Origin of the sequence: Ruegeria atlantica, from assembly GCF_013032005.1 — a bacterium.
GTDB lineage: Bacteria > Pseudomonadota > Alphaproteobacteria > Rhodobacterales > Rhodobacteraceae > Ruegeria > Ruegeria atlantica_A.
Window position 1 is genome coordinate 57,672 of the sequence record NZ_WQBE01000007.1, and the last position, 115,343, is coordinate 173,014.

At 57.3% G+C, this 115,343-nt stretch carries 105 protein-coding genes, 1 tRNA gene and 1 pseudogene (2 of these 107 cut by a window edge); 54 read left to right on the forward strand and 53 right to left on the reverse strand.

Going from position 1 to position 115,343, the window contains the following annotated elements:
• Positions 1-596 carry the 5' end (the start) of a GcvT family protein gene (locus GOX21_RS14005; RefSeq protein WP_170377980.1) on the reverse strand. Its footprint begins 1,840 nt before the window's first position, so 596 of the gene's 2,436 nt are visible here — the first part of the coding sequence; its start codon is at positions 594-596; its stop codon lies off the left edge, out of view.
• Positions 597-778: 182 nt separating this feature from the next.
• Here GOX21_RS14005 and GOX21_RS14010 point away from each other — a divergent pair, with 182 nt between their 5' ends.
• Together GOX21_RS14010 and GOX21_RS14015 are read left to right on the forward strand one after the other, a co-directional pair.
• Positions 779-2,299: a trimethylamine methyltransferase family protein gene (locus GOX21_RS14010; RefSeq protein ID WP_170377982.1), complete on the forward strand. Its 1,521-nt coding sequence runs from the start codon at positions 779-781 to the stop codon at positions 2,297-2,299.
• A 72-nt stretch (positions 2,300-2,371) separates the two neighbouring features.
• On the forward strand, positions 2,372-3,343 hold the full coding sequence (locus GOX21_RS14015) for an agmatinase (protein ID WP_170377984.1): 972 nt from the start codon (positions 2,372-2,374) through the stop codon (positions 3,341-3,343).
• Here GOX21_RS14015 and GOX21_RS14020 read toward each other — a convergent pair.
• The 4 genes from GOX21_RS14020 to GOX21_RS14035 form a co-directional block, all read right to left on the reverse strand.
• A complete protein-coding gene (locus GOX21_RS14020; RefSeq protein ID WP_170377986.1) occupies positions 3,340-4,320 on the reverse strand; it encodes an arginase family protein in 981 nt (326 codons plus the stop codon). The two genes, GOX21_RS14015 and GOX21_RS14020, sit on opposite strands and share 4 nt — an antisense overlap.
• Before the next feature lie 54 nt (positions 4,321-4,374).
• Positions 4,375-5,964, reverse strand: a complete 1,590-nt coding sequence (locus GOX21_RS14025; RefSeq protein WP_170377988.1) for an ABC transporter permease — start codon at positions 5,962-5,964, stop codon at positions 4,375-4,377.
• Positions 5,957-6,994, reverse strand: coding sequence for a quaternary amine ABC transporter ATP-binding protein (locus tag GOX21_RS14030; RefSeq protein WP_170350898.1), 1,038 nt, complete (start codon positions 6,992-6,994; stop codon positions 5,957-5,959). The genes GOX21_RS14025 and GOX21_RS14030 overlap by 8 nt, the downstream gene beginning before the upstream one ends.
• A 77-nt stretch (positions 6,995-7,071) precedes the next feature.
• On the reverse strand, positions 7,072-8,022 hold the full coding sequence (locus GOX21_RS14035; RefSeq protein ID WP_170350897.1) for an ABC transporter substrate-binding protein: 951 nt from the start codon (positions 8,020-8,022) through the stop codon (positions 7,072-7,074).
• 549 nt (positions 8,023-8,571) lie between these two features.
• Here GOX21_RS14035 and GOX21_RS14040 point away from each other — a divergent pair.
• Positions 8,572-9,441, forward strand: coding sequence for a bifunctional allantoicase/(S)-ureidoglycine aminohydrolase (locus GOX21_RS14040; RefSeq protein ID WP_170377989.1), 870 nt, complete (start codon positions 8,572-8,574; stop codon positions 9,439-9,441).
• 176 nt (positions 9,442-9,617) lie between these two features.
• Here GOX21_RS14040 and GOX21_RS14045 read toward each other — a convergent pair whose 3' ends face one another.
• Genes GOX21_RS14045 through puuE form a run of 3 tightly spaced genes read right to left on the reverse strand, consistent with a single transcriptional unit; the run spans position 9,618 to position 12,991 of the window.
• Positions 9,618-11,042 (reverse strand): uracil-xanthine permease family protein, encoded by a 1,425-nt coding sequence (locus GOX21_RS14045; protein ID WP_170377992.1) that lies wholly within the window; start codon positions 11,040-11,042, stop codon positions 9,618-9,620.
• 54 nt (positions 11,043-11,096) lie between these two features.
• Positions 11,097-11,582, reverse strand: coding sequence for an ureidoglycolate lyase (locus GOX21_RS14050; protein ID WP_170377994.1), 486 nt, complete (start codon positions 11,580-11,582; stop codon positions 11,097-11,099).
• Entirely contained in the window at positions 11,579-12,991 is a 1,413-nt protein-coding gene (gene puuE, locus GOX21_RS14055) for an allantoinase PuuE (RefSeq protein ID WP_170377995.1), read from the reverse strand. The genes GOX21_RS14050 and puuE overlap by 4 nt, the downstream gene beginning before the upstream one ends.
• A gap of 147 nt (positions 12,992-13,138) precedes the next feature.
• Here puuE and uraH point away from each other — a divergent pair, with 147 nt between their 5' ends.
• Positions 13,139-13,492: a hydroxyisourate hydrolase gene (uraH, locus tag GOX21_RS14060; RefSeq protein WP_170377998.1), complete on the forward strand. Its 354-nt coding sequence runs from the start codon at positions 13,139-13,141 to the stop codon at positions 13,490-13,492.
• Positions 13,493-13,500: 8 nt separating this feature from the next.
• Here uraH and GOX21_RS14065 read toward each other — a convergent pair whose 3' ends face one another.
• Positions 13,501-14,418 (reverse strand): LysR family transcriptional regulator, encoded by a 918-nt coding sequence (locus GOX21_RS14065; protein WP_170350890.1) that lies wholly within the window; start codon positions 14,416-14,418, stop codon positions 13,501-13,503.
• A 101-nt stretch (positions 14,419-14,519) separates the two neighbouring features.
• On the opposite strand from GOX21_RS14065, the gene GOX21_RS14070 reads away from it, so the two are divergent.
• Positions 14,520-15,752: a urate hydroxylase PuuD gene (locus tag GOX21_RS14070; RefSeq protein WP_170378000.1), complete on the forward strand. Its 1,233-nt coding sequence runs from the start codon at positions 14,520-14,522 to the stop codon at positions 15,750-15,752.
• A 58-nt stretch (positions 15,753-15,810) separates the two neighbouring features.
• Here GOX21_RS14070 and GOX21_RS14075 read toward each other — a convergent pair whose 3' ends face one another.
• Complete coding sequence (locus GOX21_RS14075) at positions 15,811-16,719, reverse strand: LysR family transcriptional regulator (protein ID WP_170378002.1); 909 nt, start codon at positions 16,717-16,719, stop codon at positions 15,811-15,813.
• A 156-nt stretch (positions 16,720-16,875) separates the two neighbouring features.
• On the opposite strand from GOX21_RS14075, the gene xdhA reads away from it, so the two are divergent.
• From xdhA to GOX21_RS14125, 10 genes are all read left to right on the forward strand, one after another.
• Complete coding sequence (xdhA, locus tag GOX21_RS14080; protein ID WP_170378004.1) at positions 16,876-18,339, forward strand: xanthine dehydrogenase small subunit; 1,464 nt, start codon at positions 16,876-16,878, stop codon at positions 18,337-18,339.
• 14 nt (positions 18,340-18,353) lie between these two features.
• Positions 18,354-20,672: a xanthine dehydrogenase molybdopterin binding subunit gene (gene xdhB / locus GOX21_RS14085; protein ID WP_170378005.1), complete on the forward strand. Its 2,319-nt coding sequence runs from the start codon at positions 18,354-18,356 to the stop codon at positions 20,670-20,672.
• A gap of 3 nt (positions 20,673-20,675) precedes the next feature.
• On the forward strand, positions 20,676-21,554 hold the full coding sequence (xdhC, locus tag GOX21_RS14090; protein WP_170378007.1) for a xanthine dehydrogenase accessory protein XdhC: 879 nt from the start codon (positions 20,676-20,678) through the stop codon (positions 21,552-21,554).
• 43 nt (positions 21,555-21,597) lie between these two features.
• On the forward strand, positions 21,598-23,199 hold the full coding sequence (locus GOX21_RS14095) for a xanthine/uracil/vitamin C permease (protein ID WP_170378010.1): 1,602 nt from the start codon (positions 21,598-21,600) through the stop codon (positions 23,197-23,199).
• 64 nt (positions 23,200-23,263) lie between these two features.
• The gene (guaD, locus tag GOX21_RS14100; protein ID WP_170378012.1) at positions 23,264-24,601 is read left to right on the forward strand and encodes a guanine deaminase; all 1,338 of its coding nucleotides are present in this window, start codon (positions 23,264-23,266) and stop codon (positions 24,599-24,601) included.
• A gap of 229 nt (positions 24,602-24,830) precedes the next feature.
• A complete protein-coding gene (locus tag GOX21_RS14105) occupies positions 24,831-25,421 on the forward strand; it encodes a TetR/AcrR family transcriptional regulator (RefSeq protein WP_170378014.1) in 591 nt (196 codons plus the stop codon).
• The gene (locus GOX21_RS14110) at positions 25,418-25,681 is read left to right on the forward strand and encodes a hypothetical protein (protein ID WP_170378016.1); all 264 of its coding nucleotides are present in this window, start codon (positions 25,418-25,420) and stop codon (positions 25,679-25,681) included. Before GOX21_RS14105 ends, GOX21_RS14110 begins: the two co-directional genes overlap by 4 nt.
• 9 nt (positions 25,682-25,690) lie before the next feature.
• Entirely contained in the window at positions 25,691-26,842 is a 1,152-nt protein-coding gene (locus GOX21_RS14115; protein ID WP_170378018.1) for an aromatic ring-hydroxylating oxygenase subunit alpha, read from the forward strand.
• 18 nt (positions 26,843-26,860) lie between these two features.
• Complete coding sequence (locus tag GOX21_RS14120; RefSeq protein WP_170350879.1) at positions 26,861-27,334, forward strand: hypothetical protein; 474 nt, start codon at positions 26,861-26,863, stop codon at positions 27,332-27,334.
• A gap of 12 nt (positions 27,335-27,346) precedes the next feature.
• Positions 27,347-28,405, forward strand: coding sequence for a ferredoxin--NADP reductase (locus GOX21_RS14125; RefSeq protein ID WP_170350878.1), 1,059 nt, complete (start codon positions 27,347-27,349; stop codon positions 28,403-28,405).
• Between the two features lie 31 nt (positions 28,406-28,436).
• Here the strand turns inward: GOX21_RS14125 and GOX21_RS14130 are convergent, their stop codons facing one another.
• Positions 28,437-28,970 (reverse strand): ZrgA family zinc uptake protein, encoded by a 534-nt coding sequence (locus GOX21_RS14130; protein WP_170378020.1) that lies wholly within the window; start codon positions 28,968-28,970, stop codon positions 28,437-28,439.
• Positions 28,971-29,205: 235 nt separating this feature from the next.
• Between GOX21_RS14130 and GOX21_RS14135 the strand changes: the two genes are divergently transcribed.
• The 10 genes from GOX21_RS14135 to speB all read left to right on the forward strand — a co-directional run bounded on the left by GOX21_RS14135 (position 29,206) and on the right by speB (position 40,268).
• Entirely contained in the window at positions 29,206-30,477 is a 1,272-nt protein-coding gene (locus GOX21_RS14135; protein ID WP_170378022.1) for an imelysin family protein, read from the forward strand.
• 133 nt (positions 30,478-30,610) lie between these two features.
• Positions 30,611-30,904, forward strand: a complete 294-nt coding sequence (locus GOX21_RS14140; RefSeq protein ID WP_170350875.1) for a (2Fe-2S)-binding protein — start codon at positions 30,611-30,613, stop codon at positions 30,902-30,904.
• Positions 30,852-31,337, forward strand: coding sequence for a bacterioferritin (bfr, locus tag GOX21_RS14145; RefSeq protein WP_170350874.1), 486 nt, complete (start codon positions 30,852-30,854; stop codon positions 31,335-31,337). Before GOX21_RS14140 ends, bfr begins: the two co-directional genes overlap by 53 nt.
• Positions 31,297-32,838, forward strand: coding sequence for a di-heme oxidoreductase family protein (locus GOX21_RS14150; protein WP_170378024.1), 1,542 nt, complete (start codon positions 31,297-31,299; stop codon positions 32,836-32,838). The genes bfr and GOX21_RS14150 overlap by 41 nt, the downstream gene beginning before the upstream one ends.
• A gap of 3 nt (positions 32,839-32,841) precedes the next feature.
• A complete protein-coding gene (locus tag GOX21_RS14155) occupies positions 32,842-33,852 on the forward strand; it encodes an imelysin family protein (protein ID WP_170362078.1) in 1,011 nt (336 codons plus the stop codon).
• Positions 33,853-33,856: 4 nt separating this feature from the next.
• Positions 33,857-34,939, forward strand: coding sequence for a DUF1513 domain-containing protein (locus GOX21_RS14160; RefSeq protein ID WP_170378026.1), 1,083 nt, complete (start codon positions 33,857-33,859; stop codon positions 34,937-34,939).
• A 100-nt stretch (positions 34,940-35,039) separates the two neighbouring features.
• Positions 35,040-36,929: a biosynthetic arginine decarboxylase gene (gene speA, locus GOX21_RS14165; RefSeq protein ID WP_170362076.1), complete on the forward strand. Its 1,890-nt coding sequence runs from the start codon at positions 35,040-35,042 to the stop codon at positions 36,927-36,929.
• A gap of 22 nt (positions 36,930-36,951) precedes the next feature.
• A complete protein-coding gene (locus tag GOX21_RS14170; protein WP_170378027.1) occupies positions 36,952-38,175 on the forward strand; it encodes a saccharopine dehydrogenase family protein in 1,224 nt (407 codons plus the stop codon).
• 84 nt (positions 38,176-38,259) lie between these two features.
• A complete protein-coding gene (gene nspC / locus GOX21_RS14175) occupies positions 38,260-39,429 on the forward strand; it encodes a carboxynorspermidine decarboxylase (RefSeq protein ID WP_170378029.1) in 1,170 nt (389 codons plus the stop codon).
• Positions 39,426-40,268: an agmatinase gene (gene speB / locus GOX21_RS14180; RefSeq protein WP_170378031.1), complete on the forward strand. Its 843-nt coding sequence runs from the start codon at positions 39,426-39,428 to the stop codon at positions 40,266-40,268. Before nspC ends, speB begins: the two co-directional genes overlap by 4 nt.
• Here the strand turns inward: speB and GOX21_RS14185 are convergent.
• Complete coding sequence (locus tag GOX21_RS14185) at positions 40,265-40,855, reverse strand: HD domain-containing protein (protein ID WP_170378033.1); 591 nt, start codon at positions 40,853-40,855, stop codon at positions 40,265-40,267. The genes speB and GOX21_RS14185 overlap by 4 nt on opposite strands.
• Before the next feature lie 101 nt (positions 40,856-40,956).
• Here GOX21_RS14185 and GOX21_RS14190 point away from each other — a divergent pair, with 101 nt between their 5' ends.
• Positions 40,957-41,781 (forward strand): LysR family transcriptional regulator, encoded by an 825-nt coding sequence (locus GOX21_RS14190; protein ID WP_170378035.1) that lies wholly within the window; start codon positions 40,957-40,959, stop codon positions 41,779-41,781.
• Here GOX21_RS14190 and lptF read toward each other — a convergent pair.
• The gene (gene lptF, locus GOX21_RS14195) at positions 41,778-42,917 is read right to left on the reverse strand and encodes an LPS export ABC transporter permease LptF (RefSeq protein WP_170378037.1); all 1,140 of its coding nucleotides are present in this window, start codon (positions 42,915-42,917) and stop codon (positions 41,778-41,780) included. The genes GOX21_RS14190 and lptF overlap by 4 nt on opposite strands.
• A 299-nt stretch (positions 42,918-43,216) precedes the next feature.
• On the opposite strand from lptF, the gene GOX21_RS14200 reads away from it, so the two are divergent.
• Positions 43,217-43,651, forward strand: a complete 435-nt coding sequence (locus tag GOX21_RS14200) for a hypothetical protein (RefSeq protein ID WP_170378039.1) — start codon at positions 43,217-43,219, stop codon at positions 43,649-43,651.
• Between the two features lie 88 nt (positions 43,652-43,739).
• On the opposite strand, the gene GOX21_RS14205 is transcribed toward GOX21_RS14200, so the two are convergent.
• Positions 43,740-43,815 (reverse strand) — tRNA-Trp (locus GOX21_RS14205).
• Positions 43,816-43,958: 143 nt separating this feature from the next.
• On the opposite strand from GOX21_RS14205, the gene GOX21_RS14210 reads away from it, so the two are divergent.
• A complete protein-coding gene (locus GOX21_RS14210) occupies positions 43,959-44,666 on the forward strand; it encodes a lysophospholipid acyltransferase family protein (RefSeq protein ID WP_170362068.1) in 708 nt (235 codons plus the stop codon).
• On the opposite strand, the gene GOX21_RS14215 is transcribed toward GOX21_RS14210, so the two are convergent.
• From GOX21_RS14215 to GOX21_RS14235, 5 genes are all read right to left on the reverse strand, one after another.
• A complete protein-coding gene (locus GOX21_RS14215; protein WP_170350861.1) occupies positions 44,663-44,908 on the reverse strand; it encodes a MoaD/ThiS family protein in 246 nt (81 codons plus the stop codon). The two genes, GOX21_RS14210 and GOX21_RS14215, sit on opposite strands and share 4 nt — an antisense overlap.
• Positions 44,901-47,156 (reverse strand): xanthine dehydrogenase family protein molybdopterin-binding subunit, encoded by a 2,256-nt coding sequence (locus GOX21_RS14220; protein ID WP_170350860.1) that lies wholly within the window; start codon positions 47,154-47,156, stop codon positions 44,901-44,903. Before GOX21_RS14220 ends, GOX21_RS14215 begins: the two co-directional genes overlap by 8 nt.
• Positions 47,156-47,635: a (2Fe-2S)-binding protein gene (locus GOX21_RS14225; RefSeq protein WP_170350859.1), complete on the reverse strand. Its 480-nt coding sequence runs from the start codon at positions 47,633-47,635 to the stop codon at positions 47,156-47,158. The genes GOX21_RS14220 and GOX21_RS14225 overlap by 1 nt, the downstream gene beginning before the upstream one ends.
• A complete protein-coding gene (locus tag GOX21_RS14230) occupies positions 47,632-48,498 on the reverse strand; it encodes an FAD binding domain-containing protein (protein ID WP_170378041.1) in 867 nt (288 codons plus the stop codon). Before GOX21_RS14230 ends, GOX21_RS14225 begins: the two co-directional genes overlap by 4 nt.
• 127 nt (positions 48,499-48,625) lie before the next feature.
• A complete protein-coding gene (locus GOX21_RS14235; protein WP_170378043.1) occupies positions 48,626-51,838 on the reverse strand; it encodes a 2Fe-2S iron-sulfur cluster-binding protein in 3,213 nt (1,070 codons plus the stop codon).
• A 75-nt stretch (positions 51,839-51,913) separates the two neighbouring features.
• Here GOX21_RS14235 and GOX21_RS14240 point away from each other — a divergent pair, with 75 nt between their 5' ends.
• Entirely contained in the window at positions 51,914-52,816 is a 903-nt protein-coding gene (locus GOX21_RS14240) for a LysR family transcriptional regulator (protein WP_170378045.1), read from the forward strand.
• Between the two features lie 19 nt (positions 52,817-52,835).
• Here GOX21_RS14240 and GOX21_RS14245 read toward each other — a convergent pair whose 3' ends face one another.
• From GOX21_RS14245 to GOX21_RS14255, 3 genes are read right to left on the reverse strand one after another with little or no spacing between them, the layout of a single operon-like run.
• A complete protein-coding gene (locus tag GOX21_RS14245) occupies positions 52,836-54,107 on the reverse strand; it encodes an NAD(P)/FAD-dependent oxidoreductase (protein ID WP_170378048.1) in 1,272 nt (423 codons plus the stop codon).
• A gap of 39 nt (positions 54,108-54,146) precedes the next feature.
• A complete protein-coding gene (locus GOX21_RS14250) occupies positions 54,147-55,181 on the reverse strand; it encodes an ACP S-malonyltransferase (protein WP_170378050.1) in 1,035 nt (344 codons plus the stop codon).
• The gene (locus tag GOX21_RS14255; protein ID WP_170378052.1) at positions 55,178-57,370 is read right to left on the reverse strand and encodes a dehydrogenase E1 component subunit alpha/beta; all 2,193 of its coding nucleotides are present in this window, start codon (positions 57,368-57,370) and stop codon (positions 55,178-55,180) included. Before GOX21_RS14255 ends, GOX21_RS14250 begins: the two co-directional genes overlap by 4 nt.
• A gap of 238 nt (positions 57,371-57,608) precedes the next feature.
• On the opposite strand from GOX21_RS14255, the gene GOX21_RS14260 reads away from it, so the two are divergent.
• Entirely contained in the window at positions 57,609-58,508 is a 900-nt protein-coding gene (locus tag GOX21_RS14260) for a LysR substrate-binding domain-containing protein (protein WP_170350852.1), read from the forward strand.
• Positions 58,509-58,665: 157 nt separating this feature from the next.
• Here GOX21_RS14260 and GOX21_RS14265 read toward each other — a convergent pair whose 3' ends face one another.
• Positions 58,666-59,823, reverse strand: coding sequence for an acyl-CoA dehydrogenase family protein (locus tag GOX21_RS14265; RefSeq protein ID WP_170378054.1), 1,158 nt, complete (start codon positions 59,821-59,823; stop codon positions 58,666-58,668).
• Positions 59,824-59,931: 108 nt separating this feature from the next.
• Complete coding sequence (locus tag GOX21_RS14270) at positions 59,932-60,495, reverse strand: TetR/AcrR family transcriptional regulator (RefSeq protein WP_170350850.1); 564 nt, start codon at positions 60,493-60,495, stop codon at positions 59,932-59,934.
• 258 nt (positions 60,496-60,753) lie between these two features.
• Between GOX21_RS14270 and GOX21_RS14275 the strand changes: the two genes are divergently transcribed.
• From GOX21_RS14275 to GOX21_RS14300, 6 genes are all read left to right on the forward strand, one after another.
• On the forward strand, positions 60,754-61,218 hold the full coding sequence (locus tag GOX21_RS14275) for a DUF1348 family protein (protein WP_170350849.1): 465 nt from the start codon (positions 60,754-60,756) through the stop codon (positions 61,216-61,218).
• A 12-nt stretch (positions 61,219-61,230) separates the two neighbouring features.
• Positions 61,231-61,851, forward strand: a complete 621-nt coding sequence (locus tag GOX21_RS14280) for a pyridoxamine 5'-phosphate oxidase family protein (protein WP_170378056.1) — start codon at positions 61,231-61,233, stop codon at positions 61,849-61,851.
• A gap of 314 nt (positions 61,852-62,165) precedes the next feature.
• Positions 62,166-64,643, forward strand: a complete 2,478-nt coding sequence (locus tag GOX21_RS14285; RefSeq protein ID WP_170378058.1) for a heavy metal translocating P-type ATPase — start codon at positions 62,166-62,168, stop codon at positions 64,641-64,643.
• On the forward strand, positions 64,640-65,029 hold the full coding sequence (cueR, locus tag GOX21_RS14290; protein WP_170362056.1) for a Cu(I)-responsive transcriptional regulator: 390 nt from the start codon (positions 64,640-64,642) through the stop codon (positions 65,027-65,029). Before GOX21_RS14285 ends, cueR begins: the two co-directional genes overlap by 4 nt.
• A 95-nt stretch (positions 65,030-65,124) precedes the next feature.
• Entirely contained in the window at positions 65,125-65,997 is an 873-nt protein-coding gene (locus GOX21_RS14295) for an NAD(P)-dependent oxidoreductase (RefSeq protein ID WP_170350845.1), read from the forward strand.
• 109 nt (positions 65,998-66,106) lie between these two features.
• Entirely contained in the window at positions 66,107-69,172 is a 3,066-nt protein-coding gene (locus tag GOX21_RS14300) for an aminotransferase class III-fold pyridoxal phosphate-dependent enzyme (RefSeq protein ID WP_170378060.1), read from the forward strand.
• 50 nt (positions 69,173-69,222) lie between these two features.
• On the opposite strand, the gene GOX21_RS14305 is transcribed toward GOX21_RS14300, so the two are convergent.
• Together GOX21_RS14305 and hemP are read right to left on the reverse strand one after the other, a co-directional pair.
• On the reverse strand, positions 69,223-69,699 hold the full coding sequence (locus GOX21_RS14305) for a hypothetical protein (protein WP_170378062.1): 477 nt from the start codon (positions 69,697-69,699) through the stop codon (positions 69,223-69,225).
• Complete coding sequence (gene hemP / locus GOX21_RS14310) at positions 69,696-69,863, reverse strand: hemin uptake protein HemP (protein WP_170350842.1); 168 nt, start codon at positions 69,861-69,863, stop codon at positions 69,696-69,698. Before hemP ends, GOX21_RS14305 begins: the two co-directional genes overlap by 4 nt.
• Before the next feature lie 225 nt (positions 69,864-70,088).
• Between hemP and gph the strand changes: the two genes are divergently transcribed.
• On the forward strand, positions 70,089-70,763 hold the full coding sequence (gph, locus tag GOX21_RS14315) for a phosphoglycolate phosphatase (RefSeq protein ID WP_170378064.1): 675 nt from the start codon (positions 70,089-70,091) through the stop codon (positions 70,761-70,763).
• Here gph and GOX21_RS14320 read toward each other — a convergent pair.
• Positions 70,740-71,201 (reverse strand): hypothetical protein, encoded by a 462-nt coding sequence (locus tag GOX21_RS14320; RefSeq protein ID WP_170378066.1) that lies wholly within the window; start codon positions 71,199-71,201, stop codon positions 70,740-70,742. The two genes, gph and GOX21_RS14320, sit on opposite strands and share 24 nt — an antisense overlap.
• 111 nt (positions 71,202-71,312) lie before the next feature.
• Here GOX21_RS14320 and GOX21_RS14325 point away from each other — a divergent pair, with 111 nt between their 5' ends.
• Together GOX21_RS14325 and GOX21_RS14330 are read left to right on the forward strand one after the other, a co-directional pair.
• The gene (locus GOX21_RS14325; protein WP_170378068.1) at positions 71,313-73,205 is read left to right on the forward strand and encodes a DEAD/DEAH box helicase; all 1,893 of its coding nucleotides are present in this window, start codon (positions 71,313-71,315) and stop codon (positions 73,203-73,205) included.
• 141 nt (positions 73,206-73,346) lie between these two features.
• Positions 73,347-74,126, forward strand: a complete 780-nt coding sequence (locus tag GOX21_RS14330) for a HalD/BesD family halogenase (RefSeq protein WP_170378070.1) — start codon at positions 73,347-73,349, stop codon at positions 74,124-74,126.
• Between the two features lie 111 nt (positions 74,127-74,237).
• On the opposite strand, the gene GOX21_RS14335 is transcribed toward GOX21_RS14330, so the two are convergent.
• Positions 74,238-74,837, reverse strand: a complete 600-nt coding sequence (locus GOX21_RS14335) for a TetR/AcrR family transcriptional regulator (protein ID WP_170378072.1) — start codon at positions 74,835-74,837, stop codon at positions 74,238-74,240.
• 171 nt (positions 74,838-75,008) lie between these two features.
• On the opposite strand from GOX21_RS14335, the gene GOX21_RS14340 reads away from it, so the two are divergent.
• Positions 75,009-76,403, forward strand: a complete 1,395-nt coding sequence (locus tag GOX21_RS14340) for an aminotransferase (RefSeq protein WP_170378074.1) — start codon at positions 75,009-75,011, stop codon at positions 76,401-76,403.
• Positions 76,404-76,466: 63 nt separating this feature from the next.
• Here GOX21_RS14340 and GOX21_RS14345 read toward each other — a convergent pair whose 3' ends face one another.
• The 7 genes from GOX21_RS14345 to GOX21_RS14375 all read right to left on the reverse strand — a co-directional run bounded on the left by GOX21_RS14345 (position 76,467) and on the right by GOX21_RS14375 (position 85,271).
• Positions 76,467-78,035, reverse strand: a complete 1,569-nt coding sequence (locus GOX21_RS14345; RefSeq protein WP_170378076.1) for a trimethylamine methyltransferase family protein — start codon at positions 78,033-78,035, stop codon at positions 76,467-76,469.
• Positions 78,036-78,060: 25 nt separating this feature from the next.
• Complete coding sequence (locus GOX21_RS14350; RefSeq protein WP_170378078.1) at positions 78,061-79,260, reverse strand: aromatic ring-hydroxylating oxygenase subunit alpha; 1,200 nt, start codon at positions 79,258-79,260, stop codon at positions 78,061-78,063.
• A gap of 8 nt (positions 79,261-79,268) precedes the next feature.
• On the reverse strand, positions 79,269-81,335 hold the full coding sequence (locus GOX21_RS14355; protein ID WP_170378081.1) for an FAD-dependent oxidoreductase: 2,067 nt from the start codon (positions 81,333-81,335) through the stop codon (positions 79,269-79,271).
• 93 nt (positions 81,336-81,428) lie between these two features.
• Positions 81,429-82,484: an ABC transporter substrate-binding protein gene (locus GOX21_RS14360; protein WP_170378083.1), complete on the reverse strand. Its 1,056-nt coding sequence runs from the start codon at positions 82,482-82,484 to the stop codon at positions 81,429-81,431.
• Complete coding sequence (locus tag GOX21_RS14365) at positions 82,481-83,596, reverse strand: ABC transporter ATP-binding protein (protein WP_170362043.1); 1,116 nt, start codon at positions 83,594-83,596, stop codon at positions 82,481-82,483. Before GOX21_RS14365 ends, GOX21_RS14360 begins: the two co-directional genes overlap by 4 nt.
• A gap of 20 nt (positions 83,597-83,616) precedes the next feature.
• A complete protein-coding gene (locus GOX21_RS14370) occupies positions 83,617-84,411 on the reverse strand; it encodes an ABC transporter permease (protein ID WP_170350831.1) in 795 nt (264 codons plus the stop codon).
• The gene (locus GOX21_RS14375; protein WP_170362042.1) at positions 84,408-85,271 is read right to left on the reverse strand and encodes an ABC transporter permease; all 864 of its coding nucleotides are present in this window, start codon (positions 85,269-85,271) and stop codon (positions 84,408-84,410) included. Before GOX21_RS14375 ends, GOX21_RS14370 begins: the two co-directional genes overlap by 4 nt.
• Before the next feature lie 190 nt (positions 85,272-85,461).
• Here GOX21_RS14375 and GOX21_RS21530 point away from each other — a divergent pair.
• Positions 85,462-85,635 (forward strand): annotated as a pseudogene (locus GOX21_RS21530) (TetR family transcriptional regulator); the annotation flags it as partial.
• Positions 85,636-85,689: 54 nt separating this feature from the next.
• On the forward strand, positions 85,690-86,103 hold the full coding sequence (locus tag GOX21_RS21535) for a TetR family transcriptional regulator C-terminal domain-containing protein (protein WP_254428563.1): 414 nt from the start codon (positions 85,690-85,692) through the stop codon (positions 86,101-86,103).
• A 166-nt stretch (positions 86,104-86,269) separates the two neighbouring features.
• Here the strand turns inward: GOX21_RS21535 and GOX21_RS14385 are convergent, their stop codons facing one another.
• Together GOX21_RS14385 and GOX21_RS14390 are read right to left on the reverse strand one after the other, a co-directional pair.
• Positions 86,270-86,659 (reverse strand): ectoine synthase, encoded by a 390-nt coding sequence (locus tag GOX21_RS14385; protein ID WP_170350828.1) that lies wholly within the window; start codon positions 86,657-86,659, stop codon positions 86,270-86,272.
• Between the two features lie 15 nt (positions 86,660-86,674).
• A complete protein-coding gene (locus tag GOX21_RS14390; RefSeq protein WP_170362040.1) occupies positions 86,675-87,424 on the reverse strand; it encodes an SDR family oxidoreductase in 750 nt (249 codons plus the stop codon).
• A 118-nt stretch (positions 87,425-87,542) separates the two neighbouring features.
• On the opposite strand from GOX21_RS14390, the gene GOX21_RS14395 reads away from it, so the two are divergent.
• A complete protein-coding gene (locus GOX21_RS14395) occupies positions 87,543-88,421 on the forward strand; it encodes a LysR substrate-binding domain-containing protein (RefSeq protein ID WP_170378085.1) in 879 nt (292 codons plus the stop codon).
• Between the two features lie 24 nt (positions 88,422-88,445).
• Here the strand turns inward: GOX21_RS14395 and urtE are convergent, their stop codons facing one another.
• Genes urtE through urtA form a run of 5 tightly spaced genes read right to left on the reverse strand, consistent with a single transcriptional unit; the run spans position 88,446 to position 94,408 of the window.
• On the reverse strand, positions 88,446-89,141 hold the full coding sequence (gene urtE, locus GOX21_RS14400) for an urea ABC transporter ATP-binding subunit UrtE (RefSeq protein ID WP_170378087.1): 696 nt from the start codon (positions 89,139-89,141) through the stop codon (positions 88,446-88,448).
• Positions 89,142-89,144: 3 nt separating this feature from the next.
• Positions 89,145-89,885 (reverse strand): urea ABC transporter ATP-binding protein UrtD, encoded by a 741-nt coding sequence (gene urtD, locus GOX21_RS14405; RefSeq protein WP_170378089.1) that lies wholly within the window; start codon positions 89,883-89,885, stop codon positions 89,145-89,147.
• Complete coding sequence (urtC, locus tag GOX21_RS14410; protein ID WP_170378091.1) at positions 89,882-91,111, reverse strand: urea ABC transporter permease subunit UrtC; 1,230 nt, start codon at positions 91,109-91,111, stop codon at positions 89,882-89,884. The genes urtD and urtC overlap by 4 nt, the downstream gene beginning before the upstream one ends.
• 3 nt (positions 91,112-91,114) lie before the next feature.
• Positions 91,115-93,067 carry an urea ABC transporter permease subunit UrtB gene (urtB, locus tag GOX21_RS14415; RefSeq protein WP_170378093.1) on the reverse strand — a complete coding sequence of 651 codons (1,953 nt, stop codon included), beginning with the start codon at positions 93,065-93,067 and terminating at the stop codon, positions 91,115-91,117.
• 60 nt (positions 93,068-93,127) lie between these two features.
• Positions 93,128-94,408 carry an urea ABC transporter substrate-binding protein gene (urtA, locus tag GOX21_RS14420; protein ID WP_170378095.1) on the reverse strand — a complete coding sequence of 427 codons (1,281 nt, stop codon included), beginning with the start codon at positions 94,406-94,408 and terminating at the stop codon, positions 93,128-93,130.
• Between the two features lie 444 nt (positions 94,409-94,852).
• Here urtA and GOX21_RS14425 point away from each other — a divergent pair, with 444 nt between their 5' ends.
• The 9 genes from GOX21_RS14425 to ureG all read left to right on the forward strand — a co-directional run bounded on the left by GOX21_RS14425 (position 94,853) and on the right by ureG (position 100,267).
• Positions 94,853-95,620: an urease accessory protein UreD gene (locus GOX21_RS14425; protein ID WP_174818908.1), complete on the forward strand. Its 768-nt coding sequence runs from the start codon at positions 94,853-94,855 to the stop codon at positions 95,618-95,620.
• Position 95,621: 1 nt separating this feature from the next.
• Positions 95,622-95,924, forward strand: coding sequence for an urease subunit gamma (locus GOX21_RS14430; RefSeq protein WP_170350819.1), 303 nt, complete (start codon positions 95,622-95,624; stop codon positions 95,922-95,924).
• Positions 95,925-95,942: 18 nt separating this feature from the next.
• Complete coding sequence (locus GOX21_RS14435) at positions 95,943-96,104, forward strand: hypothetical protein (protein ID WP_170350818.1); 162 nt, start codon at positions 95,943-95,945, stop codon at positions 96,102-96,104.
• Positions 96,101-96,433 (forward strand): urease subunit beta, encoded by a 333-nt coding sequence (locus tag GOX21_RS14440; protein ID WP_170378099.1) that lies wholly within the window; start codon positions 96,101-96,103, stop codon positions 96,431-96,433. Before GOX21_RS14435 ends, GOX21_RS14440 begins: the two co-directional genes overlap by 4 nt.
• The gene (gene ureC / locus GOX21_RS14445) at positions 96,408-98,168 is read left to right on the forward strand and encodes an urease subunit alpha (RefSeq protein WP_170378101.1); all 1,761 of its coding nucleotides are present in this window, start codon (positions 96,408-96,410) and stop codon (positions 98,166-98,168) included. Before GOX21_RS14440 ends, ureC begins: the two co-directional genes overlap by 26 nt.
• Positions 98,169-98,298: 130 nt before the next feature.
• Positions 98,299-98,520, forward strand: coding sequence for a DUF1127 domain-containing protein (locus tag GOX21_RS14450; RefSeq protein WP_170350815.1), 222 nt, complete (start codon positions 98,299-98,301; stop codon positions 98,518-98,520).
• Positions 98,521-98,551: 31 nt separating this feature from the next.
• Complete coding sequence (locus GOX21_RS14455; protein WP_170350814.1) at positions 98,552-99,004, forward strand: urease accessory protein UreE; 453 nt, start codon at positions 98,552-98,554, stop codon at positions 99,002-99,004.
• A complete protein-coding gene (locus GOX21_RS14460; RefSeq protein WP_254428558.1) occupies positions 98,976-99,641 on the forward strand; it encodes an urease accessory protein UreF in 666 nt (221 codons plus the stop codon). Before GOX21_RS14455 ends, GOX21_RS14460 begins: the two co-directional genes overlap by 29 nt.
• Positions 99,638-100,267 carry an urease accessory protein UreG gene (gene ureG / locus GOX21_RS14465; protein WP_170350812.1) on the forward strand — a complete coding sequence of 210 codons (630 nt, stop codon included), beginning with the start codon at positions 99,638-99,640 and terminating at the stop codon, positions 100,265-100,267. The genes GOX21_RS14460 and ureG overlap by 4 nt, the downstream gene beginning before the upstream one ends.
• A 158-nt stretch (positions 100,268-100,425) precedes the next feature.
• Here ureG and GOX21_RS14470 read toward each other — a convergent pair whose 3' ends face one another.
• From GOX21_RS14470 to GOX21_RS14490, 5 genes are all read right to left on the reverse strand, one after another.
• Entirely contained in the window at positions 100,426-101,412 is a 987-nt protein-coding gene (locus GOX21_RS14470; RefSeq protein WP_170378103.1) for a zinc-dependent alcohol dehydrogenase family protein, read from the reverse strand.
• 80 nt (positions 101,413-101,492) lie between these two features.
• The gene (locus tag GOX21_RS14475) at positions 101,493-102,338 is read right to left on the reverse strand and encodes an enoyl-CoA hydratase/isomerase family protein (protein WP_170378105.1); all 846 of its coding nucleotides are present in this window, start codon (positions 102,336-102,338) and stop codon (positions 101,493-101,495) included.
• A gap of 93 nt (positions 102,339-102,431) precedes the next feature.
• On the reverse strand, positions 102,432-103,220 hold the full coding sequence (locus GOX21_RS14480; protein WP_170378107.1) for an SDR family NAD(P)-dependent oxidoreductase: 789 nt from the start codon (positions 103,218-103,220) through the stop codon (positions 102,432-102,434).
• 12 nt (positions 103,221-103,232) lie between these two features.
• Positions 103,233-104,198, reverse strand: a complete 966-nt coding sequence (locus GOX21_RS14485; protein ID WP_170378109.1) for an LLM class oxidoreductase — start codon at positions 104,196-104,198, stop codon at positions 103,233-103,235.
• 14 nt (positions 104,199-104,212) lie between these two features.
• On the reverse strand, positions 104,213-104,989 hold the full coding sequence (locus GOX21_RS14490; protein WP_170378111.1) for a CmcJ/NvfI family oxidoreductase: 777 nt from the start codon (positions 104,987-104,989) through the stop codon (positions 104,213-104,215).
• Positions 104,990-105,096: 107 nt separating this feature from the next.
• Between GOX21_RS14490 and GOX21_RS14495 the strand changes: the two genes are divergently transcribed.
• Complete coding sequence (locus GOX21_RS14495; RefSeq protein ID WP_170378113.1) at positions 105,097-106,008, forward strand: LysR family transcriptional regulator; 912 nt, start codon at positions 105,097-105,099, stop codon at positions 106,006-106,008.
• A 279-nt stretch (positions 106,009-106,287) separates the two neighbouring features.
• On the forward strand, positions 106,288-109,608 hold the full coding sequence (locus tag GOX21_RS14500; protein WP_170378115.1) for an ATP-binding protein: 3,321 nt from the start codon (positions 106,288-106,290) through the stop codon (positions 109,606-109,608).
• A gap of 213 nt (positions 109,609-109,821) precedes the next feature.
• Here GOX21_RS14500 and GOX21_RS14505 read toward each other — a convergent pair whose 3' ends face one another.
• From GOX21_RS14505 to GOX21_RS14530, 6 genes are all read right to left on the reverse strand, one after another.
• Positions 109,822-112,356 (reverse strand): cation:proton antiporter, encoded by a 2,535-nt coding sequence (locus tag GOX21_RS14505; protein WP_170378116.1) that lies wholly within the window; start codon positions 112,354-112,356, stop codon positions 109,822-109,824.
• Positions 112,357-112,718: 362 nt separating this feature from the next.
• Positions 112,719-113,183, reverse strand: a complete 465-nt coding sequence (locus GOX21_RS14510) for a GNAT family N-acetyltransferase (RefSeq protein WP_170378118.1) — start codon at positions 113,181-113,183, stop codon at positions 112,719-112,721.
• Positions 113,184-113,312: 129 nt separating this feature from the next.
• Positions 113,313-113,555: a glycine zipper 2TM domain-containing protein gene (locus tag GOX21_RS14515; RefSeq protein ID WP_170350802.1), complete on the reverse strand. Its 243-nt coding sequence runs from the start codon at positions 113,553-113,555 to the stop codon at positions 113,313-113,315.
• 240 nt (positions 113,556-113,795) lie between these two features.
• A complete protein-coding gene (locus tag GOX21_RS14520) occupies positions 113,796-114,758 on the reverse strand; it encodes a 2-hydroxyacid dehydrogenase (RefSeq protein ID WP_170378120.1) in 963 nt (320 codons plus the stop codon).
• 4 nt (positions 114,759-114,762) lie between these two features.
• A complete protein-coding gene (locus tag GOX21_RS14525) occupies positions 114,763-114,957 on the reverse strand; it encodes a hypothetical protein (protein ID WP_170350800.1) in 195 nt (64 codons plus the stop codon).
• 12 nt (positions 114,958-114,969) lie between these two features.
• On the reverse strand, positions 114,970-115,343 hold the final stretch of the coding sequence (locus GOX21_RS14530) for an amidase (protein ID WP_170378122.1). It continues 973 nt past the right edge of the window; 374 of the gene's 1,347 nt are visible here — the last part of the coding sequence; its start codon lies off the right edge, out of view; it ends in the stop codon at positions 114,970-114,972.

Sequence of the window (115,343 nt, forward strand, 5' to 3'; positions counted from 1 at the left end):
ACATCGCAGTCGATGTCGCCATGTTCGGTATGCACGGTCCAAGTGTCGTCGCTGTGTTGTGTCAAGGCCGTAACGGGGGTGTTGCGATAGACCTCGGCCCCGGCTTTGCGCGCCCTGCGCGCCAGCGCCTGACACAGCTGGGCCGGGTCGATGTCTCCATCCATGGGATCCCACAGCCCGCCAATCAGGTTCTCGGTCGAGATCAAAGGGTGGCGGCGGGCGCATTCCTCGGCGTCGATCACCTCGAATTCCACATCCATCCCGCGTGCCATCGATGCGAAATGGCGATAGCCATGCATCTGCGCCTGCGTGTTGGCCAGACGGATACCACCATCGCCATGATGATAGTTGATCGGATAATCCGGGTCCTCGGCCAGTTCCTTATACAACCGGATCGAATGAGATTTCAGACCAACCATTGTCTGGTTCATGCCGAAATTCGTAACCTGTGCCGCCGAATGCCATGTCGTGCCCGAGGTCAGTTCGTTCCGCTCGACCAAAACCACGTCCGTCCACCCTTCTTGCGTCAGGTGGTACAGCGTTGAACATCCGGCGATCCCGCCACCGATGACAACGACCTTGGTGCGCGACTTCATGGCTTTGCTCCCTCTTGTCTCCGACAAGTCTTGCGGAAAAAAGGGCTAAGCCGACAACAGAGGCATCGACTGTATTGAAAAATCGAAACTGCGATTGAGGATTTTGAAATTCGCAAATCCCCTTTGCCGTAGACTGGATTTGCCGATTAGGGTTTCCGAAAGACGCACAGGAAAGGAAAGGGATGTCCTCGGAAGGTGCCAAACGAAGCGGTCGGCGGGCCCGGCATGCGCAGCGCGCGGCCAAGCCTATAATCGATCCCTGCCCGCCCGGTCAAAAGGGCGGCGCGTTCAAGCCATTGACGCAGCCCGAGATCAAGCAAATCTACGACACCGCCCTACGCCTGCTGGAAACACTGGGCATGGGCGAGGTGCCGGACCGGCTGGCCGCTGATCTGCGGGCGGCTGGCGCGCAGCCGGGTGAACAGGGTCGGTTGGTGTTTCCACGTGGAATGGTAGAGCGCGTAATCCAGGGCGCCGCCAAAACATTCACCTTCCACGGTCGGGACGAAACCCGATCCATTCAGGTTGGCGGCGACCGCGTGTTCTTTGGCACCGGAGGGGCCGCCGTACAGACGCTGGACATGGACACCGGTCTGTACCGGCCTTCGACATTGGCTGATTTGCATGACTTCGCGCGGTTGCAGGACACGTTGGCCAATGTCAGCTGGTTCACTCGCTGTTGTGTGGCAACCGACCTGCCGGACGTGCGCGATCTGGACATCAACACAGTCTATGCACTGGTGCGCAATACGACCAAACCAGTGGCAACCTCATTCACGCTGGCCGAGAATGTCGCCCCGATTGTCGAGATGCTGGATATCGTGGCCGGGGGCCCGGGTGAATTCTCCAAGCGCCCCTTTTTGAAGGCCCATATCAGCCCAGTAATTTCCCCCTTACGGTACGGCGAAGATGCCGTGGACGTAGTCTATGAATGTATCGCACACAATATCCCCATGTCCTGCATCACCGCAGCGCAAGCCGGTGCAACAGCCCCTGCAACGCTCGCCGGATTTCTTGCACAATCACTGGCCGAAACGCTGGCCAGCCTGGTCATGGTCAACGCGATCCAGCCCGGCTTTCCGATGGTGTTTTCCAACTGGCCTTTCATCGTTGATCTGCGCACTGGCTCGTTTGCCGGGGGCAGCGGTGAAACCGCCATCCTGAACGCCGCTTCGGCGCAGATCACCAACTGGCTGGGTCTGCCCTCGGGTGTCGCGGCGTCGATGGCCGACGCAAAGGCCATCGATGCGCAATACGGCGCGGAAAAGGGGATCACATCGCTGGCCGCCGCACTGGCCGGGGGCAACCTGATCTATGAAAGCTCTGGCATGACTGCCTCGCTATTGGGTGTCAGTTTCGAGGCTTTTGTGTTGGATAACGAAATGCACTCGCACACCTACCGGGCGTTGCGTGGGATCGAAGTGACTGAGGAAAACCTGGGCTTCGACGCGATCTGCCATTCGGTTCTGGGAGACGGTCATTTTCTGGGCAGTTCGCATACGTACGCGGCGATGGAGCGGGATTACTTCTACCCGGATCTGGCCGATAGGAACGAGCCGCGCACGTGGCAGGAAGAAGGCGCACCAGACGCTTGGTCGGCGGCACGCGAAAAGGCCAAAGAGGTGTTGGCCACGCATCATCCGAAGTATCTGACCGACGCGCAGGATGCGGAAATCCGCAAACGCTTTCGCATTCTGATCTGAACGCGTCAGCCCATTTCCAACCGACAATTCTGCCGCTAGGCTCGCCCACAAGTTAAAGAGAATGGGGATCTCATGACCAATTCGTTTTTTCAGCCGGTCTCGGCGATGGAGCTTGCCCGATTTGCCGGCATTCCCACCTTCATGCGGCTGCCGAGCGTGACACTGGACCACGGCCGCATTGCCGAAGTTGAACTGGGTCTAGTTGGTATTCCTTGGGATGGCGGCACCACCAACCGCCCCGGCGCGCGGCACGGGCCACGGCAGTTGCGGGATTACTCGACAATGATCCGCGCGATGAACCCGGTGACCGGGGTCGCGCCGTTTTCGCTGGTCAATTGCGCCGATCTGGGCGACGTCGCACCAAACCCGGTGGACATCGGGGATACGCTGGAGCGGGTGACTGCGTTCTACTCGGATTTGCAGGAACGCGGCATTACCCCGCTGACCGCTGGAGGGGACCATCTGACCACCCTGCCCGTCCTGCGCGCGCTGGCCAAATCCGGCCCGCTTGGCCTGATCCAGTTCGACAGCCATACCGACCTGTTCGACACCTATTTCGGTGGTCACAAGTTCACCCACGGCACACCCTTCCGCCGCGCGGTCGAAGAAGGGCTGGTTGATCCGAAACGCTTTGTTCAGGTCGGCATTCGCGGTACCGCCTATAACACGGAAGACATCGAATGGGGCGAGGCGCAAGGCATCCGCATCATCCGCATCGAGGAGCTGTTTGATCGCGGTATCGACGATGTCATGACCGAAGTGCGCAGCATTGTCGGAACGGCGCCGACCTATTGCACCTATGACATCGACTTTGTCGACCCGACATATGCGCCCGGCACCGGCACGCCCGAAATCGGCGGACCGAACAGTTTTCAGGCGCAGCAGGTCATTCGCAAGATGGCTGGCGTCAATCTGGTTGGGGCCGATCTGGTCGAGGTCGCGCCGCCCTTCGATCCCGAAGGCGGCACAGCCTGGCTTGGTATTTCGCTGATGTTCGAACTGCTCTGCGTGCTGGCGCAGGCGGTGGATGCGCGGCGGTCTTAGGCCGCGCTGACGTTCTCAGCGATCATCGAGACCATCTCGAACATCACCGCTGCTGCTGTCAGGGCGGTGATGTTGTTGGGGCTGTCCTTGGTGGGCATCATGCAGACGACGTCGCCGCCCACAATGTTCAACCCGCGCGCGGCGTGCAGAATGCCGACGGCTTCGTCTATGTCGAAGCCCTTCTCACCGGGCTCCAGATTGGACACCGCAGGCGCAACTGTCGGGTCGAGGCAATCTAGATCGAAGGTGATATAGACCGGGCGATTACCCAGAACCTCTTTGGTCTGTGCCACCACATCCGCAAGCCCGCGCTGGCGGAATTCGCGCATGGTGACGATGTTATAGCCATAGTCGTATGAGGGTTGCAGCCAGTCCAGACTACGCGGATGGCCACGAAGACCGATCTGCATGGATCGTGTCGGGTCGACCTCCCCTTGATCGGCCAGATAAGCCCCCCAATGCGCCGCCGATTTCTTGGCACCCAGAAAGTGATCGACCTTGGTGAACACATCCGTGTGGGCGTCCAGATGCAGAAAGCTAATCGGCTCACCGCCCGCTAGCTTGCCCCGGCCCAGCGCTTGCACGATCCCGCCCGTAATGGAGTGATCGCCACCGACCGAAACAGGCCGCGCACCAGCCGCATCGATATCTTTGTAAAACTGCGTGATGCGCTCGATGCAGTCCTCGTTGTCATTGGCCCTGGGGAACGGCACGTCGCCCACATCGGCAATCCGCGCAGTGTTCCAGGGATCGATCCCAAACAGCGAATGAACACGGCGCTGCACGGCCGAGACATGGCGCAAGGCGCGCGGACCGAGATGCTGATCCCGCTCGGTCGTGCCATTGCCGGTGGAATGGGGCACGCCAGCCAGCGCGATATCCTGCCCTTCAGGCCCGACATTCGGGCAGCGGAACAGGGTGGGCACCCCCCACCAGTAAAGGTTTTCCATCATGGATTGTTCATAACGGTCTGTCATTGTTGTCCCCGGTAAAAGAAAAACGCCCCCGGCGGAAACCGGGGGCGAGTATGTTCAGAGTTTCTCGTCTTCTCGCCGGAAGGCCCCTTGCACGATCCGGTCCATGACCATGGCCAGGAACAGGATTGCAAAGCCGCCCAGCAGGCCCGGACCCTTGGCGGCGTATTGCAGCGCCTCAAGGATTTCCTTGCCCAAACCACCACCGCCGATCAGCGAGATGATCACCACCATCGACAGACACATCAGGATGGTCTGGTTCACCCCGGTCATGATGGACGGCAAGGCCAGCGGGATTTCCACATCTTTCAGCAACTGCCATTTGGACGCGCCAAAGGCGACGGCCGCTTCCTTGATGCTTTCCGGAACCCCGCGCATACCCAGCGCAGTCAGACGGATCACCGGTGGCATGCCAAAGATGATCGTGGCCAGAATGCCCGGCGGGTTACCCGTGCCAAAGAAGGCAATGATCGGGATCAGATAGACGAAGGCCGGAAGCGTCTGCATCAAGTCCAGCACAGGTTCCGCTGCGCGATAGGCGCGTTTGGACTTGCCAAACCAGATGCCCAGCGGGATCCCGAACACAACACACAGCAGCACCGCAGCCCCAACCAGGGCCACTGTCTCCATCGCCACATCCCAGTAGCCCAGCAAGGCGATATAGGCCAGCGAAGACGCGGTGAAGATCGCCACGCGCGGACCCGCCGCACGCCATGCGGTCACGCAGATGACCAGCATCACAACCGGCCACGGCGACCCGATCAACGCCACCGTCAACGCATCCAGAACCGAACGGACACCGGCGACAATCCCGTCAAAGACGTCTCCCCCAGCAGCGGCAGCAGCGTCAATCCTCGCCTCCATCCAACTGGCCAGGTTAGAAAACAGCGTTCCCTCGCCCGGGCCCAAAATGATCTCGGACACCTGTTCCTCGGGGAAGGCATCCAACAGGGGCAACGAAGCGTTCACCGTGAACTTATAGACGATCAATGGCGCAATCGCGGCCACCAGAATGGCACCCATCACTGTGTTGCGCGTGGAACGGCCGCTTTCCGTACTGGCCGGATCCGTCCGCCATTTCGAATACTGCTTTTCATAGACCCGATCCGCGTAAAACCCCTGCACCAGTTTGAACACCAGCAGCATCAGCAGGCCAGTGACCATAATACCCACAGCCTCGGACTGTGCAGCAGCAGCCTTTTCAAAGCTAGCATCGGCGGCCTTTTGGATGTTTTCAGCCAGTTTGGTGAATCGGTCTATGTCGGCCTTTTCCGTGGCTTCCCCAGCCCGTTCCAGCAACTCGTTCGCGCGGGCCTGCTGGCGCTCGGCACGCTCGGCCAGGTCGGCCCCGGGGTTACCCCAGGCACCTCTACCGATCTGAACCCACGCGATGATTTCCAGGATCAGGAAGGTCCAGAACATGCCCCAGATTGCGCGCGACGCCGACCAGAAAGGCCCAAGCACCGCTGCCCACAGGTTGAACGTGTTCGGAACCGGGCTGGTTGCGTCATGGATTTTGTGGAACGCGTTGACATAGTAATCACCGCTCGGCCCGACGAAATCGTGAATGGACTGGTCCAGCGCCTCGCGGTCGACCTCGATATCTGAGGCCGCCGTTACTTTGACCTCTGTGGTTGCATCAGTCATTTTTGCCCCCCTGAATTCCGCGCAGCAGGCGCGGTTTGGTCACAACGCCCACATCGGCACCCGCGTCAGTGATGATCACTGGCATATCCGTATTGACGGCCAGGTCGATCAACTGATCCAGATCCGCCCCTTCGTCTGCACGTGGCGCGCCCTCGGTCGGGCCGGAATAGCTTTCCATGGGTTCCATGATCGAATGCGCCTTGACCAGTTTGAGCTTGGAGATGCCCTGTACAAACTCGCGCACATAGTCGTCCGCCGGGTTCATGACGATGTCTTCCGGCGTGCCGATCTGAACGATCACGCCGTCTTTCATGATCGCAATCCGGTGACCGATGCGAATGGCCTCATCCAGATCGTGAGTGATAAACAATGTCGTCTTCTGCAACTGCGCCACCAACGCCTTGAACTGATCCTGCAATTGCAAGCGGATCAGCGGGTCAAGGGCCGAAAACGGTTCGTCCATCAGCAGAATTTCCGGGTCCGAAGCCAACGCGCGGGCAATCCCCACCCGCTGCTGCATACCGCCCGACAGTTCTTTGGGCAGGCGATCCTCATATCCAGTCAGGTCCACCAGACCCAGCGCGTGATCGGAAACCGCCCAGCGTTTCGATTTGGAAACCTTTCGAATTTCCAGCGGATAGGCCACGTTATCGCGCACCGAACGGTGCGGCATCAGCGCCATATGTTGGAACACCATCCCGATCTGCTGTGCCCGAATGCGCCGCAGTTCATTTTCGGAAATCTTGGACACGTCGTGCCCCAGAATTTCGATCTTGCCTGCGGTCGGCTCGATCAGGCGGTTCACGTGCCGCACCAGCGTCGACTTGCCCGAGCCCGATAGGCCCATGATGCAGAAAATCTCTCCCCGAGGCACTTCGAAGGTGGCACCCTGCACACCCACGACACAATTGAATCTTTCCAGAACTTCGGGCTTTCCTATACCCTCGTTCCGCACTGCGGTCATGGCTTCTTCGGCCCGTGCGCCAAAGATCTTCCAGACATCCGTCAGTTTTACGACTGTTTCTGTCATTTTTGTCCCTTCGATGCAGAACAGGCCGCCGGTCAACTCCGGCGGCCTGTCCGAGTTTCAGCCCTGATTGGCGTCACTCACTGTGACATCCAGTCCAAAACGGCATCTTCGTTGGCTGCCACCCACTCTTCCGCATAGGCAGCAGGCTCTTTGCCTTCGATCACCAGCGCATAGGTCATGGCGGAAACCGAATCGGTATCCAGCTTCATGTTGGCCAGCAATTGGGCAACCTCAGGATATTCATCCTCAAGGGCCTTTGCATAGTGCAGGTGCAAATAGGCCAGATCCCAGGCTACACCGGCCTCGGACTTTTCAAGCCAATCCGGATCGTCGGTGGGCTGAAGCACATTCCACTTGGACGCGTCATAGGCCGGCTCTTCCAGAATCTGCATATCGTGCAGGGCAAACACGTAGTGCGGCGTGTAGCAGAACCCGACCCATGGGTCGCCTGCCTTGATCGCATTGTCGAGGTTCGCATAGGCGACGGTCTCGTCAATCTCGGTCAGCTCCATAACCTGATCGTAGCCGTAGGACTTGGCCCGGATTTTTTCGACATTGGTCGAGGCCCAACCCGGCGCACCGATCCATACTTCACCCTGGCCGTCACCATTGCTGTCGAACAGCGCGGCAATGTCGGGGTTGGTCAGATCGTCGATCGAACGGATGTCGTTGGCATCCGCTGTCGCCTTGTCGACACACATGCCCTGGAACGCTTCAACACCATTGGGGTTGAACGCAACGGTGCCTTTGTCGGTCACATAGGTGTCGTGCAGATTCTGCTGGTTCGGCATCCAAACTTCGGGGTGAACATGCATCGCACCGGAATCCATCGCCTCGAAAACGATTGGGTTGGTACCGTTCTGCAGTTCGACCTCAAGCCCGAGGTTCTGTTCAATCGCTACCTTCAGGATATGCGCTGTCGCATTCACCGATGGCCAGTTCGGCACACCGATCACGATGTCCGCGGCCATAGCAGGCCCGGCGATCGCCATTGATGCGCCTCCCAGTAGCGTTGCAAATTTTTTCATCTGATATCTCCATGTTGGTCGTCTTTAGTGCTTATTGTTGTCCCCGGTCTGACCGAGACGCACCTTTCGAACAAATGCCGGAAAACCGAATTACCTGTCTTCTTAGGTAAACGACTTGCTACTCCGGGATTGCCCGAAAATTCAAACATGCCAGCACGCCGCCCATCAAGAGCTTCGCGCGACAATTTCCTTAATACGACATTATCGTAGGTTAGTTTCGCTTTTTTGCAAATTGAATGGCTGTGACGCCTGAATTTTTCGCATGAAGGCTTCTGGCATAGCTTTGTCGATTTTGTTTCGGAAGAAAACCACCGTGATGATAACCATGAAACGGTTGCGGGTTGGACCTGCCCCCAACCGGAAGATCAATTGTCATGGCCGCCAGAATAGCCAACCCTTCAGGGTCGCTCAGCAATACTGCTTGGTCCTGGCAGTGCATCAACGGGCACTTTCAAATCTTTTCGAATAGAGCTGTCGCCTCTTTGCGGGTGGTCGATGGATGTCACTGGCGCATATTTTAGAGCAAACGGTTATTCTTCAGGAGCATACATGAACACCAAGTATTTCGCGCCGCACGGGGGCCATCCCGCGCAGGACCAACTGTTGACTGACCGCGCTGTTTTTACGGACGCTTATGCCGTCATTCCCAAAGGCACAATGCGGGACATCGTGACCAGCTTCTTGCCGTTTTGGGACGACACGCGCTTGTGGGTAATCTCGCGCCCGCTGAGCGGCTTTGCCGAAACATTCTCGCAATACATAATGGAGGTGCAGCCGGGCGGGGGTTCTGACCGGCCTGAGGTCGACCCCGAGGCCGAAGGCGTTTTGTTCGTTGTCGAAGGAACAGCGACGTTGAACGTCGAAGGCGAAACCTACGAATTGACCGCTGGTGGCTATGCCTATTTGCCTTGTGCAAGTGAATGGACGCTGCACAACCACGCTGAAGAAACGCTGCGGTTCCACTGGATCAGAAAAGCCTATGAGGCGGTCGAAGGGCTGGATAAGCCCGATGTTCTGATCCTCAACGAAAACGATATTGAGCCGACAACCATGCCCGGCACAGACGGCAAATGGGCCACAACACGGTTTGTCGACCCAAGTGACCTGCGTCACGACATGCATGTCACGATTGTCACGTTTGAGCCGGGTGCAGTCATCCCATTCCTCGAGACGCATGTAATGGAGCACGGGCTCTATGTCCTCGAAGGAAAAGCTGTTTACCGGTTGAACAATGACTGGGTCGAGGTTGAGGCCGGCGATTACATGTGGTTGCGCGCGTTTTGCCCCCAAGCCTGTTACGCAGGTGGTCCGGGCAAGTTCCGGTATCTTCTTTACAAGGATGTAAATCGACACATGGCACTGAGACCGGGATCGGTTGCCTACCCTCAGCAAAAGCGCCTCAGTACGGCGGCTAAATAGCAACTATATAGCCAGAAACATACGATGGGCCGCCTCGATTTCGGGGCGGCTTGATCGTTCGGTCTCTGGATCCTCAAATCTGATTCTGGCAGAGGGGTTTCCGAACAAACAAAGGCGGCGTACCTCGGCACGCCGCTTTTTTTACTGTGTCACGTGGAATGCCAATTCAGGCATCATTAGACGTGATCGTCATGTCCAATCGACCCCTGACCGTGACCCGCCATACCACCTGAAACCTCTTCGGTTGCCTCGTCCGAAAGTTCCTCGGGCAGAACCAGGTTCAAAACAATCGCGATGACGGCGGCGGGAAGGATACCCGAGGTGGCCAGAACCTTTAATGTGCCGGGCAGATACTGCAAAGCACCGGGCTCAAGCTGCAATCCAAGGCCAAGGCTCAGCGCAATCGCAAAGATCACCATGTTGCGACGGTTCCAGTTCACGTCCGACAACATCGAGACACCCGCCGCGACCACCATGCCGAACATAACGATTACGCCACCGCCAAGCACTTCGATCGGGATGGATGAGATAATCGCACCAATTTTCGGGATCAGGCCACAAATGATCAAGAAAAGCGCACCGATGGTGACAACCATGCGGCTCATGACACCGGTCATGGCGATCAGACCGACGTTCTGGCTGAACGACGTATTTGGCAACGCGCCAAAAAGGCCCGAGATTGCGGTGCCGACACCATCGGCATAGGTCGCGCCCTGAATTTCCTTGTCGGTCGCTTCTCGTCCAGCGCCGCCCTTGGTGATACCGGACACGTCGCCCACCGTTTCGACCGCTGATACAAAGGACATCGCGCAGAAGCCAATGATCGCCGCGACCGAAAATTCAATGCCGAAATGCAGCGGGTTCGGCAGTGCGAAGGAAGCCGCGTTGCCAACATTGCCCAGATTCACCTGACCAAGTGCAAATGCCACCGCGTACCCGACCAACAGGCCGATCAGCACCGCCGACACAGACAACATACCCCGCGCAAAGAACTTCAGACCAAGCGTGACCACGATCACGGTGCTTGCCATGAACCAGTTCAGGCCCGAGCCGTATTCTTCGGTACCGATGGCGGGCACACCGCCAGCGGCGTATTGAACGCCGACCTTCACAAGCGCCAAACCAATCATGGTCACCACAAGACCTGTCACCAGTGGCGGCAGCGCAAATCGAAGACGTCCGATGAACAGCCCCAAGAACGCATGGAACAGACCACCAACAACAACGCCGCCCATCAGGACAGCAATGGCATCAACGCCCTTTCCAACCACCAGCGGGATCATGATCGGGATGAAGGCGAACGATGTTCCCTGCACGATGGGCAAACGGGCTCCGACAGGACCCACACCAATGGACTGGAACAACGTGGCGACGCCCGCAAAGAACATCGACATCTGGATCATGTAGATCATCTGCGGAAAATCAGGACTGTTCGAGCCGAACCCAAATCCGGCCGCGCCGCAAACGATAATGGCTGGCGTAACGTTCGAGACGAACATCGCCAGCACGTGCTGAATGCCCAGTGGGACCGCTTTGATAAGTGGTGGTGAGTAATTCGGATCGCGGAGCTGATCCGGCGTTCCGATGGTTGCATCTGACATTTTGTCTTTCCTCCCTTGAGAGACGTTAACCGGCTCCTCTTCCGGCTAGGTTTCTCATTCTGTGATTGTGAAGTGCTCCTCGAACCAATGCTCCTCAAGGTTGGGCCCGGTTCCAATTCGGTCGACCACTGCAAAAAGCCCGGGCGCGTGAAGAGGGGTCAAAACCCCATGCCACGTGTTGCGGTGATAATTCACGCCCTGCCCCGGTGCTGTTTTGAATGCGATAGGCTGTCCGGGGACTCCATCTTCGTCGGGCGCCACGACCACAACAAAGGGTTTGTCCGACAAGGGCAGGAAGGCCTGACTTCCATCCGGGTGACGTTCGACCATGTCCAGTTTGATCGGCAGGCTGAACGCCTCGGATTGAAACACGCTGATCCCTGCGCGCCCGTCGTTGAAATCCAGTGCGGCGCGGTCATGATACCGCGCGCACTTGCCCTGATTGATGTATTTGTCCACGTCGCCAGCCACTTCGATGACATCGCCGAATGGCGCAAAGGCCTCGGACGTCAGGGGCAGAAGATTCAGGACAGTCGTCATCCCGCGAACTTCTCGATCAGGCGCAGTTCCGCGATCCGTTCGACCTGGCGGCAGGCTTCGGCAAATTCGGTGTCGCGGTCGCTATCGATACGGCGGTGGAAGGCGTCTAGAATGCTGGCTTTCGTGTTGTCCTTGACCGCAATGATGAAGGGAAAGCCGAACTTGGTTGTGTATGCCTCGTTCAGCGCTGTGAAATTCGCGCGTTCTTCGTCCGTCAGCATATCCAGACCGGCCCCGGCCTGTTCAGCCGTGCTTTCCTTGGTCAGACGACCTGCCGCGGCAAGCTTGCCCGCCAGATCCGGGTGGGCAGTCAGAACACTCAGACGTTTTTCGGCAGAGGCCGTACGGAACACCCGCGCCAGCGCGTTGTGAACTCCGGCAGCATTGTCATGGGTCGGCCCAAGCTCCAGATCATACGCGCCTTCGGCAATCCACGGGCTGTGTTCGAATATGCCGCCGAATTCGGCAACAAAGGTGGGCTGGTCCATTTCGGACGGGGTGAGGCGTTGCATCGGGGGGTGTTCCTTTGCCCAGTGATCGGCAATCTGTTCGCGCGTCGCGAACCAGACACCGTCATGTTTCATGAAATGCTCCAACGCGCGTTTCAGCGCCATGGCGCGGCCCGGCCGGCCAATCAACCGACAATGCAGACCAATTGAGAGCATTTTGGGCGCACCGGCTTCGCCTTCGGCATACAGCATGTCGAAGCTGTCTTTCAGATAACTTTCGAACTGGTCGCCAGTGGTGAACCCCGCCTGAATCGCAAAGCGCATGTCGTTGCAGTCCAGCGTATAGGGCATGATCAACTGATCTTTGCCACCGGCCTTTGTCCAATAGGGCAAATCGTCGGCATAGCTGTCTGCGATATAGGCAAAGTCGCCTTCCTCGGCAGCCAGATCGACTGTATTCATCGAACAGCGGCCCGTGTACCAACCGCGCGGCCGTTGGCCCGTGACCTCGGTATGCAGACGGATCGCTTCGCGGATTTGCGCGCGTTCTTCGTCTGGGCTCATGTCTTTGTGTTCGATCCACTTCAAGCCATGGCTGGCGATTTCCCACCCTGCGTGCTGCATTGCCGCAACTTGTGCGGGTGCGCGGGCCAACGCAGTGGCCACGCCATAAACAGTGATGGGGAGGTCTTGGAGAAGCTGGTGAACGCGCCAGAATCCGGCACGGCTGCCGTATTCATAGATCGTCTCCATGTTCCAGTGTCTTTGGCCGGGCCAAGGGGCGGCACCGGTGACCTCGGACAAAAATGCCTCGGACGCGGCATCACCATGTAAGATGTTGTTTTCACCGCCCTCTTCGTAGTTCAGCACAATCTGAACCGCGATTTTGGCATCATTGGGCCAATTGGCTGTGGGCACTTGCCCACCATAGCCGGTCATATCTCGTGGATAACGCGTCACATCAATTTCCTTCTTCTTGAAATGATGAATACCCCAGATAATCGACGATGTTTTTCAAAAAATACAACAAAGAGTTTCGGCCAGTCAGCCTTTGCCTCTTGGGGAGTATTCGGATTAGTAATTTCCAAGTTTCATAGAGAGGCGCAAATGTCAGGTTACCTAACTACACATGTTCTGGACACGGCGCGGGGGTGCCCTGCCGAGGGTCTGAAAATCGAACTTTTTCGAATTGAGGGGACTGGCCGTACATTGCTGAAAACCCTGGTCACCAATGACGACGGCCGCACGGATGAACAAATCCTGCCCGAAACCGAGTTTTCATTGGGCGAGTACGAATTGATTTTCTACGCCGGGGAATACTTGGACGCATCTGGCACTCCGCCCGAGGATCCACGTTTTCTGAACGTAATCCCAATCCGCTTCGGGATGTCCGAACAGTCGCATTACCATGTGCCGCTGCTTCTTTCGCCCTTCGGGTACTCAACCTATCGCGGCAGCTGAGCCACCTTTTAGGGCGTGTTTGTCTCAGCAATCGTTGAACCAATACGCTCGATTATGAACTCCATGAACAGGCGTGTCTTGGGGTCCTGCATACGACGGTGGGTAAACAAACACGCCATTTGAATCGGTTCCGGTGGTGTTTTAACCGCGACCGGAACCAAGGTACCGGCGTTGAGGTACTTTGAAATCTCAAATACCGGCTTCAACGCGATGCCGTGCCCGGCCAGGGCCCAATCCGTCAACACGTCGCCATCGTCTGACTCGTACCGCCCTGAAACACGGAATCGCTTTGGTCCGGTTTCAGTTCTCAAAAGCCACTGGAATTCAGTTGCACCGGGAAACCGCAGGCTGAGGCATTCATGCCCGTTGGCGACAATATCGTCGCCACTTTCTGGCATCCCATGTTTCTTGATGTATTTCGGGGAAGCACACAGAACCCGTTCCACGTCAGCAATCTTTCGAATGCGCAAATTGCTGTCTTCGGGCTGGCCAAGGAAGAAAGCCAAATCCAGGCCTTCGGTCGTGATATCCACATTTCGATCAGTCAGCCTTAGCCGAACATTCACCTCAGGGTATTCAGCCAGAAATTTTGGCACCTGCGGTGCTATCAGACGCCGACCAACCCCCAAGGGGGCGGCGATATACAGCGATCCCTTGAGGTTCTCGGTGATATTGACGATTTGCGCTTCGGCGTTCTGGACGGCTTCAAGAATTTCCGTCGCCCCCCGATAAAACGATTTTCCCTGTTCTGTCGGCGTCAGGCTGCGCGTTGTACGTTGAAACAGACGTACACCAAGATGTTCTTCAAGCTGGGAAATCCTAGCCGAGGTTACAGCCGGTGAAACCCGCAAATCGCGGCCCGCGGCAGACATGCTGCCCAATTCATAGACACGGACAAAAGTGCGGATGTTATCGAAGTAGGACATTTTTTTGCATTTTTTGATACTGCTTGGTCTTTCGTAGCAATACCAGAGGAAAACTCTATCGCATAGAGTGCCGAAGAACTTAGAATCTTAGGAGCAATGCCATGTACGACTTGGCCGTAATGTGGGAGTGGATCGCCTTTTCTGTCCGCTGGCTGCATGTGATCACCGCGATGGCGTGGATTGGCGCGTCATTCTATTTTATCGCGCTGGACCTCATGCTTAAGCCAAACCCTGCCCTACCGGACGGGGCTTATGGCGAGGAATGGGAAGTACATGGCGGCGGGTTCTATCACACCGTCAAATACCTTGTGGCGCCTGCCCGGATGCCGGAACATCTGACCTGGCACAAATGGCAGAGCTATACGACCTGGCTATCTGGAGCGGCCCTTCTGATGATCATCTACTGGGTCGGCGGTGAGCTGTTCCTGCTTGATCCAACCAAGGTGGATTTGGCGCTGTGGCAAGGCATCCTGATCTCTGGCGGTTCGCTGACTATCGGATGGTTGCTGTACGATCAGATGTGCAAGTCCAAGCTCAGCGACCACCCGACCGTGTTGATGCTGTTGCTGTTCGTGATCCTGGTGATCATGTCTTGGGGTTATAACCAGATCTTCACTGGCCGCGCTGCGCTTTTGCACCTTGGTGCGTTCACGGCAACGATCATGACGGCCAACGTGTTTTTTCAGATCATGCCGAACCAGCGGATCGTGGTCGAAGACCTCAAGGCCGGTCGGACGCCCGACGCGAAATACGGCAAGATCGCCAAGGTGCGTTCGACGCACAACAACTATCTGACCTTGCCGGTCGTTTTCCTGATGCTGTCGAACCACTACCCGCTGGCTTTCGGAACCGAGTATTCGTGGATCATTGCCAGCCTGATCTTCCTGACAGGCGTGACCATCCGGCATTACTTCAACACGATGCACTCAACCGGTAAGGGCCCGCACTGGACCTGGGCTGTCACGGTCATTCTCATGGTCATTATCGCTTGGCTGTCTTCGGTCAGGCCAACAGAAACATGGGAAGACGCCGAAGCCCGCGAGCTGACGCCATATGAACAGAAATATGCGTCAGCCGCCGGTTTTGAGGCCGCGTATGACACGGTGCTGGGCAATTGCTCAATGTGTCATGCGCGCGAGCCGGTCTACGGCACAATGAAATGGGCCCCCAAGAAGGTTTACCTTGAAACCCCCGGTGACGTCGCCCGGCAGGCCGACCAGATTTATCTGCAGGCCGGGATCAGCCACGCGATGCCGCCTCCATCGGCGGTTCAGATGGATGAAGAAGCACGCCAGACCATTGTTGCGTGGATCAACGAAGTCAGAGATCAATAGCACCAACAGAGAAATTGGTGACAGGCAAACTGGGTTTTCATACCCAGTTTTTTGTTTTTCAGCCCGGCGCGAAAAAGCGTTTGCTGTGCTGCGCGATGTGTTCGACGAAAAGGCGCACCTTGGGGTCCTGAAGCTTTTTATGCGGATAAAGGCACCCGAAAATCGTCGGCACTGGGGGTGTCTTCGGTAGGACCTCGACCAGTCGACCGTCCTCAAGATAGTCCCGCACGTCAAAGCGTGGTTTGTTAACGATCCCTTTGCCCGCCAGCGCCCAGTCCGTCAGCACGTCCCCATCATCCGCATCGTATTTACCGTGAACTTCCAGCTTTCGCGGTCCCATGTCGGTGTTGAGGGTCCAGAAGTACTCGGGCGATCTGGGATACCGCAGCAAAAGGCAGTTATGGGGCCTATGCAGAAGGTCATCCGGCATATTGGGCACGCCAAAATTCGACAAGTATTCCGGCGACGCACACAGGACGCGATCGCAATCCGCAAACTTCCGCAGTTTCATGGTGGAATCGCCGGGCTCACCGATAAAGAACGCGATGTCCAAACCGTCGGCCATCATGTCCACCTTACGGTCCGAAAGACGCATGCGAATCTCTGTTTCGGGGTAGAGTTCCGAGAATTCCGGCACCAGAGGCGCGACGATTCTACGCCCGACACCCAGCGGCGCGGTGATGCGAATGGCACCTCGCGGGGCATCGGAAAAGCTGGCAACGCGCGCTTCGGCGTGATCGATCGCCAGCAGAACGGCTTTGGCCTCGTCGTAGAAAACCGATCCAACTTCGGTTGGGGTCATCGACCGGGTTGTTCTGTTGAACAGCCGTACACCCAAATGGTTCTCAAGCTCTTTCAATCGCTTGCTGGCCACCGCCGGGGTTAACCGCAGGTCGCGCCCGCCGGATGTAATGCTGCCCAGCTCCATCACTCTGACAAAAACACGCAGGCTTTCAACGTACGACATTCGATCCTCTCTTTGCGGAAAGACTGCGCCATGGCATTTTCTTTTTCAACGATATGTTGAAAGTATTTGCCGTTTCCGGCAATTTTAAGACTCAATCGTTGCGCCTATGGTCCCCTCGATCACCCACCTGAAAGGCAGGGGCATAGGGAGAATACCATGACGCATCGCACCGACATCCAATTTGTCCTGAATGGCAAGGATGTGTCCGTTCCAAACGTATCAGCAGACCAGACGCTTCTGGATTTCCTGCGGTTGGAGCGTCGGCTGACAGGCACAAAAGAAGGCTGCGCCGAGGGCGACTGTGGCGCGTGCACCGTTCTTGTTGGACGGCTTGGCGGTGAAGGTCTGGCCTATGTTCCCGTGAATGCCTGCATCCGGTTTCTTGCCTCGGTCGATGGCTGCCATGTCGTGACGGTTGAACACCTGTCCGGCCCGGACGGTCGCCTGCACCCGGTACAACAGGCGATGATTGATCACCACGGCAGCCAGTGCGGGTTCTGCACGCCGGGCTTCGTCATGGCGCTATATGCACTGTGGATGCAAACGCCTGAGCCGACCAAAGCGCAGGTTGAAACCGCGCTGCAGGGCAACCTGTGTCGCTGCACCGGGTATGAGCCAATCATCCGTGCCGCCGTTGCCGTCAGCCGCTATGGCACCCCGGCATCGGACCACCTGAATACCGAACGTGAAACCATGACCGCACGTCTGGCCGCACTCAAGGACGATCGGCGCGTTGTATCCGGACCGGAAGACAACCTGAGCATTATCCCCTCCAGCGTTGATGACCTTGCCGATTGCCTGCAGACCTATCCCAAGGCCACGATCGTGGCCGGTGCCACGGATGTGGGTCTTTGGGTCACCAAATTCCTGCGCAACATCGGGCCTGCTATCTTCACCGGTCATCTCGAAGACCTGAAAACAGTCGAAAGACAGGGTTCCCTCCTCCTGATCGGTGCTGGCGCAAGCTACACCGATTGCCAGGAACTTCTGTCTGAACACCTGCCACACCTGTCCTCCTACTGGGATCGCATCGCAGGGTGGCAGGTGCGGAATATGGGAACCGTCGGCGGGAATATCGCCAATGGCTCGCCCATCGGGGATACGCCGCCGGTTCTTATCGCGCTTGGTGCAGAGATCACACTGCGGCGCGGTTCCGAAAGCCGGACGCTGCCTCTGGCTGATTTCTTCATCGACTATGGCAAACAAGATCGCCAACACGATGAGTTTGTCGCAAGCATCCACGTGCCCCTACCCGGTCCCAACGATCTGAACGCTGCCTACAAGATTTCCAAGCGTCGTGACGAGGACATCTCCTCTGTCGCTGCCGGTATCCACATGACGGTCACGGACGGCACGATCAGCAATGCGCGCATCGCATTCGGCGGCATGGCCGCCACGCCCAAGCGAGCCGCGGCTGCCGAGGCCGCCCTGAACGGTCATCCCTGGTCGCGCGAAAGCTTTGAAGCTGCCGCCGAGGCGCTGGCTGAAGATTTCAGCCCTCTCACCGATTGGCGCGCATCGTCTGATTACAGAATGCTATCCGCCCAAAACCTGCTGCGCCGCTTCTACCTTGAAAACGACGCCCAAACCGACACTCCCGTTCAACTGGCTTGCGCCTGATAAGGAGACAAAAAATGAAAGATAACGTTTCCATCACCGGGGCAGCCCACACCAATGTCAAACATGACAGCGCTATCAAGCATGTCACCGGACGGGCCGATTACACCGACGATATTGCCCAGCCCGAAGGCACGCTGCACGCGTATCTCGGCGTCTCGGACGTAGCGCACGCCAAGCTATTGGGCATCGACTTCACCGACGTTCTGGCCACGCCCGGCGTTGTCGGAGTGTTGACCGCGGATGATGTGCCGGGGGCCAATGATATCAGCCCGACACATCTGAACGATGAACCGGTTTTCCCGACCGATGCCATTCAGTTTCATGGGCAGCCTTTGTTTGCCGTTGTTGCCGAAACCCGCGACATCGCGCGCCGGGCCGCAGAACTGGCAAAAATAAACTACGAAACTCTGCCCCATGCGCTGGACCCGATTGCCGCGCAGGAGGCCGGTTACCCGCATGTCACGGCACCGCTCAAGCTGGAGCGCGGAGATGTCGCCCCGGCGCAGGCTGCCGCCCCCAACCGGATCAAAGGCTGCATGAACGTTGGCGGACAGGATCACATGTACCTCGAGGGTCACATCGCCTTTGCCATTCCGGGCGAAGACGACGATGTGGTCGTGCATTGCTCAACCCAACACCCGTCCGAGGCGCAACATATGGTGGCGCATGTCCTGGGCGTGCCGTCCAACGCCGTTGTGGTCAACGTGCGCCGCATGGGTGGTGGATTTGGCGGCAAGGAAAGCCAGATGAACCTGTTCTGCGCGGTTGCTGCCATGGCTGCCAAAAAGTGGAACCGCGCCGTGAAAATCCGCCCCGACCGGGATCAGGACATGACGGCGACCGGCAAACGCCATGACTTTGTGATCGATTATGACGTCGCCTTTGACGATGATGGCCGCATTCAGGCTGTCGAAGGCAGCTTTGCTGCGCGCTGCGGGTTTTCAGCAGACCTTTCGGGGCCCGTGACCGACCGGGCGCTATTCCACGCGGACAACGCCTATTTCTATCCGAACGTGCGCCTGAACAGCCATCCGATGAAAACCAACACGGTTTCGAATACCGCATTCCGTGGGTTTGGCGGCCCCCAAGGCGTGATCGCGGCAGAGCGGATGATCGAAGAGATTGCCTATGCCACCGGGCAGGACCCGCTGGATGTACGCAAGGCCAACTTCTACGGCACCACGGACCGCAACATCACCCCCTACCACCAAGAGGTCGAAGACAGCATTCTCGACCGGTTAATCGGAGAGCTGGAAGAGACATCGGAATATCGCAAACGCCGTCAGGAGATCATCGAATTCAACAAGACGTCGCCGATCCTGAAAAAAGGCATCGCGCTGACACCAGTCAAATTCGGCATTTCCTTTACAGCGACTTGGTACAATCAGGCTGGCGCACTGGTGCATGTCTACAATGACGGTTCGATCCACCTAAACCACGGTGGCACCGAAATGGGGCAAGGCCTGAACACCAAGGTCGCGCAGGTCGTGGCCGAAGCCTTTCAGGTCGATTTCAGCCGGATCAAGATCACCAAAACGACCACCGAGAAGGTTCCCAACACCTCAGCCACGGCTGCCTCGAGCGGGACTGATCTGAACGGCATGGCTGCGTTGAACGCGGTCGAGCAGATCAAAGCGCGTCTGGTGAAATTCGCCGCTGAGAACTGGGATGTTACACCCGAGAACGTGGCCTTCCACGCCAATCAGGTGCATATCGGCGACGAAGTTCTGCCTTTCGACACGTTCATCAAACAGGCCTATCTAGCACGTGTGCAACTTTCGGCGGCCGGGTTCTACAAGACGCCGAAAATCCACTGGGATCGGGCCAAAGGACAAGGCCGCCCGTTCTACTATTACTCCTATGGCGCGTCCTGTTCGGAAGTGACAATTGACACCCTGACTGGTGAGTACCGGGTAGAGCGTACTGATCTTTTGCACGACGTTGGACGCTCGTTGAACCCTGTGCTGGACAAGGGCCAGGTCGAAGGCGCGTTTATTCAGGGCATGGGGTGGCTGACCACCGAAGAGCTTTGGTGGGACGACGCGGGCCGTCTGCGCACCCATGCGCCGTCGACCTACAAAATTCCGCTCGCCTCCGACCGTCCGCGCATCTTCAATGTGAACCTCGCCGACTGGTCGGAAAACCGCGAGCTGACCATCAAACGCTCCAAAGCTGTCGGAGAACCGCCGTTCATGCTGGGCATTTCGGTGTTCGAGGCGCTGTCGATGGCCGTGGCCTCTGTCGCTGATTACCGCGAATGCCCGCGCCTTGACGCGCCAGCCACCCCCGAACGTGTGCTGATGGCAGTTGCGCGGCTGCAAGCGGGGCCCTGAGCCATGACTGCCCCCGGTTCCCTTAGCGAATTCCTGTCCACGCAGCACAGCGTGATCCGCGTAGCACTGACGCGTGTGCGCGGGTCGTCGCCGCGCAATGAAGGGACAGAGATGTTCGTGGCACCCGAGGCGCTGTGGGGAACCATCGGTGGTGGCCAATTGGAGTTCATGGCCATCAACGCCGCCCGCGACATGCTGCGCGACGGGGTGTTGCATCAGGATCTGGATGTGCCGCTTGGCCCGGAAATCGGCCAGTGCTGCGGTGGGCGGGTCGAGATGAAACTGACCCGCATGCGTGCGTCCGACAAATGGGCCGCCGCAGAACGCGCGACCCAGCGCGACGAGGCTTTGCCACACGTCTATGTCATGGGCGCAGGTCACGTGGGGCGCGCTTTGGCCAATCAGTTTCAGCATCTGCCGGTGCGCTGCATCCTCGTCGACACTCGACCCGAAGAGGTCGAGCTTTGCACAGCCAATGTCGAAACCCGCGTCAGCGCGATCCCCGAGACGGATATCTGGGGTGCGCCTGCGGGCAGCGCCTTTATCGTTCTGACTCACGATCATGGATTGGATTTCCTGCTGACATCCGCCGCACTGGAACGTCAGGACGCCGCTTATGTGGGGATGATCGGGTCCGCCACCAAGCGGGTAAAGCTCAGGAACTGGGCGCACAAACACTGTGACGGACAGTCTATCGAACACTTGAAATGCCCTATCGGGGCAAGCGGTAGCCGCGACAAGCGGCCCAGCGTCATCGCCACCTTCGTGGTGGCCGAGGTGATGGCTGAATTGACCTCTGAAACTGCCGCGACCGCCCCGACCGGGGCAAACCAGGCGCCCCTGCGGGGCCACCATCACGACCGGAAAGGGAGATCGGCCTGACATCTGTCGGGCCATTCCGGTCACATCAGAGGAGGAGACCGTCATGGACGGGAGGACCTACGAATACAAGCTGTTTACCCGCAGCGACTTCAGCGCTTTCTGGGCGCTGTTTACTGACAACCTCGTGAATCTGCTGATCCTTTCCGGGGTCTGCCAGTTCGTGTTTCAGATGCCCGCCGAAATCGTGTTTGGCCGCATTGTTCCCGGTGCCGCCGTCGCGATTTTGGCCGGTGTTGCCGTTTATACGTACCTCGCCAAATGGGCCGCAAACAAACGGGGTGAAGACGTCACCGCCTTGCCCTACGGCATCTCAACGCCGGTTATGTTCGTCTACTTGTTCGGTGTGATCGGACCCATCTACTGGGCAACCAATGATCCCATGCTGGCATGGCAAGTGGGCATCGGCGCCGGGTTCATGGGCGGCATCGTTGCGGCCTTGGGTGCCATTGTCGGGCCTTATCTGAAGCGGATCACGCCGCGCGCCGGGATGCTGGGCACGCTGTGCGGTATTGCGCTGGTCTTTATCGGTTCCGTTCCGTTGGCCGAGGTGTTCGAAAACCCCATCATCGGCTTCACGTCGCTGCTGTTTATCCTGTGGGGTCTGATCGGGCGTTTTCGCCTGCCGGGCAATGTTCCGGCCGGTCTGGTCGCAATTGCTGCCGGTACGGTGATTGCTATCATCCTTGGTGAATCCAAAATCGACGTCAGCGGCATCGGCTTTTACCCACCGATCCCCTATTTCGGTGACCTCATCGCCGGTGTGCAATACCTGTTCGCCAACCCCGAGCTGTTCCTGGTGCTGATCCCGGTACAAATCTACAACTTCATCGAAACCATGAACAACGTGGAATCGGCCGAGGCTGCAGGCGACCACTACCCGGTTGGACTGTGCCAAGTAACGGACGGCGCAGGCACAATGTTGGGTGCGCTTTTTGGTTCGCCCTTCCCGACAACCGTTTACATCGGGCACCCTGCCTACAAGCGACTTGATGCACATGCCGGTTACATCGTTGGTGTGGCTGTTGTGATCGCTGCCGCCGCTTTCCTGGGCTTCTTGTCCTTCCTTGCGGGCCTGATCCCGATTGCCGCCGCGGCTCCGGTCCTGGTCTTTGTTTCGGTCAGCCTGATCACCAACACGGCTTGGGCTGTAAAGCCGATGCACATGGCTGCCGTGTCCTTTGCGATCCTGCCTCACATCTCGGCCTTCCTGATGGTCAAGTGGGGGTCTCTGATGAACGCTCTGCGCAGCACCGGTGTCGAGGGGCTGCCCTCGCTGGGTGACGAAGGCCTGACCGCAGCACTACTGATGGAAGGTGCCCATTACGAAGGACACCTTGCCCTGAGCCAAGGTGCGATCATCACGGGTCTGGTCTGGGGTGCCATTGTGGCCGACGTAATCGACGGTCGGTTCCGGATGGCGGGCGCGTTTGCTGTCGCTGGTGGGCTGATGTCTTCTGTCGGGATCATCCATTCCTACACGTTGCAGGTGCCTCAGTTCGACGGGATCACCATTGGTTACTTGATCATCGGCGCGTTCCTTTACGTCTATCCGATGTTCGCACCCAAAGAGGATCTTGAGCATCGTGTGATCGTACCGGATGAGCCTGATCTGATCGACGACGACTCACCTGCACAACAGGCCTAATCCATAGCGGGGCGGTCGCAGGGCTGCCCCCTACTCTTTCCCTATCCTACAAACGAGACCTTTCATGACACAGAGATTGCTTCGCGGTCGTCTGCTGACCTTTCATCGCGAACCCCTAAGCGGCGAAGATTCCGGCGCGTATACCTATCTTGAGGACGGCGCCCTGCTGATCCAGGACGGAATCATTCAGGATACCGGACCCTTCGCCGAGATCAGCGCGAAAGCCGGGGATGTGCCTGTGACAGACCATCGCCCACACCTTATGATGGCCGGGTTTATCGACACGCATATTCACTTCCCCCAAGTGCAGGTGATCGCCTCATGGGGCGCACAGCTTTTGGACTGGCTCAACAATTACACCTTCCCGGAAGAAACCCGTTTTGCCTCGGATGCACACAGCGCGAACATGGCCCGGGCATTCTACGATCAGCTCGTCACGCATGGCACCACGACCGCGGTGGCCTATTGCTCGGTCCACAAAACCTCGGCGGATGCGTTTTTTACTGAAGCGACCAGACGAAACATGCGCATGCTTGGCGGTAAGGTCCTGATGGACCGCAATGCGCCAGAAGGTCTGCAGGACACGCCGCAAACCGGGTACGATGACACCAAGGCGCTGATTGCGGACTGGCATGGCAAGGGCCGCAACGGCTATGTCATCACACCTCGGTTCGCGATCACATCGACGCCGGAACAGATGGCCATGGCGCAGTCCTTGGCGCAGGAGCATCCGGATTGTCACATCCAGACGCATCTGTCGGAAAACAAAGATGAGATTGCCTTTACCAAGCAGCTTTATCCGCAGGCGCGCGATTATCTGGATGTCTACCAATCCTTTGGTCTGCTGGGGCAAAAGACTCTGTTGGGGCACTCGATCCATCTTGAGGCACGCGAGATCGACGCGCTTGCAGAAACCGGTGCACATCCCGTGTTTTGCCCGACCTCGAACCTGTTCCTGGGCAGCGGCCTCTTTGATCATGGCGGGCTGAGCGCGCGCGGTATCTCGAACGGGATCGCAACGGATGTCGGTGCTGGCACCAGCTACTCGATGCTGCAAACCTTGAACGAAGGGTACAAGATTCTGCAATTGCAAGGGCTGGCTCTGCATCCCCTGCAGGCCTTCCACTGGGCTACGCGCGGTAATGCCTGCGTTCTGGGTCTGGAAGACAAAATCGGAAACCTCGACCCCGGAACCGAGGCGGATGTCGTTGTTCTGAACGCCCGCAGCACCCCCGCCATGGCCCTGCGTATGGATCGCGTTGGCAGTCTTGCAGAAGAATTGTTCGTCCTGCAGATGATGGGAGACGATCGCGCTGTTGAAGAGGTCTATGTATCAGGTACGCCCAGCAAATCTGTGACCGGCCAAACCTCCGAAACCAACTTTGCGTTCGATCCCGCGTAAATAATAACTGACCTGTGTTTGGCCGCTCCGTAACCGGTTAACGGCCAAGCATTTCAACGAACTGCCGGTGCAGCCCGGTGCGGCCCGGCGCAACTAACGATCCTTTCCGCTTTCCATCATTACTAACCGAGATCGGGTTTTCACCGCTCTCAGTTCGAAAATAAATTGTCATGGTTGACAAAGTATATTTCTCGCTTATTTGTCATTCGTGACAATAAACGAGATCCTGATGCCCAGACCTTCGCTAAAAGACCAAAGATCGCACGAAATACTCGACGCCTATCTAACCTGCGTGGCGCGGTTCGGGCTGGAAGGCGCGACCCAGGCGCGGATCGCCGATGAAGCCGGCGTCAAGCGACCGCTCTTACGCCATTACCTTGGAAACAAGGACGAAATGATAACCGCACTGGCCGAATACGTGATTGCCGGATTTACCGCGTCATTGGACGGTTTGCGTCAGGCTTTGCCAGACACGGCGACACCTTCGGATCTGGTGGACACCTTGTTTTCCGAAGATAGCGGAACCGATCCACGGCTGATGCTGGCCTATCAGGCACTGGTCACCACAGTGCCCGATCGCCCCGATCTGCGCCAAGGTCTGATGGACAGCCTCACGGATTTCTTCGACGTGGTCGAAGCAATCCTGCGGCGCGCGGCCCCAATGGCACCAGACGCAACCTTACGCGCAGCAACACAGGGCATTTCGGCAATCTTTGTCAGTATGGACGCCCTGTCCCCGCTGGACCCGCCCGAAGCATGGCGCGCCGAATTGAAACTGGCCGCCTCTCTGCTGGCATCGACACTGGAGGCTAAAGTATGACCCCGACGCGAACGGTGAACTACATTGCCCTGCCCATCCTGCTGGTAGCCACTGTGTTTGGTCTCTACTGGGTTTGGGGGCTGCTCTTTGTCTGGTGGATCGTCCCAACCATCATGAACAGACAAGCCTTTCTGGTGTTCGAAATCAACCGCGACGATGACCCGGTTCTGTACTGGGCCATCGTCGGCCTCTGGGCTGTGCTGGGTCTGATGATGATCGCCGCCAGCCTGTTTCCCCAATATGCCCATCTTCTTGCCTGAGGTACTCTGATGACCAAAATGTATCACCATCTACCGGTTGAAGCTTACACCTCGCAGGACTGGTTCGACCGCGAACAGCGCCAGATCTTCTCGCGCACTTGGCGTTTTGCCGGGCTGGTCGAAGATATCGAAGGACCGGGCCATTACCTGTCGGTTCAGGCCGGGCTGAACAATCTGTTCATCGTCATGGGGCGCGATCACCGGCTGCGCGCCTTTCACAACATCTGCCGGCATCGGGGTACCCAGTTGATCCGCGCGGTCGGCAAGACACAAAAAGCGCTGACCTGCCCTTATCACGACTGGACCTATGATCTTGAGGGCAACTTGATCTCGGTCCCGGATGAGGCCTCTGAATTTCCCGGCGGCGTCGACAAATCCTGCCTTGGCCTCAAACCGGCCAGCGTGGATGTCTGGCGCGGGATGCTGTTCGTGCATCCGGACCCTGACGCCCCCACCCTTGCCGAATGGTTCGGAGAGGTCGATCCCCTGTTGGGCCCGCACAAGCCCGAGGAACTGGTCGAGTATACCGACGGGCGCAACAGCTATGAAATCAAGGCCAACTGGAAGATCGTTGTCGAGAATTACATCGACGTCTACCACTTGAGCCATCTGCATTCGAATACGCTGCATATGTATGACCATGCCAAGGCGGAATACGGATGGAAGGGGCCGCATTACCACTTTTGGGAACCCCCGTCCGAGGCCTACGCGAAGGACCACGAAGCCAAACTTCCGATGCCGCGTGTGATCGCTGAACCTCATACCGGTGCGTGGGTTCCTATGCTGTTTCCCGGCATTGGTATCGGGGCCAGCGAAGAAAGCTGGAATCTGTTCATCATCACACCGTTGGCCCCCGATCTGACACGGATCGAGAACCGCACAAAGGTTGCCAACGCTTCGAACTGGGAGTTCCAGAAGCAACAGTGGAAAAGCGCGGGCTTTTGGAGGGATTTTGGCGGCCCAAAATATCAAGGCGACGATGCAGCAGGCGCAGATGATCCGATGGCATCGGGCGATTTCACGACCGAAGATATCTATGCCTGCGAACAGCAACAGAAATCGCTGAAAAGTCCGTATCTGGAAATCGGCCCCGCTGGGATTGGCGAAAGCCCGATCACGCAGCACCAGAAAGTGGTGCTGGATTTCATGCAAGACAGCTGAATGCCCTGGAGATTGATCATGAAACCAATCCAAGCCACCCTGATCGGAGTTGCGCTTGCATCGGCTCTGGTGCTGACGGCGCAAGCTGACGCACCGGAAGACATTGCCGCGCGTATCCTACAAGCGCAGGATGAACAAAGCCTGCTTGCCACCTGGAGCGATTGGCACCCCGATGCCACGCATCAGATCATCCTCAAATACGGGATGGGGCAGCCGGACGACGTGTTCTCGTACCGTGTCGGGGATGACACCGACGCGGAAGACCCCGAGATCGCGAAGGCGTTGGAAGGTTACTCAGAAACAGCCCGATCAGCGCCCGTGATTTCATCGCACACCGAGGATGGCGTGTCGCACGTCACCGCCGTGACCGATGTCGATTATGATTGGCAGGGATACAGCGGCAGAATGCGTCAGACAGACAACTTTGTCTTTGCGCCTTATCTTGGCGGGACGGTGATCCAGTCCTTGACCACGACCTATGATTACCGATGACGGGACCTTGTTATGCAACGTGACTTTCATACCCTGACCGTGTCCGACACTCGCCGAGAGATCGGCGGCGCGGCCACCAGTGTAACTTTCGACGTCCCGCCCGATCTGACCGATCTGTTTCAATGGACGGCCGGGCAACATCTGACGCTCAGGTTTCAGATTGCCGGTGCGGAGCAAAGGCGCAGCTATACCATCTCCAACCCGCCGGGATCTGCGCTACGCATCACGGTCAAGCGCGTAAAGGATGGGATCGTTTCCAACCACATAGGCGACACCCTGTCGCCCGGTGACACGGTCGAAGTTATGCCCCCATTCGGGCATTTCACATTACAGACCGGGGCCCTGAAACGCCGCACCCACTATTTCTTTGGAGCCGGCAGCGGTATCACGCCGCTTTACGCGATGATCAATTCCGTTCTGACCGATGAACCCCATTCTTCGGCCCATCTGGTCTTTGGCAATGCCAATGCGAACAGCATCATTTTCCAGGATGAGCTTGAGCAGTTGCTGGAACAACATCCGAACCAGTTCACCCTACGCCATGTCCTGTCGCACCCCTCCATGCTCAGCTGGTTTTCACCGTGGCGCACAGGGCGGTTGGACGCAGATGTCATTCAGGCGGCAATCACTGAAACGCCTCCGGTGGCGCAAGACACTCACTATTGGATCTGCGGCCCCGGCAGTATGAATACGGATATCCGGGCGGCGCTGCGGAATCTGGATGTGCCAGACGATCGCATCCACATGGAAAGCTTCGGCGGAGACGCCCAAGACGACCTGAGCGAACCCGGCATGGCCGCAACCGCCCGGATCAGGCTTGACGGCAAGGTCTCGGAGGTGCCTGTTGCTGCTGGGCAAACCCTCCTTGACGCGGCGATTGCAGCCGGTCTGAACCCACCGTTCAGCTGCCAATCCGGTGTGTGTGGTGCCTGCGTTGCCCAGCTTGAGGACGGCGCCGTTCATATGCGCAATCGGATGGCTCTGGAGGATCGTGACGTCGAGAAGGGGTTGATCCTGTGCTGTCAAAGCGTCGCGACACAAAAGGAGCTGTCCCTGCGGTTCGAAGATTAGGTCAAGTCAGGGCGTTTTGACGTAACCCACCTTACTTGAACGTCAGATCAGGTGCGTCGCGCGTGACGTTTTGCGTGCGGCTTTTACCAGCTTGATCAACCCGCACGGCCAGCTTTTCGGCCGTCGGGAAACGTTCGAAATATGCAAAGTGGATAGCCTCAATTACGTCGATATTCTTGCATCTTATCAGGTATTCAGCTTGAAATTCGTTTGTGTCATCACCATCCGTCCGTGTGGTGTCTGTGTCTTGCCCCAAACCTATGGCCGAAAGTGTGACATTGGCCATCGCGGCAAAACACTCGGCCTCTTCGGGCACAACAAACAACTCCAGAGGCTTGGACAGGTCGGAAATGGCGACGGCAATAGAGTCCCGCCCTTCATCGTTTTGTGCAGGCTTCTCGGTGCCAAGAATGCCGGCGGCGGGGACTGCCAGTGACAAGGTGAACTCGGCCCCGGAAACCACAATGTCCAGATCACCCGCGGCATGATCCTGCGCGACAGCGGTATGAGCCTGCGACACAAAAACCGCAGAGATCAGGATCAGGGCGAAAGCTGCGCTTTTCATAAACAGGCACCACTAAACAAAGAATCACCCGGATTATTCTAATATGTTTCAAATCCCGTGCAATCTTGGCCCCACGCATCGCGCCCCACCAGTATTGGGGAGTATCGGGGTGACCAATATTATCCGACTATAAAACTCAGGTTGACATAGGTGACTAATTAACTCAGTTAATACATCATACGCGCCACATAACCGGCGTATGAAAACCTTTTTCTGACTGGAAAGTGTCACCCCCATGACCCGATTTTTCACCGCCACCAGCATCCTTACAATTGGTGCTGCCTCCGCAGCTTTTGCAGCTAACGCACCCTCGAAAGCCGAAGTTCTGAATACCTACGCAAACATCGCCGAAGCCAAATATGACGATAGCCTGATCGCTGCCAAAGCGCTGCAAGAGGCCGTAGACGCCCTGATCGCCGACCCATCCGATGCCACCCTGAACGCGGCCCGCGCCGCCTGGGTCGCCGCGCGCGTGCCCTATCAACAGACCGAGGTCTACCGCTTTGGAAACGCCATCGTTGATGACTGGGAAGGCAAAGTGAACGCCTGGCCGCTGGACGAAGGCCTGATCGATTATGTCGATGCCTCCTATGGCGGACCCACTGATGAAAACGAGTTTGCCGCGCTGAACGTGATTGCCAATCCAAGCTTTGAGTTGTCGGGCGACGCCATCGACGCCAGCGAAATCACCCCCGAACTGCTGGGCGAAACCCTGCACGAGGCTGACGGGATCGAGGCAAACGTCGCCACCGGCTACCACGCCATCGAATTTCTGCTGTGGGGTCAGGACCTGAACGGTCACGGCGCGGGCGCGGGCAATCGCCCGCATACCGATTATGTTCAAGGTGACGCATGCACCGGCGGCAATTGTGATCGCCGCGCCCAATATCTGAGCGCCGCGACCGCCCTGCTGGTCAACGATCTGGAATGGATGGCCGCACAATGGGCCGAAGGTGGTGAGGCGCGTGCTGCACTGAACGCGAATGAAACCGCTGGCGTCAGCGCGATCCTAACCGGCATGGGCTCGCTGTCCTATGGCGAGCAAGCAGGTGAACGTATGCGCCTTGGCTTGATGCTGAACGACCCCGAGGAAGAACATGATTGCTTCTCGGACAACACCCACAACAGCCACTACTACGACGGCTTGGGCATTCAGAACGTGTATCTGGGCAGCTATACCCGCATCGACGGCACCCCGGTTTCGGGCGCTTCGCTGTCGGACTTGGTGATCTCGTCCGATCCGTCGCTGGACGCCGAGATGAAGGTCAAGCTGGCCAATACCATGCAGGCCCTGGGCCGTCTGAAGTCGACCGCCGAGGCCGGTTTCGCCTATGACCAGATGCTGGAACGCGGCAATGAGGGCGGCGAGCAACTGATCATGGGCGGCGTCAACGGTCTGGTCGATCAGACCAAAACGATCGAGCGTATCGTGACCGCTCTGGAACTGGATCAGATCGAGTTCGAAGGCTCCGACAGCCTAGATAACCCTGACGCGGTTTTCCACTAAGCAAACCCCGGATCTGGGGCGTGCGCAAATTCACGCCCCCGGCTTTCCTGTCACGCAAAATTGTGACTTGCAGCTGGACCCGAAACAAATAACTTACTAATTAAGTAAGAAATCTATCGAGCACAGATTCGCTATGATCGTATGTCACTGCACAAATATAACTGACCATGATATCCGCGCCGCGATCGATTGGATGCGGACAGCAGATGCACACACGATCATCACCCCCGGCAAGGTCTACCACGCCCTTGGAAAATCGGCGGATTGTGGCGGCTGCATGCCGCTTTTTCTGGACACAATGCGATCGAACGATAATCTGGAAGTCCCCATGCAGCTCCGTGCCCTACGCACCAGAGCAACTCAGGAGAAAGCAGATGAAGGGCAACCCCAAGGTAATAGAATACCTCAACAAATCTCTGCGGCATGAGCTGACAGCCGTCAGCCAGTACTGGCTCCATTACCGCCTGCAGGAAGATTGGGGCCTTGGCCACATGGCCAAGAAAAGCCGTGAAGAATCCATCGAAGAGATGGGGCATGCCGACAAGCTAATCGAACGGATCATCTTTCTGGAAGGCCATCCCAACCTGCAGAAACTGGACCCGCTGAGAATTGGTCAGAACCCCAAGGAAACACTGGAATGCGACCTGGCAGCCGAGCAGGACGCGCGCGCGTTGTACGTAGAAGCGCGGGATTACTGTAGAGAAGCACAAGACTATGCCTCTATGTCGCTGTTCGAAGAATTGATCCGCGATGAAGAAAGTCATATCGACTTTTTGGAAACGCAGCTCGACCTGTACGAAAGGATTGGCGACGCCAATTATGCGCAACTCAACGCATCGAAAATGGACGAGGGCGAGTAGCCTTTTCATCCTGTCGGTGGTCGCCCTTGCGGCCACCCAAACCCCAGCCGCCGAGCTGCGGGACTATCACCTGAATTTCGAACCCAGAACCGAGGATGAGCGTGCGCGCATCGCCCGTGTCACCGCTGCGCCCACCGATTTCAGCACGCCCCAAAGGTTCGAGGACTTGCCCGCCGGTGCCGCCACCGTTCGCGCCCGTGCCGATGCTGACGCATTTTCGCAGCCCTCGGGCAACCTGAGCTTTGAGCAAGAGCTGGACTTTAAGGTTGGAAACGGACTGTTCAAGAAAATCTGGGTGTCTTCTCCGGCCTCAACTCTGGCCTCGGATGGGCTGGGGCCGCTGTACAACGCCCGGTCGTGCCAGCGCTGCCATATCAAGGACGGGCGCGGGCACACGCCCAACGGTCCGGATGACAATGCAATTTCGATGTTCCTGCGGGTCTCGATCCCCGGTGGCGGTGGGTATGACGAGATCGAGGATTACATCGCCACCCAGCCCGAACCAAATTACGGGGGCCAGATGCAGGATTTGGCCCTGCCCGGTTATCCGGCTGAATATCGCCTGGATATCACTTACGAAGACGTCAAGGTCACTTTGTCAGATGGCGAAACCGTCACTTTACGCAAACCGACCTACGCGGCGGCTGACCTTGGATACGGGCCGCTGCATCCAGAGGCGATGCTCAGTCCACGTGTGGCGCCGCAAATGATCGGCCTTGGATTGCTCGAAGCGATACCGGTCGCGGATCTGCTGGCCAACGCTGATCCCGACGATGCCGATGGGGATGGGATTTCCGGGCGTCCCAATATCGTCTGGGCGATGGAATATGGCGCCCCGATGATGGGTCGGTTCGGGCACAAGGCCGGGATGCCCACGATCATGGAACAATCGGCGGCGGCCTTTGCCGGTGATATCGGCATATCAAGCCCACTTTACCCCGCCAGCCACGGCGATTGCACCGATGCTCAGATTGGTTGTGCGACCGCCCCGCACGGGGACGGTGACGTGCGCGAGTTCGAGATCGACCAGATCGGAATGGACCTTGTTGCCTTTTACAGCCGCAACCTGGGCGTTCCCGCCCGGCGGGACATGGACGACCCTCAGGTGCTGCACGGTAAGCAGGTGTTTTACGACACTGGCTGCGCGTCCTGCCACACGCCTGCCTTTGTCACCCATCGCATGTCAGACCGGCCCGAACAGAGTTTTCAGCTGATCTGGCCTTACTCCGACTTGTTGCTGCACGATATGGGCGAAGAGCTGGCTGATAACCGCCCCGAGGGTCGCGCCACAGGGCGCGAATGGCGCACGCCACCGCTTTGGGGCGTTGGGCTGACTGAACAGGTTTCGGGCCACACCCAGTTCCTGCATGATGGTCGCGCGCAATCCTTGCTGGAAGCCATCCTCTGGCATGGGGGTGAGGCACAGGCAGCCCGCGATACGGTCGTGGCCATGCCCAAACCCGACCGCGATGCCCTGATCCATTTTCTGGAAAGCCTCTGACACATGCGTATCCTTGTTGCTGCTGTCGCATTGACGCTGCCCCTAACTGCGCTGGCGCAGGACCGTGAGCCGATCTTGTCGGATGCGGTCGAAGGGCACATCCTTCCAGGCTTTGCCTCACTGGCTGAAACGACCGGGGTGTTGGCCCAAACAGCACAAACCGATTGCACCCAAACCTCGCCCGAATTGCGGGGCGCCTATCACGCGGCCTTTGACGACTGGATCTCGGTCAGCCATCTGCGCTTTGGCCCGTCCGAGGTGAACGACCGCGCCTTTGCGCTGGCCTTCTGGCCCGACACCAAAGGGTTCACCCCCAAAGCCCTGTCCAGCCTGATCGCGACCGAGGATGCGGCTGTGGAAAGCCCCGAAGGTTTTGCCGAGACATCCGTCGCCGGACGTGGCTTTTTTGCGTTAGAGCAGATGCTTTATGAGCCCAATTTTGCCGATCAGGGCAGCGCCACATATCGCTGCGCGTTGATACAGGCCATCACCACCGATATCGTCAGCAATGCCCGCGCGATAAACGCAGATTGGGGCGGCTATTCAACTGCCCTAACCCAACCGGGCGACGACAGCCCCTATCGGTCCGACGATGAGGCCATGCAAGAGCTTTACAAGGCGTTGGTGACCGGACTTGAATTCACTGGCGACACCCGCCTTGGTCGTCCGATGGGCACCTTCGACCGCCCGCGCCCCAACCGGGCCGAGGCACGCCGTTCGGAACGCGCGCTTCGTCATGTGGAACTGTCGCTGACCGCCCTGCGCGATCTGGCCGCGCGCCTGTCAGCGGACCACCCCAAGATTGCCGCCGATCTGGACAGCGCCTTTGACAAGGCCATCATCCGCGCGCAATCGCTGGACGACCCGGTGCTGGCCGGGGTCGCCACTCCGCAGGGCCGCCTTAGGGTCGAGGCGTTGCAGCAAGCCATCAACGATATCCGTGCGATTGCCTCGGCCGAGCTGGGTCCGACGCTAGGCATCAGCGCCGGGTTCAATTCTCTGGACGGGGACTGACCTGTTGCCCAGCCGTCGTCATTTTCTGGCCGGTCTGGCCGCGACCAGCCTTTCGCCGATACAAAGCTGGGCCGCAGTTGGTTCGCCCGACTATCTCGCCGCTGCCCTGTTCCCGGATGGCAGCTATCGACTAGCCGGGCTGGATACGGGTGGAAACATCCTGTTTTCCATACCTCTACCTGCGCGCGGCCACGCGGCGGCAGCCCATCCGCACCGCGCACAGGCCGTGGCTTTTGCCCGTCGTCCCGGCACCTTTGCGGTGGTCATCGATTGCGCCACAGGCACCGAAGTCACCCGACTTAACGCCCCACACGGTCGCCATTTCTATGGCCATGGCGTCTTTTCCCCCGACGGCACTCGTCTGTTCACAACTGAAAACGACTATGATTCCGGAGACGGCGTGATCGGCGTCTGGAACACAGACAGCTACACCCGCATAGGCGAGTTCCCCTCGAGCGGGATTGGTCCGCATGACATGCGATTGATGCCCGATGGTCAGACGCTGGTCATCGCCAATGGTGGCATCGAAACCCACCCCGAGACAGGGCGCACCAAGCTGAACCTGCCAACCATGCAGCCGCAGCTGACCTATCTGGATTTGTCCGGCACGGTTTTGGAACAGATGGAACTGCCACGCGCGCTGCATAAGAATTCGATCCGCCATTTGGCTGTACGGCACGACGGTTTGGTGGCATTTGCGATGCAGTGGCAGGGGGACAAGGTGCATCACCCCCCTCTGCTGGGCCTACATCGTCGGGGCGAAGCACCGCGTTTGCTTTCAGCGCCTGATGCCGCGCAAAGCACGTTGCAAGGCTACGCGGGCAGTGTCGCCTTTGCCGGGGATGAAACTACGGTTGCCATCACCTGCCCACGCGGCAACGCCTTGCACCGGTTCGACGTCGCGAATGGCCAACTGAACGGGGATTTCCCGTTGGAAGACGTCTGTGGCCTTGGCTCCGGCCCCAAAGGGTTCGTTTTCACCACCGGCACCGGGATAGTTGGAGAGCTGACATCCACCCCCCGCATTTCAGCCCGTCCGGACTGTCATTGGGACAATCACCTGATCCCAATTCGCAAGCCTGCATAAACTCGGCAAATCCCCCCACATAGATTACACTTGGAAGAATCAAAATGCTGCCGTATTGGCGGGCGCTAAACCGGCACTTTAACCGCAAGGACTGACCTGATTGAAACAGACGCCCGACGCACCGCATTCCATCTACGGGGTAGAGAAATGGGGCAAAGGCCTCATTGAGGTGACGGAGCAAGGCGAGATCGGTCTGCGCAATCCCCTGGTGCCCGAGGCGGCGGCAATCAGCCTGCCAGGTATCCTGCATGATCTGGACGAACGCGGTATCAAGGCACCGATGTTGCTGCGCATCAGTTCGTATCTGGAAAACGAGATCGCGCATATCAACGAAAGCTTTCGCGATGCGATTGCACGTGTCGGCTACAAAGGCAGCTATCGCGGCGTATTCCCGATCAAGGTGAACCAGCAGGCCCAGGTGGTCGACCGGATCGTCGAGTTCGGTAAAAAGTATAACTATGGGCTCGAGGCTGGCTCCAAGCCCGAACTGGTTGTCGCACTGGCGCACCGTCTGGCCCGCGAGGCGCTGATTGTCTGCAATGGCGTCAAGGATGCCGAGTTCATCCAACTGGCCATCCTCAGTCGTAAGATTGGCTTCAACACGGTCATCGTTCTGGAAAGCCCGAAAGAGGCGGACACGGTGATCGAGGTCTATAACGAACTGGGCATCGAACCCCTGATTGGTGTGCGGGTCAAACTGACCAATCAGATCAGCGGCAAGTGGGAAGAAAGCTCGGGCGACCGGTCTGCCTTTGGCATGAACACTGACCAACTGGTCGCCACGGTGGACAAGCTGAAAGCGGCAGGTTTGCTGCATTGTTTGAAGCTGCAACATTCACACCTGGGCTCTCAGGTGCAGGACGTCAACGACGTGCGCCGCGCCGTTGGCGAGGCCTGCCGGTACTACACTGAACTGACGCGCGAGGGCGTGCCGTTGACCCATCTGGACCTCGGTGGCGGCATGGGCGTGGATTATACCGGTGAGAAAAAGGCTGCCGAGAACTCGATCAACTACACGGTCGAAGAATACTGCGCCAACGTGGTTGAAACCGTGGCCTACGCGATGGACGAGGCCGAGGTCGAACATCCAACGCTGGTGACCGAGAGCGGGCGCGCCGTGGTGGCGACGTCGTCGATGCTGGTGTTCAATGTTCTGGAAAGCACCTTGTATGACGCACCGAACGGCCCCGAGGTCGAAGCGGACGATCACCATCTGGTCTCAGACCTTGCCGCGATCAACGGGTACCTCAGTACCGAGCGTTTGCAAGAATGCTGGAACGACGCAAATTTTTACCGCAACGAGCTGCGCGCGTTGTTCCGCCGCGGCTATGTCGACCTGCGCCAGATGGCCCGCGCCGAACGCATCTATTTATCGCTGATGGCCCGCCTCAAGGCGCTGGCAGCAAGCGATGATTTGGAAACGGATGTGGACGACCAACTGGAAAAAGTGGCCGATATCTACCACTGCAACTTCTCGCTATTCCAGTCGCTGCCCGATGTCTGGGCCATTGACCAGCTGCACCCGATCGTCCCGCTGCAGGGGCTGAACCAGACACCCGACCGCCGCGCGGTCCTATCCGACATCACCTGCGACAGTGATGGCAAGATCGACCGGTTTATTCTGGCCGACGGTGTCTCACCCAGCTTGCCGGTACATTCCCTGCCCGAGGACCAGGAATACCTGATGGGCGTGTTCTTTGTCGGTGCTTATCAGGAAACACTGGGCGATCTGCACAACCTGTTCGGGGACACCAATGTCGTGACCATCGACCTGCGCGCTGACGGTGGCTTTGACCTGCTGCACGAACAAGAGGGCGACACCATCAGCCAGGTCCTGTCCTATGTCGAGTTCGACCCCAATGATTGCGTCGCCGCCTTCCGCAAAATGGTGGACGAGGCGATCTCGACCGGTACTCTGATGGCCAAGGACCGCAAAACCCTGATGAGCGCCTATCGCGACTCGATCAACGGCTACACCTATTACGAATAACCCCAGAGAGGAGATTACCCCCATGGGAACTTTGAGTGGCAAAACACTGGTTGTCGGCGCGGGCGGCGTATCCCACGCTGCCGTGCATAAGATGGCGATGAATTCGGATATCTTCACCGAAATCACTCTGGCCAGCCGGACCAAATCGAAATGCGACGCCATCGCCAAAGCGGTGAAAGAGCGTGTGGGCGTTGATATCGCCACGGCGGAACTGGATGCCTACAAGGTTGAAGACACGGTAAAACTGATCAAGGAAACAGGGGCCGAGATTCTGGTGAACCTCGCCCTGCCCTATCAGGATCTGGTGCTGATGGACGCCTGCCTTGAGGCCGGGATCCACTACCTCGACACAGCGAACTATGAGCCCGAGGATGAGGCCAAGTTCGAATACCACTGGCAATGGGCCTATCAGGAGCGGTTCAAAGAGGCTGGGCTAACCGCCATTCTTGGATCGGGCTTCGATCCGGGCGTGACCAGCGTCTTTGCCAAATGGCTTAAGAAACACAAGCTGGATACCATCCGCCAGATCGACGTTCTGGATGCCAATGGCGGCTCGAACGATCAGGAGTTCGCCACCAACTTCAACCCCGAGATCAACCTGCGTGAAGTGCTGGCCGAAGTCCGCCATTGGGAAAACGGCGAATGGCACCATAGCCCGGCGCTGACCAACAAGGTTGAATACGACTTTCCTGCCATCGGGCGGAAAAACATGTACCAGATGTACCATGAGGAACTGGAATCGCTCTCGACCCATTTCCCCGAGATCGAGCGCGCCCGATTCTGGATGACGTTTGGCGACGCCTATATCAAACACGCGACCGTACTGCAGAACGTCGGCATGACACGCATCGATCCGGTCATGCATGACGGCAAGGAAATCATCCCGATCCAATTCCTGAAAACTCTGCTGCCCGATCCCGGCGATCTGGGTGCCGAAACCAAAGGCAAGGCCTGCATCGGCGACATCGCTACCGGTCAGGCCAAGGACGGCTCGGGTGAGAAGACCTATTACATCTACAACATCTGCGATCACGAAGAATGCTATGCTGAGGTCGGCAGCCAGGCCGTCAGCTACACCACCGGCGTCCCCGCCATGATCGGCGCGGCGCAGGTGATCAAAGGCAACTGGTCCGAGCCCGGCGTGTGGAACATGGAACAGCTTGACCCCGACAACTTCATGGACATGCTGAATGAGCATGGCCTGCCTTGGCAAGTCCACGAACTTGACGGCCCGGTCGAGTTCTAAGTCCACTCATTTCATCTTTTGCCAAATACTCCGGGGGTCCGGGGGCAGAGCCCCCGGCCTCTCCACCACAAGGAAACGCCGGACATGTCCGACATGATGACCACACAGGCTGGCGACGCCGGAGCCTTCCGAAATTTCGACCTGAGCCGTGTGCCAACCCCCTGCTTTGTGGTCGATGAAAAAGCGGTCGAGCGAAACCTGACCATCCTCTCCGATATCGGCACCCTGTCCGGCGCGCATGTCCTTTCGGCGCTCAAAGCGTTTTCCATGTATTCGTTGGCCCCACTGGTGAGCCAGCACCTCGGTGGCACCTGCGCCAGCGGCATTTACGAGGCCCGGTTAGGCCGTGAGGAATACGGCGGCGAGGTCGCAACCTTCTGCGCCGGGTACAAAGACGCCGACATGGATGAAATTCTGTCGCTGTCCGACCACATCATCTTCAACTCTCCGGCACAAAAGGGCCGGTTCCTTGCCAAAGCCCAAACCGCGAATGTTCAGGTGGGCCTGCGCATCAACCCGGAGCATTCCGAGGGCGAGGTGCCCAAATACGACCCCTGCGCGCCCTGCTCGCGTCTGGGCACGCCGGTCAGCCAACTGACCGCCGAGACCCTGACCGGAGTTGATGGTCTGCACATGCACACGCTGTGCGAACAGGGGTTCGAACCGCTGCAGCGTACGTGGAAGGCCGTCGAACCAAAACTCAAACCTTTCCTCGCACAGCTGAAATGGCTGAACTTCGGTGGCGGTCACCACATCACCCGTGACGATTATGACCGCGAGGGTCTGGTGGCGTTCATCAAGAACATCCGAGAGACATACGGCCTCGACGTTTACCTCGAACCCGGCGAGGCTGTCGCGCTGGATGCAGGTATTCTGGTCGGCGAAATCCTCGACCTGCCCACCAACGGAATGAACCTTGCCATCACCGATATCTCGGCCACCTGTCACATGCCTGACGTGATCGAAGCCCCTTATCGCCCCGCGTTGATGGACGAGGCCGAGGCAGGCCACACCTACCGTCTGGGCGGCCCGTCCTGTTTGGCCGGTGACGTGATCGGAGACTACACATGGGACAAACCGCTGGAGATCGGCCAGCGTTTTGCCTTCCTTGATCAGGCGCATTACTCAATGGTGAAAACCAACACGTTCAACGGCGTACCCCTGCCCACCATCGCCCTGTGGAACAGCGAAACGGACGAGTTGAAGATCATCAAGCAGTTCGGCTATGACGACTTTAAGGACCGACTCTCATGAACATTTTCCTCGACAGTGAACTGACCGCAACTGAGCGCACCGAAGATGCCAGGTTCCGCGTGATCCCGGTACCGCTGGAGCGCACGGTATCTTACGGTTCGGGAACGGCCAAAGGCCCCGAGGCCATCATTGAGGCCAGCAATGAGCTGGAACGTACCACCGGCCACGCCGAGCCCTGCGTCGAGGGGATTTTCACCGAAGAGCCCGTAGATTGCGATGCGTCCCTGTCCGAGATCATGGAGCGCCTTGCCCAGCGCACCGAGGCCGCCATCCGCGCGGGCAAGGTGCCGGTCACTTTGGGGGGCGAACATTCGCTGAGTTACGGCGCTGTGATGGGTGTGGCTCGCGCCTTGGGTCAACCCATAGGCATTGTCCAGATCGATGCCCATGCTGACCTGCGCAATGCCTATCAGGGGGAAAAACACTCCCACGCATCGGTCATGCATCTGCTCGCTGAAGAAGGTATCCGATTGGCCCAGTTTGGCGTGCGCGCCCTTTCTACCGAAGAAGTGCAAAGCCGCCTGAAAAATCACGTTTTCCACGTTGATGCCGAGGAGTTGGTCACCGGTAATATCCACGCCGTCGACCTGCCCGAGGATTTCCCCGAGCTGGTCTATGTCAGTTTTGACGTGGACGGGCTGGATCCCGCCATCATGCCCGCCACCGGGACACCGGTGCCCGGCGGGCTGGGCTACTATCAAGCGCTGCGGTTGGTCGAACATACCCTGAAAGGCCGCAAATGCGTGGGCTTCGACGTGGTCGAACTGGCCCCCAATGGCAATGCCGCCTGGGACTTTACCGCAGCGCAGATCGTCTATCGCCTGATGGCTGCCTGTTAACCCTCGGCGGTCTCGTTCAACTCCATGTGCCCCTCACCCTTGTTCAGGACACGACGCAACATGGGTTCGAAGAACTCCAGCGGTTTGGTCGGGTAATCCGGGTCGAACGCCTTTTGGTCGTATTCATGGCAGAAATAGCGGCAGTCCTCCCAATAAGGGCTGTCGCGATACTTGTCGCGGGCGTTGCGGTCGCCGCCTAGATGATGGTTGTAGTAGTACCCCTGAAACACACAGTGATGTTTGAGGATCCAATAAGTTTTCTCACTGACATAGGGCTTCATCATCGCCGCTGACAGCTCACCATGGTTATAGGGTGACAGAATATCGCCGGTGTCGTGGATCAGTGCTGCGACCACGATTTCCTCGTCCGCGCCGTCTTCAAAAGCGCGCGTCGCGGCCTGCAGGCTGTGCTGATAGCGGTTCACCGGATAGGGCGTCCAGTCTTCGTCCAGCGACCGGATCGTGTCCAGAATGCGGTCGGGCAAAGCGGCATTGTATGCCTCTTCATACTCCATGACGGCGTCCCAGTCGGCCTTGGTGGCCTCTTCGAAACTGGTCCAGGTGGGTTTGTGGCTTTTGTCCAGCATGGCGCGGTCCTTTGGCTGATCTGTTGGAATCAGAGTAACGCATCCCTCCTACTCAAAAAAATGAATTGATTTTATCAATCTGATGAAAAAATAGTATCGCCATGCAATTCAAAGCAATCGAGACCTTTCTATGCGTGGCCGAGACCAGGGGCTTCCATGCCGCCGCGCGCAAACTGAACGTGACACAAACCGCCGTCAGCGCCCGTATCCGGCTGATCGAAGAAGAAACCGGCAAGGCGTTGTTCACCCGCGGTGCAGGCGGCACCAGCCTGACTGAATTCGGGCAACAGTTCCGACCATATGCCGAACAGATGCTGTCGCTTTGGTCATTTGCATCGCGCGAGCTGCCAGCCCAAACGCAGAACCGGATCGCGCTGCGTCTTGGTGCGCAACTGAGCATCTGGGACCCGCTGCTAGTCGATCTGGCCGTTCAGTTCGAACAGCGCCTCGGGCAACTTTTGCTGACGTTGAACTATGACCACGATCTGAACATGGTCGACGCGGTCGCCACCCATGTTCTGGACGCCGCATTGACCCACGAAACACCCAACGATCCGCGCGTGCAATCGCACGAGTTAAACCCCGAACGCCTGTTGCTTGTCAAAACTCCGGAAACGGACGATCCAGTTTTCGTCAATCTGGAACTGGGAGAGGTCTATCAGGACCACGTCCGTTCGGCTGTGCGGCAGGCCACGGGGCAGACGGTGTTTCTGGGCAATTGCCTGATGGCCCTGCGTTATGTCCTGCGGCGGGGCGGAACCGGGTATTTCCCGGAATACGTCATCCGAGATCATCTGTCTGCGGGTCAACTGACCCCTGTGGCCGGGGCCATTGACCTGCTGCTGCCGCTGCATCTGGTGACCCGCCGTGACAGCACAACCAGCGACGATGTCCTGACCTGCCTGACCGAGCTGCGCGCAGCCTAGGCCTGAGAGATCGCGCTCGAGGCATCTCTGTGGCGCCTGCGCAGCAACGGCCGCCCGGCAACCAGCAAGAACAGACAGGCGACCGCGATGCCGATGACCGCCGGCAGATACAACAGTATCCACAATTTCGGTTCTTCGATTACAACGGGTGAAACAAAGCCCCGCACGCCTTCCAGCACGACCAGAATCGAAAACGCTCCCAGAATCTGCGGCCACAGACCAAATCGCGAAAAGCTACCCAACATCAACGTGGCATACCCGGCCATTGCCACGGCGATACAAATGGCAATCCACGAAAACCGCTGATGCAATTCGTCAACCAATTCCCCGACGGGAAAGCCTTCGGCCGTACTGATGGCAGCGCGGTCTCGCAAAAGTTCAATGGTGGGGATGGCTTCGAGACTGCGCTCGGCCATGACATTCGAATTCGTCAGTGCGGAAATGTCATATGAGGCGTCCTCGAACAGCGTCGAGGACAAGGTTCTGCCCTCCTGATCCAAACGCAACGCGATCCCGTCCAACATCACCAAGTGGATCCCAGATTCATTGTTGACCAGATACGCTGTCTTCGAGGAATAACTGACCGGGTTCAGCGCATCTCGCCGATCTGATACGAAAACCTCGGACAGCGTGCCGTCCAGATCAATCTTGCCGATATAGACTGTGACGCCATGCGCCGGGTGCAGGAATTCGCCCTCGTTCAGCAATTGCGCGGTGACGTCCCCTGCAACCTCGGCCTGGCGCTGCTCAAGCTGTTCGACCGATGCGGGGCGCAAAAAGACGCTGATGACTGCCATCATCAGCCCGGCCACCAACCCAAACAGGAATACCGCACGGGCCAGCCGCCATGGGCTTGAACCGGTGGCCAGCATCACCGTCATCTCGCTTTCGCGGCTCAGCCGGTTGGTGGCATAAACAGCGGCGGCAAACACCGCCATCGGCATCACCGTGCGGATCAGCGTTGGCAATGTCAGCGCCGAGAATTCCAAAAACACCATGGCCGATTGGCCACCGCTGATGACTCGGTCAAACAGGCTAACCGATCGGGTGATCCAGAACACACCGACCAGAACCAAGGTGAAAAAGCCGAACAGAATCAGCAATTGCCGCAGGAAATATCCATCAAAGCGCGACATGGGTCCTCTTACGTGTGTTCGTGGTGGTCGGACATTATGTCATTCCGTCGCTGTAGGAAACCGGGATTGGCCAATTGTCACCACCACGAAAAGCGCGGCAATGGCCTGGCTTGCTGAACCCAAGACTGTGGCGTGGCCGTTTCAAGCGGACTATGCCTCTGGAAACTCTAATATTCGGATCAAGGTGTGTCCTCCTTACCCGCCCATCCCGCTGTATCTCGGCGCTGTGTATCTACCTCTTCGAATTCCTGATAAACAAAAAAAACAAAACAAAAAAACATCCTTGAGCAGACGAGCAGATGAGAGGTCTAACCGCAGCGTTGGCAGTGCTCTTGACTATGAGCACGCCATTGGCATCGAAAGAAATACAGGTTGGCAATGATCCAGGCGGGCGGGTTCTGGACCGCAAGGTTCAGATCGAAATCGCCAACAGGACCAACGCGCGCATACACATTGTCGGGGACTACTGTAATTCCAGCTGCACCATGCTGTTGGGGGCAGACGATGTGTGTGTATCCTCCGAAACGCTTTTCGGGTTTCACGGCCCGTACCGCGTAAACCGGACAAAGATGACCGAAAAGGAATTCGACCAGAAAAGCACTTCGCTTGCCACGTACTACCCGCGCCCGATAAGAAACTGGTTCATGTCCAAGGCAAGGTTTGTGGGCCCGGATGAGTTTCTGTATGTGTCCGGTGAATATCTTATAAGCATCGGCGTGCAAGAGTGCGCGTAAGACTTCTCTAGGCTGTCACTTCTCACAACAACCCATATGCAAGTCGCACGACTCTTGCGCATTCATTGAAACAGCGATTTGAGTGGAATGGCAGGGGCAGCAGGGTTCGAACCCGCGACCTACGGTTTTGGAGACCGTCGCTCTACCAACTGAGCTATACCCCTAAGGTGCGCCTCAGATATGCCAGCCGCGCGACGGACTCAAGAGGCTTTTTCAGATTCCGCGCGACAATTGCATTCGACAAACAAGTTGCGTGCGGCGTTGAGTTCTATAAGACACGGTTTGGTCAGTACGAGGGACCCCATCCGTGAGTATCCGCAAAAAGATCGCCGACAGCGAAGCCGTTCTGAACTGGGCTGCGCGCCGCATCGCAAGCTATATCCGGATGGTCAATCGCAACACCACATGGCAACGCATCGGGTACGACGAACTGGACCAGTTGGTCGAACAGGGTGAGCCGGTGATCGTGGTGCTGTGGCACCAAAGGCTGGCGCAATCCCCCTATTTCTTTCCTTTGGAAAAAGGGCCGATCTGTTCGATCACCTCATCCGCAAGAGCGGGTAGTATGGTGGGCCGAGTGCAGAAACTGTTCGGCATGGATACCATCGCCATGACCAGCAAAAACGCAAATAATATTGCGATATCGCGCCAAGTGATCGGCAAGATTAAGCAGGGCATTTCCATAGGCATCGCCGCGGACGGTCCGCGCGGTCCCGAACGGGTACTGTCCACTGTGCCTCTGGTCTGGGCGCGCACCTCGGGCAAGCGGGTGTTCGGCATCACCTTTTCGGCAGAACATGGCCGCGAGGCGGGGACATGGGATCGCCTTTTGATGCCGCGCCCCTGGCGGAATAAGGGTGTCTTTCTGTGCCGGGAATGGACTGAAACCGTGCCGCGCAAAGCGTCCGAAGAACAGATCGAAACCCTGCGCCAAAGCCTTGAGCAGCACATGAACGACATCACCGCCGAAGCCGACCGCATGGTCGGGCGCGAACCGTGGTCGCCTAAGGGTTAACCGCCCCTCAGCCGTTGCATCAGATAGATTTCGCTGCCTTCGGGGATCGGTTCGGTTAACCCGCTGGCGATGACCCGCCCGTCGATGGCGATGGACACCCCCGCATCAATCGGGGCCTGCAATTGCGGATGGATCTTCACCAGTTCTCGCAGCAACTCGCCTGTGGTCTTGGCCTCAACCTCCACCACCTGCTGGCCCCCGGTCAGTGACCGGAGGCTGGACCAGAGGTGAACCTCAACCATTGTCCTTAAGCGCCGCCAGAATGCGGGGCGGTGACATCGGTAGTTGCTTCATCCGAACGCCCGCCGCATGCGACACCGCATTTGCGATGGCGGCCAAAGGTGGCACGATGCCCGTCTCACCCACACCACGCACGCCAAACGGATGGCCGGGGTTGGGCACTTCGACAATCACCGTGTCGATCATCGGCAAGTCGCTGGCGACAGGGATACGGTAATCCAGGAAGATCGAGTTCTGCAGGCGGCCATCCTCGCCATAGATATATTCCTCGTTCAGTGCCCAGCCGATGCCTTGCGCGGCACCGCCCTGATACTGGCCTTCCACATAGGTAGGATGGATCGCCTTACCGGCGTCCTGAATGACCGTATAGCGGGTAATCGCAGTCTTGCCTGTTTCCGGATCGACCTCAGCATCAACGATATGGGTGCCAAAGGATACGCCTGCGCCTTCTGGCGTGGCCTCGAAATGGCCCGAGATAGGCCCGCCGGTTTGACCCATGTGGGCGGTGATATCGGCCAGTGGGCGCGGGTCGAAATCACCCGCGTTTGGACCCGAAGGTACAGCGCAGCCGTTTTCCCATTTCACCGCATCCGCCGGAATTCCCCAGCTGGCGGCAGCGCGTTCGCACAGCTTTTCAACCGCGTGTTTTGCTGCCTTGATGGTTGCCAAGCCGCTTGCATAGGTCACGCGCGAACCATGCGAAACGTCGTTATACCCCAGCGTCGCAGTATCGGCGACGGTCACACGGATATTCTCATACGGAATGCCCAGAACCTCGGCCGCCATCAGCGCCATTGACGCGCGTGAGCCGCCGATATCGGGCGTGCCCACCATCAACTGTGCCGAGCCATCCTCGGACAGCGCCAGCGAAACCGACGTTTCACCCCCGTGGTTGAACCAGAACCCGCAGGAAATCCCACGACCCTGCCCCGGCTTCAGCGGGGCTGAGTAATGCGGGTGGGCCTTCGCGGCCTCAAGCGTTTCCACCAAACCGATCCGCTCATACGTCGGGCCATAGCTGGCTTTGGTGCCTTCATGGGCGGCGTTTTTTAGACGAACTTCGATCGGATCGAGGCCCAGCTTCTTACACAGCTCGTCAATAACGGATTCAACCGCAAAAGCCCCCATCGGTGCACCCGGCGCGCGGTAAGCGGCCTGTTTCGGGCGGTTGGCCATCACGTCATACCCAATCTGGCTGACATTGGTCAGGTTATAGGGTGCAAAGGCACACATGGCGGTCATGTCACCCGGGGCGCCCGGAAACGCCCCGCCCTGCAGGCGGAACACGCCTTGGGCTGCCGAGATGGTGCCATCCTTCTTCATCCCGATCTTGATATCCATCGACGCCGAGGATGTCGGGCCAGTGGCCCGGAACACCTCGGACCGGGTCATCACCAGCTTAACCGGGCGGTTCGCCTTGCGGCTCAGTGCCAGCGCGACAGGTTCGATGAAGACTGTGGTTTTACCGCCAAAACCACCACCAATCTCGGACGCAGTCACGCGCAGTTGCGAGGTTTCGATACCCAATAGCGCGGCACAGGTCTTTTGTGCGATCCAGTGGCCTTGAGTGGTACACCACAGCTCACCCTTACCGTCGTTGCCCAACATGCCCAAACAGGCATGCGGCTCGATGTACCCCTGATGGGTTGCCTCGGTGACAAAGCTGTCTTCGATAATCAAGTCAGCTTCGGCAAAGCCAGCTTCTACATCGCCGTGCCCGCTTTCGTGGTACCGCACGACGTTTGGGTGCATCCCCTCGGGTACGGAATAATCCGCAGCACCTTCGCGTAAGACCGGCGCATCCGGCTCCATCGCTTTGTCTACGTCGGTGACGTGCGGCAGCACCTCGTATTCAACCTCGATCAGCTTGAGCGCATCGCGCGCCGCCAAGGCCGAGGTCGCCGCCACAGCCGCGACTGCGTGCCCGTCATAGAGCGCCTTTTCACCCGCCATGACATTTTCCAGAACATTCCAGAATTCACCCTCAAGGCCGGGTTTGAACGGCACTTCGGCAAAATCCGCGCGGGTAACGACGGCTTTGACATCCTTGTGCGCTTCGGCCTGCGAGGTGTCGATCTTCACAATCCGTGCGTGGGCGTGGGGCGAACGCAGGATCGCGCCGTGCAGCATGCCTGGCGCAGAAACATCCGCCCCGAACTTGGCGCGACCAGTGACCTTGTCCAAACCATCGGGCCGATCCGGGCGCGTGCCGACGAAGGTGAATTGCGTTTTACGATCGTCGAGTGCCATTATGAAGCCTCCCGCAGTTCTTCGGCCGTTTCCATCACGGCGCGAATTATCTTGTCATACCCAGTGCAGCGGCACAGGTTGCCTGCCAGCCAGTACCGGGCCTCTTCCTCGGTCGGGTTGGGGTTCTTCTCCAGCAGCGATTTGGCCGCGACCAAAATGCCCGGCGTGCAGATACCGCATTGCAGGGCGGCATGCTCGATGAACTTTTTCTGCAGCGGATGCAGAACGTCACCCTCCGCGATGCCTTCGACGGTTTCGATCTGCTTGCCATCGGCCTCGACCCCTAACATCAGGCAGGAACAGACCAAACGGCCATCAACCGTGACCGAGCATGCGCCGCAATCGCCGGTGCCGCAGCCCTCTTTCGCACCAGTCAGGTTCAGCTTGTCGCGCAGACAATCCAGCAGGGTTTCGCGCGGATCGCAAAGGTAATCGACCGCGTCACCATTCACGGTGGTGGATACGTGGAACTTGCTCATGCTTCCTCTCCCTTGGCGCGGGCATAGGCGATTTTCGCGGCGCGCTTGGCCAGAACGCCGGCGACCTCGGTACGGAATTCGATAGTGCCGCGTTTGTCGTCAATCGGGTTGCAGGCGGCGGATGCCGCAGCGGCCAGTGCGTCCAATGAAACGTCGTCCAGCGCGCTGCCGATGATGGCCTTGGCACAGTCCTCAACCAGCAGCACGGTCGGCGCGACAGCGCCCAATGATACGCGCGCCTCGGTGACGGTATCCCCGTCCAGACGCAGGCTGACGCCAACGCCAACCACGGCAATGTCCATCTCAGTTCGCGGGATAAAGCGCAGGTATGCGTCGCCGCCATTGTCGCCTCGTGCGGGGATGTGGACGGCCGAGATCAACTCGCCCTTGGCCAGCGACGTTCTACCGGGTCCGGTTGGGATGTCTTCGACCGCTACCTCACGGTCGCCATCCGGGCCGGTCACCGTGACCGTGACACCCGCCGCAACCATGGCAGGCACCGAATCCGCTGCCGGAGAGCCGTTGCACAGGTTGCCGGTCAGCGTCGCGCGCCCCTGAACCTGGGTCGAGCCGATCAGATCCATCGCCTCGACCACACCGGGCCAGTCGCGACCCAGTTCCAGATGTTCGCTCATATCGGCTCCAGTGGCAGCGACGCCCAGCGTCCAACTGCCGTCGGCGTTGCTGTTGATATCGCGCACGCCGTCGATCTTCTTTATGTCGATCAGCGTATCGGGCGTCACAAGTTCTGATCGCAGTTGCACCAGAACATCGGTGCCGCCTGCCAGAAACCGTGTGATGCCCGTCGCATTTGCGGCCAGTGCCGAAGCTTCGGCAAAGCTGGCGGGGCTGTGATAATCCATGAAATACCTCGCACCTGTTGATCAGGATTCACTGGGTTCAGAGGGGACGTTAGTGCAGCAGCATGGCCGCGTCCATGGCAGGAGCGACCAAATTTCATGTTACCCGATGTCGTTTCCAGACCTGAGGTCAGAGGTCGATCTCGATCACACCGTCTGGCTGCGCCGCGCGACTTTGGCACAGGATCATCGCATCCGCGCGTTGCTGGTTCGACAGAACGAAATCGCGATGTTCAACGTCTCCCGAAATCACACCGCATTTGCAGACCCCACATATGCCGTCTGAGCATTTGACGTCCACGTGAATCCCCGCCTCGGTCAACACCTGTGCGGCGTCCTTTTCCACAGGTACGATCAATTCCCGACCCGATATTGCCAGCCGTAAGGTGAACGGATGGTTTTCATATTCAGGCTGTTCAGGGACCGAGAAATACTCTAGATGCCGCGCGTCCTCGGGGAAGCCCTGCGCCTCGGCCGCACGTATCACACTGTCCATGTAGCGGTCCGGCCCACAGGTATAAACGTGCCAACCCGGTTGGTAGCCCGACAGAACCGCATCCAGATCGGCGCGGGTGCCTTCGTCCGAGAAATGAAAATGTACATGTTCCGCCCAGGGCATCGCCGCCAGATCGTCCAGATATCCGGCGCTGGCACGGGTGCTGGAGGAATAATGAAGCACAAACGGCTTGCCCAGCGCGTGCAAACGGTGGGCAAAGGCGATCATAGGGGTAATGCCAATCCCGCCGCCCATCAGAAAGGTCTTGGTGGCCGTCTCATCCAATTCGAAATGGTTGATCGGTTTTGAGATGAACACCTTGCGCCCTTCGTTAAAGATACGGTGCAAAAGGGCTGAGCCGCCGCGCCCGTCATCCTCGCGCAGCACTCCGATTTGATAGGAGGACCGGTCAGACGGATCGCCAGACATAGAAAACTGCCGCAGGAATTCCGGCGCGACCAGCACGTCCAAATGCGCCCCTGCGGTCCAGTCGGGCAAGGGCGCGCCGTCGATGGCCGCAAATTCGTACTTGGTCACATCCGCCGTCATCTTGTCGACTTTGGTCAGCTCAACCCGCATCACTGGCGCGTCGCCCGCAATAGTGTAGCGGTGGATTACCGACACATCACCGGCCGCTTTGCGGGCCTTGTATTCCTCAGCCGTGACCATCGCCTGATAGGCAGCAATCCCGGCCTCGCGGTCCATCGCAAAGGGATAGGGCCACGGGTGCGGCGCCAGATAGGCGGGGTATACCGCCAAAGTCTGGTCTTCGTATTTCAGGTCCAGGTCTGTTTGCAAACCACGCCGGTTCAGCGGGTGCGCGGTGGGACGATAGGCGCCGTCAGTCTGCAACTCGATATCCCACCACCATTTCTTGGTGTCGTTCAAACTGCCATTGCCGACCGCATCATCCAGTTTTGCCAACACAGGTGCTGCTTGTGGCAGGTTGATCGCGGCCCAGCGAAAGGGGCGCTCCTGGAAAATACCCTCAAGGTTCCATGGACAGGTTTTCATGCACCGTCCGCACATGGCCCCACCGGACGTGCCGATCCGGTACGTGGCACATTTCTGGCTGTCGGATTTCCAGATTTCATAGCCGTTGAACATCAGCTTCGGCCCGGCCGTGATCGCCCCCGAAGGACATTCACGCGCGCATTTGTTGCATGCCTCGCAAAAGCTCTGCAGACCGAAATCGATGGGCTTGTCGTGGCTAATCGGCATATCCGTTGTCACCACACCGGACTTCAGGCGCGGACCCAGATAGGGGTTCAGGATCACCTCTCCGATCCGACTGACCTCACCCAGACCAGACAGAAGCAACAGCGGCGGTTGCAGCACTTCGCCGTCCATGACGGTATGCGCCTTGGCCTGGTATCCGAGGTTACGGATTTGCTGCGCAATCACGCCGCCAAGAAGGGAAAACCGCAAGTAAGCCCGCATGGACTGGCTGACCGCGATCCAGTCGTCACCACTGGACCCTTCCATGGTTTCACGCCCCTGGTCGATGATCATACTGATCGCCTGATCATGCGGGGGGTTGATTTCCTCTCCAGCAGCGTCGTGGGAATACCAGCTCCATTCAGGGCACCGGCTGAGGCCAACGGCATCGGCACTTAGAAAATAGCTTGCGGCCTTAATATTCGCGGCATTGCGCGCGGCATCGGTAGGCTGCGACACCTCAGCACTTTCACCATCCTGCAAAAGCACGAAGGCCCCAAGCGCCCGGCGCTGCGCAAAGCTGGGGGCAGATTTGCGGACATAATGCCCACCCTTTGCCGCGTCCTGCAGCGGTTTGCCCATATCGCCAAACAACGCACGGGCGAACATGTCAGCACGCTTGGGGACGCGGGCGACATTTTCTTCGTCGATATAAGTGGTAGGGCTCTCAACGCGTTTAAGCTTTTCGAACGGATGTGCGCCGTCCACATAGCGCCGTTTGGCGTAAACGTCGCGGTTCAAGGCGTTCTTGGCAAACCCGGTGCCCAACCACCAGGCCGGACCCTGTGTGTGAAACCACGGCTGTTGCGCCATGGGCAACAGAGGCTGGTCATGCGTGATCTCTAACTCGGTCGTTACGGCGGCCAGACCGAACCGTTTGCCCAACCACGGGGCCACTATGTCGCCACCCTCAACCGTGGCTAGACCCGCCGCCACTGCCAGCCGGCCCAGATCAACCTCGGACGACATCGCGGTATGCGCCCGCGCATCATAACCCAGCAGGCGGATGTAATTGGCGATCACCACCGCGTTCTCGGTCGCCAGCAGACAGGCACGATGATCCTGCGCGTCGATGATCCACTCGGCCCCTGGCTCGGCCGGGTCTGGATCACGATTGTGTTCGTACAGAAAAACGATGGTGTGGCGATGCGTGTCCATCGGTTTGGGCGCGGCCTCCATGCTTTCCTTCAGGTCCGCCATGATCAGGTCGATCCCCGAAGCCAACGTCTTGGTCTGTCGCGTCTTCAGCGCATGGGCCAACCGGTCGATATCGGGGTTGCGACGTGGCTCAGACAACAACGCCTCAGACGGCAACGGGCCGCAGCCCATCATCGAGGCATCATTGAAATAGCCAAATGCCTTAAGGTGGTTGGCGCGCTCGGACGGGTCCGCCGGAATCTCTGATCTCACCGGATTCACGAACCCGTCGCGGATGGCGTCCATCATTGCCTGAAACTCACCCATCGCGTTGACGATGCTTTCGGGTTGGTCCGGTTGGCGAAATCTCAGCTTTGGCATCGGGGGCACTACAGACAGATCCGGCATCTCGATCTGCCGCTCCAACCGCTCCAGCGGATACCGGCCCATATGGACAGGTCTGTTCTTATCCGAGAAAAAGCGGATTCCCATTGCGCGCCTCCTGTTGCTGACTGTCACCTAATGCGCCGTAGACAGCAAATCCATTCATGAATAGTCATAGATGATATGAGCAAAACTGATTTCACCGATCTGGACGGCAAAGTCTTGCGCACCTTTCTGACGATCCTCGAGGAAAGCTCGGTCTCAAAGGCTGCCGACCGGTTGGGTGTGACGCAATCGGCAATCAGCCACACGCTGGCCAAACTGCGGCAGGTTCTGGGGGATCCGTTGTTCGTGCGCTCGGGTCAGGGCCTGACCCCGACCGAGCGCGCCTTATCACTGAAAGAGCCGGTACAACAGGTGCTGGACGGCATGCGGGCGCTGACTGACGAGCGTCCGTTTGATCCGCTGGCCGATGAGATCAGCATCCAGGTCGCCACCAACGACATGCCGCGCGACCTGATCTTTCCGCCATTGCTGCGCGCGCTTCGGGCTGAAGGCGTGCGTCTGCGGCTGAGGTTCATCCCGTCCGGCGTCCCCGACCCCGACCTGCTGCGCAACGACCGGTGTCAGTTGATGCTGACCCCGCTGCCGCCCGATGGGCCGGATATTTTTCAAAAACGCGTACTGATCAGCCCGCTAATGATTTTCTACGATGCCGATCAGCGCAATCCGCCAGACAGTTGGCAGGCCTATTGCCAGTCTGAGCATATTGAAGTGCGATTTACCGACGGACGCAGTTCCCGCGCTGTGATGCGTGGTGTGGACCAAAGCCAGATTCGGCCACCAACCGTCACCTTGCCGCATTTCCACGCAATTCCGTCCTTTGTGAAGGGCAGCGACCTGATATCGACGGACACTGTGCTGATGAAATACGGGCCGTTGGCGGCACTGGACTGCGCGCCACTGCCGTTCGAGTGCGAGCCGGTCTCGATCTACATGGTCTGGCATCAACGCTCGGCCAATGACCCGGCCCATCGCTGGTTGCGCGCACGGATCGAGGCCATTGCCACGACGCTGCAGAATTGATCACCGGGGCGGTCGCGGATCAGAACCGTGCCTTGATCAAATGCATCAACGTCGCGCCGGTCTCGAAATAAGCACGTCGCAGGGCGGTCCAGCTTTCGCGGTATTCAGGAACCGCAGGCACAGGCAGCAGCCTCGGGTCGTCCTGCAGCAGGCTTTCTGCCATTAAGCGGCCAAAAACCGTACCCGGACCGATGCCCCGTCCAGAATATCCGTGTGCTGAAAGGGCATTGGGACCGATCTGCGTGATCTTGGGGATGTGGTCCGAGGTCATGGCGATGCGCCCATGCCAGCCTTGGGTCAACGACTGACCGGAAAGTTGTGGAAACAGCTCGGCCAGCTTGCGCCTGCTCCAAGCCGCGTGAACCGCCCGGCCCGCCTGCCCCAGATCGCCCATGCCCCCGATTATCAGCCGCCCTTCGGCATCCATACGGAAAGAGGTCATGACCAACCCGGTGTCCCAGCACCCCTCCGCCCCCGGCAGAATACTGGCCCGCAGATTGTCCGACAGCGGAGCCGTAAAGAACTGGAAGTAATAGACCGGAACATAGTCTGGGGCGGTATCTTGAAGACCCTGATGATAGGCATTGGTGGCCTGAATTACCGATTTCGCCCGCACCGAGCCATGCGGGGTTTTCAGCACCCATTGACCGTTGTCGTACTGCATCGACTGCACCGGGCATTGGGTGACAATCCGCGCCCCGGCCTCGGCAGCGGCACGGGCCAGACCACGCACATAGCCCAATGGGTGAATCGTCCCCGCACGCGGATCAAACAGCGCGCCATGGAATGCCGCGCTGCCAGTCCGTTGGGTAGCCTGATCGGCGGGCAGCAATTTAACCGGGGCTCCAGTGGCGCTCAACTGGGCGTGACGCCTCTGCAAATCCTGCAGGCCCGAGGCGGAATGCGCGCAGTGTAACGTCCCATTGCGAACAGAATCACAGTCGATGCCATGCCGTTCGATCAGGTCAAACACATCCGCAGGTGCCGCGGCCAAAAGATCGATCAACCGATCCCCGGCCCGCTTGCCCAGATGCGCGCGGATATCCTCGGGCGGCAACCACAGCCCCGCATTCGCCAGACCGACGTTTCGGCCTGAACCGCCGTGGCCAATGCCTTGCGCCTCCAACAGGCAGACCGACGCCCCGGCCTGCGCTGCCGTCAATGCTGCGGAACAGCCAGTATAGCCGCCGCCGATTACGGCCAGATCAACCGTTAGATCACCGCTTAGGGGGCGGTCTTCCACATGCTCGCGGCAGGTTTTCAACCACAGGGATTGGTTGTGGTCACTCACGCTGGGCTCCAGAATTTTGCGCGGATCATCGGGGCTGATTCAGCCGGTTGCAAGTGCCCTTTGATCATCGCGGCCCATGGCGATCAGAAAAGGCTCGGCTTGTTGTTGTGCCTGAAACGCCGCCTTGTCCGACATGCCCTTCCAATCGGCCAGAACCAGTGATTGCGCCACGGCACCCCCCAGGGTCGCGCCCGGGCCGGTGACGATGAACAGGTCCGGAGCGAACTCGCGCGCAGCGGTCTGGATGGCGCGGGTAAAGTCATAGGTCTCGGTCACCTGATGGCCCAGAGTGTAATCCCAAAGCGCCTGCGTATCTGTCGCGCCCGGCCACCAGATTTTGCCGCGCCCATCGATCAAAGGGCGATCAGGCTGCGCAAACAGATCCGGTGCCAGTCGCGCGCGCCCTTCCGCAGCGACCGGAGTCTGCAAGGACGTATGAAACGCCGCGTGGTTCGCCAACCGCATCGGAAAGCGTTCCTGTACAACAGGCTGAGAAGCTTCGAACGCCTTCAACCCCGCTTCGTTCCCGGCCAGCACCAACATCCCACCCAGATCGATGGACAGCGCCAGATCACACCCGTCGGTTGCGTTGATCCGCGCCACATCCGCCAGCAACTCGGCCTTGCGCGCCGGAGCATCCCGCCAATCGTCGCCCGCATATGGATAGACAAGCTGCCCGCCAATCAGCTGTTCCTGCATCAGCGTGCCCATCGTGTTCACCACCCGAAAACCATCCTGCGGCGACAGCGCACCACCAGCAGCCAGGGCAATATACCAGCCCATCGAATTACCGGTGACTGCGACAACCTCGATATCGTCCGCCAAAGCCTGCGCATCGGCAAACGAGGCCGCATAGATCAAGGGCGAGGCCACATCGCCCCGCGAATACTTGGACATCGTATACCGGCCTGCACCATCCAGGGCGGTCACGGCGTCCTGCCCCGTCTCGGCACCGATGGCGTCGAAGCTGTGGAACAGGTCTATCCGCTGCGCGTGATGGCGGTGCAGATAACCCAGCTCGGGCTTGTTATAGGTGCCCCGACCGGGGCAGATGACGACGGCTGTGCGGGTCATTGGCGGCCTCCGGCCAGTTTCAGCGCGGCGGCAACGATACCGCCCTTGGATGGCAGTGGCGCGGCATAGGCCGGACCCGTGGCGATAAAGCAATCCTCGGCCACAACGCGTGCGGTTGGCGTTGCGGGATTTTCTTCGGCGAAGAACGTCATCAGCGCCTCGGACTGGCTGCCGGTGCGGCGGCATTCATCCACGACCAGAACATGTGCACAGGGCTTGGTGGCCTCGCGCAGGGCCTCGACTGGCAAAGGCGCCAGCCAGCGCATGTCGATGATGCGCGTCTTTATCCCGGCTGCGTCCAGCTTGGGCAGCGCCTGTTGCGACAGATAATGCCCGTTGCCATAGGTCACGATGGCCAGATCGGTGCCATCCCCATGCACGCCAACCTCACCCAACGAAATACGTTGATCCGGCGAAGGGTAGGTGGTCATCCATCCGCCATCTTGCGCCCCGTGCAAATCGCGCATCGGATAGAGCGCGATGGGCTCTAGAAACACCACCACCCTTTGCTCTTCCCGCGCCAACCGCACGCATTCACGCAGCATCTGTGCCGCATCTGCACCAGAGGACGGACAGGCAATGATCACGCCGGGAATGTCGCGCAGCACCGCCAGGGAATTGTCGTTGTGGAAATGCCCGCCGAACCCTTTCTGATACCCCAGCCCCGCAATCCGCAGCACCATCGGGTTTGTGAACTGCCCGTTTGAGAAGAACGGTAGTGTCGCGGCCTCGCCCCTGATCTGATCTTCGGCATTGTGCAGATAGGCCAGGAACTGAATTTCGGGGATCGGAATAAAGCCGTTGTGCCCCATTCCTATCGCCAGCCCAAGTATGGATTGCTCGTCCAACAGCGTGTCGATCACCCGATCCGGACCAAAGCGTTGTTGCAATTTCTGCGTCACACCATAGACGCCTCCCTTACGGCCCACGTCTTCACCCATACAGACGACTTCACCGTGTTCCAGCATCAGATCTGTCAGCGCCCAGTTGATCAGGCGGCTCATGGGCTGGGGGTCATTCATCGCCCGCAAATCGCCGCCAAAGGCTTTGGCGCGCGCCTCGGCATCCGGGCCGTTGGTGGGTTTGCAGATACGTTTCGGTGGAACCAGACTGGCCACCACCTCGGCGGCATCTGACAAGTGAGGGCGGGTGGCGGCCTCGGCGGCGATGCGATCCGTGCGGGCGCAGGTGTCATTGTAAATCTTCAACGCCTGATCCGGCTGCAACGCGCCCGCTTGATCCAACAAACGCACAGTATGCAGCAGCGGGTCGTTGGCCTCATCAGCTTCGACCTCGGCTTTAGGCAGGTAGGTGGTCGGCACATCCGCCCCGGCGTGACCGTAGAGGCGCACTGTTTTCAGGTGCAGAAAGGCGGGTTTTCGGCGGGTTCGCACGTAATCGGCGGCTTCCTTGGCCACGGCGTAAGTCTCGAATATGTCTAACCCATTGGCTTGGAAATACTTGACGCCCGGCCGATGCTCCATCGACGATTGAATCCAGCCCTTCGGTGTCTTCACCGAGATTCCAATCCCGTTATCCTCGCAGACGAACAACAACGGTAACGGCGTCGATTGCACGCTGGTCCAACCGGCCGTGTTGAACGCCCCCTGCGCGGTCGAATGGTTGGCCGAAGCATCCCCAAAAGAGCAAACAGCAATCCCGTCCAAGGGCAACTCGCGGTGTTCCGGATCATGCCGCCGGGCCGCGCCCAGGCTATAGGCCGCGCCCACCGCTTTGGGCAGGTGGCTGGCAATGGTCGAGGTCTGCGGCGGGATCGTCAGCGCCTTTGAACCCAGCACCTTGTGTCGCCCGCCCGAGGTCGGGTCATCCTTGGAACATGCAAAGCTAAGCAACATGTCCCAGGCGATCTGCTGGCCCGGCACCTGTTCGGCCCGGGCAATCTGAAACGCCGCATCGCGATAATGCAGAAAGGCAATGTCGGTCGGGCGCAGCGCGTGGGCGACGGCTGCCATCCCCTCGTGCCCCGAAGAGCCTATCGTATAGAAGCCCTGCCCCGCCTTTTGCATCGCACGGCTGGTGCGGTCCAGCGCACGGCTGAGGACTTGCGACCGAAACAATGACACCGCATCGGGGTTGCTCAGACCCGGTCTGGGGGCGGCCCCGTCGGGTAAATCGCGCTGTGCGACTCGGGTCAGGAAATTCTCGTGAACGATCTGAGCGCGATCCATGGCCAGTTCCCTGATCCTGTGTGACTTAATCCGGAGTGTTGCCGCAGCAGCACCCCCCCTTTCTTGCAGGCATTCGAGGGCAGAGGCAAAAGAAAGTCGCAAGCACCCGGGAAATAAACCTCCGATCCGATGCACAGGCTTACACGCACATACCCTGAAGAAATACCTGCATTTGTATCGGGCTGGCGCGCGGCAAAAGCCAGTGATATTCCTTTCGAAAGGTATGAGGATTTGTCATATGATCGCCCCGCGCCGCTTTTTGCCCTCGATCCCCTCTTTGCTGGCGCTTGAGGCCGTTGATCGCCTTGGCAGCGCCTCTGCCGCCGCCGAAGAGCTGTCACTGACGCAAAGCGCAATCAGCCGTCAGCTCAAGACGATGGAGGAACAGCTTGGCGTCGCCCTTATCCAGCGCAGCCAAATGCGGTTGCATCTGACGCCTGCGGCAAAGGAATATGTCCAGGTCGCCCGCAAAGCGCTGAACCAACTGGCGCAGGCGTCGCTGAAGCTCAAGGCCAACCCGACCGGAGGGTCGCTAAACCTGTCGATCCTGCCTGCATTCGGCATGCACTGGCTGGCGCCACGCCTGCAGGATTTCGCCCGCCGCCATCCAGAAGTCACGGTAAATCTGAATACGCGGCTGCGGCCCTTTGATTTCGACACGGAACAATTCGACGCCGCGATCCACTTTGGTCAACGCGACTGGGCCGGCGTGAATTACCTGCCCATTATGCGCGAAGATGTGGTGCCCGTTTGCGCACCCGATATGCTGCCCGACGACAGCGATGACATTGAGTGGTTGATCAAAGCGCCTCTGTTGCATTTGGAAACACGCCCCGAAGCCTGGGAGGAATGGTTCGCCGCACAAGGCCGCGAGGTTTCTGGGATACAGGGAATGCTATTCGATCAGTTCTCGACCATGGGACAGGCCACTATCCACGGGCTGGGCGTGGCATTGCTTCCAAGTTACTTGATCGAGGCTGATCTGGCAGCGGGGCGGCTTGTCCCAGCGTGGCACGGTCCGGGTGTCAGCCTTGGGAATTTCTATCTGGTCTGGCCACAATCGCGGGCGGAATCCGAACCACTCAGATCATTCCGAGCGTGGCTGCAAGGTCAGATTGATCAGGCCCCCAACACGTAAGCCAGAGGTGCAATGCGGCTCTGCGCCGCCTTCGGCCTTGCGTCCTGCGGAAGGAGGAGGGGCCAGGCCGGCGCGCGCATAGCCCGCGCCGGCCTGGCCCAACGGGAGGAGATGTTTCGCCAGAAACATTGATGACGGGCGGGAGTAACCGGTCTGATTAAGTATCCAAGGATCGGGCAATGAGTTCCTTCATGATCTCATTGGTGCCGCCATAGATCATCTGAACGCGGGCATCCGCGTAAAGGCGGGCAATCGGGTATTCCATCATGAACCCATACCCACCGAACAGCTGCAAGCATTCGTGCATGATTTCGTTTTGAACTTCCGACCCCCAGTATTTCACCATCGAAGCGGTCGCCGCATCCAGCGTGCCAGCTTCAAGCCGCGCGATGCAATCATTGACGAAGCTGCGCAAAACCTCAGCCTTGGTCTTGCACTCGGCCAGCTTGAAGCGGGTGTTCTGGAAATCCATCACCCGTTGACCAAATGCCTTGCGTTCTTGCGTGTACTTCACCGTCTCAGCGATGGCGAAATCAATTGCGCCCAGCGCACCGATGCCAATCGTCAGGCGTTCCCAGGGCAATTGGTTCATCATTTGGTAGAACCCCTGCCCCTCTTCCGCGCCCAGAAGGTTGGTCATAGGCACCTTAACGTCTTCAAAGAACAGCTCAGCCGTGTCATTGGCCTTCATCCCCAGCTTCTTGAGGTTACGCCCCTTACGAAAACCCTCGGCGCCCTCGGTCTCAACCCCAATCAGTGAAACCCCTTTTGAGCCCAGCGCCCTGTCCGTCTTGCACGCCACAAGGATCAAGTCTGCCGATTGCCCGTTGGTGATGAATATCTTGGATCCGTTCAAACGGTAGGAATTTCCATCCTTGTCGGCCGTCGTGCGAATGGCCTGCACATCCGAGCCGGTCCCTGGTTCGGTCATGGCAAGCGCGCCGACCATCTCGCCCGACGCCAGTTTCGGTAACCAGTTTTGCTTTTGATCCTCGCTGCCATAGGCGTTGATGTAGTGAATGATGATGGATTGGATCGCATACCCCCAGCCGGAATCCCCGTGCGAGGATTGCGCGTACATCGTAACTGCATCAAATCCGATGCCACCACCTACACCGCCGTAAACCTCGGGGATCGCGCCCGCCATTAGCCCCATGTCGCCAGCCTTGCGCCACATGTCGCGATCCACGACACCATTTTCGATCCAGCTTTCGATGTTGGGGATCAGCTCATCATCCATGAACCGATCCGCCATTTCGGCAAACATCCGGTGTTCTTCGGTTACCCAACTGGCGGTCGTGGTAAATAGCTGCATGCGGTATCCTCCCCAAATCTTCCGTTGATCAAGGTAGCTTTGGAGGCATTGCAATCCAATCCACCCAACGCGTTGGAACGTAACGTTCTTTTGAACGTTCGGGTCCGGTCAGGCCAGCGCCGCGTCCAGCAAGACCCGGGCAGCCGCCTTAGCATCCCCCGCCGGGTCACAGGTTTTCAAGAACACAGCCGTCACAATCGCGCCTTCCTGCAATAGAACAATCTGGCAGGCCAGATGTTCTGGATCACGGGCACCGGCCTTCCGAGCCAGATCGATAAAATGATCGAGCAATATGCGCTTGTGCTCGGCGGATTGCTTGTGGATCGGGTGGTCAATTTCCTGATACTCCGCCCCTGCTTTGATGAACATGCATCCGCGGTATTCTTTCTCATCAAACCACTCGCCCAGCGCATCGAAACTGGCGAGCAACTGGCCGACAGGGGTATCTGCAAGCTCCTCGATCCGAGAAAAGAACTCTTTTCGGAAGTTCTCATCCCGCAACTGCAAGGCAGCCAGAATCAGCTCTTCCTTGGTGCGAAAGTGTTTGTACATCGAGGTTTTTGACACGCCCGTTTCCACCACCAGCTTGTCCATTCCGGTGGCGTGAAATCCGTCACGATAAAAGACCTGCAAAGACTTGCGGACCAGTTCATCGCGTTTGTTTGGGCGCATGTGTCACCTCCTACATGTACAGATCAGTACATAATACCGCACTGTCCTCACGGCAACCGTAGAGTGCGCTGCGGTGAAATTTCAAAATAAGACTTGCAAAAGTTTACAGATCGGTACACATTGCCAACAAGATGTACCGATCTGTAAACCATGGAGCGTTCAGATGAGACACCATGCCAGCCTTTTCCCACCCCAGTACGTCCCGGTTGTTTTAACCTTGGCGATGCTTGCAGCCATACTGACATGAAAGACCACGCAATGAGCCGACCCCCGCTGCCCCCATTCAGTTTGGAAACCGCCAAACAAAAAGTCCGAATGGCGGAAAACGCTTGGAACAGCCGCGACCCGGATGTGGTCACTCCGGCCTATACTGATGACAGCCAGTGGCGAAACAGGGCAGAATTCCTAAACGGTCACGCCGAAATCCACGCCTTTTTGACCCGAAAGTGGAGCAAGGAACTGGACTATCGTTTAATAAAGGAACTGTGGGCCTTTTCCGGCAACCGTATCGCCGTGCGCTATGCATACGAATGGCGGGACGACAGCGGACAGTGGTTTCGGTCCTATGGCAACGAGAACTGGGAATTTGCACAAGATGGGCGGATGGCCAAACGCTATACCTCATTAAACGACTTACCAATTTCCGAGGGCGATCGCCTGTTTCATTGGCCACAAGGGCCCCGTCCCGATGATCACTCCGGGCTGTCTGACCTGGGGTTGTAAAGGGGTAAAAACATGCCGCGTGCCTTTTCCGAACTGACATTTACACCAGCCGTCCGTGCGCATCAGGAAAGGATGGGCTCAGCCAAGACTTACGCCAAGTTTGTTGACGGCGGTCCGCAGCAAGGCCATCAGATCGGACCGGTTGAAAAGGCCTTTATCGAAGCGCGCGATGGATTCTATCAGTCCACCGTTTCCGAGACCGGCTGGCCTTACGTTCAATATCGCGGCGGACCGATTGGGTTTCTAAAGGTTCTGGACCCAAAGACCATCGGATACGCCGATTTCACGGGGAATAAACAGTATATTTCGCGCGGGAACCTGGATGGAAACGACCGGATCGCCCTGATCCTGATGGATTATGCCAACCAGAGGCGCCTCAAGATTTTGGGTCGGGTGGAGTTTACTGAGGGCGCGGCCGCCGCCGCCGACCTTTATCCCGAAGATGCAAAAGCCCCCGCCGAACGCGCCGTCCGAATTCGGGTCGAGGCGCTGGACTGGAACTGCCCCAGCAACATCACACCCCGCTTTACCGAAGCCGAGTTGCGCCCGCATCTTAACGCGCTGGGCCAACAACTGGCTCAGTTACAGGCCGAGAACGAAAAACTAAGACAGCAACTAGCGCAACGGTCCTGACCCCGTTGCACCCAAAATTCGCAAACTAAATCAGATAATAGGGTCCACAACCATGCTACGCTTTGCCTTGAATGTTGTTCATCTCGGCCTGATTGGGGCACTGTTGCTGGCTATGGGCCTTGCGTTGGCGTTTTTTGCCTCGCCTGAATCCGTGCGTTCCCCTCTTCCCTTTTCGCACGATTCCCTTTTGCTTGATCAGCTATCGAACAATTGATCTGCGCTGCGGAATTCTACGGAAATCTGACATGACCCCTTGACCTTCCCGTGACTGGAACCCTCATCTGGAGGGTAAAAGTGACGATAGGATGAGTCGGATGGCTGCGCCGCAGACAACTCAGTTGAAAATCTCAGGCATGGGATGTGCCTCTTGCGTCGGTCGGGTGGAAAGCGCCTTGCTGGATGTGCCGGGTGTGTCTGACGCATCGGTCAACTTTGCGACGGAAACCGCGCAGGTTACCTATGACGGTCAGGTCGGCGGTTTGATCAACGCACTGTCACATGCCGGATATCCCGCTGCGACCCGGCAAACGACCCTGAAGATCGCCGGTATGAGCTGTGCCTCGTGCGTCTCTAAAATCGAGCGCGCGTTGAAATCTGATCCGGCAGTGGTCGACGCTCAGGTCAATCTGGCCACGGAAAGCGCGCAAATCACCTATGTAGACGGCGCAACCGATCCACAGGTGCTGGCGAAACGCTGCGAAGAGGCCGGGTATCCGGCGCGCGTGGCGGACGCCGCCGACCCCCAGACCGATGGGCGCAAAACCGAAGAGGCCCATGCGCTGACCCGCGCCACCCTGTTTGCCGCCATCCTGGCCCTGCCCGTGTTCGTATTAGAGATGGGCGGGCATATGATCCCGGCTTTCCATCACTGGGTGCAGGCAAGCATCGGCGCGCAAACCAGCCATCTGATCCAATTCGCGCTGACCTCAGTGATTTTGCTGGGGCCCGGGCGGGTTTTCTACGCAAAGGGCATCCCCTCGCTGCTGCGCGGATCGCCGGATATGAATGCGCTTGTGGCATTGGGCACGGGCGCGGCGTACTTGTTCTCGGCCACGGCCACCTTTGCGCCGCAGATCCTACCGCAGGGCAGCGCAAACGTGTATTTCGAGGCCGCCTCGGTCATCGTCGTTTTGATCTTGCTGGGTCGCGTGATGGAAGCCCGCGCTAAGGGCCGCACCGGGGCCGCAATCCGCAAACTGGTAGGCTTGCAACCCAAAACCGCGCGGGTCGAAATGGACGGTCGCTTCATCGACCGTCCGATCGCCGACATTACTGTTGGGGACATCCTGCAAATCCGCCCAGGTGAGCGGGTTCCTGTGGACGCAGAGGTGCTTGAGGGCACCTCCTACGTGGATGAAAGCATGATCACGGGCGAGCCCGTTCCTGTGGGCAAATCCCCAACCGATCAGGTTGTTGGCGGAACGGTCAACGGCACCGGCGCGCTGCGCCTGCGCGCCACGCGGGTCGGGGCTGACACGGTTCTGGCGCAGGTCATTCGGATGGTCGAACAGGCGCAAGGGGTCAAGCTGCCGATTCAGGGGTTGGTCGACCGCATCACCGCTTGGTTCGTGCCGGTAGTCATCGCCGCCGCACTGCTGACGATTGTCGTCTGGCTGATCTTTGGCCCCGCGCCTGCGCTGCCGATGGCACTGGTTACCGGGGTCTCGGTCCTGATCATTGCCTGCCCCTGCGCGATGGGTCTGGCGACGCCGACCTCGATCATGGTCGGCACCGGGCGCGCTGCTGAACTGGGGGTTTTGTTCCGCAAAGGCGATGCGCTGCAGCAATTGCAGCAGGCTAAGGTCATCGCGCTGGACAAGACCGGAACCCTGACGCTGGGGCGGCCCGAACTGGAAAGCGTGACCACCACGAACGGCTTTGATCGCGACACCGTTCTGCGGTTAGCCGCAGCGGTAGAGGCGCAGTCAGAACACCCCATTGCCACCGCAATCACCCGCGCGGGCCCGGACGATCTGCCCGCAATATCCGCATTTAAATCCCTAACCGGGCTAGGCGTTCAAGCGACGGTCGACGGATACGATCTGTTGATCGGGTCGCCGCGGCTGATGGCGCAGAACGGGGTGGACTTAACCACTCTGACTGCCGAGGCCGATCTGCGCGCCAGCGAAGGTGCCACACCTCTGTTCGTCGCCATTGACGGTCAGGCGGCGGCTCTATTGGCGGTCTCGGACCCGGTGAAACCCGGCACGCAGGACGCGTTAGAACGATTGCACGCGATGGGCCTGAAACTGGCGATGGTGACCGGCGACAATGCCCGCACTGCACAAGCGCTGGCCGGCAGGCTGGGCATCGACCATGTCACGGCCGAGGTTTTGCCGGACGGTAAACTGACCGCGATCACCGCGCTGCGTGAACAATTCGGCACATTGGCGTTTGTCGGCGACGGTATTAACGATGCCCCAGCGTTGGCGGCGGCGGATATCGGCGTGGCCATAGGAACCGGCACTGACGTGGCGATTGAAACGGCGGATGTGGTGTTGATGTCGGGTGATCTGCGCGGTGTGGCCAATGCGGTCGAGATCAGCCGCCGCACCATGCGCAACATTCGCCAGAACCTGGGATGGGCCTTTGGTTACAACATCCTTCTGATCCCGGTGGCTGCTGGGGTGCTGTTCCCGTTCAGCGGGCATCTGTTGTCCCCTGCCCTCGCTGCCGGGGCAATGGCGTTGTCCAGCGTCTTCGTGGTCGCCAACGCGCTGCGCCTGCGCCGTGTCCGGGCTGCGCTGCCCGATACATCCCAAGACCACACATCCCAAACGGTGACGCCATGAATATCGGAGACGTTGCAACCCAGACCGGCCTGCCCGCCAAGACGATCCGGTATTACGAGGATATCGGCCTGATCAAACCTATGCGGGACGACAACGGCTATCGTCGGTTCCGCGAACAGGACGTGCATAAGCTGAACTTTCTGGGCCGCGCCCGCGCGCTGGGGTTCACGATCGAGGATTGCCGCACTCTGATGGCCCTTTATGAGGATGAAACCCGCGCCAGTGCCGATGTCAAAAAGGTTGCCCGCGCGCATCTGGCGCAGATCGAAACCAAGATCGCCGACCTCAACGCGATGCGCGATACGCTGGGTCACCTGATCGACGCCTGTGCCGGAGATGACCGGCCTGATTGTCCGATCCTGCAGGATTTGGGTGGCAAACCCTGACACGGGGTTGCTCTTTGCGCGCGGCTTTGCTTTGTCTCTGCCTGGCAATCCGGCCCGCCAAATGAAATGGCCCGGACAACAGAGAGGATCACAATATGGCAAAAGTTGCGTTTCTGGGTTTGGGCGTCATGGGCTATCCAATGGCCGGTCACCTGCAGGCGGCGGGCCATGAAGTAACCGTATACAATCGCACTGCCGCAAAGGCCGAAGCCTGGGTTGCCCAACATGGTGGCGCGATGGCAACCACCCCAAAAGAGGCCGCCCAGGGCGCGGAGTTCGTCATGGCCTGCGTCGGCAACGATGATGACCTGCGGATGGTTTGCACGGGTGAAAATGGTGCCTTTGACGGAATGGCCGACGGCACAACTTTCGTTGATCACACCACCGTTTCCGCCAAGGTGACCCGTGAGCTTTATGCCGCGGGCCAAAGCAAGGGTATCGCATTTGTTGACGCCCCGATCTCGGGTGGTCAGGCGGGAGCCGAGAATGGCGTCTTGTCGATCATGTGCGGTGGTGATCAGGCCGCCTATGATGCGGCTGAACCGATCATGCAGGTCTATTCCAAGATCTGCCGTCGGATCGGCGACAGCGGCGCAGGGCAGATGACCAAGATGAGCAACCAGATCGCCATTGCCGGTCTGGTTCAGGGTCTCAGCGAAGCGCTACATTTCGCTGAAAAAGCCGGATTGGACGGTCGATCCGTTGTTGAGGTGATCAGCCAGGGCGCTGCGGGCAGCTGGCAGATGGCGAACCGCTATGAAACCATGCTGGATGATCATTTCGAACACGGTTTTGCGGTTGACTGGATGCGCAAGGATCTGGGGATTTGCCTTGAGACGGCAAACGAAACCGGGGCGTCCCTGCCGGTTACGGCGTTGGTCGATCAATTCTACAAAGATGTGCAAAAGCTGGGCGGCGGACGGTGGGATACATCTTCGCTGTTCAAGCGGTTGCGCGCGTTGGACTGACGGCATTGGGGGGCTGTCTGCCCCCTTTTGGACCGTTCGGCCAATTCACCCCCGAGGATATTTTCGGCCAGATGAAGGGGAACCTCGTGAAAATTGGACAGGGAAGCGTATGAGCGACTTGACCGTATTCTGGGCGGATGCCCTGCGCGCCCATTGGGGGCTGGACGCCAAGCTGACGCGGCTGGATGGCGAATATGATCTGAACTTTATGGTGCGGGCTACCAATGGTCAGGATTATGTACTGAAAGTCATGCGCCCCGGATGCGAAGCAGAGTTCGTTGATCTGCAGGTCAAGGCATTGGCCCATATCGCGGGTGAGGCGCCGGGGCTGCCATTCCCTCAGGTCTATCCCGCCCTTACTGGGGCGCAGCTGCCGCAAATTGCCGATCAGCAAGGGCAGATGCGGCTGGTCTGGTTGCTGGAATGCCTGCCGGGGCAATGTTACGCCAAGGCCGCGCCTAAATCCGAGGCGTTGATCTTGAAATTGGGGCGTGTTCTGGGTGCCACCGACAAAGCGTTGGAGCGGTTTACCCATGACGGGCTGCATCGTGCAGATTTCAAATGGGACCTTACGCAAGCCGGTTGGATCGCCGATCGGCTGGATGCGATCACTGATCCTGCTCGTCGGGTTTTGCTGTCCGAGATTTGTGACCAGTTCGCAGCGATCTCGGGTCCGTTGGCGGAACTGCCGAAACAGGCGATCCATAATGACGTCAACGACTACAACATTCTGGTTGAGGGCGAACTGGGTCAGCGTCAGAGTATCTCGGGCCTGATTGATCTGGGCGATATGTGTGCTGCGCCGCGTGTCTGTGATCTGGCGATTGCGGGGGCCTATATCGTTCTGGATCGCCCTAAACCGGAACGCGCGCTTGCCGCTCTTGTGCAGGGCTATCACGCGGCTAATCGGCTGCGCCCCGATGAGATTGATTTGATCTGGCCCTTGCTGCGGATGCGGCTGGCGGTGTCCGTTGTAAACTCGACCCTTATGGCGATCGAGAACCCGGATGATCCTTATGTGACGATCAGTCAGGCCCCCGCATGGCGGTTCCTTGAGAATGCGGGCGTGAACGGTGACCTGATGGCGGCGCGGCTACGAACGGCCTGCGGTTTGCCCGTTACTGACGGGGCCGAACGCATCCACGCCTATCTGTCCGAACATCGCGGCCAGTTCGCCCTGATGTTCAATCAGGATCTGAGCGATGCGCCCATGGGCTCGCTGTCGGTTGAGAACTCGACCTGGCCGCAGAACCCGTTCCACATGCCACTGGAAGAGGCCGCGCGTGTGGGTGAGGAATTTGGCCAAGGCCTGTGGTTGGGCTATTACAACGAACCCCGCCTGATCTATGCCGAGCCCGGGTTCCGCAAGGGGCCCTGGAAGGCTTCGGACCGGCGCACCGTGCATTTGGCGGTGGATGTGTTTGCCCCGGCAGGCACCGTGCTGCACGCGCCGATGAGCGGCCGGGTCGAAGCGGTCGAGAACCGCGACGCCCATTTGGACTATGGCGGCGTCGTGATCCTGCACCACGAAACGCCCGAGGGCGATCCCTTCTATACTCTTTATGGTCATCTGGACCCCGAAGTTTGTGACCGTCTGAAGCCGGGCGATCCGGTGGCGCAGGGTGCGGCCTTTGCCCGGCTAGGGGACGCCAGCCAGAACGGTGGCTGGGCCCCGCATGTGCATTTCCAGCTGGCCCTGACCACGGATGGAATGCAGACCGACTGGCCCGGTGTCGGCGATCCGGATGAGATAGAGCTGTGGCACGCCGTCTGCCCCAATCCCGCGGCATTGCTGAACCTGCCAGACGACAAGGTATTCTATCGGCCCACAGATAAACAGGTGATCCTGCAGGGGCGGCACGACCACTTCGGCAGCAACCTTAGCCTGACCTATGACGATCCAGTCATGCTGGTGCGCGGGTGGAAACATCATCTGTTTGACGAATGGGGACGGCCCTATCTGGACGCCTATAACAACGTCCCCCATGTGGGCCATGCGCATCCGCGAATTCAGGCGGTGGCGGCGGATCAGCTGAAGCGAATGAATTCAAATACGCGCTATCTGCACCCTGCCCAAACGACCTTTGCCGACAAGATTCTCTCGAAACTGCCGGATCATTTCGAGGTCTGCTTTTTTGTCAATTCAGGCACCGAGGCGAACGAGTTGGCCTTGCGACTGGCCCGCACCCATACCGGCGCCAAGGGCATTGTCACCCCGGATCACGGCTATCATGGCAACACCAACGCGGCTGTTGCGATCTCGGCCTATAAGTTCAACAAACCCGGCGGTGTCGGTCAGGCCGACTGGGTCGAGCTGGTTGAGGTTGCCGACGACTATCGCGGGTCATTCAAACGTGACGACCCGGACCGCGCTACAAAATTCGCGAATTTTGTAGACCCTGCAATCGCTGCTCTGCAAGACAAGGGGCACGGGGTCGCAGGTTTCATTGCCGAGACCTTCCCCTCGGTCGGCGGCCAAATCATTCCGCCCAAAGGTTACCTGCCAGCGGTATATGAGAAAATCCGCGCTGCGGGCGGCGTCTGCATTGCTGATGAGGTGCAGACCGGACTTGGGCGACTGGGCGAATACTATTTCGGCTTTGAACATCAAGGCGCGCTGCCAGACATCATCGTCATGGGCAAACCCATCGGCAACGGTCATCCGCTGGGCGTACTGGTCACAACCAAAGAGATCGCCCAAAGCTTTGACAACGGGATCGAGTTCTTTTCAACCTTTGGTGGCTCGACCCTGTCGTGCCGGATCGGCAAAGAGGTGCTGGACATCGTTGATGACGAGGGCCTGCAGGACAACGCCCGCAAAATGGGTACACGCCTGATGGATGGGCTGCGTCAGATCGAAACTGATTTCGGGTGCGTCGGCGATGTTCGCGGAATGGGCTTGTTTCTGGGAGTTGAACTGATCAACCCGAATGGTTCCGAGGGCACCGAAATCTGCAAATACGTCAAAAACCGGATGCGCGATCATCGTATTCTGATCGGCAGCGAAGGGCCCAAGGACAACATCCTGAAAATCCGCCCACCGCTGACGATCGAGGCCGAGGACGTCGACATGATCCTCTGGGCTTTGCGGGACGTTTTGACCGGAGTGGGTGATTTCACCCCTGCCGCAGCCTGCGATCACGGGCATCACCATGCTGGGTGCAGCTGCTGCTGAGAAATAAACCCCGGCCTAGGGACGGCCGGGGTTCTGCGCCACGCTGCTGCCTAATGCAGCAGGGCTGCGGGGGGGTGGTGCCCGGTTGTGGGCAGCGGAATCGACGCGGTCATGCGTCGCAGCACCAGTCCAAGTTCTTCTGATAATGAGGCCAGAGCGGGGGCAAAATCCGGTCGCACAATCAGGGACGCCATCATCATCGCGTCTTCACGGGACCCTTCAGAGGCCGCTGCGATCATCTGCGCAAAGCAATTTTCGTCAGCGCCAAGACAAGAACACCCCAATCCGTGACGGATCAACGGGCGGCGCCCGTGATGCGCGCACAGCGAACACAGGCGGTCAAGCGACATCATCGCAGCGCGCCCGCATTCTGCGCCCAACGCAATTTCAAAATCGCTGGCGGCATCTGCGCGGCCCTGGGCACCATCACCCCAAAGCCGCAAGTACATCACAGCTCCGGCTTCGACGGGGCCAAGGTCAGTTAAGCGGCCAACAGCCGCCCCACCCCGAGAGGAATTCGCGCTCATTTCGTCAGGATCAATTTGCCTGCGCGGGTGATGCGCAGCGTATACAGCTGGTCGCCCAATTCGATATGGGCCAGGTTACCGCCATTGGTCAGTTCTTCGGCCTTATGCGATGGCAGCATGGATACAGCATAGGATTGGCTGGGATTCGGGGTCTGCATATTCATCAGGACAACTCCAGAGGGGGCTGGGGCGAAATGCCTTAATCTGTTCGCGTTTCACTTGATCTGGCTGACCCTGACAGGGGTTGGCTGTGGACTTAAATAATAATCTGATTAAAATAGTCAGGTATGTCAAGGCCCGTTCTGGTGAATTCTCCAACCTCGCACGATTGCACCAAAAATTCAGGCAGGGTACCACTTTCTCAGAATATCAAACCAAGGGGGCAGTCAATGGCCGCGACTATCATGTTTGACCTGGATGGAACGCTCGTGGACAGTCTTCCTGATCTTGCAGCGGCCGCGAACAATATGTTGCGTGACGCCGGCGTAGCGCCCTTATCACAGGACCAGATCAAACAATTTGTTGGCAACGGGCTACCCAAACTGGTCGAGCGTGTGATTGAGCATTGCGACCTGCCGATGGTCCAGCACGGTGATCTGACCCGGTTGACGCTTGCCCATTACAACGCCGCCTCCAGCGATAAAACCGTGGTCTATCCCGGTGTGTTGCAGGCGCTGGAACATTTGCGTGACATGGGCTGCGTTCTGGGGGTTTGCACCAACAAACCCGAAGCCCCTGCCCGCCATGTGCTTGAGGCGATGGGGCTTGCACCCCATTTCGATGCCGTCCTTGGAGGTGACAGCCTGAACACCCGCAAACCCGACCCGGCCCATCTTGAGGCCAGCTTTGCCGCCGTTACCGCAGCCGGTCCGCAGTTGTTTGTCGGAGATAGCGAGGTGGATGCCGAAACCGCTCAACGTGCACAAGTGCCGTTTTTGTTGTTCACCGAAGGTTATCGAAAATCACCGGTTGCCGACATTCCACATACAGCATGCTACGACCGATCCTCTGAATTGCCCAAACTGGTTGCACAAGTACTGCTATCTCTGGAGCAAAGCGCCTGAGAGCCTATTTCTAGAGGGGGATCGAAACGGGTCGCGGCCAGTGACTGAGGGGCCGGCCGAGGGGGTAAGTAGCCAGCCCCTCACAGGGGAAAAGTGGTATCGTCCGATATGACCCGTTCGATAAAACACAGTTAACGAATCGGCCTGAATTTCGATATAGGGGGTTTCCCGTAGCCCCCCGGACAGTGTTGAAATCACAGTTAATTTTTTCGCCCATTTTGGCGCAAACAGGGTTTTTGCCCTGAAAACAGATAAAATAGGCGAACCCTTAACGCGCTTGTAAGGCAGGACCGTGCGGCTGCCTGTCCTACCGGGCAAATGACGTTGGACGGTACAGTCCACCACCTTGGCGTTGAACTGGAAAATACGCTGGATCACAGATTTTTTTGGAACACACCGCACGACTGTGGTCGAAAAATCCGCCAGTTCGGCGACCATTCATCTTCCACTCTATACATCCGGTTCGTCTCTCGGTAAGGAGCGTGCTTCGACGATGATCCGTGTGTTGGACGCTCTGAGGGTGACCGCATCACCCAAGAAAGCCGAGCTATGAAACAGACAATCGCAGATGCGCTGAAGCGCAAAGGATATGACACCCTGACCCCGGTCCAAGAGGCCGTGTCCGCACCTGAATTGCAAGGAAAAGACCTGCTGGTTTCGGCACAGACAGGATCGGGGAAAACCATTGGGTTCGGCCTGGCCATCGCGCCGACCATTTTGGGCGATGCGCAGGTTTTCGGCACCGCAGACGCGCCTTTGGCACTGGTGATTGCGCCAACGCGAGAGCTGGCAATGCAGGTCAAACGCGAATTGGGATGGCTTTACGCCGACGCGGGGGTGTTCATTGCCTCATGTGTTGGCGGAATGGATATGCGCGACGAACGCCGGGCTCTGTCACGTGGGGCGCATATCGTGGTCGCGACACCGGGGCGTTTGCGCGATCATATCATGCGCGGGTCGATTGATCTGACGGCCGTGCGCGCTGTGGTTTTGGATGAAGCCGACGAAATGCTTGACCTTGGGTTCCGCGAGGATCTGGAGTTCATTCTGGATGAAACGCCCACAGACCGCCAAACGCTGTTGTTTTCCGCCACGGTTCCGCGCGCCATTGCCACCCTCGCCACCCGGTATCAACGGGACGCCGAGCGTGTAAGCACCGTCAGTGAACGGACGCAACACGCCGATATCGAATACCGTGCGATGAATGTGGCCCCGCGCGATGGTGAAAACGCGATCATCAACGTGCTGCGTTATTACGAGGCCCCGAACGCCATCGTCTTTTGCAACACACGTGCGATGGTTGCACGCCTGACTGCCCGCCTGTCGAACCGTGGGTTCTCGGTTGTGGCTTTGTCCGGTGAGCTGACCCAAAGCGAACGCTCAAATGCCCTGCAGGCCATGCGCGACGGGCGTGCCCGCGTCTGTGTGGCGACCGACGTGGCCGCGCGCGGGATTGACCTGCCGAATCTGGATCTGGTGATCCATGCCGAACTGCCCAACAGTCACGAAACTCTTCTGCACCGTTCAGGTCGAACTGGACGCGCAGGGCGTAAAGGGGTCAGCGCCCTGATCGTCGCACCGGCTTCGTTCAAAAAGGCCCAACGGCTGATGAAATTCGCCAAACTGACTGCTGATTGGGGCCCGGCACCTTCCGCAGACGCAGTCAATGCACAGGATCTACAGCGGATGTTCGGCTCGGACGTCTGGCAGGTGGATCTCGTCGAGAGCGAGCGCACATCGGTCGACGAACTGGTGGCCAGATTCTCGCCGGAACAACTCGCCGCGGCCTATGTCCGTCAATACAAACGTCAGCATTCTGCTCCGGAAGAGTTAAGCGACGTCAAAACCACAGGGACAAAGTCAGAGGCACCTTTTGGCCCGAGTGTGTGGTTTTCGCTGTCGGAAGGACGCAACGATAACGCGTCTCCGCGCTATGTTCTTCCCATGGTGTGCAAGGCCGGGAACCTCACCAAATCCGATATCGGCGCGATCCGCATCGCTGACGATGTGACCTTTATCGAAATTCGCGAGAGCAGCGTTTCCGGATTTTTGGACGCGATCGGACCTGAGATGAAGGTCGAGGGCACAAAAGACATCGTGCGGTTGGACACGGCCCCCGACTTTTCGAAACCGACAAAGACAGGCCCAAAACGAGGTGTGAAAGGCAAGAGAGACCCGCAAAAGTCTGAGCGCAGACCGCCTCGCCTTGTCGATCCACAGCCTGCGAAGGCGCGAAAAAAGACGGGATCAAAGCCGCCTGAGAAAACCAAAGTCGACACTAAGCCCAAGCGCGATGGCGATAGCCTAAGCAGTAAAGGCAAAAAACCAAACCGCAGCCCAAAGGGCCCGCCGCCGCCTAAAGGGAAGCCAAACAGCAAGAAAAACCGCGCACGCGCTGCCGCGGCAAAGGGCGGCAATTCTGTACCGAGACGTTCTAAGTAAGCTGAAGCGTTCCCCCGACCCGAATTCGCCTGGGTTCGTTCTTGGGAGGCAAACAAGCCGCACTGAAAAAGCAGCTTTTCTCGCGCTGTCAGAAAAGGTTTAATCCACCCGTTCTAAGCTTTTGCTAAATGGGTCAGTGGCATGAATATTGCAGACATCGTCGACTTTGGGCGTTACCCTCTGGGAAATGAAGATTTCGGTACGAAGGCAAGATCGTCACTGAATGAAAACGGTGTCTTGGTCCTTGAGGAATTCATCCGCCCCGAAGCACTGGCAATGATGCAAGCCGAGGCTTTGACAGGACAAGACCAGGCATATTTCTGCACTCAAAGCCACTCGGTCTACCTAACGCCGCCAAATCCAGAGTTTGACGCATCACACCCGGCAAATCGGCAAGTGGAGTCGTCCAAAGGATGTATCTGCGACGACGCGGTGTCACCGACATCGCCCCTGCGCACCCTGTATAACGACCCATCATTCCACAGCTTCATCAAGCAGGTCACGGGCGAGGCTGAATTGCACCCTTATGTCGATCCGCTGTCGTCAATTAACATTCACTACGCAACCCGCGGACAAGAACTCGGTTGGCATTTCGACAATTCCTCGTTCGCAATCACATTGCTGATCCAGAAACCCGACGCCGGTAGCCGTTTCGAATATGTAAAGGACCTGCGGGACGCGAGCGCAGGCGACATGAACTATGAAGGTGTCAGGGCCGTTCTGGACAAAGAATTGAAGCCACAAATCCTGAACATGGATCAAGGAACGCTGGTTCTGTTTCGCGGTAGAAATTCCATCCACCGGGTCTCACCGAATGAGAGTGACAAGACAAGAATGCTCGCCGTGTTGGCCTATAACTCGGAACCTGATGTGGAACTGTCAGAGAGTGCCCGCATGACCTTTTACGGTCGATTGAACTGACGTCGGCTTACTGCAATGCAGTACGAACATGCGCGAGATGGGACCTGGAAGACCGCCAGTTTTTCCACTAACCCAATTCTGAGGTGGCTCGTAGAAGCGCCGTATCGCAAATTAAGATATTGATTTAAAATCAAAATGACCTGGAAACATCGACTGCAAGACAAACAAGCAGATTTTCAAAGCCTCTCGGGGTTTGAAAATATCTGAGTGCAAATGGAAGTCGGTCCAGAGCCCTTCCAGCAAAGCAATCAATGCATCTGTTGCAAGTTTGGCGTCTACGTCTTTGTACCCACCTTCGCTTATGATTTGCTGCAACAGTTCAAGGATCACTGCCCGGAAACTTTTGTCCCGTGAGTCGATGAAAGGAAATATGTCGGGGTTCGAGAGAGCTTCGGCCCGAAATGAAAACCAGATCGCAACGTCCCGTGCATTCAGGACCAAAGGGTCGAAATCCGCCTTGAGGATTGAGATCAACTTGTCCGCAGGGCCTAATTCCGGACTGTCCGCGATTGCTTTCCACTGCCCGGCATAGCGCGCTGACAACTCCTCGGCCACGGCAAGCAGCAATTTCTCTTTGGAACCAAAGTGCAGGTTCACCATCCCCCTCGACAGTCCTGACAGCTCCTGGATTCTGGCCGAGGTCGTGCCGCGAATACCGTATTTATGGATGGCATCCGCAGCCGCCTGAATCAGCTGCTGTCGGTTCTGCAACTTACTCAGATCGCGGGCATTGGTCGGAGTATCGGCCTCGAGAGTAATCTTGATTTTCCTTCGCTGGGTTACTCGCCTTTGCTTTCTCGCATCTAGTGAAGCGAAAGTTCAAGGATTGACATTGAATGAATGTTTGTTCATTTTGTGATATATGTTACATCAAGGTGCCTCATGACCCTGTTCAACTCCGACTTTCAGTCCGTACGTGACTGGGACAACGAACACTTCCTGCATCCGTGGGAAGGGATGTCATTCCTTGGCCAAAATGAACGAACCTTTGCCGAAAGTGGCCAAGGCGTTCACATCGTGACAGAGGACGGAAAACGCTTGATTGACGGACCTGCGGGGATGTGGTGCGTTCAATTGGGCTATGGGAACGCTGAAATTGCCGATGCGATGGCCCAGCAAGCGAAAGAGATGGCGTATTTTTCGCCCTTCAACAACGCCAACTCGGCCCCAGCCCGGCTGGCACATGAGATCGCCAAAAGAACGCCGGGTGACCTGAACCATGTGTTCTTTACAACCGGCGGCTCAACAGCCGTTGATAGCGCCCTGCGGTTTGTGCAGTTCCGCAATAACCTGCTTGGCAAACCTGAAAAAAAGATCGTGATATCGCGGCAAAAGGCCTATCACGGTTCGACTTATTTGGCGGCCTCAGTATCTGGAAAAGAGCGCGACAAAGGGTGGTTGGACCAGGCCTCTCACCTAACGCGTTTCCTGCCGAATGTGAACCCGTACACGCGCCGCGCCGATCAAACGGTTGAAGATTTTCTAGACGAAAAAATCGCTGATCTAGAGAACATGATCCTGGAAACCGGCCCTGACAAGGTCGCGGCTTTCATCGCTGAACCGATCCTATGTTCTGGTGGGGTCATCGTGCCTCCGCAGGGGTATCATCAGCGCTGCTTGGACATCTGCCGGAAATACGATGTCCTGTATATTTCAGATGAGGTTGTGACTGGATTTGGGCGGCTTGGGCATTGGTTTGCATCCAAAGACGTCTTTGGCATTCAACCAGATATCATCACCTGCGCCAAAGGTATGACGTCTGGCTATGTCCCCATGGGGGCCTGCATTATCTCTGATCGACTGATCGCAGATGTCAGTGGTGAGAACGCGCAGGAGGCTACGTTTTCAAACGGGTTCACCTATTCGGGCCATCCGGTAAGCGCGGCGGCTGGTTTGAAAGCCATCGAAATCATGGAGCGCGACGGTATTCTGGAACATGTCCGCGCGCTTACGCCGCTGTTCGAAGAACGCCTTCAGGCTCTGGCGGCCTTGCCGCTTGTGGGTGACGCCCGAGGTATGGGGCTGGTTGGCTGCGTCGAATGCGTTGCCGATGCTAATGCTGATAATCTTTTGGACCTTGATAAGTCTGTTGGCGCATTGATTGACCAGCATTGCCAGGAAAACGGGCTGATTCTGCGACCGATCATCAATATGTGCGTGTTTTCCCCACCGCTGATCATCACGGAGGGCGAGTTGAACCAGATGTTCGATATCCTTGAGAAAGGTATTCGGTTGGCGACTGAAGGCCTGACACAGCAGGGTGCGTTTAAGGCTTAGAAGCCGTCTTGATGCGGCATGACTATTTTACAAGTTGCAATGCCGCATCGCCTTCCGCTGTCCTCAACCCGCCTGCATCGCCTCAGGCGGTAATTTAATCGGAAACTTGGCCCGCACCTCTGCATCAGACTTGCTGCCAAAGTAGTTCGGATAGTGATTGGATAGGATGTCGTCCACCACCGACCGACTCCTCTCAAACATGTCCTGTCGACCTGCCTTTTCCCAAGTATCGGTCAGTTCCCGATCCAGCAGGGTCGGGTAGACATATTCCGTCTCCATGTATTGCAGGGTCTGCGCGTTACCAAGGAAATGACCCGGATCAATTGCGCATTCATGGATAACGTCGACCGAAAGCGTGTCGTCGCTCACCTCGATCCCGCGCAGCGTTCGCGAGATCATGCCCGCAGCCTCGTTGTCGATGACCATAGACTCAAAGCTGCAGCCCATCAGACTGCCAAGCATACCGCCAAATTCGCAGAGCCTGTTGGCACCGGCATGCGCCGCCAAAGCAAAGGTCAGTGCCTTTTCTAACCCGTATTGCGCATCCGGGATTTTGGAATCCGTCATGCCGCACCCAACGCTGGTCGGCAGGTTATAGAAATTGCCCATCTGGATGGCCGCAGCTGAAATTAACGCCTGTTCACCACTGCCGCCAGTAAAGGACCCAGTACGCAAGTCGGTGATGAAAGGCCAAGCTGCAAAGACGACCGGAGTGCCCGGATTGATGAGGTTCGCAATGGCGACGCAAGACAAGGTCTCAGCAACCGCTTGCGCTAAGGTTCCTGCCAAAGGCGCCGGCGAAGTCGCCCCGGCCTGTGGGGGAACGGCAAGATCGCACACCAGCCCCATCTTCGCCGTATCGATCAAGATCTCCAGATTTTCGCGCCCGAACCTAAGCGGGGATACGATGGGACAGCCTCCAAAGATGACCGAGGGCTTTTCAAGGAACTTGCCCTCGCCACCCGATGCCAGATCGAACAGATGGATCGCATCCTGAATGTGCTCGCGGGTTCTGAAGGTCAGGCAGGAAGGTTTTTCGCTGCCTGCCAGAATGGCATAGAGCATGCTCATGTCATGCTCATAATCCTGCGGCACATCCGTCGCTAACACCGTGTCGCCGGTCATGTGAATATTGTCGAGCCGGTCGACCAAGCGGGTGAAGTCGTATATATCCTTGAGCGTTGATGGCCTGTAACTGCGAGTCTCGGCATCAAAGGTTGTCACCGCCGTGCCGGAATTTGCGTAATACACCTTGTCCTTGGTGCAGTGCATGTCGTCCTTACCGGCCCGAGATCCGCGTGCATGGACATAGAATTCACTGGCGGCTTTGGCCAAAAGATCTTCCATCAAGGCGCGAGGAAAGCACAACCTGCCGTGCGCGTTCAATATCGCCCCTTTTGGCACCACAAGATCGAGAACTTCCTGCGTTGGGTCCCCCACGCCTGTGCGTTCCAGAATGCTAAGCGCGGCCTCGTGAATGCGCGACATGTCCGCGTCTGACAGGGGCTTGTATCGCCCACCGGGAATGCCCGGCCAGATTGCTTGCGAGGCTGCGTTGCTGGTTCGCACGGCTGCGCGTGCCTCACGCCCGCCCCCGCGCCGTCTTGATCTGCGCTGCGTTAGCTCTGTCATGTTCTTTCTCCGAATTTTGCGCGTCTCAGATCATGCTGAAGTAGTTGCGATAGAAGCCCGAAATGCTCCATTCCATCTCGGACAATGGCCCGGGGACGAAATGGTGCGAGTTCACGCCTTCCTGATTGTGCCGGATGATCCGTTCGTCATCGAGCGATGTGACATGCCACAGCCATGTCAGGGTATCCTTGTCATAGTCGCGCCCCTCTTCGGCGTCGCCGCGAACGTACCAGACGATCTGAATATCGGTGTCTTGCAGAGCACGCGGCACGAACCGATACCCGACAACGTGATCGGCATAGACGAGGAAATAGTTTAGCGTACCGATCCCCAGATCGGTGGCCCCGCCGTCTTGGGATTTCAGCTCACCCAATGGCGGCGCCAAGGGCGCGCCATCCTTGCTGCCGGTCAAGTAGCCGGGGAACAGTGGGTAACGCCGCCAATAGACATCTGCGCCCGGTGCGACTGCGTTTTCTCCAGTCAGATCAAGCTCCTCGAGGGGAACTCCGGCTTCTTTCATCCGCTCGTGCAGTGCCCCGCTGAACTCAAGAACCTGGGCCGGATCTTTCAAGGAATGACTGCGCGAATAGTCCTGATGAGATGGCGCGCAGTGATAACATTCCAAGTAATTCTCCAGAGCAAGCTTCCAGTTCGCCGGAACCGGGTATGAGGCCTCATGGGCAATCTTCAGATTCTCAAAACCGAACGGCTTTGACAGCGGGGCCAGCCTATCCAAAGCGGCGTCCAACGGCGGCGCGTCTTCGGACGGGCAAACAAAAATAAGACCCTGAAATATCTTTACCTGAACCGGAAACAAACCGTACTGGCCCGGGTCAAAATCCGCCCCCATTGACCGCCCGTTTCTGAGTTTACCGTTCAGGTCAAAGGTCCACGCGTGATAGGGACAGATGAAGTTTCGCGCCTTGCCTTTCTGCTCAATGCAAACGCGCGATCCCCGGTGGCGGCAAACATTTAGATGCGCGCGCACCTCACCCTCGCGATCCCGAACAATGATGATAGATTCAGGCCCGTAGTCGAACAGGAAATAGTCGCCCGGCTCGGCAATCTGGCTGACATGTCCGACCCAGATCCAGTTGCGATTCCAGAACGTGCTGATATCGTTTTCGTATACTGCCTGAGACGTATAGAAATGGCGCGGCAAGGCGAACCCTTCCCGCTGCGCTTTCATCAAGTCGCGCATTACTTGCAAGTCATCTTTTGGCATAGCGCACCTCATGCAGATTCAAGGGAAACGATTTCCCGACGGAAAAATTCACGGTCGATGTCGCCCGCGTCGCGTTCAAAATTCCTGGCTGCCATGTGGCCCGAATATACAGCGTCAGCGATCAAACCGGGGTTTGCCGCATCACCGATCAGTTCCAGACTTGTCAGTGGCTTGTCGGGCAAATTTCGCAGTTCCTCATAAAGGGCAGTCTCTCGCGCACGCTGCGTGACCAAAACAACTGATGCGCACTCGACGCTTTGTTCGCGTCCGGTATAAGCGCATTGAACTTTCGCCAATCCGGGCGTGATTTCGACCAGGGTCTGGGACAACACCAGCCGAACACCTTTTTCCAACAAGCCGCGTTGCACTTTGACCTGTTCCAAGGTCAATTCAGTGAAAGGTGAAACCATCGAGGCCGGGGTTACAAAGACGACCTCTCGCCCGGCCTGCGCCAGATGATCCGCCAACACACCACCGAGATAGGCCTGATCATCATCGTAGACCATAATCGGGCCATCCCCCGGCATTACCCCTGACATGATGTCGTCCGGAGTGAATACTTGTGAGCCTGACTCTATCGATACGCCCCGGAACGCAGACTTCCCGCGACCGTCTCGCCGCCATGACGCGCCAGTTGCCAGAAAGACGTTCGGAATGCCCAACTCGACAACCTCGCTTGCTGACAAGGAACTGTCGGTGAACAGTTGCACGTTCCCGCGTTGCTGCAAGTCATAGATCCTGTGATCTGTCACGCGCCTCCATGCGGATAGCCCGGCCAGACCGGATTCCTGCAACACGCGCCCCCCAAGCTCTTGCTTGGCTTCGGCCAGGGTTACGTCATAGCCCCGACGCGCCAATTGCATGGCGCATTCAAGCCCGGCGGGACCGCTGCCGACAACAAGCGCGGCTTCTTCTTTTCCTCGGCTCTCTATGATTTCAGGATGCCATTTCCGGCGCCACTCCTCCCCCATCGTCGGGTTTTGAGTACATCGGATAGGAACGCCCAGCGCGTCGGAGGACACACAGATATTGCAGCCAATACACTCGCGAATTCCCTCGATCCGACCTTCCTTTATTTTGTTGGGAAGAAACGGGTCGGCAATGGATGGTCGCGCTGCGCCGATGAAATCAAGGATACCTTTCCTGACAAGTGACACCATCAAGTCCGGAGACGTGAAACGCCCGACACCCACAACAGGCTTGGACGTCACCTGTTTGACGAATTCAATGTATGAGGTTTGAAAACCGTCGCGGGGCTCAAAACGTGTCGTCGCCGAGTCATTGCTCCAGTCCGCGACGTTGACGTCCCATAGGTCTGGCAGGTCTGCCAGCAATTCGACTACGGCACGGCCTTCTTCCTGCGCCTGCATCCCGTCTGATCCCAGCATTTCATCAACTGCGAAACGCAAGGCGATAGCACACTCATCCCCGACCTCTTCTCTGGTTTCTTCCAGAAGCTCTCGGGTTAAGCGCACCCGGTTCTCCAACGAGCCTCCGTATTCATCCGTTCGGTCATTGAACTGAGGCAGCAGAAAATGATGCGGCAGGGTCATGTGATGACCGGCATAAACATACACGATGTCAAAGCCCGCCTCGCGCGACCGCCGCGCCGCCGCACGGTGCCACTTGCGAAACTCGCGAATGTCCGACTTATCCATTGCCCGAGCCTGTTTGGGATACGCTGTTTGCAAGGCAAGTTCTGACGGGCCTAGCAAAGGCGCGCGGCTCAGGTGGTTCTGCGCATGGTGGCCGTTATGTGCCAATTCAATGGCCGCCAACGAACCCTTGGCATGAACTGCATCGGTCATCAGGCGCAGCGCTGGAATATCCCGTTCGTCCCATAGTCGGTTTTCCGCATATGGGGACAAATCTGAAGTGGGATGAATTTCCGTCTCCTGATTGGACACTACGGCCCAACCACCCTCGGCCTTCATTGCCCGCATGGCAGCTTCGGCCTGCGGTCGCAGATGTCCCATACCATTGCAGTGGGGCACCTGATAGAACCGGTTTCGGGCCGATACAGGCCCGATCTGAACCGGTTCAAAGAGAACAGAATATCCGTCAGCGCCTGACATTGTCGCGCTTCCTCCAGAAAATTTGGAAATGGTTCTGTGGGATCGGCGGGCTTTCTAAGGCACCGCCAATCCCAATTGTGTAGTTAGATGGTTCTAAAAGCCCGCTTTGATGCGCTCGAACTCCTTCAACATCTTCGCTTCAATCTCAGGATTGACCGCGTCGAAGAACAGGCTGCCCTCAAAGAAGCTGTCCACGTCCGAGAACCCGTAGGTCTCAATCAACTCTGGATCAGCTTGCGCAAATGCGTCTTCATTGGCATGGGCATAACCCCAGCTTTCGATGATATACTTACCGCTGGCGGCCGAGCTGAGCGCGTTGAGCATGTCGTAGACCTGTTCATCGGACTGTTTGGCAGACTTCAGATGCACGTAACCGCAGACCCAGGTGGCGATGCCTTTGTCCACATCACGCATCATGACTGCTGGGGTTTCGTTCCAAATCAGGTTCAACTCCGATTGGTTCCAGCCCCAACCCAGGGTCACCTCACCACTGGCAATGGCTTGATCCAGTTGACCTGCATCAGACCAGTAGAAACGTACATTGGGATGAATTGCCCGCAGGTAATCCGCCGCCTTCTGGAACTCCTCTTCGCTCATATCGGAATAGCTTGAGGCACCAGTTGCCAGTGCAGCCATGGCGAACGCGCTGGAGGCTGCATCCGGAACGGCAACCTTGCCCTGATAGGCCGGGTCTAACAACAATTGCAGCGAAACATCATCAGCCGAAATCATGTCGGTGCGGTAGATCAGGCCGGTGTTCCCCCATTCAAAGGGTACCATATAGGTCTGCCCGTCGATCGTGATACCATCGACCTCTTTGATCTTGGGCATCAGCTTGTCCCAGTTTTCCAGCTTGCTGGTGTCAATCGGCTTGATCATATCCGCTGCCACCCATTTTCTCAGGGCGTCCGTACACGGATGGGCCAGATCGGCCTCAAACCCGGATTGAAGCTTGGTGAAAGCCTCTTCCACGCTGCCGAAATAAGTGTAGCTGGGCGGCCCGCCGTATTTTTCGACGTAATCACCAAAGAATCCCTGATCCTCATATCCTGACCAGTCGAAAACGGTCAGATCAGCCGCGTCGGCCAATGCTTGGCTTGCCGTGAAGGTGGCAACCACTGCTGCCGTAAGTGATGCTGTTTTATTCATGTGTTTCCTCCCAAAGATTCACGTTTGCCCAAGTCGATCACCGAGGCGCTTTGAACTCCAAGCCAGACGGTATCGTCGCGGCTGTGATCAACTGTGTGAAAGTAGTTTGGCACTGCAACGGCGATGCTTTCCGGCAACCCGTCGACGCGCACATAATAGTGGACGCTTTCGCCATAGAAGGCGACGTCCGACACCTTGCCCTGAACATGCGCGTCGTACCCATCCGGTTTTTCCGCGCTGATCTCCAATTGCTCGGGGCGAACGCCGACCAATAGATCCATGTCATGCACCTGAACGTTGGGGTTCACCCCGATAGTCATCGAGCCAAACCCTTGAACATTCACGTCCAGCGTGTCGGCGTTCTCAGCAGTCACTTCGGCATTCAGAAAGTTCATCCCGCCGATGAAAGAGGCCACTTCTCGGTTGCAAGGTTGGGAATACAGAACCTCGGGCTTGTCGACTTGCTTGAGCTGCCCAGCAAACATGACCCCGATCCGGTCGGACATGGTCATCGCCTCATACTGGTCATGCGTGACCATGACGAAGGTAATGCCAAGCTTTTGCTGCAAGCGGCGCATTTCCAATTGCATCGCTTCGCGCAGGTTTTTGTCCAGCGCGGATAATGGTTCATCCAGCAGCAACACCTTGGGCCGCATGACCAATGCGCGGGCAAGCGCCACACGCTGCCGTTGCCCACCTGACAACTCATTGGCCTTGCGATCCTGCAAGCCGCCGAGTTCCACCATCTCAAGCGCCTCGGCAACGCGTTCCTTGATTTCATTTCGGGATAGCTTTGTCTTTCGCAAGCCGAACCCGACATTGTCACCCACATTCAGGTGCGGAAAGATCGCATAACTTTGGAACACCATGTTGGTGGGCCGCTTGTTGGCGGGCACCTCGCCCATCGTCCGCCCGTCAATCCGGATCTCGCCCTCTTCATGATCCTGAAACCCCGCGATGATGCGCAAGGCCGTTGTCTTTCCACAGCCCGAAGGCCCAAGCAGCGAAAAGAACTCGCCCTCTTTCAAGGTCAGGTTCAGGTCGGACACGGCCACAAAGGAACCAAAGCGTTTTTCGACGCCCTGTATTTCGATGATGTTCTGTTCGCTCATCAGGTTGGTTTCCTTAGGTTTCAATCTGAGGATTGGATGGAACGGCGGCGGAAATATTCGGCAATCAACAGCAGCAGAACCGAGGACAGCAAAAGCAGCGACCCCAGCGCCAGTGTATTAGGCAGCTTTGCCGGAAAGCGGATCTGGCTCCAGATATAGACCGGCAATGTCGGGCTGTTGCCGGACAGGAAGAAGGCCAGAACAAACTCGTCGAATGACACGGTGAACGTGACCAAAAGACTGGCGATGATGCCCGGTGCAACGATTGGTAGGGTGACACGCCGAAAGGTTCCCACAACGCTTTCGCCCAGATCAAACGCGGCCTCTTCCAACGACTGGTCGAAATCGTCAAAGGCCGATTTCATGATCGACACGGCAAAGGGCAAGGCCACAAAGACATGGCCAAGGATCACTGTCGTCAGCGATGGCTTCAGCCCGACGCTGATGAACAGCACCAGCATGGAACTGGCAACGATAATGCCGGGAACGACCAGCGGGAGCATGACCAGACCTTCGGAGAATTCCCGCCCTTTGAACCGGTACCGGACATAGGCGCGCGCAGCGAAAAGGCCCAGAGACGTCGCCATCAAGGCAGTCACGCTGCCAACGATCAGCGAGTTCACCATCGCTTGAAGCAGCGTGTCCTGCTGACCCAACTGCGCGTACCATTTCAGCGTGAACCCCTTGAGCGGGAAGGCCACGATGGTTCCGTCATTGAACGAAAACAGCGGCAAAAGCAGAACCGGCAGGTAGAGAAACACCAGGTAGGCGATCGCGTAAACAAGCAACCATGGGATACGAATGGCCTTGGTCATCTGATCCTCCGCCCCAGAGCGGTGACGACCACCACGAACAGGATTGCAACGCAGCCGACCGAAAGCATGGCAAGCAGAGACAGGGTTGCACCCAAGGGCCAATTATTGGCCGCGCCAAACTGCACCTGAATCAAATTAGCCACCATTTTCCCCTGCGAGCCACCGACCAGGGCCGGCGTGACGTAGTCGCCCACCGTGGGGATGAAGATGATCAAGCAGGCGGCGATGATCCCTGGCACAGTCAGAGGCAAAGTCACGCGCACAAACCGTTCCAGCTTGCTGCACCCAAGGTCGGTTGCGGCCTCTAACAAGCTGCGGTCGATCTTTTGCAGCGACACGTAAATCGGCAGGATCGCAAATGGCGCCCATGCATGTGCAAGTGTAAGGACAACGGCGAATTCATTGTAGAGCAGGAAGGTCAGTGGTTCCTGTATCAACCCCAGCGAAATAAGGGCCGAATTCATCACCCCATTAAAGCCTAGGATCAGTTTCCAACTGAACACCCGCAGCAGGTAGCTGCTCCAGAAGGGAATGGTGATCAGCAATAGCCAGAGGGTCTTTTTCTGCGTCCGAAATGCGATGAAGTAGGCAATCGGATAGGCCAGACCGACTGTTGCCAGCGTCACCGCCCCCGCTATCGCAACCGATCGGATCATTAGATGCCGGACCAACGGATCGGTGAACGCCTCTTGGTAATTCGCCCATGTCAGCGTGCGGTCAATCTCGACATAGGTCTGGGTCCAAAAGCTGTAGGCGACAAGAATGCACAGGGGCACGGCCACAAGCAGACCGACATAGAGCGTCGCAGGCGCGCTCAGTGCCAGGCCCTTGCCCGTTTCACTTCGTATGACTCCAGCCATGCTTCCCTGCTGAACTTTGCTTTCGGTGGCGCGACAATATCGATCACAAAATGGACAATCGTCCATTTAAATCTGGAATTTTAGGGCTAGCTGTGTCAACTGATATTTTCACAACCGGGGCTGGCCAATTTCCCAAAGGCCATTAGAAGGACCCGCAAGAGACTGAAAACAAACAAAACCACCTGATCAGATGACTGGAAGACGACAAGAAATTCGAGAACGAAACCGCCTATCACTGATCGAGGCGGTACTCGACTCGGTCGCAGAAAAGGGGATTTCCGAGACGTCGGTCAGCGAAATCATTCAACGTGCCGATTTATCCCGCGGCATGATTCACCTTCATTTCGGGGGTAAGGACAACCTTGTCGACGAAGCTGCGCGCTATTCGTCCGAGCAATATTACAATGGCATTTATGCCATGCTGGAAACGACCGGACAAACAGGCCAGGAACATATTGAGATGATCGTTCGGGGTGACTTGAGCGAAGCCATTCTCAATAAGAAAAACGTCGCAATTTGGTACGCGTTTCGAGGTGAGGCCAGGAACAGAGCGGCAATCGCTGCGTTTTCAGATACCCGCGATGCAAAGCTTCGGAAACTGATCTTCAACGCGTTCGCCCGCATAGCGAAAGAGACTGAAATCGAACACCCAAATCAAGTTGCGCGCGACGCCACTCACGGCACGCTCGCCATGTTGGAAGGCATGTGGACTGACTACCTGCTTCACCCGGATTCCTTTGATCGCGACGAAGCAATGCGAATTGTCTTTCGGTTCCTGAGGGCAATGTTCCCCAAACATTTCGACCTTAGTGGCGCCCGGTTATATCAATGAAGCTTGCGACACAGTGCCTGTCTGGCCACTTTAGCTTGGGATATCCGACAAGGTTTGCGCTTTCCTTCTTGTGTTGCAGTCACAAGACTGACTAAACGCGCCAGGTTTCCATACATAAGATTGCCTACAGCAATAGGCGTCCTTCGGCGGTTCGTCCCTGCCCTCATCAGGATTCAGTCGGCGCATAGCTTCCGTCTTTGCGATGCACTTCGCGCCCGCTGAGTGGCGGATTGAAGACGCAGACAAGCCGCAAATCAGCGTCTGTTGCGCGAACGAGGTGCCGGTCATGTTGATCCAATGCATAAAGAGTAAATGGCTCAAGCGAATGCCAGGTTTCATCGCCTGAGGTCTTTATCTGCCCTTTGCCTTCGATACAGTAACACGCCTCTAGATGATGGGTGTATTCAAGCTCAAGCATTTCACCCTTTTTGATGATCGTATCCGTAAGCGAAAACCCCATGCCATCAGATGCCAGCAACAGTCGTCTGCTGTTCCAACCCGGACCGGAAACATCCCGATCTGTACCTAGGATTTCATTGAGTGCCCTAACAATCATATTTCTGCCTCGTTGCTACCGAACCGCGCGGTTCATCCCGCCGTCGGACAATATACTCTGACCGTTAATATACCGGGCTCCCTCGCTGGCAAGAAAGACACAAGCCTGTCCAATCTCTTCAAAAGTTGCTGACCGCTGAGCGGGAATTTCACGGCGGGCCCGTTCGGACAGGTTTACGTTCTCGCAGAAGCCGGGCAGCAGGTTATTCATTCGAATATTGTAACGTGCATAGCGATCCCCATAGAGCTTTGAGAAACTGTGCAAAGCGCCGCGCAGCATGCTCATGGGATAGGGCGCACGTGGTTCGATTGTGTTCATGGACGAAATATTTACGAAAGCGCCCCCGCCTTGTTCAATCAAGATAGGCGTGACGATACGAGCAATCTTGACGACGTTCAGCACATACATGTCCAGACTTTCGTGCCACAACTCATCGCTCAGCTCCAAAAGCGGTCCGTCAAAGTCGGGGTCGAATCCCACCGTTTTGATGGCTTCGGGCACCGTTCCGCCGTGGCCCATGTTGCTGACGATTGCATCAATCCGCCCATATTCGCTCATGGTGTCGTCGATCATTGCTTGCAGATCATCGACATCCAGCACAGAACCGCGGCGGCCGATGCCCCCAAGCTCCTCGGCCAGTTCGACCGAGCGGTTCGACGGGGACATCAGCGAAACCTTGTAGCCTGCTTTTGCCATTTCGACCGCACAGCCCCGGCCAATGCCTTGGCCTGTACCTGTCATCAGCGCGACTTTGGATTCGGGCATGGGAATTCCCTTCTTTAGGCAAGCAAAGTGTGAGATTTTTTGTGTTTAGATCAGTCTAACTTCTTACATTTAAGCGCAGCTATCGAATTTTTGGCACGTTACTGTTAGATTTTCTCACATGATGGAAAATCTCAGACACCTTCGTGCCCTTCAGGCGTTTGACGAAACTGCAACCCATTCCAGCCTGACCAAGGCAGCGGGTGTGCTGAACGTCACCCACGGAGCGATCAGCCGACAAATAAAGTTGCTGGAACTGCACCTTGGGGTGACACTCTTTCATCGCCGCCCCAACGGCGTTGAATTGACCAAAGCCGGCAAACGCCTGCACCAATCAACACGCGGGGCATTTTCTGCATTGCAGTTGGGCGTGATGGAGGTGAAGCGATTACATCACCGCCAGTCGATTACAGTGTCTTTATCCACATCATTGGCGCTCAAATGGCTTGTGCCGTTACTAAGTTCGTTTCAACAAGAACATCCGGGTATCGCGCTATTGCTGGACACAAATGATGCCTTTGCCGATTTCGATACGTCCGAGGTTGATGTAGCCCTGCGATTTGGAGAACCGGGTTGGGACGGGCTTTATCACGAGCAAATAAGACAAGAGGAGCTGGTCGTCGTAGCCGCGCCATCGCTTGTCGAGAATACACAGCTGCCAATGCGTGCCACTGACATCACCGATCTTCCACTGTTGCACGATGCCTTCAACATCGGCTGGGAAAGCTGGGCCGCGCAAGTTGGTCTGAACGCGGATCAGATCAACTCGCAGAGCATCAAATACGTGGATAGTGCTGTGCTTTTGGAGGCCGCGATTGACGGACAGGGCGTGGCATTGGCAAGACACCTCTTGGCGGCGAGAGACTTGGAATTTGGTCGTCTGATCCGTCTGGACGAAAGCCATGTTCCGCTGGATCGCGGGCTCTACTTTGTCTGTCGACCCAGCGATCAGGATCGAGTCTCGGTGAGAATTTTCAAGAAATGGCTTTTGTCGATTTGACCTACGGGTTTCATCAAATTCCCCCTAGACGGATACGGCCTGCAACACCTGATTACGCGTAAGGTTATCTCTTGTGCCTTTGATCATGACTTCGCCACGCCGTAACACGACAAGCCTGTCAGCAAGGTCATAGGCAAAGTCGAAATACTGCTCGACCAGAACAATTGCCATTCTACTTGTCGTTCTGAGGTGCCGGATCACTTCGCCAATCTGTTGGATGATGTTCGGTTGAATGCCTTCGGTTGGTTCGTCAAGCAGCAACAGGTTCGGCTTTGTGATCAGCGCCCGCGCGATGGCCAGCTGTTGCTGCTGGCCGCCGGAAAGGTCACCGCCGCGCCGGTTCTGCATCTGTTTGAGGACCGGGAACAGGTCGAATATCTCATCCGGGACGAAATGCTCACTGACAGGCAGGCAAGAGAACCCCGTTTCCAGATTCTCGCGAACTGTCAGCAAAGGGAATATCTCGCGCCCTTGCGGGACGTAGGCCACACCTTTCCAGGCCATCCGATGCGCAGGTAAGACACCCAATTGTTCCCCGTTAAGCTCCAATTTTCCACCGGAACGCGGATGCGTGCCCGAGATTGCCTTCATCAGGCTGGTTTTCCCGACACCGTTGGTCCCCATGACGCAGGTCACTTCACCTTGCCTGGCTTCCATGGAAATCCCGTTAAGAATTTGCGAGTGCCCATAGTGCAAAGTCAGATCGGTCAGCTTCAGCATTGTTTAGCGCCCCAGGTAGACATCGATGACGTCTTGATTAGATGTCACGTGATCAAGACTGCCCTCGGCCAAAACAGATCCTTCGTGCAAAACCGTGACCTTGCAGTTCAGACGCCGCACAAACTCCATGTCATGCTCAACCACCACAACAGCGCGGGTTTTTGCAGCCTTAACAAGCAAGTCTGTAGTGTGTTCACGCTCTTGCGGTGTCATGCCTGCGGCGGGTTCGTCAACCAATAGCAGACGTGGGTCTTGTGCAAGCAGCATGCCAATTTCCAACCACTGTTTCTGCCCATGGCTCAGTTCACCGGATTTGCGGCTTAGTTCCTGATGCAAACCAATTTCGGCGGCCAGATCTTTGACTTTCTGCAGATCATTTGCCGAAGGGCGGTAAAGTAACACACCCAGCCAACCACGTTTGTTTTTAAGTGCCATCAGCAGGTTTTCCTGTACAGTCTGATCTTCGAAGACGGTTGGTTTCTGAAACTTCCGCCCGATCCCTGCCTGCGCGATTTTTGCCTCGGTCATGTCCAACAAAGAAATGGACTTCTTTCCCCAGATAACCCGCCCCTCATCAGGTCGTGTCTTACCTGTGATGATGTCCATGAACGTGGTCTTGCCTGCACCGTTAGGGCCGATTACAGCGCGCAATTCGGCATCACCAATTTGGAACGACAAGTTATTGATCGCGCGGAAACCGTCAAAAGTGACCGAGACGCCGCTCACCTCTAGCAGAGTACTCATTCAATGGCCTCCTTTTCACGCAACGCTCCGTCATCGGGACCCAGGTTGGCACAGTGGCGATCCGGGTGTCGCCGGTCGCTCCATAAGTCGAATAACCCGCCTATCCCTTGCGGAGCGAACAGAGTGACCAGCACGAACGAGACGCCCAGCAGCACCTGCCACCAGTCGACCCATTTGATGGTGTGGAAACCCAACGGAATGTTGGGCGCTTGCCCGCCAGTGAACCAGGTGCTGAGCAGGCTTACAAACGCCGCACCGATCACAGCACCATAGAGACGCCCGCGCCCACCGATGGCGACCCAGACGGCCAGATAGATAGACGCGATGGGGGCCATCTCCTCGGGGTTGATGATGCCTGCCTGCGGGTAATAAAGCGCACCCGCGATGGCGGCTATGCAGGCGGTCAGGGTGAAGACGGTCAGCTTGTAAACCTCGACCGAATATCCAAGAAACCGCACCCGCGCCTCGTTATCGCGGATGCCGCGGATGACCGAGCCAAACTTACCCGAAACGATCCACGCCGCCAGCATGTAACCCAGTCCCAGCGCCAATGCCGAAGCCCAGAGGAACCAGATCGACACCACGTCCTGCGAGGCGGTCACGCCGGGCAAGTTCTGCAAGCCCGACAGCCCGTTGTTGCCACGCAAACCGCTGTCGTTTTGGAACAGATACAGCGCCAAGGCCAATGTCATCGCCTGAGTCAGGATCGACAGGTACACACCGGTAACGCGACTGCGGAAAGCCAACCAGCCAAAAATCAGCGCAAGAAGACCGGGTACCAGCACGATCAGCGCCAACTGCAGAACCAAACTGTGGGAAAACGCCCAGATCAGCGGGAATTCCGATGATCCGACGACGCCGAAAATCTGCGTCCCGATGGCGTCCACGACCTCGGACGGTGTTGGCGGGATGTCGGCCTGCGACAGCGACTCGACCACGATCAGGCGGGTGCGTTCGTACATCAGCCACATGCCGATCATGTAGCCGCCCAGCCCGAAGAAGGCGAAGTGGCCCAGCGACAGGATGCCGGTGAAACCCCAGACCAGATCCATCGCCACTGCGATCAGGCACAAGCATAGGGTCTTGCCCAATGTCTTGACGAAACTGGTTGAGATTACGCCGATCCCGAACCCTTCGGACAGGATGGTCACGCCCAATGTGAACAATGACAGGATGGCCAGAAAGACCAGCACGGAAGGGTTCTTGGCGACGAAGCTGCGTTCCATGTCTCAATCCCCCGCCGCGCGACCTTTGAGGGCGATGATGCCCCTTGGTCGGAACTGGATGAAAACAATGATGAAGACGATCATGTAGGTTTGTGCCGCAAGGGTGTTCGAGGGGTTCATCCACTCGATCCCTTTTTGCAGGAAGCCGATCATCCCCGCCCCGGCCAGTGCCCCCCAGATGTTGCCAACGCCGCCTACGACCACGGTCATGAAGCTTTGAACAATATAGTCGCTGCCCAGATCCGACGTGACCTTGGCAAAAAGGCCAATGGCGACCCCTGCAATCCCGGCGATGCCGGAACCCAAGCCAAAGGTCAGCATATTCACCCGCCCGGGATTGATCCCCATTGATCCAGCCATGCGTGGGTTCTGCGTAACCGCGCGCATCTCAAGACCCAGCCGTGTGCGTTTCATGATGTACAGGAACAGCCCCAGAAAGATCAGAGCCAGCACGAAGATCGCGATGCGGACATAGCTGATCGAAACCACATCATTCAGCACCCACGCCCCATCCAGCCAACCCGGCGCTGTCAGTGGACGGGCCTGCGTGCCAAAAATGTTCTTGGCCAGTTGTTGCAGGGCAATTGAGATGCCGAATGTCGCAAGAAGCGTCTCGAGCGGGCGGGCATAGAGCCAGCGGATCACCAACCGCTCCATCGCGACACCCATGGCGAAGGTGACGGCAAAGGCCATCGGGATCGCGACGATAATCGACAGCGTGTGGTCGGGGATGAATTGCTGAACGACATAGCCCGTATAGGCACCCATCATGATGAATTCGCCATGGGCCATATTGATCACGCCCATCACCCCAAAAGTGATGGCCAAGCCGATGGCCGCCAGAAAATAGATTGATGCCAGTGAGATCGCGTCCAGCAACAGGTCGAGTGTCTGGTTCAACCCGACCTTGAATTCAATATGATCCAAAGCCTTCTCGGCAGCGGCAGTTACCGTAGGCGAGGCCTCGCGATAGGTTTCAAAGAAGACATGTTTGCCCAGCGCGTCATCGATATCCGCCTCTGTTACCAACGCGGAAACCGCCCCCGTTTCAGCCAAGGCGGCATATGCTTGCGTGCGAGCGGTTTCGTTGTTCAATTGTGCAACCGGGACGCCACCGACGCGGCCTCGGTCGATATTCGCTGACAAAGCCGTGCGGATGTCGTCCTGAGACACACGCGGAGCCGCAAGGTTGCTGGCGACCAGCAAGTCATATGCTTCGTCCCGCGACAAGGCCTCTGATCCGGGTTCCAGAACGATAGCGATATTCTCATCCGTCGGCAGATTCGGCGCGACCATTCGTGTGGTCACCACCAAAGGGTTCAGCGCCGCGCGCACGTCGACACCCAAGTCGTTTGACATTTCCTCAACCGCAGCCACGCGAGCCGCGGTGTCTGCGTCGTACCCAATGGTCAGCAATCGTTCGAGCCGCTGTTTCTGCGCCTTCAAATCTGCATCCGTTTCATCCTCGATCGAGGCGCGCAAAGGTTCAAGCAGAGCGCCTTCGGGGTCACGTTGAATAGATTGCAGAGCGGCCAGGCGCCTTTTTCGATCCTGATCGGTCAGTTGGTACTGCACCAAAGCGGTCCCGATCATGGCGCGGACGCCGCTGTTGGGTTTCAATTGTTTCAGATCGGATTTCTCGTAAGTGCCGATTACCTCGCCTGTGTCGAAATCGGTCAGCTCGTATGACCGCCCTTCAACCCTTTTTCCCGCAAAGAACAAACCATCGGATTTGCGCATCCACATGTCCTTGGCGGCCCATGTTTCAAGCATCACCTGCGCTTGTGGTAACCCACTGGCCGTAATCGCATCAATCGCCGGTTTGATCGTCTTGCGCGAGCTCTTGGCGATGATCTCCTGATGGCTTTGCAAGATCGGCTCCAGGCCAGCCTCTTGCGCGTTGGCGGGCAGGCAGGCAAACAGAATTGCGAGGCTCGCAAGGAATAGTCGAAACATGTGGTGAAACCCGTGTGTCTTGGCGGCAAGGCGGGCGATTACACCCGCCTTGCTTGCAGATTAGTAGTTCGACAGGGTCTGAACGCACGTCTTGGTTTCGGTGTTGTACATACCGCAACCAAGATCCTTCCAATCCGATTTCAGGACCGCCGATTCCGGCAGGTAATCGGTCCAGGCGTCGCCTGGCACAACATCTGTCTCGCTAATGATGTCGAACTGGCCGTCTTCCTGAATCTCGCCAATCAGAACCGGCTTGGCGAGGTGGTGGTTCGGCAGCATGACAGCAGTACCACCGGTCAAGTTCGGGAATTCCTGCCCGTACATCGCGGCGCGCACAGCGTCGACTTCGGTTGAACCGGCTGTGGTCGCGGCGTTCACCCACATGTTAAAGCCGATGTAATGCGCCTCCATCGGATCGTTCGTCACGCGCCCGTCACCCATGGTGGCTTTCCAGGTGTCAACGAATTCGGCGTTCTCATCGGTGTCGGCCGACTGAAAGTAGTTCCAAGCCGCCAGATGGCCGACAAGGTTGGCGGTATCGAGACCCGACAATTCCTCTTCCCCGACCGAGAAGGCCACAACCGGGATGTCATCCGCCGATACGCCGGACGCGGCCAGTTCCTTGTAAAAGCCGATATTTGCATCACCATTGATGGTCGAGATCACGCCAACCTTCTTGCCATCTGCGCCCAGCGCAACCACGTCAGCCACGATCTTGGACCAGTCGGAATGGCCGAAGGGCGTGTAGTTGACGAAGATATCGTCATCCGCGATGCCCTTCTGCTTCAGATAGCTTTCCAAAATATTGTTCGTGGTTCTGGGATAGACATAGTCGGTGCCAAGCAACGCAAATTTCTCGACTCCCAGTTCATCCAGGAAATAGTCGGTCGCAGGGATTGCCTGTTGGTTTGGCGCGGCACCGGTGTAGAACACGTTTTTCGAGCTTTCTTCTCCCTCGTACTGAACCGGGTAAAACAAAAGACCGTTGAGTTCTTCGATCACCGGCAGAACCGACTTGCGACTGACCGATGTCCAGTTGCCAAAGATCACATCCACCTCGTGAACAGTCAGCAACTCACGCGCTTTTTCCGCGAACAAGGGCCAGTCCGATGCGGGGTCCACGACGACCGCTTCAAGCTGTTTACCCAACAGACCGCCTTTGGCGTTTTGCTGATCGATCAGCATGAGCATGGTGTCTTTCAGCGTCGTTTCCGAGATTGCCATCGTGCCCGAAAGCGAATGCAGCACTCCGACTTTGATCGTATCTTCGGCCGACAATGCAGCAGTAGCTATGGCCGCAAAGACAACCGATCCGGCGAGCGTGGATTTGAGCGGTTTCATGTAATCCTCCTGGCGGGGCCGGGAGAGAGGGCTTGCGCAAAGGCACGTTTCTCTTCTACCTGATCCCCGCAACTGTTGTTGCGTTTACGTGTGGCGGTTGTGTTCGAGGTCCAATTCGCGCAGCCGTCACACACCCCCGGGTCATCTCCGCGGTGGCACCTATACGGTTTCTGCATTGCAGCAAGATTGGCAACTTGCCTCTAACTCAATTTGCGGAATCAGCCAGAAGCGCCCAATTTTTCATCCAAGACTAAGGTCACTGTCTAAAAATTAGACGCACGATGTGGAAATAAGCAGTTTCTGACACTGCAAGTTAGTGTTCTGACCCTTCAACAGAGAAACAAGAGGCACCAAACCACGCGCTAAAGGTGCCTTATTACCCAAGTTTCAGCCATATTACCCACGCACAGTGCGGTGCCGCCGCGTGCTGCTGGCACCGTCAGTTTGAGCACCAAGAAATTGGGCGACAGAACGGTTCTGGACAAGTTTCGCCAGTCGGGGTCCTTTAAGTGCCTGTTTCCCAGAACCACGACGCCTGATCTTGATGCCGTTCTATTGAACACAGCAGGTGGCGTGACCGGAGGCGACACATTCCGGTTTTCCGGCAAGGCAGCGGAAGGCACGGCGCTGACATTGACAACACAAGCCTGCGAACGCGCTTACAAGGCTCAGCCCAAAGAATGCGGCCAGATCACCAACCATCTGACAGTCGAGACAGGCGCCCGGCTGAACTGGTTGCCGCAAGAAACCATTCTGTTCAATAGCTGCACTTTGGACCGACGCCTCAGGATCGACCTGTGCCCGGATGCCGAGACGCTGATGGTAGAGCCGCTGGTCTTTGGGCGCGCGGCCATGGGCGAAACATTGACCGATATCCGCCTAAACGATCGGATCGAGATACGGCGCGAAGGGGTGCCGGTGTTTCTGGATGCAATCCGGTTCTCTGGCGATTGGCACGCGCATATGTCCAAGCCGCATACCGCAAATGGCGCAGGGGCGATGGCGCTGATCGTCTTTGCCTCAAGGTCCGCCGCAGGTCAGTTGGACCCTGTTCGCGAAATGCTGCCCGAAACCGCCGGTGCAACCCTTATCCGGGACGACCTGCTGGTTATCCGTGTTCTGGCCAAAAGCAGCTTTGCCCTTCGCCGCGCGTTGATGCCGCTTTTGCGCAGACTGAACAAAGACACGTTACCCCGATGCTGGATGCTCTGACATGAACCTGACCCCTCGTGAAAAAGACAAACTGCTGGTTGCCATGGCAGCCGAGGTCGCCCGAAAACGGTTGGCCCGCGGCGTCAAGCTGAACCACCCCGAGGCTATCGCCCTGATCACCGATGCCGTGGTCGAGGGCGCGCGCGATGGTCGTTCGGTCGCCGATATGATGCAAGCCGGGGCCGAAGTGATCACCCGAGGCCAATGCATGGAAGGCGTGCCCGAGATGATCCACGAGGTACAGGTCGAAGCCACCTTCCCGGATGGCACTAAGCTTGTAACAGTCCACAACCCCATTCGCTAATTACCAAAGGAGATACAAATGAACCGCATGCTCTTTCCCGCTCTTATTCTGGCTGGCCCGGCCATGGCCCACACGGACACTCATGTTCATGCACACGGCAGCGATTACGCCGCGTTGGCAGCTGGGTTGGCCTTGATCGCCGTCATCGCCATCACCGTGATCTTGAAGCTGCCGAAATGATCCCAGGTGAGATCATACCTGCCGAAGGGTCACTGACGCTCAACGCCGGTCGCAGCAGCCGTCTTGTTGTTGTCGCCAATACTGGTGATCGGCCAGTTCAGGTCGGTAGCCACTACCACTTTGCCGAAGCAAACTCTGCCTTGGATTTTGATCGCTACGCGGCCTTGGGGATGCGGCTGGACATCCCCGCAGGCACCGCTGTGCGTTTTGAACCGGGCCAAATTCGCGAAGCTATGTTGGTGCCATTTGAGGGGCGCCGGCACATCTACGGTTTCAATATGCACATCATGGGGGCTTTGAAAGATGCCGGGCAAGATCAGTCGGGGTGATTATGCCTCTATGTTCGGCCCAACGGTCGGCGACAAAGTACGATTGGCGGATTCCGATCTGATCATAGAGGTTGAAAAAGATCTGATCGTGGAACGCGCAACAGCTGCACGGTTCAGCGAAACCGGGCACCGCGAAGATGTGTATGGAGAAGAGGTCAAGTTCGGCGGTGGCAAAGTCATTCGCGACGGGATGGGCCAATCTCAGGCCACACGCGCCGAGGGGGCCGTTGACACGGTCATCACCAACGCACTGATTGTAGATCATTCCGGAATTTACAAAGCGGATGTGGGGCTGAAGGACGGGCGTATCGCCAAGATCGGCAAAGCCGGAAACCCGGATACGCAGCCTGGCGTGGACATTATCATTGGCCCAGGAACCGAGGCAATTGCAGGCGAGGGCCGCATCCTGACGGCGGGCGGGTTCGACAGCCATATCCACTTTATCTGCCCACAACAGATCGAAGACGCCTTGCATTCCGGCCTGACGACAATGCTTGGCGGTGGTACCGGCCCGGCACATGGTACTTTGGCGACCACTTGCACCCCCGGCCCTTGGCATATCGGTCGGATGTTGCAAGCTGCGGATGCCTTTCCGATGAACCTTGCCTTTGCGGGCAAGGGCAATGCCTCACTACCCTCGGCGCTGGAGGAACAGGTCAAGGCAGGGGCCTGCGCGCTGAAACTGCACGAGGATTGGGGAACGACCCCTGCCGCCATCGACTGCTGCCTGTCAGTGGCCGATGCGATGGATGTTCAGGTGATGATCCACACCGATACGCTGAACGAATCCGGATTTGTCGAGAATACCGTGGCTGCCATGAAAGGTCGCACCATCCACGCCTTCCACACCGAAGGCGCAGGTGGTGGTCACGCCCCAGATATCATCAAAATCTGCGGTGAGAACCATGTTCTGCCGTCCTCGACCAACCCGACGCGACCGTTCACCGTGAATACGGTCGAAGAGCACCTGGATATGCTGATGGTCTGCCATCACCTCGACAAATCGATCCCCGAGGACGTGGCTTTTGCTGAAAGCCGCATCCGGCGCGAGACCATTGCCGCAGAAGATATCCTGCACGACATGGGCGCGTTCAGCATCATCGCCTCCGACAGTCAGGCCATGGGCCGTGTGGGCGAGGTGCTGATCCGTACATGGCAAACGGCTGATAAGATGAAGAAACAACGGGGCCGGCTGCCCGAGGAAACCGGGGACAACGACAACCTGCGCGTCCGCCGGTACATCGCGAAATACACCATCAACCCGGCTATCGCCCATGGGCTCAGCCATCAGATCGGCAGTATCGAAGAAGGCAAACGCGCTGATCTGGTGCTGTGGAACCCGGCGTTTTTCGGCGTGAAACCCGAAATGGTTTTGCTAGGCGGCACGATTGCCTGCGCGCAGATGGGCGATCCCAATGCCTCAATCCCGACACCGCAGCCTGTCTATAGCCGTCCGATGTTCGGGGCCTATGGCCGCTCGGTCGAGCATTCGGCGATCACATTTGTCTCTGAGGCCGCACAGACCGACGGGATTGGTGATTCACTGGGCTTGGCGAAGCAAACTGTCGCCGTGCACAACACGCGGAATATCGGCAAACGCGATCTGTTGCTGAACAATGCAACACCCCAGATCGATGTCGACCCGGAAACCTACGAGGTCCGCGCGGATGGTGAATTGCTAACCTGTCAGCCAGCCGAAGTTCTACCGATGGCACAGCGATACTTCATGTTCTGATTAAAAATTTCGCTGCATTGCAGCAAGCGCATCCCGGGCATGACCAATTGCCCACTACTAAGCGAGTGCAATATGACAGATACTATCACGCAAGGGAGGACCAACGTCTCGCAAGCATACGAGGGTCCCAATGGCACACACAGAAAATCAACCGCATTCCGGTTTTTCCGTATTCGGTCTGTTCTCGACGATTGGTTCGTCGATCTATTCGGCTCTTGCTCGATTGGCCGAAGCACGATCGCGCACCGATCAAATCCAGTTCCTGCAATCGCTGAGCGACGAAGAACTGCGCAAACGCGGCCTGTCCCGCGACCGTATCGTACAACACGTTTTCGCGGGTTCTATCTGGTAACAGCTGCCCGTTCCACAGAGGGGGCGTTGGCATGACCATCCTCCTTTGTACAGCACGGCAATATTCTGATCATTTACACGGCGAGCCTGCGGACGCCCTGTCACTGACCTATGATGACCGTTTTTTGCGCCGCAAGGTTCTGACCTGCGAAAGTGGCGAACAGATTCTTGTCGATCTGGCGCAAACGACGTCGTTGAACCACGGCGGCGCTTTGGTTCTGGATGACGGCCGCGAAGTAGAAATACAAGCTGCACCCGAAGCGTTGCTGGAAATAACAGCCCCGGATCTGACGCGCGTCGCTTGGCATATCGGCAACCGCCACACGCCTTGTCAGATCGAAAAGGATCATCTGCTGATCCAAGTCGATCACGTCATCCAAGACATGCTTTTGAAAATCGGGGCTTCGGTGCGGGAAGTGCATGAACCGTTCACCCCCGAAGGCGGGGCCTATGGCCATGGCAGGACTCATGGCCACGCCCACTGACGCCGACATCCTGACGCTGACGCAATGGTTGTCGCCCGCTTACCCTGTAGGGGGCTTTGCCTATTCTCACGGGCTAGAGACCGCAATTGACGAAGGGACCGTCACCGATTCACGAGGCACCCAAGCCTGGATTTCAGATGTGCTGGAACATGGTTCTGGTTGGAACGACGCTCTATTCGTTGTTTCGGCATACAACGCGCAGGATAAAGATGAACTTATCGGCGTCGACGTTACTGCACGGGCCTTTTGCGCGTCGTCCGAAAGAAAAATGGAAACCGAGTTCCTAGGACAGGCATTCGGGACGGTGACTGGAAATGTCTGGGATTTAGACCTTCGAAAGTACTCCTATCCCGTCTCACTAGGCCAGGCCGCGCGTTTGCAAGGCCTTCCCCTTTTGCTGACGACAAAGATGTTTCTGCAAGCCTTTGCAAGCAACCTGGCCTCTTGCGCAACACGCCTTGTGCCGTTGGGCCAGACCGCGTCTCAGAAAGTGATCCGAGAATTGACACCGCTATGCGCCCGTATTGCCGAAACGGCGCAAAAGGCCAGCCTGGATGATTTGAACTCGACCGCGTTCCTGACAGACATCGCGTCGATGAAACACGAAACACAGTATTCAAGGATGTTCCGAACATGAGCAGTATGAACGGCCCCCTTCGCGTTGGCATCGGTGGTCCGGTGGGCGCCGGAAAGACCACTTTGACCGCAGCGTTATCCGAAGCCCTGCGCGATGTCTGCTCAGTGGGCGTTATCACCAATGACATTTACACGCAGGAGGATGCCGAAGCGCTGATGCGCATGCAGATCCTGCCGCAAGACAGGATCATTGGCGTGGAAACCGGTGGGTGCCCACACACAGCGATCCGCGAAGACGCCTCGATTAATTTGGCTGCGGTCGCCGAAATGCAAGACCGCCATCCCGATCTTGATGTGGTTCTGATCGAAAGCGGCGGGGACAATTTATCGGCTACGTTCAGTCCGGAACTCGCAGACCTAACAATTTATGTGATTGACGTCGCCGCCGGAGAGGAAATTCCACGCAAAGGCGGGCCGGCGATTACGAAATCGGACATTCTGGTCATAAACAAAACCGACTTGGCGCCGCATGTTGGTGCTTCGTTAGAAGTTATGGAACGTGATGCGCAAAGAATGCGCAAAGGACGGCCGTTTTTGTTCTCGTCCCTTCGTCGCAGAAAAGGGGTCGACGCAATTGTGGACCTCCTTGTGAAAGGCGGAGGTCTAAGGATTTCGCAAGCGCGTTAGATCGCCAGCAAAGATGGTAAGTTGTCGGCACACAAAGCCGATGTTGGACATCGATTGAAGGGGTCAAAAGGACAATCGTGTTTTTCACGCTTGTCCGGAAGCTACCTAAGATTGGTGCACACGATCATCCTGTGCGCACCAAACTCAACAGGTGCGGATTACAACTCTACAACCACTTTCCCGACCGCAGCTCCGCTCGTCAGGTGCGCATAGGCTGCGCCGACATCGGCCCACCCAAACTTGTGTTCGTCAACAATAGGTTTGAGCCCCCCTGCATCCGCCAGATTCGCCAATGTCTTGAGGATGTCACCATGGGTTTGCCGCCCGACATCATGCATCATCGGGATCAGCATGAAGACGACGTGCAGGGACAGACCTTTGAAATGCGCGGGCGTCAAATCAATCTCGACCATCGCAACGGTTGAGGCGACATGGCCGTTGAGCTTGGCCGCTGCGAACGAGTTTGTCATGTTCGGCCCACCAACGCTGTCGAACACCACATCAAAGCCCACGCCATCAGTGTGCGCAGCCACGTAGTCTTCAACCTTTTGCGTTGTGAAATCCAAAGGACGCGCACTCAACCCCTCAATCAGAGCCATCTGATCCGCGCCGCGACCTGTTGCGGACACGGTTGCACCAAGGTGACGGGCAATTTGCACTGCGACATGGCCAACGCCTCCGGCGCCGCCCTGTACCAGCACGGTCTGCCCATCGCCTACACCAGCACGGGTCAACCCTTCATAGGCGGTGATACCGACGAGGGGCAGCGCTGCGGCTTCCCGCATACTCAGCGATTTGGGTTTGTGTGCAATCAGGCGGGCGTCTGCGTTCATGTACTCGGCCAGAGTGCCAGGAAGGTCCATCAGACCACCGGCGCAACCGTACACCTCATCACCTAGGGCGAAGTTTGTCACTCCGTCGCCCAATGCAACGACTGTGCCTGCAAAATCCATGCCAAGTACGGCAGGCAGCGCGGGGGACAGGGGCAGTTCTGCCCCCATGCTTCGGATCATCGTGTCGACTGTGTTGACGCTGGTGGCCGCCACCTTGACCACCACATGTCCGGGTGCCGCAGCCGGGTCTGGCATTTCTGCGGGCTCAAACTGTGCGTCGGGTCCATAGGTATTCAGAACCATTGCTTTCATTGGGAAATTCCTTTTCTAGCACGACGCTGGGGCGCGCATCGAGATATCGGGCGCCTGGACGTAGTTACTTTGATGGGGGTTCAGTTGATATCTTGCACCTGCATAACCAAGTCGCCCCACTTACGCTGATTTTCGATGTCGTGTTCCAAACCTTGTTCATCCGCGATGGCAAACCGTTTGACAGCCGGGGTTTTGCTGGTGGCCTGATAAAGCCAATAGGCCTCGGCCTTCAGTGCCTCATGAATGGGTTTGTCGATGGATTCATAGACCATCTGCTTGCAGGCGTTGATCGACTCTGCCGGAAACTGCGCGATCCGTTCGGCCAGCGCGGTCACATATGGGCCAATCTCATCCGGCTCCAAAGCCTTGTTGATCGTGCCCAGACGCTCTGCATCATCCGCGTCATAATCCTGCGCGCTCAGGATGATCTCAAGCGCTTTGCCAAGGCCGGTTTGGCGTGCCATCCGCGACGCGCCACCGCCGCAGGGCAGGATGCCCATACCGACCTCCATCTGCATGAACTTGTACTTTCCCCGCGCGGCAAAACGCATGTCGAGCGCCAGTGCCAATTCGTGCCCGCCACCGCGTGCGAACCCTTCCAGCTTGGCAATAGTGGCCTGCGGCACCTTGCCGATCCGTTCGCAAACCGCTTGCAGGTCCAACAGCTGTGCATCCTCGCGGGATACCGCCTCGGTCGACATGTCTTTGAGAAGATCGGTGTCGTAGTGGCAAACCCAGATTTCTGGGTTGGCGGATTGGAAGATCACTACTTTGGTGTCGCGGTCGCGCTCTAGCCGCATGGCCAGGCTGTTGAGGTCGGCCAACATTTCCTGGCCTTGCACGTTCACGGAACCGAAATTGAATGTCACCGTGGCGATACCTTTTTCAACGGCAACCTCAAAAGTTTGGAAGTTTTCGTATTTCATCAGGCAGTCCTTTCTTGGGCCTCGACGCGGCGCGCGTGAGGGGTGATAGGAGGTAAAGGTGGATGTGTGTTTGGGGCGGCCGCGCCGCCCGGATCAGCCTGTCTGGCTAATCAAGCCCTTGATTGTGTTCATGACGTCGGCCGCGTGATCTTTGTCGAGCGCTGCGGCATGTGGATCAGCGAAGGCCCCACTGTCATTGTCAAAATAGGCACCTGACGCGTCAGCAAACCGCCCGCCCAGGGCCGCATCCATCAGTATATCAGCGCCAATACTCATATCGTTCCCTGAAACGCCAAAGCCCTCTTTCACCATCTTCGAGGCCAAAAGCGACCCGGGATTCACTGCGACCATCACCGGCCCATCGGGTTGTAATTTGGCCCATTCCATGGTCCAGATCGTGATAGCCAGCTTGCTTTGGGCATAGGCCTCCATGTCTGTCAGCGGCAGATTGCCCTGCATGGCCTTGACGTTTACCGGGGCCTGCGCCGCCGATGACAAGTTCACAACGCGCCCGTCGGAGGGAATGATCGGCAACAACAATTCGGTCAGCAGATAGGGTGCAAGCGTGTTCACGACAAAGCGGATGTCCTGTCCATTCTCAAGCACCGTTTGCGGGGCTTTCAACACACCCGCGTTATTGATCAACACATCCAGTTGGTCATGTTTGGCACGTATGGTTTCGGCCAGTTTTCGAACCGCGGACAGATCGCTTAGATCAGCGGTATAGGTTTCGACATTGCCACCGACTTCGGCGGCGGCGCTCTCCAATTTGGGTGCGCTGCGCCCGTGCAAAAGCACTTGGTGCCCGTCAGTGGCCAGTTTCTTTGCTGTCAGCAAGCCAATGCCGTCAGTTGAACCGGTGATAAGTACAGTCTTGGTCATCAGTTTTATCCTTTAGGAAAAGCCTGGCAGCACAACGTCTGCCAGACGTTCAAGTGTTGTGTCGATGGGTGCTTGATTGAACCTGAGGTTCAGCGCCACGTGATTGACCCCAAGGGTTTCAATCTCGCGAAGATAGTTGCACAGGAAATCAGTTCCGGACTGAAACCCAAGGTGGATCGGGCGCGGAGGTGCAGCGGGATCGGCAACGACATCGACATAAAGCGATTGCATAACCGGCTTGTCCGGTTGCCCTGCCGCCTTCGTGCGTGTTCGGTATTCCGCGATGACCCGCCCTTGGGCTGCGGCGTTGCGTGGATAGGTCATCCAACCGTCCCCGTTCTGTGCCACCCAATCGGAGGTTTGCTGGCTGCCACCAGTGATAAGCAACGGCAAACGCGTGCCATGCGGCTTTGGCAACAGATCAATGTCGCCAGACAGTGTGCCCTGCCCGCTTTCATGCGTGGGATAGCCCAATCCGACCGCGCGGATGTACTCAACACTATCGCGGAAACGTGCCCCCCGATCGTCAAAGCCCTTGCTCATCGCCGGGTACTCCTCGGGCCGGTCACCAGAAGCAACACCCAAGAGCAACCGACCACCCGATAGCACGTCCGCGGTCGCCGCCGCCTTGGCTACATGGGCTGGGTGACGCAGTGGCAGGATCACACTCGACGTTCCTAGCGCAATCCGGTCTGTCACCGTTATCAGCGCACCCAAATAGACAAATGGATCAAAAACCTGTCCGGCATCACCAAAACTTGGAACATTGAAAGGCACGTCGCGCAGCCAAAGTGCTGCAAATCCAAGGTCCTCTGCCCTCCGCGCGGCCTCTAAGTGGCCCTGCATCGTCGGCTCTGCGCCGACCGCATAGGATTCAAGCGGCAACACAAGGCCGACACTCAGCCGACCCGGACGATACACCCGGTTGTAAGCCACATTGATCTGGGCAAACTCGGTGGGCTGGATTCTATTCAACATATCTGCCCCCCCCATTAGTACCGCACCAAAGTGCGGCTCTCGATGCTCTTGCGAATGGTGGTGACGTTTGGATCCTCGATCATATCAAGCGCGCTATGCGCCACCGACGGTAGCCCTTGACTGTCGTAGATGTTGAAAAACGCAACCTCGTCCGGCGTCATCTTGGAAAGATAGACCCATTCATGGTCAGGGTTTCCCACCAACCCCATGATTTGCCCTTTGCGGTCGGGATAGATCAGGTCCAGCAGAATCCAGTCAGACGGGTCAACTGAAGACGGGCGAACAAAGCCTAGCGGGGCGGAATTGATCGGATGTTCCACAGGACGCCACACATTGACAAAGGCAAAGTGACCTTGCGCCCATTCAGCTGCGGTCTCGGCCCCCAGCAGATCGACCAGGCGCTGCTCAGCCCCGTCCTTGCTGTAGTCACTGTGGACGTTGCGCGCGGGCTTGCGCGTGGCACCGGGATCGTCGACCCGAACGGTGTGATCAAAAATCACAACCTCTTGCGCACTCAGCCTGTCCAGAAGCATCCCGGTCAGTTCCGCATCATATGTCTGTTTCCAGGAGTCCCCGGTAAAATCCCGGACCTGCGATTTCAGCAATGTGAATTCTACGGCATCAGATGCAAATGTGACTGACGTTGCCTTCGTGCGGGTATCCGCCAACGCAACAGTCGTTGTAGCCAGTTCTGGGGAAATCAGGTTGCCCGCAACCCCACCTGAATCAAGTTCAAAGGCTTGCCGATAGGGCTTGTGAACATGGTAGTTGACTGTGGCTGTCCGTGTCATCTGCGCCTCCTGCCTAGGCCCTTTTGCGTCTACGAAAGGGATTTAATGTCGATCAAATTACAGATAAACTGCCAATGTCAGGATTTATAATTCGGGTTTTGGATATAATGAGCCTTGATACAGATGCGCTCCGACTGTTTGTAAGGGCGGCAGAAATGCTCAACATCAGTGCTGCGGGGCGCACGTTGGGCATGGCCCCAGCTGTCTCCAGCGCAAAGCTTGCCAAGTTGGAACAGAGCCTGCGCTCTGAACTATTGCACCGAACGACCCGCAAAGTGTCGCTGTCTGTCGAAGGGGCCGATTTCCTGCCCTTCGCCCGCGAGATCATCGCGCAGGAAGAAGCCGCGCTTGCGGCCCTGGGCAAGCAGACGACAACGATCCGGGGCACATTGCGCTTTGCTGCGCCAAGCAGCTTTGCCCAACTCTACATCGCGCCGATCCTACCGACGTTTCTTCAACAGCACCCTGACCTCACATTGGACTTGCGCCTTTCTGATGTTCAGTTCGACCTGATCGAAGGCAGCTTTGACCTTGCACTTAGGAACGCGCCGCTTGTGGACACCAGCTTGAAAGGCCGCAAATTGGCCGATGACCGGCGCATCCTGTGCGCCGCGCCGCACTATCTTGAAACGCACGGAACCCCCAATACGCCCGCCGAACTGGCAAACCACCATCTGATCGCCTTCCAAAACCGTCAACCGCGCCCGCTGACAGGCCCGGCAGGCGAACGCGCTGTATTCGACCCCGCATCTGCCAAAGGTCAATTGATTATCGACGACGGCCAAAGCCAGGTCTGCGCCACCCTGGCTGGGGCCGGTATTTCATTGAACGCATTATGGAGTGTGCATGAGCAACTGAAGTCAGGCCGGCTGACACAGGTTCTGCCGAACTTTGAAGCCGCAGAGGACAATGTCTTGTGGTTGATCTATCCCAAGTCCAACGTGCTATCCCCCAAAGTGCGGGTGTTCATGGACTTTCTGATCGCAGAGATTGGCGCAGCGCCACCATGGGAAGTATGAACCGGAAAAGATCTGTCGCTGTCGTGTGGGCACAGATCGGGTTCTATGGCATCGAGCGATGTTGATTTTGCCAAGGCCGCCAATCTAAGTCGATCGTTGCCGTACACGGCTTAACGTCCAATACGCCAATGAAATCCTTGACCTACTTTGAAACAGAGTCCTTCATTGAGTGGAACATGATCAGAAAACACCGTTTGCACGACGGGTCAAACCAACAAGGGAAAGCATGCTGGTAGGGCGCAGGCGATAGTTCTGCTGAAACAGCAAGCAAAAATGTAGATGTCCGATATAGCGTCTTGGCTAAAAAAACATGGTTTGTCCAAGTATGCTGCTGCCTTTGCAGAACACGAAATCGAACATGGTGATCTTTCTGAGCTAACAGACGATGACCTTGTGACAATCGGCCTCCCCCTCGGACCAAGGCGGCGTTTCATGAAGGCTGTTCGCTTCGATGCAGAGGCAGACCTTGACCCACACAACACCGGTACCGGCCCCGAGATCATCGCGGAACGGCGACAGCTTACCGTCATGTTCATCGATTTGGTCGGATCAACGGAAATTTCACAACGCGTCGATCCGGAAGATCTGGCCGATGTTCTTCGACTTTTCAAAGAAACATGTGCTGCGTCGGTTGCTGCGTTTGATGGCCATATTGCCAGCTATTACGGCGATGGGATCATGGTCTTTTTTGGATTTCCCCACGCGCATGAAGATGATCCAGAGCGGGCAATTCGGGCGGGCCTGCGCATCATGAATGAAATGCCGAATATTCGCACCCACGCGAAACTTAACGTCCGCATCGGGGTTGCGACCGGATTGGTTGTCGTCGGCGATTTGCGTGGCGAAAATATGTTTGAGGACGGGACGGCGATGGGTGAGACGCCGAACCTGGCCGCGCGCCTTCAGGCAATGGCGGATCCAGGAACGATGATCGTCGCCCCCAGCACGCATCAGTTGGCCGGTGATACCTTCGAATACGTTCTGCGAGGCGCGTTCAAGCTCAAGGGTTTTGCTAAAGAGGTCGAAGCTTGGCAGGTGACGGGTGAGCGGCAAACCGTCAGCCGTTTTTTGGCAATAGATGATGTGTTGCTTAAGCCGTTGGTGGGTCGCTCCGCAGAATTAGAGACCCTCAATGACAAATGGACGCTTGCCAGCGGTGGTCAGGGACAGGTTGTGTTGGTGTCGGGCGAGCCTGGAATTGGCAAGTCGCGGCTGGTGGAAGAATTCAGGCAAAAATCTTCGGACTTGCCCGGCACGCAGATGCGATATCAGTGTTCTCCCTACCATTTTGCGACTGCGTTCTATCCTGTCATTCGACAACTTGAGAATGTCGCCAAGCTCCGTTCCGAAGACTCGAACGAGGCAAAGCTTGAAAAAATCCGTGCTGTTCTGGGCGATCAATCCAACGATGCATTGCAGCTGGCCGCGTCCCTTCTGTCCATCCCATTCGAGGATCAATTGGGGCCCCTGAACCTGACGCCTCAGCAACTCATGGATCAGTCATTAGACCTGCTGCTAGGCAATCTCACGTCGGAAGCAAGGGAGCAGCCGGTTCTATTCTTGTTTGAAGATGCGCATTGGATTGATCCAACGACCAAGCTGCTTTTGGACCGAATAGTGGAGCGAATTCGCGACCTTCCGGTTCTGGTCGTCATGACATTCAGGCCCGAGTACGACCCGGGCTGGACGCTGCAATCGAACCTCACGAAAGTTGTTTTGAAGCAGTTGGATTTTCAAGAGGTGAAGAGCATTGTGGACGAAGTCGCAAAAGGTGAGGTGATCTCGGACGAGATGTACGACGCGGTCGCGGCAAGATCTGACGGAGTGCCGTTATACATAGAGGAAGTGACCAAAGATCTCCTTGAATCGGGCATTCTGACCAAGGGCCGAGACACTTATACGATGGGTGGGGCCTCTCCGGCCAACTCGGTCCCCAGCACGTTACATGATGCACTTATGGCGCGCCTTGATCGTTTGAGCTCTGCCAAAGAGGTGGCCCAGATAGGGGCCGTTATTGGGCCTCAATTCACCTATCCTTTGATTTCTAAAGTGGCTGATATTGGCGATAAAGCGCTGCGTGCAAACCTGGAACTATTGGTAGAAGCAGGCATTGTTACCGTTTCTCGCTCTGAAGATTTTGAAACCTTCAGCTACTGTCATGCCCTCATTCGTGACACTGCCTACAACAGCCTATTAAAGCGGGAACGTCGCGTTCTGCACTCTCGCGTGGCGCAACAACTTGATGACACTTCGACGCACACGGGTGATGCCAGCCCAGAAGTGCTGGCCCATCATTACACTATGGCTGGCATGCGTAAGGAGGCCGTCAATTACCGGTATCTTGCCGGTCAGCGTGCTGTCCAACGATCCGCGAATACAGAGGCGAACACGCAGCTTTCCTTGGCGATCGAACAGTTGAGTGAACTGGAACAAAGCACTGAGCGAGACCGCAAAGAAATTGAGATTCAGGTTCTGAAAGCAGGCGTTCTACGATCAACCGCGGGGATTGCAGCGGATGAGACCGGCTCGGTCTACGCAAGGATTCGCGACCTGTGCGAACGCGTTGAAGAAACCGATCATCTGTTCCCGGTTCTGAACGGTTTGTATTCCTTTCATTTGGTGCGCGCCGAGTATGATTTGGCCAAGAACGTTGCCACGCAATTGCTGGAATTGGCGACTACAACACGCGAGACGCAGCACCAAATGGTGGCTCATCGCGCCATGGGCGCCGTGTTGTTTCATATCGGGGAATTGGGTTCAGCATACGAGCATTTGAACAAGGCGTTAGAACTCTACAGCCGGAAACGTGATGGCCACCTTGCGTACATTTACGGGTCGGACCATGCGGCCATCACTTCGTGCTTTTTAAGTTTGGCCATGTGGATGCGCGGGGATCCAGACAACGCTCTTGAAGTTCAGACGCAAGCGGTGGCGGGCGCAGAAGAACTTGAGCATGCCCACAGCATTGCGCAGTCGCTGACCTATCTGTGCATGCTTTACCTAATGAGACGTGAACCTGAAAACGTACTCGGGGCTGTTGAAAAGCTTGAGGCGCTTTCAATCAAACACTCATTCACGTTCATGTCCTTGACTGCGACCCTCTGGCGAAGCTGGGTGAATGCGTATCTTTCGCCAAACCAGGAAACGATCCTTGCGTTACTGAAAGCTTCAGAAGCTTGGAGGGTAAGCGGGGCGGGAAACTATAAGCCGTTCTTTCTTACTCTGATTGCAGAACTCACACTCAAAACCGGTGATCGGGAAGGTGCCTTGAGCTTTTTGGCCCAGGCACGTGAATACCAAACTCAAACCAATGAGGGATGGGCCCAATCTGAGACGGATCGGGTCTATGCGCTTGCGCGGTGCGAGAATGAAGTGGCCGAACAAGAGTTTCGTGAGGCTTTGAAATCTGCGGGGCGGCAGAAGGCAGGAATGCTCGAGCTACGCGTCTCGGTAGATTACATCAAGCAATGCAATCGTTTTGAACAAGCGCAAAGTGCCGCCTTTGATCTAAGTGCCGTTTTAGAGAGGATCACAGGAGGTGAGCATACGACCGATGTGAGAGATGCATTGAAGCTAATTGCTGAAAAATCCGTCAGTTGAATCTCAGATATCCGCATGAAACGGCCGAAGCTGAAGCTTTTTGTTTTCGTCAGGTATTTGTGCAGGTTTTTTAACGGCAGTCGCGCAGTTTGTGTCCGTGCAGCCTTTTTTACGCACGCGGCGAATAGCTAGTTTTACCGTCCGCAACCCAGCAAAAAATAACCGGCTACAAACGGCTAGAATGGGTCGCAATCTCTTTCCATTGATGGCCTATCAGGAATTGGGCTCTTGTTCAGAAGATCCTACGGGCTCATCTAGATCCAACACTGCGGGGTCGATCATGCGTTTGTTTGCGCTCATCTTGACAGAATTCCGCATTGCCTCACTGCGCCGGAGCAATCGCCGGAAACGCGCTTCGTCGAGCATTAGCAGTGTCGAGGGGGCCAATGCCCGCACGTTTACGCGACGGGGCCTTTTCAACAGCATGGCCAATTGCCCAAACATTTCACCACGACCTAACCGCGTAGTATGTCTGCCGAGTTCCACTTCGACTGCCCCAGAAGCGATAAAGAATACACTCCCCGCGAATTCGTCTTTGGATATGATCGTGTCACCCGCGTTGGCATATCGGGTTCGCAATGCTCTGCTGAGTTTCCTCAGTGACGCTTTGTCGAGATCAGAAAATAGAGGAAACTGCCGGACCAGATCCCGTCCTTTAAGGGCAATGTCCAGTACCGGACGCCCTTCAGACAAAGCACGTCGCGCCGCCACTTCCTGCATCAACACCGAATAGAGCTCTTCACCCACAAGGCCGTCCTCGCGCATGACCGCGTATTCACGCTCTTCCAGCCGCAGCGCCGTTCGCCGGATGAACCGGCGCTCCAGCTTTTCGGCGTAGCCTGGATATTGGAGCCGCAGTCCGTCAAGCGCTGCCTCAACCGCCTCGGATCGACGCTCCAACAGGTCGTCAAGCAATTCCGCAACCCGGCGGCCGTGGATTCGACGTATGCGCCCACGGACGAACCCATCAAGGTCCCGCAGGATCAGGCGCTGCATGAGCAGTCTTTCAAACCGATCCGTTGTAATACGCGTGAGTGGAAACGAGATTCGAAGCCGGTTGTGCAAAAAAACGGCGATCCGGAAAGACCTGCCGTAAACGACGGAGCGGTTTGACGCGCGCTGATAGCCGAGCCGCCCTCCGGTCCGTGCGCCTTCAATGAGGCGATCCGCGTCTGACAGAATCTTTTCACTCAGCACAGATGACATGGTGCGCTCTCGCATCCGGGCCAATACGGAATCCCGCTCTGCCCCAGCCAGCGCAATTAGGCCAAGTGTGATCCGATCACGATCAAGAATCTGCGCGCTGTCTTCAGCCGCGTTTACGGCCTCGTCGAGGCGTTCACTGAACTGTTTGGCTTCGTTTCTGACGATATCGTGGGTCAAGTCGTAGTTTTCTGCAATGCGGGACACATCCTCGCGCACCGATTGCAAGGCGACGGCGACCACTTGGCGTGACAGTGCCGTATCAAGCGGAGAGAGCCTATCGAGCCCCAGTTTTGTGATCACTCCGCGCAAGGTTGTTCCCTGCACAATCAGTGTAAACAGCGTAAAGCCAGTGGCCAGGATGCCGACCAGTCGCTTGGTCTCCAGCGGGATATGTGTGCTTTCGGTGACTGCCAGCGCCAGCGCCAGTGTCACGGCACCCCGCAGTCCGCCCCACAGCATCGCGGTGCGATAGGGGCGTTCAACAGCTGGCGACAGACCGAATGTCGTGAGCAATGGCAACAAGCCGAACAGAACCGCTGCCCGTGCAAATGCTGCAGCAAGAACCACCACGGCCAACAGGCCGAAGTCAGACGGCTGCACCCCTTCCAACAGTCTCGGAATCAGCAATGCCGCAAGAATAAAGATCAGCGCGCCCGCCCAATGTGCCAGCAGGTCCCATACTTCTTGAAGATTTGTCCAACCGGCCGGTGACAAACGACCGGGACCCGTGAGGTTAAGCGTAAGACCTGCGGCCACCACGGCGATAACACCAGAAGCCCCGATGCTTTGTTCTGCAACGATATACGCGAGATAAGGCAGTGCAACGGAAATAGAAATTTGTGCCATATCCCAGCGGTCGACGAACGCCATCACCCAAACAGCCATGCGCGCCATGAGCCAACCGGTGAAAGCACCTCCTGCGACTAGCAGCGGAAATTGCCCCACAGCTTCACTTAGCAATGGGTCGGGCCTTCCGAGCATGACAAAGCTCATGAATAGTCCGAAAAGAGCAATGGCAGCGGCATCGTTAAGGAGGCTTTCGCCTTCGATAATTCGCGACAGCCTGCGCGGTGCGGAGATTGATCGAAAAATGCTGACAACCGCCGAAGGGTCAGTTGTCGACACAATTGCGCCGATCAACAGACAGGCGGCCAGTGGCAGCGTACTTACCCAACTCAGCGCATAGCCAATGGAAAGTGTCGCCACGATCACCGCGACAACCGCCATCATCAGGATGGGCATCCAATCGTCCAGCATCCTGCGCAGGTTCATGCCAAGCGTCGCCTGAAAGAGCAATGTTGGCAGGAAAACATAGAGAAAGACGTTAGACCGGATCGGCAGGTCAATAATCGCTTGCGCGCCCGGGTTCAGCGCATCCGTCAGGTCGGTGTTAAGAAAGAACGCCGCGCCAAGCCCAATCACTATCCCAAGAACAGCGAGGATAACGCTGTAGGGCAAGCGCAATCGCGCGGCCAGTGGTTCCGCCACCCCGATTACAACAAAAAGAGAAGTGATGATGGTCGTAATGACGACGATATCCATCCATACGTATTACCTGAGAACTCGACCTAATGGAATCCACCCTTCAAGCGTTTCGACCACATCGGATCAAAGTGTTAAAATACACTCGCCAGGCTGTGCAGTTGCAGCCGATGCCAGCAGTGACTGGGCAAACTACGACACCAGACCCACGATTTGACGGATTGAATAAGCCAACCGATTAGGCCGCCCCCAGGCGTTAGGTTCCGATGACTTCAATGGGCGCCAAACAACTTTAAGATCACTGGCCACATTCGGAGCAGTGCTATCCATCAAGCTGTGACCATGAAGAAGTTGCACGGCGCGTAAGCTGCTAGCTTTCTTGTGGTACCCTCTGCCATATCAGCGGCAGAGGGCCTATTGCGTCACAGGGCCTTTCGGAAGATAATCTTGTCATCGCCCTCCGCCCAGAAATCGCGGATGCGCGCTTCTTCCTCATAGCCATTCTGAGCATAGAACTTGCGCGCGAGTGCAAAGTTGTCAGTGCCAGATGTGTTTACGATTAAGATACGTTGCCCTTTGTCTTTCAAATACTGTTCCGCGGCCTTGACCAAGGCCGCGCCCAGACGTTTGCCTTGCAAGTCTGGGCGCACCGCGAGCGCGAGCATATTCCAGGTTCCGTCAGCAAGGTCTTCTGGAACGATGTAGCACAAGCCGACGGCTTCGTCGTCTGAGTGGCACGTAAGCCAGAGAGCTTCTGTTTCCCCTGACAATGTAGGTGCTAGCATATCCGGAAGCATCTCGCTTGGGAAAAGTCCTGTATTGTCCAGCACGGCTTTGAGACCCGGAATGTCGTCAGAAGACGTTGGCTTGATTATTGGATTTGTCATTTTCTAATTTACCTTAAGGCACGATGCGGGCAGCAATCCGGAGCGACTTTTTTTCGACACTCCGACGCAGTATTTCAGCGCACCAAAAGGCACTTGAAAGGCCAGCACCCCACTTTCTGTGCCTTTTCGTCAGTTGCAAGCCGACTGGCCAGCATACATTCCAAGTCCGGCACCAGCCGCCGTTGCAAGGGTCTGGCCCGTGCCTGAACCAACCTGATTGCCTAAGACGCCACCCAAGGCTGCACCCCCCAAAATCCCAGCGGCACATCGGGCGTCGTTTTGTGCTTGAGCCTGAGTTGGTGTTGTCGGGGCTCCACATGCTGCCAAGAGCAACGTGCCACCAAGCAGGCATACTACTGCTGTCTTCTTCATGTCGGTTTCCTTACGTTCCCGCGTATGTCTTAGATGCTTGTTTCTGGACATGTAGGGTCTGCTCAACTGCTCTCCAACCTGTGGTCGATTTAGACGCGAAAACCCGCCTAGTGGCGCGGTGTTTCGCCAATTGAGAAATATCGCCGCGCAATACCGGGGTGAACCGCAGCTTAACCCACCATTGGCTCGTCCATCACACCCAGGCCGAGAAAAGCAATTTTTGCCATTACAGTTTCTTATCTACAAAAGGTCTCGCGGTGTTTTTCCAGCAAAGAATGCGTCTAAGTTGTCCAATGCGCGAAAGCCCATGGCGTCCCGGGTTTTAGTCGTGGCGCTACCTATATGCGGCAACATGAAGATGTTTTCGTGCGCTGCGAACTTTGGATTTCCGCCCGGTTCTGTCTTAAAGCAATCAAGCCCTGCGGCAGCCAGCTTTCCACTTTCAATGGCTTGCAGCAGCGCGTCTTCATCAACAAGAGCGCCACGAGCTGAGTTGACGAGTATTGCATCGTCAGGCAGCGCAGCCAACCGTTCGGCATTCATAAGGTCCAGAGTTTCGGGCGTCGCAGGACAGTGAAGCGATAAAAAGTCGGCCACTGGCAAAAGAGTATCGACGCTTTCGTGATAAATTGCCCCCTGTTCCTTATCAGGTGACAGGCGGGTGCGGTTGAAATAGTGAACTTCCATATCAAACCCGCGCGCTTTTGTTGCAAATGCCCGACCCACGCGCCCCATCCCGACGATGCCCAGACGCGCACCCGTGAGTTGCTTGCCGACCATGAAAGATGGGCTCCAACTGTCCCAAGCACCTGTACGCATAAGGCGATCGCCTCGGACAGCGTGTCTCGCCGCACCAAGCATGAGCAACATTGCAAGTTCCGCCGTAGCGTCAGAAAGGACATCTGGTGTGTTTGTCACCACGATCCCCCTTGCTGCCAAGGCCGGCAGGTCGCAATGGTCCACACCAACAGAATGGTTCGCGACAATTTTCAAACGCGGGTCAAGCTTTGACACGACCTCTGCTGAGAAGTGTTCCGAATGGCAGGGCATTATTGCGTCCACCTTGGAACTCATCTCAATGATCTCTTCTGACGTGCCCGGAGTATCGGCTTCGTTCAGGATCACGTCATAATCCTTTCGCGCACGCGCTATGGTTGCGTCGGACACGCGGCGCGGCAGCCATAGGACTGGTCTGTCACTCATGCGTTCAGTCCTTTTTGACGGCGTCTTCCCAGAAATTATAAAGCGCCAAGGCAATTACAAAGACCGCAATACACAGGAAAGGCAAACCGCCCCAAAACCCGGCAAAGCCAGTTGAAATGCTGTGTGCAAGGCCAAGAACAAAAACCATCATCAGACCGGTGCCGATAATGCCCATAAGAATGTTTGTAAGTCGCGACATCGTTTAATTTCCTTACTGTTCTTGTTCGGCGAGGGTGCGTTGTACCCATGATGCAGTGCGCAGAAGCCGGTCATCTTCCTCGACTGCGCCAATCAATTGCACGCCGATTGGCAGGTCATTCTGCCCAACCAGCAAAGGCAAGGTGAGGCACGGTAACCCCGCCAGCGTCCAAGTCAGGCAAAAGACTGAATCGCCAGTATGCCCTGCTGTCAGTGGCACGGCCTCTCCTGTAGCCGCAGGGGCAAGGATTGCATCGAATTCGGTGAAGTATTCTGCGAAAAAGCTTTGAGCAGAGATCATGACAGCCAAGGCATCTTCATACTGCGCCAAGCTTATTTCTGTTCCTCGGGTTATTGCAGACTGCATCTCGAGGCTGAGTTCCGGCC

Bases quoted from the DNA above. Each gene is read 5' to 3' on its own strand.
- GOX21_RS14010 (WP_170377982.1), top strand. From the start codon at position 779: ATGTCCTCGGAAGGTGCCAAACGAAGCGGTCGGCGGGCCCGGCATGCG.
- GOX21_RS14015 (WP_170377984.1), top strand. From the start codon at position 2,372: ATGACCAATTCGTTTTTTCAGCCGGTCTCGGCGATGGAGCTTGCCCGA.
- GOX21_RS14020 (WP_170377986.1), bottom strand. From the start codon at position 4,320: ATGACAGACCGTTATGAACAATCCATGATGGAAAACCTTTACTGGTGG.
- GOX21_RS14025 (WP_170377988.1), bottom strand. From the start codon at position 5,964: ATGACTGATGCAACCACAGAGGTCAAAGTAACGGCGGCCTCAGATATC.
- GOX21_RS14030 (WP_170350898.1), bottom strand. From the start codon at position 6,994: ATGACAGAAACAGTCGTAAAACTGACGGATGTCTGGAAGATCTTTGGC.
- GOX21_RS14035 (WP_170350897.1), bottom strand. From the start codon at position 8,022: ATGAAAAAATTTGCAACGCTACTGGGAGGCGCATCAATGGCGATCGCC.
- GOX21_RS14040 (WP_170377989.1), top strand. From the start codon at position 8,572: ATGAACACCAAGTATTTCGCGCCGCACGGGGGCCATCCCGCGCAGGAC.
- GOX21_RS14045 (WP_170377992.1), bottom strand. From the start codon at position 11,042: ATGTCAGATGCAACCATCGGAACGCCGGATCAGCTCCGCGATCCGAAT.
- GOX21_RS14050 (WP_170377994.1), bottom strand. From the start codon at position 11,582: ATGACGACTGTCCTGAATCTTCTGCCCCTGACGTCCGAGGCCTTTGCG.
- uraH (WP_170377998.1), top strand. From the start codon at position 13,139: ATGTCAGGTTACCTAACTACACATGTTCTGGACACGGCGCGGGGGTGC.
- GOX21_RS14065 (WP_170350890.1), bottom strand. From the start codon at position 14,418: ATGTCCTACTTCGATAACATCCGCACTTTTGTCCGTGTCTATGAATTG.
- GOX21_RS14070 (WP_170378000.1), top strand. From the start codon at position 14,520: ATGTACGACTTGGCCGTAATGTGGGAGTGGATCGCCTTTTCTGTCCGC.
- GOX21_RS14075 (WP_170378002.1), bottom strand. From the start codon at position 16,719: ATGTCGTACGTTGAAAGCCTGCGTGTTTTTGTCAGAGTGATGGAGCTG.
- xdhA (WP_170378004.1), top strand. From the start codon at position 16,876: ATGACGCATCGCACCGACATCCAATTTGTCCTGAATGGCAAGGATGTG.
- xdhB (WP_170378005.1), top strand. From the start codon at position 18,354: ATGAAAGATAACGTTTCCATCACCGGGGCAGCCCACACCAATGTCAAA.
- xdhC (WP_170378007.1), top strand. From the start codon at position 20,676: ATGACTGCCCCCGGTTCCCTTAGCGAATTCCTGTCCACGCAGCACAGC.
- GOX21_RS14095 (WP_170378010.1), top strand. From the start codon at position 21,598: ATGGACGGGAGGACCTACGAATACAAGCTGTTTACCCGCAGCGACTTC.
- guaD (WP_170378012.1), top strand. From the start codon at position 23,264: ATGACACAGAGATTGCTTCGCGGTCGTCTGCTGACCTTTCATCGCGAA.
- GOX21_RS14105 (WP_170378014.1), top strand. From the start codon at position 24,831: ATGCCCAGACCTTCGCTAAAAGACCAAAGATCGCACGAAATACTCGAC.
- GOX21_RS14110 (WP_170378016.1), top strand. From the start codon at position 25,418: ATGACCCCGACGCGAACGGTGAACTACATTGCCCTGCCCATCCTGCTG.
- GOX21_RS14115 (WP_170378018.1), top strand. From the start codon at position 25,691: ATGACCAAAATGTATCACCATCTACCGGTTGAAGCTTACACCTCGCAG.
- GOX21_RS14120 (WP_170350879.1), top strand. From the start codon at position 26,861: ATGAAACCAATCCAAGCCACCCTGATCGGAGTTGCGCTTGCATCGGCT.
- GOX21_RS14125 (WP_170350878.1), top strand. From the start codon at position 27,347: ATGCAACGTGACTTTCATACCCTGACCGTGTCCGACACTCGCCGAGAG.
- GOX21_RS14130 (WP_170378020.1), bottom strand. From the start codon at position 28,970: ATGAAAAGCGCAGCTTTCGCCCTGATCCTGATCTCTGCGGTTTTTGTG.
- GOX21_RS14135 (WP_170378022.1), top strand. From the start codon at position 29,206: ATGACCCGATTTTTCACCGCCACCAGCATCCTTACAATTGGTGCTGCC.
- GOX21_RS14140 (WP_170350875.1), top strand. From the start codon at position 30,611: ATGATCGTATGTCACTGCACAAATATAACTGACCATGATATCCGCGCC.
- bfr (WP_170350874.1), top strand. From the start codon at position 30,852: ATGAAGGGCAACCCCAAGGTAATAGAATACCTCAACAAATCTCTGCGG.
- GOX21_RS14150 (WP_170378024.1), top strand. From the start codon at position 31,297: ATGCGCAACTCAACGCATCGAAAATGGACGAGGGCGAGTAGCCTTTTC.
- GOX21_RS14155 (WP_170362078.1), top strand. From the start codon at position 32,842: ATGCGTATCCTTGTTGCTGCTGTCGCATTGACGCTGCCCCTAACTGCG.
- GOX21_RS14170 (WP_170378027.1), top strand. From the start codon at position 36,952: ATGGGAACTTTGAGTGGCAAAACACTGGTTGTCGGCGCGGGCGGCGTA.
- nspC (WP_170378029.1), top strand. From the start codon at position 38,260: ATGTCCGACATGATGACCACACAGGCTGGCGACGCCGGAGCCTTCCGA.
- speB (WP_170378031.1), top strand. From the start codon at position 39,426: ATGAACATTTTCCTCGACAGTGAACTGACCGCAACTGAGCGCACCGAA.
- GOX21_RS14185 (WP_170378033.1), bottom strand. From the start codon at position 40,855: ATGCTGGACAAAAGCCACAAACCCACCTGGACCAGTTTCGAAGAGGCC.
- GOX21_RS14190 (WP_170378035.1), top strand. From the start codon at position 40,957: ATGCAATTCAAAGCAATCGAGACCTTTCTATGCGTGGCCGAGACCAGG.
- lptF (WP_170378037.1), bottom strand. From the start codon at position 42,917: ATGTCGCGCTTTGATGGATATTTCCTGCGGCAATTGCTGATTCTGTTC.
- GOX21_RS14200 (WP_170378039.1), top strand. From the start codon at position 43,217: ATGAGAGGTCTAACCGCAGCGTTGGCAGTGCTCTTGACTATGAGCACG.
- GOX21_RS14215 (WP_170350861.1), bottom strand. From the start codon at position 44,908: ATGGTTGAGGTTCACCTCTGGTCCAGCCTCCGGTCACTGACCGGGGGC.
- GOX21_RS14220 (WP_170350860.1), bottom strand. From the start codon at position 47,156: ATGGCACTCGACGATCGTAAAACGCAATTCACCTTCGTCGGCACGCGC.
- GOX21_RS14225 (WP_170350859.1), bottom strand. From the start codon at position 47,635: ATGAGCAAGTTCCACGTATCCACCACCGTGAATGGTGACGCGGTCGAT.
- GOX21_RS14230 (WP_170378041.1), bottom strand. From the start codon at position 48,498: ATGGATTATCACAGCCCCGCCAGCTTTGCCGAAGCTTCGGCACTGGCC.
- GOX21_RS14235 (WP_170378043.1), bottom strand. From the start codon at position 51,838: ATGGGAATCCGCTTTTTCTCGGATAAGAACAGACCTGTCCATATGGGC.
- GOX21_RS14240 (WP_170378045.1), top strand. From the start codon at position 51,914: ATGAGCAAAACTGATTTCACCGATCTGGACGGCAAAGTCTTGCGCACC.
- GOX21_RS14250 (WP_170378050.1), bottom strand. From the start codon at position 55,181: ATGACCCGCACAGCCGTCGTCATCTGCCCCGGTCGGGGCACCTATAAC.
- GOX21_RS14255 (WP_170378052.1), bottom strand. From the start codon at position 57,370: ATGGATCGCGCTCAGATCGTTCACGAGAATTTCCTGACCCGAGTCGCA.
- GOX21_RS14260 (WP_170350852.1), top strand. From the start codon at position 57,609: ATGATCGCCCCGCGCCGCTTTTTGCCCTCGATCCCCTCTTTGCTGGCG.
- GOX21_RS14265 (WP_170378054.1), bottom strand. From the start codon at position 59,823: ATGCAGCTATTTACCACGACCGCCAGTTGGGTAACCGAAGAACACCGG.
- GOX21_RS14270 (WP_170350850.1), bottom strand. From the start codon at position 60,495: ATGCGCCCAAACAAACGCGATGAACTGGTCCGCAAGTCTTTGCAGGTC.
- GOX21_RS14275 (WP_170350849.1), top strand. From the start codon at position 60,754: ATGAGCCGACCCCCGCTGCCCCCATTCAGTTTGGAAACCGCCAAACAA.
- GOX21_RS14280 (WP_170378056.1), top strand. From the start codon at position 61,231: ATGCCGCGTGCCTTTTCCGAACTGACATTTACACCAGCCGTCCGTGCG.
- GOX21_RS14285 (WP_170378058.1), top strand. From the start codon at position 62,166: ATGGCTGCGCCGCAGACAACTCAGTTGAAAATCTCAGGCATGGGATGT.
- cueR (WP_170362056.1), top strand. From the start codon at position 64,640: ATGAATATCGGAGACGTTGCAACCCAGACCGGCCTGCCCGCCAAGACG.
- GOX21_RS14295 (WP_170350845.1), top strand. From the start codon at position 65,125: ATGGCAAAAGTTGCGTTTCTGGGTTTGGGCGTCATGGGCTATCCAATG.
- GOX21_RS14300 (WP_170378060.1), top strand. From the start codon at position 66,107: ATGAGCGACTTGACCGTATTCTGGGCGGATGCCCTGCGCGCCCATTGG.
- GOX21_RS14305 (WP_170378062.1), bottom strand. From the start codon at position 69,699: ATGAGCGCGAATTCCTCTCGGGGTGGGGCGGCTGTTGGCCGCTTAACT.
- hemP (WP_170350842.1), bottom strand. From the start codon at position 69,863: ATGAATATGCAGACCCCGAATCCCAGCCAATCCTATGCTGTATCCATG.
- gph (WP_170378064.1), top strand. From the start codon at position 70,089: ATGGCCGCGACTATCATGTTTGACCTGGATGGAACGCTCGTGGACAGT.
- GOX21_RS14320 (WP_170378066.1), bottom strand. From the start codon at position 71,201: ATGGTCGCCGAACTGGCGGATTTTTCGACCACAGTCGTGCGGTGTGTT.
- GOX21_RS14325 (WP_170378068.1), top strand. From the start codon at position 71,313: ATGAAACAGACAATCGCAGATGCGCTGAAGCGCAAAGGATATGACACC.
- GOX21_RS14330 (WP_170378070.1), top strand. From the start codon at position 73,347: ATGAATATTGCAGACATCGTCGACTTTGGGCGTTACCCTCTGGGAAAT.
- GOX21_RS14340 (WP_170378074.1), top strand. From the start codon at position 75,009: ATGACCCTGTTCAACTCCGACTTTCAGTCCGTACGTGACTGGGACAAC.
- GOX21_RS14345 (WP_170378076.1), bottom strand. From the start codon at position 78,035: ATGACAGAGCTAACGCAGCGCAGATCAAGACGGCGCGGGGGCGGGCGT.
- GOX21_RS14350 (WP_170378078.1), bottom strand. From the start codon at position 79,260: ATGCCAAAAGATGACTTGCAAGTAATGCGCGACTTGATGAAAGCGCAG.
- GOX21_RS14355 (WP_170378081.1), bottom strand. From the start codon at position 81,335: ATGTCAGGCGCTGACGGATATTCTGTTCTCTTTGAACCGGTTCAGATC.
- GOX21_RS14360 (WP_170378083.1), bottom strand. From the start codon at position 82,484: ATGAATAAAACAGCATCACTTACGGCAGCAGTGGTTGCCACCTTCACG.
- GOX21_RS14365 (WP_170362043.1), bottom strand. From the start codon at position 83,596: ATGAGCGAACAGAACATCATCGAAATACAGGGCGTCGAAAAACGCTTT.
- GOX21_RS14370 (WP_170350831.1), bottom strand. From the start codon at position 84,411: ATGACCAAGGCCATTCGTATCCCATGGTTGCTTGTTTACGCGATCGCC.
- GOX21_RS14375 (WP_170362042.1), bottom strand. From the start codon at position 85,271: ATGGCTGGAGTCATACGAAGTGAAACGGGCAAGGGCCTGGCACTGAGC.
- GOX21_RS21535 (WP_254428563.1), top strand. From the start codon at position 85,690: ATGCTGGAAACGACCGGACAAACAGGCCAGGAACATATTGAGATGATC.
- GOX21_RS14385 (WP_170350828.1), bottom strand. From the start codon at position 86,659: ATGATTGTTAGGGCACTCAATGAAATCCTAGGTACAGATCGGGATGTT.
- GOX21_RS14390 (WP_170362040.1), bottom strand. From the start codon at position 87,424: ATGCCCGAATCCAAAGTCGCGCTGATGACAGGTACAGGCCAAGGCATT.
- GOX21_RS14395 (WP_170378085.1), top strand. From the start codon at position 87,543: ATGATGGAAAATCTCAGACACCTTCGTGCCCTTCAGGCGTTTGACGAA.
- urtE (WP_170378087.1), bottom strand. From the start codon at position 89,141: ATGCTGAAGCTGACCGATCTGACTTTGCACTATGGGCACTCGCAAATT.
- urtD (WP_170378089.1), bottom strand. From the start codon at position 89,885: ATGAGTACTCTGCTAGAGGTGAGCGGCGTCTCGGTCACTTTTGACGGT.
- urtC (WP_170378091.1), bottom strand. From the start codon at position 91,111: ATGGAACGCAGCTTCGTCGCCAAGAACCCTTCCGTGCTGGTCTTTCTG.
- urtB (WP_170378093.1), bottom strand. From the start codon at position 93,067: ATGTTTCGACTATTCCTTGCGAGCCTCGCAATTCTGTTTGCCTGCCTG.
- urtA (WP_170378095.1), bottom strand. From the start codon at position 94,408: ATGAAACCGCTCAAATCCACGCTCGCCGGATCGGTTGTCTTTGCGGCC.
- GOX21_RS14430 (WP_170350819.1), top strand. From the start codon at position 95,622: ATGAACCTGACCCCTCGTGAAAAAGACAAACTGCTGGTTGCCATGGCA.
- GOX21_RS14435 (WP_170350818.1), top strand. From the start codon at position 95,943: ATGAACCGCATGCTCTTTCCCGCTCTTATTCTGGCTGGCCCGGCCATG.
- GOX21_RS14440 (WP_170378099.1), top strand. From the start codon at position 96,101: ATGATCCCAGGTGAGATCATACCTGCCGAAGGGTCACTGACGCTCAAC.
- ureC (WP_170378101.1), top strand. From the start codon at position 96,408: ATGCCGGGCAAGATCAGTCGGGGTGATTATGCCTCTATGTTCGGCCCA.
- GOX21_RS14450 (WP_170350815.1), top strand. From the start codon at position 98,299: ATGGCACACACAGAAAATCAACCGCATTCCGGTTTTTCCGTATTCGGT.
- GOX21_RS14455 (WP_170350814.1), top strand. From the start codon at position 98,552: ATGACCATCCTCCTTTGTACAGCACGGCAATATTCTGATCATTTACAC.
- GOX21_RS14460 (WP_254428558.1), top strand. From the start codon at position 98,976: ATGGCAGGACTCATGGCCACGCCCACTGACGCCGACATCCTGACGCTG.
- ureG (WP_170350812.1), top strand. From the start codon at position 99,638: ATGAGCAGTATGAACGGCCCCCTTCGCGTTGGCATCGGTGGTCCGGTG.
- GOX21_RS14470 (WP_170378103.1), bottom strand. From the start codon at position 101,412: ATGAAAGCAATGGTTCTGAATACCTATGGACCCGACGCACAGTTTGAG.
- GOX21_RS14475 (WP_170378105.1), bottom strand. From the start codon at position 102,338: ATGAAATACGAAAACTTCCAAACTTTTGAGGTTGCCGTTGAAAAAGGT.
- GOX21_RS14480 (WP_170378107.1), bottom strand. From the start codon at position 103,220: ATGACCAAGACTGTACTTATCACCGGTTCAACTGACGGCATTGGCTTG.
- GOX21_RS14485 (WP_170378109.1), bottom strand. From the start codon at position 104,198: ATGTTGAATAGAATCCAGCCCACCGAGTTTGCCCAGATCAATGTGGCT.
- GOX21_RS14490 (WP_170378111.1), bottom strand. From the start codon at position 104,989: ATGACACGGACAGCCACAGTCAACTACCATGTTCACAAGCCCTATCGG.
- GOX21_RS14495 (WP_170378113.1), top strand. From the start codon at position 105,097: ATGAGCCTTGATACAGATGCGCTCCGACTGTTTGTAAGGGCGGCAGAA.
- GOX21_RS14500 (WP_170378115.1), top strand. From the start codon at position 106,288: ATGTCCGATATAGCGTCTTGGCTAAAAAAACATGGTTTGTCCAAGTAT.
- GOX21_RS14505 (WP_170378116.1), bottom strand. From the start codon at position 112,356: ATGGATATCGTCGTCATTACGACCATCATCACTTCTCTTTTTGTTGTA.
- GOX21_RS14510 (WP_170378118.1), bottom strand. From the start codon at position 113,183: ATGACAAATCCAATAATCAAGCCAACGTCTTCTGACGACATTCCGGGT.
- GOX21_RS14515 (WP_170350802.1), bottom strand. From the start codon at position 113,555: ATGAAGAAGACAGCAGTAGTATGCCTGCTTGGTGGCACGTTGCTCTTG.
- GOX21_RS14520 (WP_170378120.1), bottom strand. From the start codon at position 114,758: ATGAGTGACAGACCAGTCCTATGGCTGCCGCGCCGCGTGTCCGACGCA.
- GOX21_RS14525 (WP_170350800.1), bottom strand. From the start codon at position 114,957: ATGTCGCGACTTACAAACATTCTTATGGGCATTATCGGCACCGGTCTG.